We start from the raw sequence: 115,343 nt of genomic DNA on the forward strand, positions 1-115,343 counted from the left end.
CGCCAGCAGCGCCGAGAGCGCGAACGACGGAAGCGTGAGGCTTCTCTCGGGAGCGGCGGCTAAACCGGAAGCGGATGATAGCGGGAGAGCGACCTGCGCCAGAGCCATCGAGAAGATCGGCATGGGCGGGTACTCCTTGCTTGATAACAATTGTCAGCACTTCGCCGTCTGGTGCAAGACCGGCGTGGCGATTTCCGGGCAGACGGTTCTTGTCAATGGAGGTGAATCGGATTCGGCCGTTTATCGCGCCGGCATCGAGGCGCCTGCCTTGACAGGCAGGTTGCCGGCGTTGGACAGGGTGCCAGACCTTATGGGTATGTTTGACATTGAAGTGTCGAGAACCCTGTTTGCATCCAACTACCTGCCCTAGCGAAGAAGGGGTGCCCAGAGGGCGCTGTGGGCCTCTGGCGCGTCCGGGGATTCCTCCGCCGTGTAGAAGTAGGCCGCGACCGTGGCCCGTCCCCGCTCTTCGGGACATGCCAGCGCGGCGGGGTGGCCGTGCCAGTGGGTGTCGCCGTGCGCCATCACGACCAGTCTATCGAGCACCGGCGCGATGCGGGCCTCGCACCGGGTGAGGTCGGCGTTCCACAGCTCCAGGTCGCCGCCCCACGCGGGCTCCCAGCCCGGGTTCAGGTAGTAGAGGACCGTCAGCCGCCGTGAGAGCGCTCGGGTGCGGTCGCGGTTGAAGTCCGCGTGGAGCGCCAGATGACCGCCTCTCAACGTGAGGTGCAGCCCGGCGCCCCGGAAGTGCGGATCCGCGATGAGCCCTTTGATGCCCGTGAGCGTCTCCAGGAAGTCGAGGAACGCCATGCCCGAGAGCTCCGCGAGCAGGTGCCGGAGCGCGCCGTGCACGCCTTCGAAGGCCTTGCGCTGAAGCTGTCCCAGGCGGGCCGCCTGCTCCGGATGATCGCGGCGCATCCAGGGGGCCCCGGTCGCGCCCGGAAAGACGCCGGCCAGCTCCGTCGCCAGCCGCTCCCCCAGCAAGCCGTCGATGACGACGTGCGGATGGGGCCGGGCGGTGCCGTAGGTGTCGCGATGCGCCAACGCGAGCGAGCGGAGCGCCGTCCGGCTGAGGAAGAAGCTCGGGCCCCGCAAAGGACCTTCATCGACTGTCGCGACGCTCACGGGCTCTCTTCCGCTGGGGGGCCGGCCATCGATGATGCCATGCTCGTCGCACCCTCGCTTCCGGACAGACAGGAGCCGCCATGGCGACGAAGACCCGAGCCCCGCTGACGATCGACGCCTATCTGGCGGGCGTGACCGACCCGGCGGCGAAGAAGACCCTGAGCGCCCTGCGCGCGCAGTTGCGGAAGCTGCTCCCCAAGGCCACCGAGACCATCAGCTACCAGATGCCCACCTTCAAGGTGGACGGGGTCGCCGTGGCGGGCTTCGCGTTCTTCAAGCACCACTGCGGCTACTACCCCTTCAGCGGCGGCGTGGTGCCGGCGCTGGCGTTGGAGCTGGACGGGTACACCACGTCGAAGAGCGGCGTCACCTTCCTCCCGGACGAGCCGCTCCCGGCGAAGCTGGTGAAGAGGCTGGTGCAGGCGCGGCTCGCGGAGATCGCCACGCGCGGGAAGAAGCCCGCGCCCGCGAAGAAGAAGCCCGCGCCCGCGAAGAAGAAGCCCAACCCGGCCGCATAGGAGCCCCGGGGGGCCTACCTCCCGGCCAGGGGAGACGCAGGGACGGCCGGAGCCGTTGCCGCCGGGGCCTTCCGGGCGAAGCGCTGGCGGTAGTAGCGCGTCCACAGGTTCAGCCCCACCACGCCCACCACCGTGGGGCCCAGGAAGACGGCGAGCTGGAGGCCCTCGATGCCGAGGTGCCTGGCGTTCACCACCAGCGCGGCGGTGATGGTGCCGATGCCCGAGGCCACCATGGCGCCCATGTGCTGGAACCACCAGTGCATGCGGTCCTGCGGCGGCCGCATCCAGTACCAGAGCCCGGTCGCCCCGGAGAAGATGCCCACCGGCGCGAAGCCCCACAGCAGCGGCACGCCCATCCGCAGCCCGTACGCCTCCGTGAAGAGCCCCAGGCACAGGAGCAGCGTGGACAGGCCCACGTCCAGCGGGTGGGTGCTCGCCCCGGTGCGCGCCTTCGTCCTCATCACCCGCACGCCCATGGACGCGGAGGCCGCGCTCAGCACCGCGATGTAGATGAAGAACAGGTCCATGGCCTGCTCCCCCGGGGCCTGGATGAAGCGCCATCCGGAGATGGCCAGCGCGGAGATGGCGGAGGAGATCATCGCGCCCACGTAGACCTGGCCCACGCGCCGGTGCAGGGTGCCTCCCTTGCGCGCCACCAGGGGCAGCCAGAGCGTGACGAATGCGATGATCCCCGACGCGATGTGGAGCCAGCGGGCGAAGAGATAGAGCGACACGGGTGCCTCCGACGTGCTGCGAGTCCGGGACGCAAGGTACGCGCCGGCGCGGGTGCCTCCATCTGGCGGAAGTCATACGGCCCGCATGTGACTTCCGGCACATGGCCCCCCCGCGCCGGGTGGCCTAGGGTCCTCCGCCATGCCCGCGCGGTCCTTCGTGACGAAGCCCCCCACCACCCATCGCATGCTGCTCGTGGCCGGGATGCTCACCTGGGCCGTGGTCGGCTTCGCGCACGCCGAGGACCTGGCGCGGGAGCCCGCGCGGTGGCTGGCTCCGGACACGCTGGCGTGGGCGCTCGCGCTCCTCACCTTCGGTGGCGCGTTCTGGCTCCAGACGCGGGTGCAGGGCCGGGGAGAGCTGCCGCTGCTCGCCGCGCAGACGCTCGCGGCGCTGGTCTGCCTCGCCACGGGGGAGACCGGGCTGGACGGCGCGCTGCTCGCCATCACCGCCGGTCAGGTGCCGGAGATCCTCCCGCAGCGCCGGGCGCTGGCGTGGGTGGGGGCCCAGGTGCTGGGCATGCTCGTCGTGTTCGCGGTCCAGCGCCCGCCGGTCCAGGCCCTGGTGCAGACGCTCATCTACACCGGCTTCCAGGGCTTCACCTTCGGCACGGCCCTGGTGATGGTCCGGGAGGCCGAGGCCCGCCGCGAGCTGGCCCGCGTCCACGCGGAGCTCCAGGCCACCCAGGTGCTGCTCGCCACGCGTGAGCGCGAGGGCGAGCGGCTGCGCATCGCCCGGGAGCTGCATGACTCCGTGGGGCACCACCTCACCGCGCTCAGCCTCAACCTGGAGGCCGCCGCGTACACCGCGAAGGACACGGCCGCCGCCGAGCACCTGCGCCGCGCCCGCGAGGCGGCCCGCACGCTCCTGTCCGAGGTGCGGCGCACGGTGACCGCGCTGCGCGAGGCGCCCATGCCGCTCCTGCCCTCGCTGCGCGCGCTCGCGGAGGGCGCCCCGGGGCTCGCCGTCCACCTGGAGGTCCCCGAGGCGCTGGCCCTGGAGTCCACCGACGCGGCGCACTCGCTGTTCCGCTGCGTGCAGGAGGTCCTCACCAATACGCTGCGCCACGCCGGGGCCCGCAACCTGTGGGTGGTCATCGCCCCCACGGAGGACGGCGGGGTGCGGGTGCACGCGCGGGACGACGGAAGCGGCGCGGTGCGGGTGACGCCCGGCGCGGGGCTCACCGGCATGCGGGAGCGGTTCACCCGGCTGGGCGGGCGCGTGGAGTGGCGCGCGACGGCGGGGCAGGGACTGGAGCTGGAGGCGTGGCTGCCCGCCGCGCGGGAGCGTGGGGTGGGGACATGAAAACGGTCCGCCTGGTGCTCGCGGATGATCACGCCCTGGTGCGCCAGGGCTTGCGCGGCCTGCTGGACCTCACGCCCGACCTGCGGGTGGTGGGCGAGGCCTCGGACGGCGAGGAGGCGCTGCGCAAGGTGGCGGAGCTGGACCCGGACGTGGTGCTCCTGGACGTGCGCATGCCGCGGATGACGGGGCTGGAGGCGCTCCGCGCGCTGCGGCACACGGACGCGGACCGGCGCGTGGTGCTGCTCACGACCTTCGACGAGGACGCCGTCCTCATCGAGGCCCTGCGGCTGGGCGTGCAGGGCTTCCTCCTCAAGGACGTGTCCCTGGAGGAGCTGGCGGAGGCCATCCGGCGCGTCGCCTCCGGTCAGACGCTGCTGCCGCCAGGGGTCGCGGAGCGCGTGGCGCGCGGCATGGCGGAGCTGCCCCGCGACTTCCCCCACGCGGACCTGCCGGAGGGGCTCACCCGCCGCGAGGTGGAGGTGCTGCGCCTCATCGCGCGGGGGCTGAGCAACCGGGAGATCGCCGACGCGCTGGGGACGGCGGAGGGCACGGTGAAGAACCAGACCTCCAGCATCCTGTCCAAGCTGGGCGTCAGGGACCGCACCCGCGCCGTGCTCCGCGCCATGGAGCTGGGCTGTCTCTAGGGCGTGTCCTGATTTTCGACCATGCCCTGGCGGGCGCGACCGGTGCCGGACACTGCGTCTGTCCAGGCCCGGACCGCGCGCCGTGAGGAGGCAGGCGTCCAGGGCATGCGGGAGTCCGTTCCTGGAAGGGCGGCCGTTCCCTGGGGGGCGTTGGGCGGGTCCGTTCGCGCCCATACCCTTGCGGGCCACATCGACCTGAAGCGAGGACCCCCGATGTCAAAACCCCGCTGCTCGTGCCGCTCTCGTTGGATCCGTCTCCCGGTCTTGATGCTCTCACTGCTGTTCTGCAGTGCATGTGAGCCCATGGGAAGGATCGAGTCCCCCGAAACGCAGGCCCTCCCCATGGAGCCCGCCGCTGCTCCCGAAGCGGAGGCGCTTCCTCCCAATCCCCCCGCGCTGCCTCCGGCTCCCGCGGGGCTTCGTCCCGTCGCGGTCTGGGAGGAGATGTTCCAGCAAAGCGGAGGCCGTGAGCACCTGCAGACCTTCCTGCCCTGGAGCAACTCCCGCGATAGCTGGGACTTCTACAACCTGGCCTACGGCCTGGACGCCAACACGGCCATGTACCGGGCCACCGGGAAGCGGGCGTACCTGGACCGGGCCCTGCTCTACGTCAACAACCTGGTGGCCTCCGCCCGCGTCTCCTCGTCGCTTCCCCGGAGCCAGTTCCGGGACGGGTACCTGGGCTGGAGCTCATCCCTGTCCTCCCCGGCCGGGCAGGAGGTGCCGCTCTATGAGACCTATTGCTGGCGCTACGTGACGCGCATGCTGCGCGTCATCCGCGAGACGCCGGACCTCTACGCCTCCGCCACCTACCGCAAGCAGTACGACCGGCTGCTGGCGTTCACCGAGCGGAACATCTTCGACAAGTGGTTCCAGCGTGGGGCGAATGACTTCGTCTACCGCAACCGCACGCACATGGCCGCGCACTGGGCCTTCATCGCCATGGACCTGTCGCGGATGACCAACGACCCGGCGCGCAAGGCCCGCTACCTGGAGGTCTTCGACAACATCAACCACGGCATGCCGAACTTCCCGTCCTCCCTGCGCGACAAGCTGTCGCCCAACCCCGACCACCCGGCCGCCTGGTTCTGGAACGACAAGTGGGACACCGACGTCCAGCCCGGCCAGGACGTGGCGCACGCGAACAACGTGGTGGCGTTCATCGTCGAGGCCCACGACGCGGGCATGGAGTGGACGGACGCGGACATCCGCCGCTTCGTCGTGACGCTCAACACCGTCATCTGGCCCTCGCCCAGGGTGTACGCGGAATACGTGGACGGCACCGGGCAGGGGGATGGCTGGTTCAACGACGGGCTGATGAAGCTGGGCCGCTACGACGTCAACCTCCAGCGCCGGCTGGAGCAGCATCGCGTGGGCCAGAACAGCCAGTTCTTCGCCAACGCCGCGCTCAACGTGCGGATCCTTTCCGAACAGGCCGTGCAGTAGCGGGGCAGGGGCGCCCCGTCCCCAGTGAGGGGACGGGGCGGGGTGCCGGCGCCGTCAGCGGGCCGCCGGGAGCAGCCGGACGCCCAGGGCCGCCAGCGCGGAGGCCGTCGCCAGCACCGTCACGCCCACCCAGCCCCACCACGCCAGCACCAGGCTGCCTGTCGCCGCGCCAACGGACATGCCGAGGAACACGCCGACGAACAGCACCGCGTTGAGGCGGCTGCGGGCGGCGGGCTCGATGCCGAAGACGAGGGTCTGATGCGCGACGAGCGTCATCTGCGCCCCCAGGTCGAAGCCCACCGCGCTGGCGCCAATCAGCCACAGCCGGTGATGGGGCTCGAGCCACGGCGCCGCGAACATGGTGGCGAAGGAGAGGACGGTCAGCCCCGCGCCCAGGCGGGTGACGCGCTCCGGCCCGTAGCGATCCGCGATGCGGCCCGCCACAGGAGCGCCCAGCGCCCCCGCCGCGCCCGCCAGCCCGAAGGCGCCGGCCGCCGCGCTCCCCAGGTGGAACGGGGCGCCATGCAGCATCACGGCGAGCGTGGACCAGAACGCGCTGAAGCCAATGGAGAGCAGCCCCTGGGCCAGCGCCGCCCGGCGCAGGGCGCCATGCTTGCGCCACAGGCCCGCCAGCGAACCCAGCAGGGCGCCGTAGGAGAGCGTGTTGGTCGGGTGGAAGCGGGGCAGGCCGCGCCAGGCCGCCACGCCGATGAAGGCCACGCTGGCGGCGGCGACCCCGTACATGGCGCGCCAGCCGAAGCGCTCGGCCACCACGCCGCTGATGACGCGGGACAGGAGGATGCCGAGCAGCAGGCCCGTCATCACCGTGCCCACCACCTTGCCGCGCTCGTGCTCGGGGGCCAGGGTCGCGGCGGCCGGGACGATGTCCTGCGCCACCGTCGCCGTCAGGCCCACGGCGAAGCTCACCATCAGCAGCAGTTGGATGTCCGGGGCCAGGCCGCCCAGCAGCAGCGCCCCGCTCAAGAGCGCGGCCTTGATGAGGATGATGCGGCGCCGGTCGAAGCGGTCGCCCAGCGGCGTCAGCAGCAGGATGCCCAGCGCGTAGCCCAACTGCGTGAGCATGGGCACCAGGCCCACCGCGGTGCCGGAGGCGCCCAGGGTGGACCCCATCACCCCCAGCATCGGCTGGCTGTAATAGATGGACGCCACCGACAGGCCCGCGCTCGTGGCCAGCAGCAGGCGCAGTCCCTGCGACAGGGAGGCGCGGGGGGCGGAGACCGCCGGTGAGGGGAGGGCGCCGGCTCCGGCGGTTCCATGTACGACGCGAATGAAGGACATGACGTTCACCTCGGGTGCTGCGCGATGAGGTGACAGTGCGCCAGAGGGGACGGGGACGGTAGACGCGTGCGCCGTACAGCGGTTATACGCGTTGCGTATCACCCCGCCTGGAGCAGGTCCTCATGCCCCACCCCTCGAAGCCGGCCCGGCGGCGCGGAGCCCCGCCGAGGCTTCCCGTGCCCGCCAGCGCCGACCGGCTGGAGCTGATGCAGACGTTCATCCGCATCGTGGACGCGGGGAGCCTGTCCTCCGCCGCCGCGCAACTGGGCACCACGCAGCCGACGGTGAGCCGCCGGCTCCAGGCGCTCGAGCGGTCGCTGGGGCTGCGGCTGCTCCAGCGCTCCACCCACGCGATGAAGCTCACCGAGGACGGCGCGCGCTGCTACGAGCGGGCGAAGGAGCTGCTGGCAAGCTGGGCCCTGTTCGAGTCCGACCTGCGCGGCGCGAGCGACGAGCCGGAGGGCACGTTGCGCGTCGTGGTGCCCCACGCGTTCGGGCAGGAGCTGCTGGTGGCGCCGCTGACGGAGTACCTGGGCCGCCACCCGCGAGTCTCCGTCGAGTGGCTGCTGCATGACCGGCCGGTGGACTTCATCGCGGACGGCATCGACTGCGCCATCCACGTCGGCGAGGTGCAGGACCCCAGCGTGGTGGCGATCCGCGTGGCGGAGGTGCCTCGCATCGTCGTGGCCGCGCCCTCGGTGCTGGCGGGAGGGCCCCTGCCGGCGCACCCCGACGCGCTCGCGAGGCTGCCCTGGCTGTCCCTGCGCACGTTCTACCGCCACGAAATCCCGCTGACCCACGTGGCCACCGGCGAGGTCCAGCCCATCGTCTTCCAGCCGCGCGTGAGCACGGACAGCCTCTATGCCCTGCGCAGCGCCGCGGTGATGGGCCTGGGCGTCTGCGTGGGTTCGTCCTGGGTGCTCCAGGAGGAGCTCCGGCGCGGGCGGCTCCTGCACCTGGTGCCGGAGTGGCGGGCCGCGCCGCTACCCATGTATCTGCTCTATCCCTCCGCGCGCTTCCATCCGGCGAGGCTGCGCCGGTTCGTGGCGTGGATGCGGGAGCGGATTCCCGCGGCCCTGGAGGTGGCCACGCGAACCGCTTCCTGAGGGCGCGCCCTGGCTACCTGGCGGTGGGCACCAGGCCGTAGAGGGTGGTGACCTCGCGGGAGCGCGCGGCGTGCAGGGGGTCCGCCTTGTCCTTCGCCTTGGAGTGCCGCGCCGGGGTGGACCTTCGCCACGCCACCGTCAGGCCGCAGCGCTCGAACTGCTCCTCCAGCCACCCGGGCGGGCGCAGGCCCAGCAGCACCGCCAGGTCCGAGAGGATCAGCAACCCCTCTCCGCCCGGGTTCAGCGCGGCGGGGAGCCCTTCGAGGAAGCGGCGCAGGAACTGGCTGTCCTCGTCGAACACCGCGCGGTCCACCCGGTTCTTCGGCGGCTCGGGGATCCACGGCGGGTTGCAGACGACGAGGTCCGCTCGTCCCTCCGGGAACAGGTCCGCCTCCGCCACCTGGAAGCGCTGGGAGAGGCCCAGCCGCTCCGCGTTCTCCCGTGCGCACGCCACCGCGCGGGAGTCGCAGTCCGTGGCCTGCGCGAACGCCGCGCCGCGCTGCAGGAGGAGGAAGGACAGCACGCCGGTGCCGGTGCCCACGTCGAACACGCGCTTGCCCTTCACGTCCGGCACGGCCGCCAGCAGCTCCACGTAGTCCGTGCGCGTGGGCAGGTAGACGCCGTAGTGCGGGTGGAGCAGCCCCTTCAGCCCCGGGACCTCCAGGCCCTTGCGCCGCCACTCCGCGGCCCCGAGCATGCCGAGCAACTGCTTGAGCGGCACGACGGTGAAGTCCTCCGTGGGCTCGCCCCAGACCTGCCGGCACGCCTCCGCGACGTCCGGCGCGCGCGCCAGCTCCAGGCGGTAGCCGCGGTCCAGCGCGACGACGATGCGCGACAGCGTCGCGTGCTCCTGCTGCCGCGCGCGGCGCTCGGCCCGGAACGCCTCCAGCGGTGAGCGGGCCTGCCAGGGCTGTTCGAGCCGCCGGCCCAGCGCGCCCAGCAGTTGCTTCGCGTTGTGGAAGTCGCCGGTGTAGCGCAGGAACTCGCCCCGGCGGACGCGCTTGAGCGCGGTGTCGGCGCGGAGGGTGTCGTCCACGGGCGACAGGCGCGTGGGCGCGGGCTCGTCACTCTCCGAGTGCCAGGTGAACGCGGCGCCGGGCGGAAGCTCGAAGGGCGAGGCGGTGGGGCGGCGGGGGCGGTCCATGGCGCTGGGCTAGCACGTCCTTGGCGCTCCGTCAGGGCTCACGGCACAGCCGGTCCACCTGCTTGAGCAGCGTCGGCATGCGCGAGGGGCCGTGCATCCGCCGGATGTGCTCCGCGGCGGTCGCGGTCTCCATGCCGATGGCCGTGACGAGCAGGGGACGCAGGCTCTGTCCCCGCACGATGGGCAGGGCCGGGCCGGTGGTGACATAGGGCGTCTTGGCCACGCCGATGACGGGCACCGCGCCGCAGAGCGCCTCGTACAGGTGGGCGCCCAGGCCGGGCACGCCCTGCCCGAGCCACACGTAGCCATCCACGACGATGGCCTCCAGCGGTTCCTTCACGTCCGCGAGCACCCGCAGCAGGTGCGGCAGCTCGCGGCGGTAGAACTGGCCGGGCTCGTAGGGGGCCGCGATGGGGCCCCGGTCCACCAGGTGCCCGGCCTCCCGGGCGTCCGTCCACTGGCGGAAGAGGACGCACGCGGCCACGGTGACGTCAGGGCGGTAGTCCACGTCCACGCAGGCGAGCATCCGGTCCTCCTCGGGGGCCGCCCACGCTACCGCTGATCCACCGGACGCGGAGCCGCACTTCCGCGAACAGCCGCCCACGGCCTGGTTGGCTGTTGTCCCCGGCATATTCCAATTAGTCTGGACATGATTGACTCGCTGGTTTCCGTGCTCGCAATGTCTCTCTGTCGCCCACGCTGGCGACAGGGGGAGCACCACCATGCCGAAGTCGAAGCACCTCGCGTCCTGCCTTGCCCTCGCGCTGGCCACGGTCTCGCCAGTGGCCCTCGCGGATTCGGCCATCTACGGCGGCGGCCCGTTCTATTCGGGCGGCACCGCGGTGATGAACGACCTGCGCGGCTCGGGCTTCACCACCGTCATCCTCTGGAGCTTCCACATCGAGGACAACGGCGACCTCGTCTACAACGACATCCCGGTGGTCAGGAATGGCGCCTACATCGGTGACCCGGCCTGGCCCACGCGGCTGGCCACGCTCAAGACGGCGCCGACCTCGGTCAATCGCATCGAGGTGTCCATTGGCGCCTGGAGCGTCCCCGACTTCGAGCGCATGGCCCGGCTGGTCAACGGCACCGCCGCCGGCTGCGGCAGCACGCTCGTCTGCGGCACCGGGACCAACAGCATCCTGTACCGCAACTTCCAGGCGCTGAAGGCCGCCACCGGCGCGGACGCGGTCAACTTCGACGACGAGAGCGCCTACGACCTCGCTCCGACCACGCAGTTCGGACAGATGCTCATCGGCCAGGGCTTCAAGATCACCTTCGCGCCCTACACCCAGCAGACCTTCTGGCGGAGCCTGAAGGACAACCTCGGCGCCGCGGTCGACACCATCTACCTCCAGGTCTACGACGGCGGCGCCGGCAACAACCCCGCGAGCTGGAACACCGCGATGGGCATGACCGTCGACCCGGGCCTGTGGTCGCGCCACGGCACCAACTGCGCCAGCGGCGACAGCCCTGCTTCCGTGCAGAGCCGCATGAGCACCTGGAAGAGCAGCGCCGGCATCCACGGCGGCTTCATCTGGCTGTACGACGACATCCAGAAGTGCGTGGCGCAGGGCACGAGCGCGCAGTACGCGGCGGCCATCAACACGGCGGTCAGCGGCAACACCCCGCCCGTGGCCAACTTCAGCGTCACCGTGAGCGGGCTCACCGCGACCTTCAGCGACGCCTCCAGCGACAGCGACGGCACCATCGCCTCGCGAAGCTGGAGCTTCGGCGACGGCGGCGGCTCGACCGCGACGAACCCCAGCCGCGTCTATGCCAGCGGCGGCAACTACCCCGTCAGCCTGACCGTGACGGACAACGGCGGCGCCAGCCACACCCGGACGCAGACGGTCTCGGTCGGCGCGGGCTACGCCAACCTGGCCCTCAACAAGCCGGCGACCGGCTCCACCGCCTGCAACAGCAGCGAGACGCCGGCCCGCGCGGTCAACGGGAGCGTCTCCGGCGGCACCACCGACAAGTTCTGCTCGCTGGTGTCCGGCGCCTGGCTGCAGGTGGACCTGGGCTCGGTGCAGACGGTCAGCAGCTTCACCGTCCAGCACGCCGGCGCGGGCGGCGAGGCGAGCACCTGGAACACCCGGGCCTTCACCCTCCAGACCTCCAGCAACGGCACGACCTGGAGCACCCCGGTGACGGTGACCAGCAACACCGCCAACACCTCCACCCACGCCATCAGCCCCACGTCCGCGCGCTACATCAAGCTCAACGTGACCACCCCGTCCCAGAACGGCGACCCGGCGACGCGCATCTACGAGCTGGAGGTTCGCTAACCAGTAAAAACTGATAAAATGGACTTCCAAGTCTTCGCGGGCCCGGAGGTCCATCGATGAAGAACCCCCTGTTGTCTTCCGCCGTCGTCCTCGCCGCGCTCGCGGCGGGGTGTGGTGAGGAGCGCCTCGACGGCGCCCTGATGGACGAGGCTCCCGTGGCCACGTCCAGCGGGGCGCTCGCGTGCTCGACGCGCATCACGTACGGGGACCGGTGGATCCACCCCGGGCACCCGGAGCAGTACGACGTCGCGAGCGGCCTGGTGACCTGGGACGGCAGTTGCGTCAACGAAGGCACCAACTCCTACGCGGTGTTGTCGAACGGCTGGAAGCCGTACTTCACCGGGTCCAACGCCTGTGTGATGGCGCTCGACACGGACTGCTCCGGCGCCACCGCCTGCGCGACGCGCGTCACCTACGCTTCGACGTGGCTGCACCCCTCGGGGCACCCGGCCCAGTACGACGACGTGGGGGGCCGCGTGACGTGGGACCGGGGCTGCATCAACGCCTCGCCCAACTCGTACACGGTGCTGTCGAACGACTGGTCGCCGTACTTCAGCGGCACCAACGCGTGCGGCCTCTCGCTGCGCTACACGGGCTGTGGCGGGCTCTACCAGAACCCCGTGGTGCCCGTGGACTGCGCGGACCCGGGCGTCATCCATGACGGCACGCAGTACGTCGCGGCCTGCACGTCCGGGGGCGCGGCCAATGCGTTCCCGCTGCGCACGTCCAGGGACCTGGTCACCTGGACGGCGGCCGGCAACATCTTCCCCTCCACGCGCCGTCCGACGTGGGCCACGGGGGACTTCTGGGCGCCGGAGATCCACAAGGTGGGCGGCCGGTTCGTCGCGTACTTCACCGCGCGCCACCAGGACGGGAAGCTGTCCATTGGCGCCGCGACGGCCACCAGCGCGCTGGGGCCCTTCACGGACCTGGGCCAGCCGCTGGTGCATGACGTGGGCATGGGGATGATCGACGCCACGTTCTTCCAGGACACCGCGGGCGTGCCCTACCTGGTGTGGAAGGCGGACGGGAACGCGGTGGGGCAGCCCACGCCCATCTACGGGCAGGCGCTGTCGGCGGATGGGCTGTCGCTCACCGGCACGCGCCGCACGCTCATGAGCAACACGCTCTCCTGGGAGGGCGGCGTCGTCGAGGCGCCGTGGGTCGTCGCGCGGGGCGGCTCCTACTACCTCTTCTACAGCGGCAACTCGTACGCCAACAGCACCTACGCCGTGGGCGTGGCCCGGGCCACGAGTCCGCTGGGGCCCTACACGAAGCTGGGCAACCCCATCCTCAAGACGGGCGGCGGCTGGGTGGGGCCCGGCCACAACTCGGTGGTCACCGGCCCCGGCGGGGACACGGTCATGGTCTACCACGCGTGGAACAGCGCCCACACGGCCCGGGTGATGCTCGTGGACGCCATCACCTGGCCCAACGGCTGGCCCGCGGTCCCGGAAGCGCCTTCCTCCGGTTCGCGGCCGATGCCGTAGACGACGCGCGCGGTCACCCGGCGTCGGTGATGCGCGCCAGCAGCTCGCCCAGCAGCGCGCTTTCGCCCGGGGTCAGGACGGTGAGCCGGTCCAGGGAGGCTCGCAGCGTGGTGGCCGCTGCACGGGCCTCCGTGTGCGCCGGCGACGCCGCCTCGGTGGTGATCGCGGCCAGGACCGTCTCTCGCGCGGCGTCGGACAGCTTGAGGTCGCGGTGCCGTTCGGGCTGGCGCAGGAGCGTGAGCACCGCGCCGTTGCACATCGACGACACGAGCCCGAGCGCCCGCTCCTCACTGACCCGCGGCCGGCCCGCGAGCGCGATGTTCCGGATGCGGCGCCGCAGGATGTCGTTGCCGGTGCTGACCCCGGAGGACTCGGGCGCCGGCTCCAGGTCGCTGCACATGAGCGCGAACAGCCCTGGATGGCTGAGCCCGAAGGCGACGTGCATGTCCCAGCCCAGCGGAGGCGGCGGCGGTGGTCCTGACGAACGAGGGGCGGTTCGACGGGCCGACGCCGCCGCTCACGGCGTCGCAGGCGCTCGACTTCGGTGAGCTGTGCGAGGTCGCGTCGGGCATCCTCGGACGCCCCCTCCGCCGGAGCACCGTGTCGGAGGACGCGGCGCGGCGCGGCCGGGTGACGCTCAGGGCGCGGGGATGGACTTCAGCTCTCCGGGCCCGAGCAGCGCCACGCCCGGCGCCTGCTCCACCCGCCAAAGACAGTCAGCGGACGCGGGCGGCGTCATCGAGTTCCCGTTGGGTGGTGGCGACACGCCAATGCCAATGCTCGCGCCTCATGGGTCGTCTCCCGGGAGCAAAGCCATCCTCGGGCACCGCCCGAGGCCTCTTGCGAGGGCCCCGGGCGGCGTGAGGCTCACGTCACTGCATGATGGTGACGATCTGCGCCTGGCAGGTGTTGACGTCGATGAAGGAGTTGATGGTGTCGAGCGCACAGACGGCGCCGCCGTAGGTGCCGTAATAGACCGTCGCGGTGCAGGTCCCGGCGGAGTCCGCGATGTCCACGCGCCAGACGCACGTCTTCACGCCGGCCGGGTTCGCCGGGTCGACCGTCCAGTAGTACTGCTGGGAGAACGACGGGGCCGGCGCGGGGGCGCTGATCTGGAACCCGCCCAGGTTCGCGGTGGGCACGGGATAGGGCGAGAACACGCCGTTGAACGTGCCGTTCACGACCTGGAGGCCCAGGGAGATGGTGGCGCCGCTCTGGTTGGAGACGAAGAAGTTCTCCAGGGCCGCGCCAATGGACGCGCCGCCCTTCACCTGCGGAACTTCGAACGCGCCCTCGCGAACGCTGACGTACTCGCTGCGCTGCGACAGGAAGTCAGGGAACCCGAGGTCGGCCGGGCCGGCGAGGGCAACCGACGGCGCGAGGGACAACAGGGAGGCGGCCAGGAAACGCTTCACGTTCCTCGTCATGGACTACTCCTGAGTTGATTGTGTGGGGTTGGCCGAAGCCGCCGCATTCCTAACACTGGTCTGTATTTAACTGCAAATCAGAACGAGCAAAACGGGTGATTCCCGTGTGTGCGGAGGATTGCGATCTGGCCGTGTTGCACAGCGCGTTGGAGGCGCGGCTAGGGGGTTTCCACGGGTCTGCGCATACACGGCCGTCTGGGGTCGGCGCGCCCCCTCCGGGCGGGTAGGGTGGCGGGGAGTCCAAACACAGACGGGCAATGTGTCTGTTTAAGCTCAGCCCACGACGGCCGTGGCTTCGACCTCGACCAGGACGCCCGGCTCGTAGAGCACCGAGACGCCGATCAGCGAGGCCGGCGCTGGCGTGATCTTCAACTCCCTGGCGACCTGCTCGAGACCGGCGAGGAAGGCCGGCATCGATTCGAGCTTCCAATCGACCACGTAGATGGTCAGCCGGACCACGTCGTCGAACGTCGCCCCGGCGGCGGCGAGGGCGATGGCGACGTTGCGGTAGGCCTGGGCCACCTGTCCGGCCAGGTCGCCGCGAGCCACCAACTGGCCCTCCGCGTCGTACGCCACCTGTCCCGCGATGTGCACCTGCCGGGTTCCGGTGGCGATGGCCACCTGCCGGTACACGTCGGGCTTCATGATTCCTTCGGGGTTGAGCAGGGTCACGGGCATGGATGATCTCCAGAGGGGAGGTGGGTGCCGGACCCGTATACCGGGGCCACTGGGGAACAGCGTTCCCCTCTCCCGCGACCCGGTCGCTACAATCGCGCGCCATCGATGAAGCGCGCCCACCTGGATGAGATCTTCGCCTTCATGTCCATCGTGGACGCGGGCAGCTTCGTGGGGGGCGGAGAGGCCCTCGGACTGACGCGCTCGGCGGCGGGCAAGGCCCTGGCCCGGTTGGAATCCCGCCTGGGGGTGCGCCTGCTCAACCGCACGACACGTCACCTGAGCCTCACCGACGAGGGCCGTGTCTTTCATGAGCACTGCCAGCAGGTCCTCGCGGCGCTGGACGACGCGGAGGCCAGCGTCGGGCAGCGCACGGGGACGCCCCGAGGGGTGCTGCGGCTCACGCTGCCCGCCGCGTTCGGCAGGCTGCATGTCCTTCCCTTGCTGCGGGACTATCTGCGGACCTGGCCCGAGGTGCAGGCGGAGGTGAGCTTCTCCGACCGGGTCTCGGACATTATCGAGGAGGGCTACGACCTGGCGGTGCGCATCAATGCCTCCAGCAACGACACGCGCCTGGTCTCGAGGACCGTGGCCCGTTACCCGGTGTTCGTCTGCGCGGCGCCCGCCTACCTGGAGGCGCGCGGCGAGCCCCGCACGCCGGAGGACCTGGCGGCCCATGAGTGCCTGGTCTTCAGCAGCCGGACGCGACGCCAGCCCTGGCTGCTGCGCCAGAAGGGCGGCTCCCCGGTGAGGGTGGAAGGCCGAGGCCGGCTGCGGCTCGACAGCGGCGAGGCGATCCGCGACGCGGCCGTCGCGGGGCTGGGCATCGCCTATCTTCCCGGCTTCCTGGTCGACGAAGACCTGGCGAGCGGGCGGCTCAAGGCGCTGCTGCCGTCCTGTGAGACGGAGCAGGTCCCGATCCTCGCGCTCTACCCGAGCAAGCGCCACCTGCCGGCGAAGGTGCGGCGCTTCATCGACCTGATGGTCGAGCGGTGGAACACGCCGGCGCGCTGAAGGCCCTCTGGCTATCCCACCTCGTCCCTGATCATCCGCTCCGACGTCCTCTCCACCCTGGGGGGCGTGGGTTGCTCGATGGCGGAGGTGTAGTCGAGCCCGCCCAGGTCCAGGTCCTGGAGGAAGCGGCGGATGAGGTCGGCCATCTCCTCGGGACGTTCCATGAGGACCAGGTGGTCGGCCTCGCGGACCGTGGTGAACAGGGCTCCGGGGATGGTCTCCGCCAGCCGCCGGACGTAGCCCGGCGGCGTGATGGGGTCGTACTCCCCGGTGAACACCAGGGCGGGGCGGTTCATGGGGCTGTGCCGGGGATCCCTCGCCGTCACCAGCAGCCGGTTCTGCACGTGGGTGTAGCGGCGCGCCTCTCGCGGGGTGACCTGGTGGAAGGCCTTCTCGACGAGCTGGCGGGTGGACTCGGCCTCCCGGACGTGGTGCGCCGGATCCTGGGCCATCGTCGCGGCCACCAGCTTCTGGATGAAGGACTCCAACTGGCCTTCGAGGATCACCTCCGCGTTGACGTCGAACCGGGCAATGGAGCCCTCGGGGAGCTCCGCCGAGGTGCCGACGACGACCAGGTGGTCGACGCGCTCCGGGTAGCGGTGCGCGAACTCATACGCGGTCGAGCCTCCATAGGAGATGCCGACGATGTGGAGCCTGGGGACCTCCAGATGTTCGCGCAGGTGTTCGATGCAGTCCGCCAGGAAGTCGAAGCCCCGCTCCGGGGGCAGGTCGTCCGCCACGCCCGAGCCGGGGAGGTCGACCATGATCAACGAGCCCAGGGGGTGCAGCAGCCGTTCGAGCTTGGGCATCGCGTACATGTCCTGGAAGGCGCCGCTGGCGATGACGATGGGCGAGCCCGTCAACGGCCGCTCCGGACCCGCCACGACGCGGTAGGCGAAGCGCAGGCCGTCCTTCGTCAGGAAGCGGGTCTCCTGGGCCACGCCGCCCGCGAGCAGCTCCGCGAGCGCCTTCACGGTGCGGCAGCGCAGCATGTCCGCCCAGCGAACCTCGCGCTGGAAGAGTGCCTCCACGCCGCGATGCAGCCGCGCGAGCTGGATGGAGTTGCCACCGCGCTCGAAGAAGTCGTCCGTGTCTCCAACGTCCGGCTGTCCGAGCACGTCCGCGAACAGCTTGCGCAGCGGTCGCGTCGACACGGTGGTGTCGGAGGCGGGCCGCGCCGCGCTGGTGGCCTCCTCGACGGTGACGGGCACGCCGACACCCGAGGCATCCGTGACGCGGATGGGCGCGACCGCGGCCCGCGCCGCCTCCTTGAGCCGGCCAGGTCCCCGCGCGACCACGGCCCGCAGCGGCTCGGGCGGGCGCTCCACGCGGGAGCGCAGGAGGTGCCCGCCCGGGAGCACCCCCACGAGCCCGGAGGCCCGTGGCGCGGAGAGCGCGAAGGGGAGGGAGTCCAGGGCCTGCGCGGGCTCCATGAGGGCATAGCCGCGCGCCGTGGCCTGGCCTGTCACCTCCAGGTCCCGGGTGCGCTCGCCACGCCAGTAGCTCCAGCCGATGCTCCGGCAGACGGGGGCGCACGGCTCCCCCTGGACCTCCAGGTGGCACTGCTCGGCGAAGGCGTCTAGCACGGCGTTGCTGGCGGCGTAGGCCCCCTGGAACGCGCCCCCCAGGGTCGCGACGGCGGAGGAGAACAGGACGAGCTGCGCGCCCGGCCGCTGTCTCACCACCCGCCAGAGGTTGCACGCCCCCACGAGCTTGGGGCCCAGCGCGGTGGCCAGGGCCTGCGGCGGGGTCTCCAGGAGGGGCCGCTCCTCGTAGTGGCCCGCCAGGTGGAACACCCGGCTCACCGGCTGGGACGCAAGGAACTCCGCCTGCTCGATGGCGGCCAGGACGGCGTCGGCGTCGAGCACGTCGATGGCCTGGTAGTCCACCTTGCCGTGTTCACGCAGCACCGTCAGGACTCCCTGCTGCTCATCGGACAGCGCGGGCTCCTGCGTCCGGCCCAGGATGAGCATGCGGGAGGGCTTCTGGCGGAGGAGCCACTCCGAGACCTGCCGCCCCACGGTGCCCAGCCCTCCCGTGACGACGACGAGGCCTCCCTCCTCGCTCCTGGCGGCGTCGAGGACCGCGCCCTCGGGGAGGCTGGGGACCATTCTCGTGACGAACCGCTGCTCACCCCGCCAGGCCACCTCGGGTTCCACGGTGAGGGCGTCGACCTCCGACAGGATGCGCCGTGCGTTCGCCTCGGGCTGCTCGCGGGGCAGGTCCAGGTGGGTGACGCGCAGCCAGCGCAGCTCCTGGGGCGCACCCGCCAGCAGGCCGCGCGCCGCGGCGTGGGGCAGGTAGACCGGCTCGGCGTCGGTGACGCGCTGGCCCTGGAGGGTGATGACCTTCAGCAGGACCTGCCTGGGCGCGAGCGCGTCGAGCGCACGCAGCATCGGGACGATCCAGCCGCAGGCGCGCAGACAGGCGTCCTGGCGGGCCTTGGGCGTCGCGGGCACGTCGGGCGTGGCGGAGTCGGCCAGGTGGAGGACATGTCTGGGGGTGAAGCCCGCCGTCCTGAGCTCGTGCAGGAGGTCGCGGTGGTGGGCGGGGTTCTCCACGTCCATGCGGTAGCGGTGCGGGCCCTCGCGGGTGACGTCGGGCACCAGGGCCGGGATGACGGTGACGCAGGGCTGCCCACGGCGGGCCAGCTCGCGCCGCAGGGCCTCGGCGAGCCCGCGGCTGTCCGCGACGAGGAGCACGGGCTCGTTCGTGGCGGACGCGGTGGCGTCCAGGGGCGAGGCGCGCCAGACGCGGTGGAAGAACCAGGCGGGCAGGGTGTCGTGCTCGGCCTCCGGCCTCCGGGCCGCGAGCTTCGAGGCGAAGCCGCGCGAGAGCTGGGTCCGCTGGATCTTCCCCAGGTCCGTCTTGGGGATGTCCGCGCGCTCCACGGGGATCAGGTGGTCGGGGTTGACGCCGTGGCCGCGAGCCACGGCGGCGCGGATGCGTTGCAGGGCCTCCTGCTCGTTCGTGCCCGGCAGCAGGTGGAAGAAGAGGGCGAGCTGATCCGTCACCGCGCCCTCCGCGCGAACCGCGCACGCCGCGGTGAAGGAGCGGTCGATGAACGGCAGCGACTCGACGGTGGCCTCGATCTCGTGGCCGAAGTGGTTGGCGCCGTTGATGATGATGGTGTCGCGGGAGCGCCCGGTCAGCGTGAGGCGGCCGCCGAGCAGGAAGCCCTGGTCTCCGGTGCGGAACCACCCGTCGGAGGTGAAGGACTCCCGGTTGGCCGCGTCGTTGTCGACGTAGCCCCGGAGGACGGTGTCCCCCTGGATCTGCAGCGCGCCGATCTCCCCCTCGGACACCAGCGCGTCGCCGTCGTCGACGATGCGCAGCCGCACGCCGGGGATGGGCGGCCCGAGCGAGACGACCTCGTCCTCGTCGGACGTGGTGTCGAGCCGGAAGTCGCGGGCATACGTCACGCCCGAGGAGGTCTCGGACATGCCCCACGCGGGCCAGAGCGCGTCCTGCCGCAGGCCGTGGGGCGCCAGGGCCTGGAGGAACTGGCGGGCGACCCTGGCGGAGATGGCCTCGCCGCCGTTGATCAGGATCCGCACGCGGGAGAGATCCCATCTCCGCTCGCCGGTCAGCCGGGACAGCTCTCCGACGATGAGCCCGTACGCGAAGTGCGGCGCCCAGCTCAGGCTCGCCCGGTAGCGCTCCATCCAGTCCAGCCACCGCAGCGGCTCACCCAGGATGAGCTGCGTGGGCACGTGGACCTCCGCGCAGCGCGAGAGCAGGTTTCGCGTGTGCATCATCGCGATGCTGCCGCCGTGCTCCAGCGCCATCCAACTGAAGGACACGTCGTCAGGTCCCATCCGCTTCACGTGGGCGCTGCCCCGGGTCTCGGTGACGATGGCCCGGTGGGTCAACGGCACCGTCTTCGGCGTCCCCGTGCTGCCCGAGGTGAACAGCAGCAGCGCGACGGAGTCCGGGTCCGCGTCCCGGTAGGGCTCGACCGGGAGCTGGCGCGTGAGCTCCTCGATGGGGGCGGCCTTCAGCGCGTGGCCGGCGGCCCGGGCGAAGGAGCGGAGGGAGTCCAGCCGCGACAACTGGGTGATGACGAGCGGCCGGTGCAGCGCGGTCCAGGCCGCGACGAGCTTGCTGACGCCGGGGATGCCGTCCGCGTATTCCGCGGGGACCGTCAAGGGCGCGGGGATCACACCCGCGAGCAGCGCCCCCCAGAGCGCGGTGATGAAGTCGAACGTCCCCGCGAGCTGGAGCAGCACCGTCTGACCAGGACGCAGCCCCGCGGCGCGCAGGCCGCCCGCGACCCGCTGGGCCCGTTCGAGCAGCTCCCGGTAGGTGTCCGGCATGTCCACGCCGTCACCTTCGACGTGGATCATCCGTTGCCCTGGAGCCTGTTCCACCGCGGAGAGGAGCACGTCCACCAACGTCTTCTCCGGACCTGTCCGCGCGGGCCCTCCGTCGGAGAAGGCCCGCCGGGCGGCGGGGCCGGACTTTCGCGCGGACGTCGCGCGGCCCGAGGCCACTGGCGGAGCCCGTGGGGGACGCCGCAGCCGGAGGACCCCGGGCGGAAATGCCCGGTCCTCGACGGACACCTGCCACGTGTCGGGGCCGAGGAGGCCATCGACGACCTTCTGCCAGGTGTCCACCACCGGCTCATCGAGCACACCCAGCCCGGAGCTCCGCAGGGCGGACTCCTTGTCCAGGGGAGGGATGGCCGGGATGAGGAACACGTGCAGCGGCCCCACCTTGTGGGGGCAATGGGTGCGGATGTGCTGGACGATCATCGGCTCGGTCAGGTGGCCCCGCGTGGCCACGTAGACCTCAAAGGCATCCGTCCCGCGCGCCGCGTCAGCCGGTGCCGGAAGCACGACACAATCCGCGACCCACCACAGTTCCAGGACGGCAGCGCGGATGGCGGCCCGCACGTCGTGAGGCCGCATCGGGGGTGTCGGCATGAAGTCTCCCTGAGAGCAGGGGAGAATGGATAAACGCGGAATGCCAGGACAGCCATTGGACCCGGCGTACAAGACCCCGCGCCGGAGTTTGTGTGCGGATTCGCGCAGTCCTCCGGAGCGTTTTCGCGAAGGGGGGTGAGGGAAATTCCCGCCGGATTTCGTTGATGGGCCATCACCGACACCCCAGACGGGGAGAAGGACGGACCATGAGACTCCGGATGCAGTCACACCCGTGGACGGCCGCGGCGCTCGCGATGCTCCTGCCCGCGGCGGCGCTGGCGAACGAAACCCATGTCTACGGCATCGCCAACTTCGGCGGCGCGGGGCAGTGCGATGCCAAGTCGCACTCCGTCCATACGAAGACGGCGGCGGAGTTCGCCAGCTACTTCAACTCGCTCGTGAGCGCCGGATACTGGTCGGACGTCCGGACGATCAACAACTCGGGGGCACGCGCGGACAGTTGGACCGACGCCTCGAAGGCGCCCGCGGCCGACGCGAAGGACACCCAGGCCAACGTCGGCGTGGACGACGCGGACGTCCTCTTCGTGCACACCCACGGCGGCCACAGCGAGGCGAACCTGCGCAGTTGGCTGGTGATGGGGACCAACGTGGATGCGTGCTCCGCCGTCACGGACACCCACATGAACCTGGGCAACGGCAAGCTGAACATCGCCGTCGTGAAGGCCTGTCAGTCCGGCGACTTCCAGGTCTGGAAGCAGGGCGGGTACCGGCAGCAGTTCACGACGCCCTCCAGCGGCTTCAGCATGTGGAATGCCTTTCACGGTGACTCGTCGTGCGGCAACTTCGTGAAGCGCTACGTGCGGCGCTACGTGGCGAACTCACGGGTCGACGGCGTGGGCGAGAACTGGATCGACGAGGCCTACGACTGGCAGGTCGGCAAGAACAACGACGACTGCCCGGTGTCCATCGTCTTCGGACAGACCCAGGCGCAGCGCGTGGCGATGTTCGAGGCCGGCGGCTGGAACGATCGCAAGAACACCGGCAGCAAGAGCGCCTCCAGCTACTTCTACGTGGGGGGCTGCGACCCCGACAACGGGCAGAAGCTGCCCGAGTGACCGCCGCCGCGATCGACCTCCCACCGAAAGAACGAACCGCCATGAAAAGCCATCTGCTCATCCGATTCCTGACCGTCCTGCCGCTCGCCGCCGCCGCTGGCTGTGACAGCGGTGCCTTCATGGATCCCGCCGCCGTCACCACCCGGTCCGCCCGGGCGACCGTCGGCTTCATCTTCGACTCCACGGAGATCGCCACGCCTCCCACCGGAGGCCTTCCCACGACGCTGCTTCCCAGCACGGCGTTTGGCGACGCCATGTTGCAGCGCGGCCTGGTGGGGACGACGGAGCCCTTCACCCAGACGGACGCGCTGGGCTCCCGCGCGGGCCTGGAGTCCCCGTCCTGGAAGCTGGAGCGTGACCCGTCCGAGGGCCAGGTGCTGGTGCTGAACAAGGTCGCCAGCGGCCCGGAGACGCCGCAGGACCCCGCGCTCCTGCAGCGCAACGCCCTGGCCCGCCTCCAGCGCTGGGGCATCCCCACGGCGGAGCTGGGGCAGGTGCGGCAGGTGAAGTCGTTCACCCAGAGCGAGGACAACGGGGTCCTCGGAGCGCCCGAGCTGCACCGCCACAAGACCTTCGTGATGCGCGCCATCAATGGCATTCGCGTGGAGGGCCACCGCGCGGTGGTCTCCCACGGACCGGATGGCAGCTTCCAGCGCGCGCTCATCAGTTGGCCGGCCCTGGCCCGGTCGGGCCACCTGCTCCGGACGCGCCTGACGACGGCGCAGATCGAGGAGCGGGCGCGCGAGGCGCTCGTGGCCGAGGGTGAGACCGCCGGGCCCGTGCACCTCTCCTGGAAGTACGTGCCCACCCAGCTCAGCACGGGCGAATGGGCGCTGACGCTCCAGGTGTCCGCCGTGATGCCCTCGGTCACCGGCACGACGAGCACCGAGGAGCCTCGCGTCATCGACGTGGACGTGAGCGCCGTTCCCTGACGGCACCCAGGCAAGCGTGCGCATTCGTCTGACAACCGATGGCGCGTGCGCTACCGGGGTGATGTCCAGCGCCGCCTCCCGTTGCCAATACTCCGCGCCATGCCAGTCAGCCATGTGGCTGCAAGGGATTGGCAACCGGGAGGCGGCCTCATGAAGAAAGCATTCACTCCGTTGATGTTCGTGCTCGCAGTGTCGCTGCTGGCGGGCTGCTCGGATTCCTCGAAGGATACGGGCTCGGCCCGGTTCGCTGTCTCCGTCAGCCAGGCTCTCGCCCCCGACGTGGCTCGCGTCCGGGTCACCTCGAGCGCCGCGGACATCCCCGCGGTGACCGTGGAGCTGGCCGCGACCGACGGCGTGTGGGGCGGCAGCATTGGCAACATCCCCGCGGGCTCCGAGCGCTCCTTCCTGGCCCAGGCCTTCGACTCCTCCGGCACCCTGCGCTTCGAAGGGGCCGCCACGGGAGTCACCATCACCGCCAACCAGAGCACCCTGGTCGCCATCACCCTTCAGCAGCTCGACCCTCCGCCTCCCTTCGACAACGAGGCGCCCCTCATCGACTCCCTGGTGGCCTCCTCCACTTCCGTGGCTGCGGGAGGCTCCATCTCCCTGACCGCCACCGCGCATGATCCCAATCCGGGCGATACCGTCTCCTACGCCTGGAGTGCGACCGGGGGCGCCTTCTCCGCTCCCTCGGCTGCCGCGACTTCGTGGACCGCGCCTGGCTCCACGGGCATTCAAACCCTGACCCTGACCGTGACGGACTCGCGCGGACTGGCCTCCAGCGTGGCGCTGGCGGTCAACGTCACCGCCGACGGCGAGGGAGAGGCGAACCTGTCCATCTCCTTCAACCGCTTCCCCGTGGTGGCCACCATTGGCGCCATGCCCACGAACCTGGCCATCGGGCAGACGACCTCTATCTCCGCCTCGGCTTCGGACCCGGACGGTGACAGCCTCTCCTATGCCTGGAGCGCATCCTGTGCCGGGACCTGGGCCCAGGCTTCTTCCCCTTCTGCTCGGTTCACGCCTTCGGCCCTGCCCGCGGGGGCCTGCAACAACTGCCGTTTGACCGTCGCGGTCTCCGATGGGCGCGGCGGACAGAGCACCGGCACCGTCGCGCTGTGCGTCAGCGACACGCCCCCGGCCAACCACTTCGCCCCTGTCATCATCCGCTCCTACCGCTCCTCGGACACCGCCTCGCCGGGCCAGGAGCTCACCTACGAGGTGGTGGCCAGCGACCCGGAAGGCTCCGCGCTCAGCTTCTCCTGGGGGGCCACTGCCGGCTCGCTGGCCCCGCCGGTCAGCGATGCCACCCGCAGCCGCATCACCTGGACGGCCCCCGCTTGTGGCAGCGCGCCTCCGTCCATCACCGTGACCGTCACCAATGCCTTCCACCTGACCACCACCCGCACCTTTACCGTGACGGGGCTGCCGGCCTGTTCGGGAGGGTGGGCCCTGACGGGCTCCTTGGCGGGGGCTCGCTCCGGCCATAAGGCAGCGCTGCTGCCCGACGGCAAGGTGCTCGTCGTGGGAGGGCTTCGCTCGGACATCGACTTCCTCGCGACGGCGGAGCTGTACGACCCGGCCACGGGCACCTGGAGCCCCACCGGCACCATGGCTGAAGGGCGTTGGCAGCACACGGCGACGCTGCTGCCCGATGGCCGGGTGCTCGTCGTGGGGGGACTCAACTCCAGAGACTTCCTCGCGACGGCGGAGCTGTACGACCCGGCCACGGGCACCTGGTGTCCCACCGGCACCATGGCCGAGGCTCGCTCCGGCCACACGGCGACGCTGCTGCCCGATGGCCGGGTGCTCGTCGCGGGGGGCAGCGCCGTCGCCGGCGCGCCTCCGACGGCGGAGCTGTACGACCCGGCCACGGGCACCTGGAGCCGCACCGGCTCCATGGCTGAAAGCCGTTGGGCTCACACGGCGACGCTGCTGTCCGATGGCAAGGTGCTCGTCGCAGGGGGATTCGGATTTCCGCCTCGCGCGACGGCGGAGCTGTACGACCCGGCCACGGGAACGTGGAGCCGTACCGGCTCCATGTCCAGCGCTCGCACCTTCCACACGGCGACGCTGCTGCCCGATGGCCGGGTGCTCGTCACGGGAGGGCAGGACGAACTGAACTCCCCGCTCGCGACGGCGGAGCTGTACGACCCGGCCTCGGGCATCTGGAGCCCCATCGCACCCATGCTCGAAGCCCGCGTCCTCCACACGGCGACGCTGCTGCCCGATGGCCGGGTGCTCGTCGCGTCAAACGAGATGCCGCAATTGTACGACCCGGCCACGAGCACCTGGAGCCCCGCCGGCGCCATGGTTGAACCCCGCTCGGACCACACGGCGACGCTGCTGCCCAACGGGCAGGTCCTCATCGCGGGAGGGTGGGGGGGCATCAGGGGTTACCTGTCAACGGCGGAGCTGTACACGCCCTGAGCGCGGGGAGGCCCGTCACGACGCCACGAAGCCGTGGCCGCGGACCTTGTCCGGCGTGGTGCCCGTCATCCGCCGGAACATCGCGATGAAGGCGGAGGCGCTGCTGTAGCCCAGGTCGAGCGCGATGGCCTCCACCGCGTGTCCCTGCTCCAGCATCGCCAGCGCCTTCACCACGCGCAGCCGCTGGCGCCATTCGCTGAACGACAGGCCCAGGCGCTGCTGGCAGCGCCGCTCCAGCGTGCGCTCGGTGGTGTGCAGCTCCCTGGCCCATTCCGCCAGGGAGCGCTCATCCTCCGGGTGTTGCTCCAGCGCCGTGAGGACCGGCCGCAGGAGCGGATCATCGGACATGGGCAGGTAGCTCCCATGGGAGGGCGCCAGCGCCAACTGGTCGATGAGCACCCGGAACAACCTGCGCTCGGCGCTGGTGCGTGGCTGCGCCAGTTCGTGGGCGCGCAGGTGTTCCATCAGGGACTTCATCAGCGGGCTGACCGCCATGGCGCACGCCGTCCTGGGCAGCCCCCGGCACCACGCGGGGTCCAGGTAGAGCGAGCAGTGGGTCGCCTCGAAGCGGTTCATGCCCCGGTGCTCCAGGTCGGGCGGCAGCCAGATGCCGTACTGCGGGGGCGCGAGGTAGTGGCTGCCCGCCAGCTTGAGCTCCATCACCCCGCTGAAGGCGTAGACGAACTCACCCCAGGGATGGCGGTGACGCGGATAGGCCGCCGCCGCGGGCAGGCTCGCCGAGCGGAAATACACGGGGTGTGGAAGCTTTGAGGTGAAGGGAACTGGCAGTTGCTTCGCCATGGCGGCTTCTCGGGATGGGTTGTCGGAATCTCGCTATATCCATCCGCCCCGTCAGCCGCAGGATGAAGTCATGAGCTCTCACCGGAAACCCGCGGATGGCTTCGCGTTCGCGACCATGGTCGTGCTGTGCGCCATCTGGGGCATGCAGCAGGTGGCCGTGAAGCTGGCCGCTCCCCACGTCCCGAACCTGATGCAGATGGCGCTGCGCTCGGGGGTGGCCGCGCTGCTCGTGAGTCTGTTGTGCTGGCTGCGGGGCGAGCGGGGGCTGCTGCGCCGTGGGCCGTGGCGCCCCGGCCTGCTCGTGGGCGTGCTCTTCTCCCTGGAGTTCCTCTTCGTGGGGGAGGGGCTGCGGCACACGCACGCCTCGCACATGGGCGTCTTCCTCTACACCGCGCCCGTGTTCTCGGCGCTGGGCCTGCACTGGCTCGTGCCCTCCGAGCGGCTGAAGCGGACGCAGTGGCTGGGGATCGCCGTGGCCTTCGCGGGCATCGCGCTGGCCTTTGGGGGCGGCTGGCTGAGAGGCGGCCTCGGCCCGGGCGTGCTCCGGGGGGATGCGATGGGGCTGCTCGCGGGCCTGGCCTGGGGGGCCACCACGGTGGTGATTCGCGTCTCGTCGCTGTCCGACGCTCCGCCCACGCAGACGCTGCTGTATCAACTGGTGGGCGGCGTCGCGCTGCTGCTCCCCGTGGCCCTGCTCACGGGGCAGGCGGGTCCCATCACGATGGCCCCCGTGGCCTGGGCGAGCCTGCTCTTCCAGGGCGTCATCGTCTGCTTCGCCAGCTACCTCGCGTGGTTCTGGCTGCTGCGCCGCTACCTCGCCTCCAACCTGTCGGTGTTCTCGTTCATGACGCCGCTGTTCGGCGTCAGCGCGGGCATCCTCGTGCTGAATGAACACGCGGACCTCTCCTTCGCCGTGGGCGCGGTGCTGGTGCTCACCGGCATCCTCATCGTGAGCGGAGCGGGCCTGCTGCGCGCCGCGTCCGCGCTGAAGCCGGGCGCGACTTAAGGGAGGGCGTGCCAGCCGGTGCACACCGTGCAGCCCGCTGCACACGGCGCCGGCGGGTGCTCGGAGGAGGCGGCCCAGGGCATGCCGGTTGCTAACCCTTCGTGGCATGTCCAGCCGACTCCTGCTCCTGCTCTGTGTCCTGACCGCGCCGTTGGCCCGCGCTGAACTGCCCTCGCTGCCCCGGGACGAAACCTGGCTCATGGTGGGCCCCCTGTTCAGCAGCTCGGCGCGGGGGACGGGGGTGGGCCTGGAGGCGTCCCTCAACATCGCGAACGACATCCATGCCCTGGGGGTGTTTGGCCAGGCGCAGCGGATGGAGGATGCGCACACCCGGCTGAGCGCGGGCATCCAGGGCAACTTCACGCTGCTGGGGCTGGAGCTGGGCCTGATGCACGAAACAGAGACCCGGGCGCACGTGGCCACGACGGGGCTCCATGTCGCGCCCTACTTCTCGTTCATCTACGGCTCGGTGGGCCTGCGTCTGGGCATCCCGCTCTTCGCGACGGAGGACCACCGGCCCCGGTATGGCGTGGAAGGGGCGGTCGTCCTCAGCTTGAAGCTCCCCGTGTTGCTGGGAGGGAGCACCGTCGGTCGGTTCCCCCATCTGTGAGACGGATGAGGCCGGCTCCTCGCGCTACTCCAGCTCCGAGTAGGTCTCTTCCAGGCTCTCCAGGCTCTCTGCCACGTCCTTGGCGGGACATCGGGGGAGGTGGTCCACCAACTTGATGACCAGCTCGTCCACCACCTCGAGGCTCACCTCTCCCAGCTCGGTCTCACCCACTTCAACGAACTCCGCAGGCTCCCAGTCCAGGTAGAGACGAACCCGTTCGCTGCCGACCTTCTCCAGCACGAGCCGCGCGGCATCGTCTGGATGCTCATAGACCCACTTCTTCTCGGAGGACTCGAGCCAGGGAAAGACACTCGACCATGCCAGCGCGAAGTCTACTCCTGGCACGATGAACAAGGCCTTGCTGAAGTCACCCGACTCCGCGGCCTGCACATCCCCAAACGCCTTGGGTTGGGAATCCGTCCCGAAGAAAACGGCCGTGCGGAAGAGATGGTATCCCACCAGCAAGTCATCCGCTTCGGACGAGGTGCTCCGCTTGAGTTCCTCATCAGACAAGACGCACTTCATCCACATGGTGTCCTCACGGAGGAACAGGGAAGGCCGTGATTATAGCGCCGTCATCGTCGATGGCGACCCGAATGGAGTGAACCGGTTGTCCCTTGGGGGTGAATCCCACGGGGTGTGGATACGTCTTCTCCACGCGAAACGAACCATCAAGACGGACTTGCGTGCCCCGTTTGTAGTTGGGGCCAATGGTTCCCGTGCGGGCTGCGTCGGTGATGATTTCAGGGATGTCGACAGATGCGTTGAACTTGCTCTTGCCGGATTGCGGCGATAACGGTCCGTGTCCGCCGCCCGTACTGTCACCGTGGATGATGTGCTTCAGGCGCTTGCTCATGAGCCTCGGGAACTTCCGAAGCCTGCTCACGCGGCGCATGTCGACGGGGTTGGCTTGCGTCAGTTTGGAGATACGCGCTTGCTTGCGCGCCAGATGCTCCTGGGTGCGGGCATGCTTCAGTTGGACACGGGTGTCTTTCAGCTTCTTGCGCAGTAATGCTCGTCGTGTCCTGGCCTGAGCCAGCTTCGCGGGCTGAAGGCGCGACCAGAAGCCTCTCGCTTTTCCCTGGGCCTTCACCGCGGAGCGGACCCCTGACTTCTTTGCCTTCTGGATGGCCTCCTCCAGAGGCTTCGTGAGGCCTTTCGCCTTCTCCGCGACCTTCACGAGCCTGGGGAACTTCGCGAGGAGTTTGCCAAGCTTTCCGGCCTTGCCAGCCCACTTCACGATGGTGGCTCCCCCAGAGGCCACCGCCATCACAATTTCGACGATGACGTACCCGATCAACCAGCCACGGAAGTGCTCGCGGTGAAGGAGATTTGGAGCGTTCCAGCGGCTGGCGAGGGCCTTGATTCCCGCCTCGGTCAGCGTCTTCAGGTCCAGCGAGGCCGCCAGATCCCATAGACCCTTCAAGTCCGATAGGATCTCACCGCTCAGCACGCTGTAGATGAGCTTCCACGCCAACTCGAGCAGGTCAATGAGTCCTGTCAGCAGATCCCAGACGGATTCGAGCGCGCCGTGAATCAGACCCGCGGAGAAGGCCAGATTCCCCAGGTAGGCGTTCCCTACATTCGTGGCAAGCGCCTTTGCTTCCTGCCACAGGTCATAGGTGATGGAGCCTGAGCCCACCTTTCCGCGCAGGGTCTTGGCGAACGCCACGCTCGGAATCCAGATGAGGTAGTCTTCACGCGTCTGGGTTTTGTCCCAGGTTGCGTCCTCGGTCGGCTTGTAGATACCGCGGAGGCCGGAACCCCGGTTCGCCTCGACAAGGACATTGGCGTAATAGCGCTCGTCCTGGCCCCACTTGATGGCGGACCCCTTGTAATGCTGCTTGACGATTGCCAGCGCGCCTTCGTTCTTCTTGATTCTATGAAGAACTGCTCCGGGGTCGGATGGGGTGATGCTGATATATTTCTTGTAGACGAAGCCGGAGTTTCCATCCGTGAGCGTCACGAAATACCAATCACCTGAGAGCTCACGGCTTACGAAGACGTGGGTGTTGAATGGGAGTTTCTTCTTGAACGTGCCGGAAAGGTGAGGCTGCGCTCGTAGATTCACGCCGTCACCGTTGGACACCCGGCCGAAGCTGTAGACTCCTCTCCCCATCTCGAACGGAAAGCCCTTCGGGCTGTTGGCGCCGCCAACCGCCGAGGCAGGAACGGTGCGGCTCTTCAGGGCCGCCCAGGTCGCGGGGCCCACGACTCCGTCCGCGCTCAGCTTCCTGGCGAACTGGAATTGCCTGACGGCGTAGTCTGTGTCTGCCCCAAAGCAGCCGTCGATGGGTCTTCGATAGAGTCCAGCCAGCCGGAGGTGGTTCTGGAGGTCGGCGACCGCAGACCCCGTGGATCCCAATTGCAGCAAATCCTCGGAGGCCCCAAAGCTTCCTGTGGGTTGGCCCATCTCCACCCCCTGACCTGAAGTCGCGGCGTGTGTGAGCTTCAACTTTACGAAGGCGCCTCAATGCGAACGAAGAACCCGGGAGAGCGGTCGAGTCTTGTCGCGCACTGCCCTGGAGCGTTGGGTGAGGCTGGACCGCCGATGGGTCGTTTCAGAGCGCCTTGACGTAACCAGAGACTTTCGGATTGCAGGCGCCCACCTTCTTCAGCGCGGCCTCGGCTGACTTCTTGTCCGCGTGGATGCTCGTCACGATGAAGAGCCCTGGCGTCAGCCGCTTGTGCGGCGTGGTCGGGAGCACCAGGAAGCTGTTCGTGCAGGCTTGATCCAACTGCGCATTGTCGCGGGAGGCGATTGCCTCCTCGACCGTCTTGAAGCTTCCGATGATGGCCGCGTAGCGCTCGGGCCGGCGCTGGAGTTCCTTCACGACTTTGTGTCCGGCGGCATCCCAACGGTAGGCGTCGAGCTTCCACTGGTCGGGCTCCGCGGAAAGAAAGACATACTCCCTGAAGAAGCCCTCGACCGGTGAGCCTGGCGTCAGCGGGTACGGGCCGACGTGGGAACTCTCCGGCCCCGCGAAGTTCTCATCCCCGTTCCAGGCCTCCGCCACCCCGCCGTCCTTGACCGCGTAGAGGCGGTGCCGGCGATGGACATGCTCGAACCCGCCCTCCTGGGTGACGAGGAGCCCCCATTCCCCGGCCGTCAGCCGGACCGGCTGGACGGAGGTCGTGACGTTCTGCTCCTCCTCGCCAGAGGTCCAGCTTGCGGGAGACGCGGCCTTCTGGAGCCCGTGTGCCATTCCTTCGGGCAGCTTCGCCTTTCGTTTCCCGCCTGACCCTTCGCTCAGCTCGATTTCGAGCTGGCAGGTGTCGCCCGCCTTGCGGCAGCCCGTCGCGCGCAGGACATACATCGCCCCGGTCGTCTCGCTTGCCTTGAAGCGCTTGAGCTCGAGGCCCCCCTGCGCCGCGAGCTCGGCGCTGCCCGCCGGGACGCTCGCGCCCAGGAGCACGATGAATGCCGCGCCCAGCGCTGACCGATTTCCAAACCCCATCGCTCCTGCCTCCCACATTCCGACCTCAGCGGCGTTCGGCAGAGGATTTCACGCCGCCGCTCGGGCCTCCAGGGGACTTCAAAGGAGTACAGTGCAGCCCTTTCGCGTAAGGGAGGGGAACGCATGCGCTGCTACGTCTTGGGTCTCCAGGAGATTGACCCGTCGCAGGTCGCGGTCGTTGGCGGCAAGGGCGCGCATCTGGGGGCACTCTCGAAGCTCGACGGCATCCGCGTGCCGGATGGCTTCTGTGTCACGACGGACGCCTTCCAGCGGGTCATGGCGGAAGCGCCGTCGGTCAACGACCAGCTCATCCAGTTATCGCGCCTGAAGCCAGACGACCGGGAGCCGCTCCGCGCGCTCAGCGCGGAGCTCCGCCGGACCCTCGAAGGGACCGCCATCCCTGACGAGCTGGCTTTGGCGATCACCCACGCGCACGCCCGGCTCGGCGAGCATGCCGCCTACGCCGTCCGTTCGAGCGCGACGGCGGAGGACCTGCCCACGGCCTCCTTCGCGGGCCAGCAGGACACGTACCTGAACGTCGTGGGGCCGGCGTCGATCCTCCAGCACGTCCGCCGGTGCTGGGCCTCGCTCTTCACCGAGCGGGCCGTGAGCTACCGCCTGCGCAACGGCTTCGACCACCGCAAGGTCCGCATGGCGGTGGTCGTGCAACAGATGGTCTTCCCGCAGGCGGCCGGCATCCTGTTCACGGCCGACCCCCTCACCTCCAACCGCAAGGTCGCCTCCGTGGAGGCCAGCTTCGGCCTCGGCGAGGCCCTGGTCTCCGGCCTGGTGAACGCGGACTCCTACAAGGTGCGGGACGGCGAGGTCATCGCCCGGACCATCGCCACCAAGCAGCGCGCCATCCACGCCTTGCCGGAAGGCGGCACGCGCGAACAGGCGATCGAGCCAGAGCGGCAGCGGCAGCCCGCGCTGACGGATGCCCAGGTCGTGCGGCTCGAACAACTGGGCCGGAGAATCGAAGCGCACTTCGGAGGTCCCCAGGACATCGAATGGTGCCTCGTCGACGACGCGTTCTTCTTCGTCCAGAGCCGGCCCATCACCACGCTGTTCCCCATCCCCCAGGCCGGCGACCGGGAGCACCACGTCTACGTGTCCGTCGGTCATCAGCAGATGATGACCGACGCCATGAAGCCCCTGGGGCTCTCCCTGTTCCAGCTCACGGCCATGCGGCCGATGTTCGAGGCAGGCGGGAGGCTGTTCATCGACATCAGCCAGGCCCTGGCTTCGCCCGCGGGCCGCACGGCGCTCCTGGAGGGCCTGGGGAAATCCGACCCGCTGATCCGGGACGCGCTTCAGACCCTCATCGGACGCAGCGACGTCACCCGGCCGCTCCCGGACGCGAGCCCTGGCGGGCCTCCCGCTGGCGGCCCACCCGCCCCCATTGAAACCGACCCCGCCATCGTCGACGAGCTGATTGGCCGCACCCAGGCCTCCATCGCCGCCTTGAAGCGCGACATCCAGAAGAAGTCCGGGGCGGCGCTGATCGACTTCATCCTGGCGGACATCCAGGAGCTGAAGCGGCTCATGCTCGAGCCGCGAAGCCATCAGGCGATCATGGCCGGGGTGGAGGCCACCTGGTGGCTCAACGAGCAGCTCCAGACGTGGCTGGGCGAGAAGAACGCCGCCGACACGCTCACGCAGTCCGTCCCCCACAACGTCACGTCGGAGATGGGGCTGGCGCTCCTGGAGGTCGCGGACGTGATCCGCCCGCATCCGGAGGTGGTGGCCTTCCTGCGGCACGTCGAGGACGAGGGCTTCCTGGAGGAAATGGCCACGCTCCCGGGAGGGCGCGAGGCGCGCGACGCCATCCGCGCCTATCTCGACAAGTACGGCATGCGCTGCGCCGGTGAGATCGACATCACGAAGCCGCGTTGGAGCGAGCGGCCCACCACGCTCGTGCCCATCCTCCTCGGCAACATCCAGAACTTCGAGCCGGGCGCCGGAGCGCGGCGCTTCGAGCAGGGGCGTCAGGAGGCCAGGAAGAAGGAGGAGGAGGTGCTGGAGCGCCTGCGGGCCTTGCCGGACGGGGAGGGGAAGGCCGCGGAGACGAAGCGGATGATCGACCGGGTCCGGACCTTCATGGGGTACCGGGAGTTTCCCAAGTACGGCATCGTCAACCGGTACTTCGTCTACAAGCAGGCCCTGCTGGAAGAAGCCGGGCGCCTGGTGAAGGCCCACGTGCTCCGGGAGAAGGAAGACATCTTCTACCTCACGCTCCAGGAGCTCCACGACGTCGTGCGCACGAACCACGCGGATGACCTGCTCATCCGCCAGCGCAAGGAAGCGTTCAGGGCGCATCAAGCGCTCACGCCGCCCCGGGTGATCACGTCGGAGGGAGAGGTCATCAACGGCGCATACCGGCGCGACGATCTGCCGGCCGGCGCGCTGGTCGGCCTGGCGGTCTCCTCGGGGAGCGTCGAGGGGCGGGCCCGCGTCATCCTGGACATGGCGGAGGCCCGGCTCGAACCGGGTGACATCCTGGTCACCCGCTTCACGGATCCGAGCTGGACGCCCTTGTTCGTGTCCCTCAAGGGACTGGTGACGGAGGTCGGAGGCCAGATGACCCACGGCGCGGTGATCGCACGGGAGTATGGCTTGCCGGCGGTCGTGGGCGTGGAGCAGGCCACCCGGCGGATCCGCGACGGGCAGCGGATCCGCGTGCATGGGACGGACGGGTACGTGGAGCTCCTGTCCTAGCCAGAACGGGCGCTCCGGCGGCGGGGGAGGACGTCACCGCCGGAGCGCCAGGGACTACTCGGCGACGTACACGAGCGTGTCCCCCTGGTAGTAGGGGCGGTAGCGGACGCCGCCGCACTGCTGGTAGGCGACGCCGCCCACCGTCGTGGCCGCGCAGCCCGCGGGGAGCGCCGTGACGGTGTGCGCGCCCGTCGGCACCGCCACCACGGTCGTGTTGTTGCCGTAGTAGGCGTCCTGACGTGCGGCCGTGCGCCGCGAGGTGCGCCGCGCCACCCGGCGCGACGTGCCGTAGTACTGGGCCAGGGCCACCTCCGGGAGCATCTCTCCCGCGAAGAAGAGCCCCAGCAGCATCACCGCCGCCCGCTGGCGGGACTTGCGCGAGTGCGTGATCATTTCGAGCCTCCTTGCTGCGCTCCGCCCTGCGAGTCCGGCGCGAGGAACGACACGCGCACGGCATCGCGTGGGGGCGTGAACTGGAACTGGTTCGGGCTGAGCCGGGGCGACAGGTTCCACTCGGACAGGGTCACCGAGTACTGCGGTGCGCCCGGCAGGTCCCGGGAGGTGATGACGTACTTGAGCGGCAGGGGCTGCGGGCCGTCCTCGACCCACAACTCCCAGTCCACGCCGTCCCGGTTGCGGAACGCCAGATGGTGCGCGGGCACGCCGTTCACCATGGAGCGGCCCAGGTACTTCCCGGAGCTCACGTCCTCGGTGAGGGCGGCGTAGGGATTGCTGACGAGCAGGTCCCCGCCGGGCGCATCCAGGCCGAGCCGCTGGGAAGCCATGTCCAACGTGGCATCCAGGGTGGGGGGGGCCGGCGTCGTCGCATAGGCGTTGGCGTTCTCACCATGAACGGTGAGCCGCTGGCCGTCGTAGAAGAGGTGGAGCTTGGCCAGGTCTCCGGCGCGGTCCACGCGGAGCCGGTTGGGCCGCTGAAGGCTCACGTCGCCCGCGCGCTGCAACTGGATCTTCTGCCCCGAGTCGAGCACTTCATCGAGCGTCCCCTCGGTGCGCACGGAGAACTCACGCTGCGCGGCCAGGAAGTCGCTCATCTGGCGCAGGGTGCGTTGGGCCCGCGGGTCGACCTGGGTTTCGGATCCGGCGCGCTCGGCGGGGGCTTGCTGTGCCTGCTGCGCGCCCGCGAGCAGGGGTGTCGCTCCCAGGAGCAGGGCGAGCAGGGGCCCGCACCACCTCTTCCTCAACCTTGCGCTGCCGTCTGTGTCTGTCATGAACCCCTCCTGGGTCGCGTGAAGCGCCCTGGACGCGGGCTTCGCCTCACGTCATCGGACGTTCTCCAGGACGTTGAGGGCACCGCCACCGGGCACCAAGGCTCACCGGTTCGACCGCCGCGCTGGCTGGTGCCCCGCGGAAGGCCGCCGCCGGGAGCGGACCTCAGCCGGGCGTGTCTCCGCCGTCCTGGCGCACCTGGGCCTGGGTGTGCTGGATGGCCACCTTCTCCGTGCTGACGAAGGTGCGGAAGGCCCACCAGCCCAGGCTGAACCACGGAGGGGCGGCCAGCTTGCCCTTCATGGCCACCTCCACCGCGCCCGCCGCCGCGAAGCCCAGCGTCGCGAGCGCGCCCAGGTCCATGTGTCCCCCGGTGGCGCGCAGCACGTCCACGTTGACGCCCTTGAAGAACAGGCTGGCCGCTCGCGCCACGCCGCTGCCCTCCGCGAGGGAGCGCAGCAGGGCCGCCTCCTCGGGCGGGGGCGCCTCTCCGGGGTGCACCACCACGTCCACGCCCGTGCGCCGTCGCACCTCCGCCAGCAGGTGCCCGGTGTCCAGGTCCTGGGGATCGTGGATGCACAGCACGCTGCCGGTGTAGGGCCGCACCTGCACCTCGTGGACGCCCTCCACCCGCAGCAGGTCGTCCGCCAGCGAAGTGGCCTGCTTCGCGTCATGTCGCAGCCACGGCAGCCGCAGGCGCGTGCGCCCGGGAGACGTGTGGATGACGTAGATGATCCGAGGCATGCGCGCTCCCTAGGCCTGGGCCTCGCCCTCCGGCCGCGTCTGTTCGCTTCGCCGGGCCCGCGCCCTCGCCTCCGCCAGCAGGTCCTCGAGGTCCTCCTGCTTCATCGCGGTGCGCGCGGCCACCATGTCGACGAAGCGGTAGCCCGCGGTGGCCACCTCCACGAGCAGCGGCCGCAGGTGCCTGGCGACCAGCACCGTGCTCGCGCCCGCGCCGTAGCCCATGAGGAAGGAGGGGAGGTCGAACTTCATGAGGATGTCTCCAGGGAAGAGGTTGTGTCCGTCACCCGCCGCGTCCTGCGCACCACCTGGCCGCCCCACGCGGGCACCGCGCCCACCAGGGCCGGCAGGGCCAGCCCCGCCGCCAGTCCGCCGAACGTCAGCAGGGTGGGCGCCGGAAGACGCAGCACCCGCCGCAGCGGCGGGAGGGTGAGCGCCGCCGCGTGCATGGCCGCGGCCCCGCCGACGAAGACGGGGAGGCGCCACCCGCCGCCCTTGGAGACATTGCGCCGTGCCTCTCCAGGAGCGCGGCACACGGCCGAATAGCCGAGCTGCGCCGCGGTGAGCGTCCCGAACGCCAGCGGCGGGCCTCCCAGCGCCAGCCCCAGCCCGCCGACGCCCGCCAGCAGCGCCCCGTCGCGAACCACCCGCAGCGCCGCCGGCCGCGTGAGCAGCGGCATCCCGGGGGGCGCCGGGGGCCGGTCGAGGATGGCCGGGTCCCCCGGCTCCAGCGCCAGGGCGATCCCCGGCAGCGTGTCCGTGAGGAGGTTGAGCCACAGCAACTGCAGCGGCGAGAGCGGCTCCGGCAACCCCACCAGGCTCGCGCCTAGCACCAGCGCCATCTCCGAGAGGTTGGTCGCGAAGAGGAAGCGCAGCGCCCGGCGCAGGTTGTCCTGGACGATGCGGCCCTCGCCCACGGCGGACATGATGCTGCGCAGGTCCTCGCTGGCCATCACCACGTCCGCCACCGCGCGCGCCATGTCGCTGGAGCGCACGCCCACCGCCACGCCCACGTCCGCCGCCCGGAGCGCCGGGGCGTCGTTGATGCCGTCCCCCGCCATGGCGACGATGGCCCCCTGCGCGCGCAGGGCCTTCACCAGCTTCCGCTTGTCCTCCGGGGTCACGCGCGCCAGCACCGAGGTGCGGGCGAGCCCGTCCGCGAGCGCCTCGCCTGACAACCCGAGCAGCTCCGCCAGCTCATGCGGGGTGAGGGTGGTTCCCTCCAGGCCCACCTGCCGGGCGACGGCCTCGGCCGTGCGGGGCTGGTCTCCCGTCAACACCACCGTGCGGATGCCCGCGTGCCGCGCCTGCCGCACCGACTCCGCCGCGCCGTCACGGAGCGGGTCCCTCAGCCCCACGAAGCCGAGGAAGGTGTACCCGTCCGTCGGCGCGGGGCCGTCGTCCCGGGCGAGCCGCCGCCAGGCCAGCGCCAGCACGCGCAGCCCGTCCGCCGCCAGCGCGTCGTTGCGCCTCGCCAGCCGCTCCCGCCCCCGCGCGTCCAGCGGCCCGCGCGAGTCCCGCTCGCACATGCCCAGCACCTGCTCCGGCGCTCCCTTGATGAAGGCCACCGCGCCGTCGTCAGGCGCATGGTGGACGCTCAGCACGTAGTGGATGGCCTCGGAGCGCTCGCGAAGGTGGCGGCGGGGAAACGCGCGGCGCAGCGCGGCCCCGTCCAGCCCCACGGCGTGCGCGGCGGTCACCAGCGCCTTCTCCGTGGCGCTGCCGGACACCTCCAGCGTCTTGCCCCGGTGGTGGACGTCCACGTCGCTGTTGAGCAGGCCCAGCGCCAGCGCCAGTGTGGGCGGATCCTCCAGCACGGCCTGGGGCCGCGGGCGCAGCGCGGACAGCTCCAGGGGGCCATCGCCCATGTCCAGCACCTCCAGCCGCATCTCGTTGCGCGTGAGGGTGCCCGTCTTGTCCGCGCAGATGACGGTGACGCCTCCCAGCGCCTCGGCGGCGGACACGCGCCGCACCACCATGCCGCGCGCGTGCAGCCGCTGCATGGCGCGCACGAGCGCCGCGGTCGCCACCAGGGGCATGCCCTCCGGCAGCGCCGCCACGCCCAGCGCCACCGCGCCGCGCAGCACCTGGGGGCCGGAGCGGCCATGGGCCAGCCCCGCCAGGGCGGACAGCGTCGCCGCGCCCACGGAGGCCACCGCCACGCGCCGGTCCAACTGCCCCAGCTTGCGCGTCAGCGGCGTGGACGGCGCGGACTCCTGCGCCACCAGCTCCCGCACGTGCGCCATCTCCGTGTCCGCGCCCGTGGCCACCACCAGGGCGCGCCCATGTCCGGAGGCCACCGTCGTCCCCGCGAACAACAGCGACGCGCGCTCCGCCAGCGGCGCCTCCGCGTCCACCGGCGCGGCCTGCTTGGATTGCGGCTCGCTCTCGCCGGTGAGGAGCGCCTCGTCCGCGGAGAGCCGGTGCGCGTCCAGTACGCGCATGTCCGCGGGCAGCACGTCCCCGGCGCGCAGCAGCACCACGTCCCCGGGCACGAGCTCCGCCACGGGCACCGTGAGGAGGACGCCGCCGCGCAGCACCTGCGCCGAGCCCGCCTCCAGCTTCTGCCACGACGCGAGCAGCTCCTGGTTGCGGCGCTCGATGCGGTAGCCGATGCCCGCGTTGAGCCCCACCACCGTGAGGATGGCGGAGGCCTCCAGCCCGTCGCCCGCCAGCGCCGAGGCCCCCGCCGAGCCCAACAGCAGCACCGTGGGCACGGTGGCCAACTGCGAGCCCAGCATGGCCAGACGCGAGCGCGGCGCCTCCTCCTGCACGACGTTGGGGCCGAAGCGCCTGAGCCGCCGGGCCGCCTCCTCCGGGGAGAGTCCATGGTCCGTGCCGTCCAGCCGGGCCAGCACCGCGTCCACCGTCATCGCGTGCCACGCTGCCCGAGGCCCGCGCCGCGTGCCCTGTGTCGGGCGGGCCTTGCCCGGGGCGGGGGCGTGGGGGCTCGGGGCGTCAGGCTCCTGGCGCAGCCGGGCCAGCAGCGGGGCCTGGGGCGTGTAGCGCACCAGCAGCCGTCCGGTGCGGGGCTGCGCGCTCACCTCCTCGACGCCGGGCCAGGTGGCGAAGGTCCGCTCCAGCCGCTTGCCAAGGAAGGCGTTCCATTGCAGGTCGGGGACCTCCAGGCGCAGCCTGCGCGCCGCGGTCGAGTGGCGCACCACCCTTGCGGGCGCGCAATGCCCGTCCATGAGGAACACCACCATTCGCGACCCCCTGACCGGGCCTGGGAGACGTGGGGATGGGGGGCCGCCGGAACAAGGCGGCCCGGCGGGCCAGCGGAAGCCTCAGGGGTGACACCCGGGGGTGTGTTGTTGCAGCGCTCAACACCACCCCCTCCCTCCAGGGCAGCCCGGGGCCGCGTGGAGGGACCAATCCCAGACGCGTCGAGAGCAAGGCAATGGACGGGGTGCTCTTCATGAAGACACCTGTGTCGTTGTTCGTGAGCGCGGCGTTTGCCCTTGCCCCTGGAGCCGTGCTCGCCCAGGAGCGCGAGACCGAGCTGCTCGGCGGCAGGCCTCCCCCCACGGGCACCGGGATGCTCGTCACCGGCAGCATCTTGACCGGCGTGGGCGCGGTCAACCTGCTCTCGTCGCCTCTCTGCAAGACGAGCCTGGTTCCTCGCGACACGCAGGATGTCTGTCTTGGGTCCTCCCTGGTGATTGGCGGCGTCCTCGCGGCCGTGGGGCTCCCGCTCCTGTTCGTGGGCATCAGCCGCCACAACGACTACGTCGAATGGAAGCGGCGACACCGCGCCCTCTCGCTGCTCACCGACGTGGGCGTCGCGCCGGCTCCAGGGGGCGCCGCGCTCACGTGGAGCGCCTCGTTCTGAAGAGGGGCCCGGGGGCTCGACCGGAGCGGCGGCGCCTGACGGCCTCGGGAGTCCGGGCGAGGTGGAGCATCTGGTAGAGGCTCAGCAGCACCATCGTCACCGCGCGGGACGCGTCCGGGGCAGGGGATGTTTCAGCCTCCGCGTCCCTCGGGACCTGGGGAAGCCAGGACTCTTCCCGGGTGCGGGCATGTTAGCCGTTTGGATTTCCACCGGGCCCCTCCATTCCTGCCGGAGGGGCCCGGTCCTGCTCACATCCCCGGGACGGCCCTTCGGAACTCCCGCAGGGTCATCTCCAGGTCGCCTCGCGCCGCGTCTCCCTTGGGGAGGGCACTCTCGGGCCGGGCCATGAAGGACTCCACGCCCTCCAGGACGGCGCGGCACAGCTCGTCGGACTCGACCTCGCCCAGCGACGCCGTGCCGCACTGGATGGCGATGCGGCCCTTCTTGCCGCGCTTGAAGCGCAGGCTGAACGACGAGTCAGCCCCCACGAAGAGGTGCTCCTTCGCGCCGCCCGCCACCACCGCCTGGAGCCCGTCGAGCAGCCCCACGAACGAGACGGCGAGCATCATGGCCTGGTCCGGGGACCTGCCCTTGGAGGTGCAGGTCCCCGCGTCGCTCGTGAAGGTCATGTGCCCCAGGTCGAAGCCCGAGCGGCCGGGGTCCTGCGCGTCGAGCCATTCACACTCCAGTCGGAACATGTCGGTGCCTCACGGGGTGGCCGGCGGGGTGCCGGCGGGAGTGGGGACATGGTTGGTCGTTCCCCGGACCGGGAACGCCGAGATGACCCGGTTGCCGTCGTCCGAGTCCACGATGACACGGATGAGGTCCTTCTGGCCGTTGACGGTCGTCTTCATCTCGAAGGTCTGCAATTGCGTGCGGGGGTTCGACTTGCGCGTCCCGTACTTGACGACGTCCTCGGCCGCCTTGGAGATCTGCTGACGCGTGGTCCCCGGCGCGAAGAGGTCGCCGTGCCCGGCGGGATGGTTGCCCGTCACGTGGCGCGCGTCGATGTGGATCCACCCCTCCTTCAGGTTGCCATCATCGATGCGCGGCTTGTCCCGGTGGGGTGAGCGCCCGCCGCCGCCTCCTCCGCCGCCTCCTCCGGGCGCGGGGTTGTCGCTTCCGCCGCCCTTCTTCTGGAGCGCCATGAAGCGGGAGGTGGCGTTGGCGATGTGGGCGGTGCCGTTGACGCCCACGACCACCGCGCCCGCCATCATCGCGGAGCCCGCGGCGACCGCTCCCAGGCTGACGCCCGCCGTGGCCGGCGTGCCCACCACACCCGCCACCGCCAGCGCTCCGCCCGCGCCGCCCATCGCGTCGGCGAGGACGAGCTGGGCGATGCCGCCCACCAGCTCACCGGCGATCTGCCCGTACTGGTTCTCGATGGGCAGGTCCACGGGGAGCCGCGGAGCCCCCACCGACTGCGCCAGCCCGGACAGGAAGCCCACGCCGAACTCCCGCGCCTTGGCGGCGAACTCGGCGTCCTTGCCATCCGGGTCCCAGTAGAGGACGGGGTTCTGGCGCACGTACTGGTAGGGATTGAGGTCCCAGGGCGCCAGGAGGAAGTCCTCGTCGGGCGCCTTCACCGGCGGATCCGGCGTCAGCCATTGGGCCATCTCCGGCGCCAGCCAGCGGGCGCCGTGGTCACTCCAGCCGGTGTGCGCGTCCGTCAGCTTGTTGAGGGTGTTGAGCGGCTCCTGCTGGTGGTCCACGTTGCCCACCACGCCGCCGCCGCCCACCAGCTCCCGGTACGCGTCGATGGGCGCGCCGAAGGGCTCGTAGCGCCGCTCCTCGAAGACGCTGCCGTCCGCGCGGGTGATCAGCGCGGGGCCCGCGGACACGCCGGTGTGGAAGTAGAGCGTGCTCGCCACCTCCACCAGCGCCGCGTGCTGGAGCGCCCGCTGGGAGGCCCTCACGCCCGGCTCGCACGCGGCCCCCAGCAGGGCCACCGCCACCAGTCCCGCCACCAGCCGGGGCCCTCGCGTCCGCGTGGACGCGCGCGGCAGGAACACCGACAGCAGCAGGAGCACCAGCGCGCCCGCCACCGTCCCCGTGAGGCCCCGGGCCACCGCGCCGTCGAGCGCCGCGCCCCGGGGGCCGCCGAAGTCCGCCAGCGGGCCGGTCGCGCCCGTCGCGGTCTGCGTGATGCGCGCCAGCGTCCGGTCCCCCAGCTTCACGTAGCGCTCGCGCGTCGTCGGCGTGCGCTGGGTGAGCTGGGGCGAGAACCAGTATTGGGTCTCCCCCGCGGCGCCCTGGGTCAGGGTGCGCTGGCCGTCATAGCCGTAGCCGTGCTGGACCAGGGCCGGCGTGCCGCCCGGGCCGGGCATCGTCACGCCGACCAGTTGATCCAGCCCGTTGTACTCCAGCGTGCGCGCGCCCTGACGCACCACGCGCCCCGCCGCGTCGTAGTCCAGCAGCGTGTCGCCGCCAGGGGACTCCACGCGGGTGAGCTGGCGGGGCCCGAAGCCCCGCTCGCCGTGGTGGTAGGTGCCCGTCAGCAGGCCCAGCGCCCTGGGTCCGGTGGCCTGGCGCTGGAGCAGGTTCTGCAGGCCGTCGTAGGCGTAGTCGAAGCGGAAGGAGTCGGGGCCCTGCTTGAGCATCCCGTTCGGCAGCAGCTCGGCGCCGATGACGGCGTCCGTGAGGCGGGCCGCCGCGTCGTAGTTGAAGATGGCCGAGTGGTTGAGGCCCACCCCGTCCACGTCGCTCACCGTGGCGGGCGCGCCGTAGGCGTTGCGCGTCAGCGTCACGTCATAGAGGGCCGCGCCGGTGCCGCGCAGCGTCTGGACCCGCGAGGCCAGGCCCATGGCGTCGCGCTGGTACGACTGGCGCACGCCGTTGCCGTAGCGCTCCTCCATCACGCGGCCCGCCGCGTCCAGCGTCAGCGCCTCCCAGTAGCTGCCCGCCCGCACGGGCCGGCCCGCGGCGTCGTAGGCGTTGTCCACGCGCACGCCGTCCACCGTGGTGGCCAGCGTCAGCCCGGAGGGGCTGAAGACGGTGGACTCCTCGGAGGACAGGCCGTCGATGATCCGGCGCCGCGCCACCACCCGGCCGGCGGCGTCGTAGGTGAAGTGCACCGAGCCGCGCGGCTCCTCCACCCACGCGAGCCGGCTGGTGGTGCGGCCCGTGGTGCCGCCGTCCTGCGCGACGTCGTAGTGGTAGACGAAGGCGCTGCCGTCCTCGCCCTCGGTGCGCACCAGGCGCCCCGCGTCGTCGTAGATGAACTGGCGCGTCTGGTTCGCGCCGTTCGTGTGGTGCGTCAGCCGGCCGCTGTCGGTGTAGCGCAGGATGCGCTGCCCGATGTCCGGATCATTCGCCGCCACCAGCCGGCCCAGCGTGTCGTAGGTGAAGGCGTGGGTGGCCGCGCCGCCCTGCAGGCTCACGGTGAGCAGCCGGTCGGCGGCGTCGTAGGCGGCGTCCACCGCCTCCAGCACCGTGCCCACCTGCCGCTCCGTGCGCAGGATGCGGCCCAGGCCGTCGCGGCGGGTCGTCACCGGCGCCAGGTCCTGGACGGACTCGGTGGCCTCGAAGGCGCGGTAGGCCATGCTCCGCAGCGCCAGCGTGGGCAGCGTCTGGGTGAGAGGCCGGCCCAGGGCGTCGTGGGTCAGCACCTGGCCCACGGCGCTGGTGGGGCGCGCTGTCGGCAGCGCGCCGTCCGCGTGGAAGCTGTCGGCCGCGTACACCACCAGGCCCCGGGCGTCGCGCTCGCGCCAGCCGGAGACGATCCACCGGTCCGCGCTCAGGCGCGTGGCCGAGTACAGCTCCTCGCCCAGGCCGTTGGTCACGGCCACCGTCTCACGCCAGGGGCCGCCGTCCTGCCACGCCCCCGTCCAACTGCCGGCCAGCGCGTCCTCGGCCCCGTCGAAGGAATAGGTGTACGTCCGGGGCCGCGGCGCGGACCAGTCGTAGACGAAGCGCAGGTGCGGGGGCTGGGTGCCCAGCGCCAGCGTCGAGGGCCGCCCCAGGCTGTCGTAGCTCAGGTGGGTGGTGGCGCCCGTGGGGTCGGTCATCGTCGTGGGGCGCCCCACGACGTCGTCCCACGTCATGCCCCAGGACAGCGTCTGCCCCGCCTGCGGGCTGATGCGCTCCTCGGTGGGGTACAGGTGGTGGCTGTCGTAGCTGAGCTCGCGCCAGCTCCCCAGGGAGTAGGTGCGCACCGGGTTGTCCCAGGCGTCGTACTCCGTGGCGGAGCGCAGCACCCAGCGCGGGTTCGTGGCGTCCGCGAGGAAGCCGTGCGTCTCACGCGCCAGCCGGCCCGCGCGGCAGGCCGCCGGGTCCGTCCAGGTGAACACCTGCGTGGCGTCGCCGTAGAAGTTGCGGGTGTGCGCCACCAGCGTGCCGTCCACCTCGCGCACCTGCTCCTCGCACAGCACGTCCTGCACCCACAGCGTGTCGTCGCTGGCCCAGACGCGCGTCGTGAAGCGCTCGTCGCCTTCCAGGTCCAGCCGCCCGAAGCGCTCCTCCCGGATGGGGCGCACGCGGGCGTCGTAGGCATACGTCGTCTTCGTCACCAGCGGCGAGCTGACGCCTTCATGGTGCAGCGTGCGCTGCTCCAGCAGCGCGGCCCGGCGCAGCAGCGCCGTGTCCGGCAGGCCCTCCACCGGCCGCGCCTCGTACTCGGACGTCTCCACGGTGAAGAGCTGCCCCGTGCCGTCCTGGGTGCGCACCTCCAGGGGCGCGCCGCGCAGCGCGCGGTCCATCCCCAGGCCCGCGTGGTAGCGCGTCTCCTGGTACAGCGTCGTCGCCGGGGTGGCGCCCGGCGTCGTCATGCCGCCCACCAGGAAGCCGCCGAAGCGCCGCTCCTGGCCGTCCCAGAAGCCGTCCCGCACGGTGTACTCCACCGCGCGCACGGGGCCTCCCGCGCCGGGGTCCACCTCCACGCGCACCGGCACCGGCACGGACACCGGCAGCTTGCGCGTCCACGGGTCCGGCGTGGACTCCGCGGCCACGGAGAGCTGCGCGCTGGACGCGTACTGGAGCGTCACCGTCTTGCCCAGGCCGTTGTCCAGCCCCACCAGCATGCCCGCCGTCGTGGGGCCCGCCAGGTCCATGGCCCACATGCCGGTGGGGCCGCTCCACACCACGTCCTCGCTGCCGTTGCCGTTGACGTCCGCCAGCGCCACCACCGTGGACGCGCCGTCCGCGGACGGAGGCACCAGCCGCGTGGCCGTGGCCTCCACGCCGCCGCCCGCCTTGCCCCGGTACCAGTGCACGTAGCCGCCCAGCACGTGCACCAGGTCCATCAGCCCGTCGCGGTCCAGGTCCGCGAGCTTCACGTTGGCCGTGTTGGTGCCGTCCCCCCACGGGTAGGTGAAGCTGCCCGCCGCGGCGAAGGTGCCGTCCCCCCGGCCCAGGTAGACCTTGTAGCTCCCGGTGAGGAGCTGGACGACGTCCGCCAGCCCGTCGCCGTTCACCTCGTGGAAGCGCGCGTTGGGGCCGGGCAGCAGCGCGACCCCGTCCACCGCCGGCCGGCTCACCGCCGCGTTGAGGCAGGGCGTCTGCGTGGCGGGAGCGCCCGGGCAGCTCACCCGGTTCCAGCGCACGGACAGGGACTCGCTGCCCGTGCGCACCACGTCCACGCGGCCGTCGCCGTTGAGGTCCGCGAGGAAGGTGCTGGTGCTGAAGAGGGCCAGCGCGTCCGTGCCGTGCCACTTGGAGGCCGTGCTGCCCAGCGACTCACCCTGGAGGGTGTTCACCTGCCAGGCCTCGGAGAAGCTGCGCACCAGCTCCGGCTTGGAGTCCCCGTCCACGTCCAGGAAGCGCGCGCTGGAGAGCTGCGCGCCGGAGGCCCCCGCGAGCGTGCGCGCCGGCCCGAAGCCCGCGCCCGTGCCCTTGCGCCACTGGTGCCCGGAGGTGCCCAGCCGCACCAGGTCCGCCATGCCGTCGCCGTCGACGTCCAGGAAGCTGGTGCCCGTCGTGCTGAGCAGCCACCCGGAGGCGGGCTCCACCTGCACGGAGGTGGGCTCCTGCGCGGGCGCGTACTGGAACGTCAGCGTGGGCAACTGCCCCACGCTCCCGCGCCCCAGCATCGTCACCCGCTCCAGCCGGCTCAGGGCCCGGGACTGCTCGTAGCCCAGCGAGTACACGCGCAGCACCTCGCCGAAGGCGTGCACGCGCACCTGGGACAGCCGCTGCGCCGTCTGGACCGCGAAGCCCGTGCGGTAGCTCACCGTCACGTCCGGGCGGGGCTCATGGATGAACTCCGCGCGGAACGCCGTGCCGGGGCCCCACTTCACCTCCGACAGGTACTGCTGCCCCTGGTGCTGGGTGTACTGGAACGTCACGACCTGGCCGTTGGGGTGGAGGACCTCCTCCACGAACCACCCCGCCACGCGCGCGCCGTCCGCCTGGCGCCCCGCCGCGGTGATGCCCAACCGGAAGCGCACGCCGCCGCTCTCCGTGACGGCGTAGCCGTCGCCGTCGCGCTCCACCTTGATGCTGTGGCCCTGTCCCTCCACGCGCCACGTGCCGTCCGGCAGCGCCACCAGCCGGCCACCGCCGCCCACGCCCAGCAGCTCCAGCTCGTCCGCCGCGGTGTACGCGGGCACGCCCTGGCGCGTGGCGCGCCGGATGGAGGCCTGGGGCAGCGCCCAGCCGACGCCCAGGGGGCCGTTGCCCAGCTCCCCTGAGTACGCCAGCGACAGCTTCGGCCCGAAGCCGGCGATGCCCTCCGGCAGCTCCAGCGGCACGCGGTAGCCCAACTGCCCGCTGAACACGTTCACGCTGGGGCTGTCCGCGAGCCCCCGCACGCTGCCGGGCCCGTCCGGCAGCTTCACCGTCTGCGCGGTGGCGGCGCCCGGAGCGGGATCTCCCGCCCCCCACGCCGGAACGCCCAGGAGCAGGGCGCCCAGCGCCGTGCTCCATCCTATGAATGACCTGCTGCGCCGCCCGTGCATGGACAGCCCCCTCTTCCTTGCGATGTGTGGGATTCCGACGTGATGGACAAAGACAGACACCCCTCCCGCGCCAGGCGGGCGCGGGAGGGGGTGAGACGGCTTCAGGGATAGACGTGCGTGGTGGCGGCGGAGACCTGCTCGAAGCGCAGGTACACGTCCGTGATGCCATCCAGCGGGAAGTGCGTGTCCACGCCGTCCCGCGTCAGCAGGTTCACCCAGGGGAAGATGACCTCGTATTCCCCATAGAGGCCCCGGCCCTTCCACTCGGTGGAGCCGTCACCCGAGGGGGTCTGCTGGAAGGTCACCACGTTCTGTCCCGTGGCGGCGGCCACGCTGACCGGCGTGAAGGTGGCCTCCTCGCCCGGGCGGGCGGTGCCGGTGTACCCGCCGCTGCGCAGCGACGGGCGCAACGACCGCGTCTGCAGGCCCGGGTGGTCCGGGTCGCACAGGTGGCTGGAGAACGTGTTGCGCTTGCGCAGGATGAGCGGCGCCAGCCCGCGCGTGTTGAGCCACGTCTCCAGCCGGTCATCGCCCACCAGGTGCGCGTGCACCGTCCACACCTTCTCCCCGCAGCGGATGGCGTTGGGGCCCAGGCCGTCGCGCAGCGCGAAGCGCAGGCCCTGGCCCAGGTAGCGGCCGTTGTCGTCGTACACCGCGCTCTCCGGCGACAGCAGCCGGCGGGTGAAGCGCTCCTGCTTCGTCAGGCTGCGGTCCCCGGGCACGGTGGCCACCTGGTCCTCCAGCTTGAGCACCCCCGAGCGCAGCGCCACCACGAAGGACTGCGCCTCCACGTCCCGGCCGTAGACGGTCTTGTCCAGCACCGCGAAGCTGTAGGCGTTGAGCGCGCCCAGCAGTTGCAGCGGGCCTTGCGCCGCCAGGATGGCGCCCAGGGCGGGGGAGCTCTGCTGCTTCTCGTACTCCAGGGCCCGCGCGAAGAGGTACGACAGCCGCTTCGCGGTGGCGAAGGTGTCGCGCGCCGAGGTCAGCTTCTCGTGCAGCCAGAAGTCGTGCGAGAAGAGCGGCACCTGGCGGTCCTGCTCGCGCGCGACGACCTGGTCGCCCTCCATGAGCAACTGGCGCACCCGTCCCTCCAGGCCCTCCAACTGGAGCAGCGCCGCGTCCACGCTCGTCTCCACCTGGTCCACCTGGAGCGCCGCGGTGTGGATGCCCACCGCGTACATGTTGGACTCCGCGTAGCACTGGCGCACGTTCGACTGGAGCTGGAGCGCCTCCATCTGCGCGCGGTGGGTGTTCTCCGCCTGGGAGATGCGCTCGCTGATGCGGATGGCCTCGTCCTTGTACCGGTTCTCCGCGGCTCCCCCCAGGAGCTTGAAGCTGCCCCAGACGGCCCCGAAGAGGCCCCCTTGCGCGAACGCGCCGATGATGCCGTCCGCCTTGCTGTTGAGGTCGCTGAGGTTGTTCACGCGCCGGTCCACGCGCGCCTTCTGGGCGATGAGGTCGTGCATCTGCTGCTCGAAGGCCGCGCTCAGCGCCAGTTGCGTGTTGGTGTCCTCCTGGAGGAGCGCGCAGCGCTGACGCGCGACGCGCAGCCGCTCCTGGGCGTCCGCCCACTGCGACTGGGCCACCTGGACGCTCTGGTTCGCGCCGATGAGGGTGAGCACCGCGGCGCCCATGTCCCCCCGGTAGCAACTGCTCTCCAGCTTGTAGCCCAGGCTGGAGGCGGTGGGCAGTTGGCTGCCCGCCGTGCCCAGCTCCTGGAGGCACGCGGTGTTCGCGGAGGTGAGCGCGTCCGGGGACAGGTCCTTCGTCGGCAGCGGCGGCCCGTACAGCTTCGCCACGGGCAGCGTGACGCCGCTCCAGGACACCACGCCCGAGCCCGCCGCCACGGTGACGTCCGCGTAGTGCTCCACCAGGGTGCGGACCGCCGCGTCGGTGTAGTCGGTGGGGGAGGCCACCAGCTTGCGCCAGGTGCACAGGGTGAAGCGCGCGTGCTCGGTCTTCACGCGGGAGTGCACCACCGCCGCGGGCTGCTGGCACTCGGGCTTCACGAAGCAGGTGGCGGGGCTCAGCGGCTGGGCCGTGCGCGCCGGGTCGAAGCGCTCGAGCACGTTCTCGGAGGCCACGTCCGTCAGCCCGCACATCTGCACGATGGGGGCGCCGTACTGGCGCTGGAGCTCCAGGACGCGCTGGTCCTTCATGCTGCCCTGGAAGGCCTCCTGCACCTCGCCGTTGCGCAGGTTCACCCAGGCCACCTCCGCCTGCACCTTGGCGGCCACCGCCGTCTCCACCGCGCCCTTCGCGTTGGCGTGCAGGTACGTGGAGCTGCCGAAGTAGCGCTCGATGGGGCCCGTGGGCGTGGCGCCGAAGGCGATGGGCGCCTCGTCCAGGGGCATGCCGTAGGGCGTGCAGTCCGTGAGCGCGCGCAGCTTCTCATAGGACTGGCGGCGCACGGCCTCCAGCTCCGCCTGCGCGTCGCGCCAGCGCACCTCCCAGGACAGCTCCCCCAGGCCCATGGCGGGCGTGCACGCGGCGCGCTCCTTCGCGTACGCGGAGCGGGCCATGGCCTCCACCAGCACCTCGTAGCGCAGGGTGCGCCCGAAGCGCGCCAGGGCCAGGTCGCGCGTGGAGCCCGCGGACACCGGGCCGCAGGAGGCCAGCGTGGTGCGCGCGGTGGCGTCCAGGTCCTCGTTGAGCAGGCGCAGGTGCGCCGTCAGCCCCTCCAGCATCAGCGCGGGCAGCCCCGCCGTCGCGTCGTGCTGCGGCTGGGCGCCGGGCAGGGGGGCCAGGTCGCCGGCCGGGAAGTCGTAGCGCGTGCCCTGGGCGATGGCGTCCTGCAACTGCGCGTCGTCCACCAGGAAGTCCCACGCGGCCAGCCGGGTGCCGACCGCGCCGGACACCTTCTGGCGGAACGGGGGGACGAGCGAGAAGTCCTGGAAGCCGATGTCCTCCGTCGCGGGCGCCACGGACGCGCCGCCCGCGTCCAGCCGCCTCCAGTCCGTGCCCCGGTCCACCACCGCGAAGGCCAGGGCGCCGGTGGTGCGCGGCACGCTCCACGTCCAGGTGGCGACGGTGCTGCCCGTCAGCCCCTTCTTGCGCGCGGCCACCGCGGTGAGCTCCCACGCGTCCGTGCGGTCCAGGCACTTCACCTGGAGCGAGCGCGGTGCGCTGGCGACGCCGTCCGCCGCATAGGACGCGAACGCCAGCTCCACGGGCGTGGTGGTGCTGGTGCAGCCGGCCGCGAGCGACGGGGTGTGGAAGAAGAACGTGCTCTTCGCGCGGTTCCAGCGCGCGCCGGGGCCCCGGTCCTGCACGGACACCTGGGAGGCGTTGACCGTCCAGGACGCCACCGGCGGGGGCGGCAGCCGGTAGTCGGGGTTGAGCAGGCTGCATGTGCGGGCCGCGTCATTGCCCGGCACGAGCGACGCGTAGGCGTTGTCCAGCAGCAGGTCCCAGCCCTTCTCGAAGCGCTCCATCAGCGCGGGCACGGAGTCCCAGTCGGACGGCGGCGTCTCGTTGAGGAAGGCGGACAGCTCGCGCTGCTGCACCACCTGCTGGGCCACGTAGCCGTGCGTGGCGATCCACTGCTGGAACAGGCGCCACGCCAGGCGCTGGTCGCGGCTGGTGGACTCCCGGGCGCTCAGGTGGAGCGCGCCGTAGAAGCGCGCCAGGTTGAAGCAGCGCCCCGGGGTGATGCGGCTCGTGGAGGACAGGCTGGAGCGCTGGGTGAGGACCGCGTAGCGGGTGCCGAAGCGGTTGGCGAACCAGGGGCCCGCGGCCAGGCTGGGGCCGGACACCACCGGGCGCTTCAGGTCCGCCATGCACTCGGAGAGCATCTCCATGTCGGTGAGGCGGTCCGGGTTCTTCAGGCCGTTGGTGTCCGGGTAGCGGTCCCAGGTGTTGAGCAGCTCGGCCTGGTAGGGCAGGCCGCCGTTGGCGCAGACGAAGTCGCCGGAGCGCTCGCGCACCAGGCCCTGCGCCGCCGCCACGGTGGCGGCGGCCGGAAAGCCGCTCACGTCCTGGGGGCTGGAGGGGTTGCCCTGGTGGCAGAGGATGCCGCGCGCCAGCCGCGAGGGCGTCAGCGTGGCGTCCAGGGCCAGGTACTCGGTGAGCTTGCTGGAGGCCTCCTGGTCCCAGGCGGCGCGCTCCTCGCTGACGACGGTGTTGGTGGGCGTGGTCGCGCTGACGCCGGACCACGTGCGCACGCCGGGCACGCACACGCCCAGGTCCGGCTCGCACACCTCGCCGGTGGCGCACGCGGAGGCGGGGCACGCGGTGAGGGGCAGGTCGCTCACCCCCGTGGCGGTCTCCACGCGCAGGCGGGACAGTTGGTAGCGCGCGCTCACGCCCCAGGTGCTGCTCACCGGGCGGGGCAGGCGCACGGTGAAGGCGCCGGACAGCCGGGGGCTGGAGGCGCCCGAGCCGTCATACCCGCCCTCCACGTCCACGGTGACGGCGTCCGCCGTGCTGGAGCCGGAGGAGGAGGGCAGCCACTCCTCGCCGTGGCGGTTCGTGCCGGCGCTCAGGCGCAGCTTCCCGGACGGGGACAGGGTGCGCGACGCGTCGTACAGGTACAGGTGGGTGTCGTTGGCGAAGCCGCGCACCGGCAGGACGATGGGGTCCGTGCCCGCGTCCGCGGAGGCGTCCAGCGCCAGCGTCACCGTGCCGTGGAAGGGCCGCACGCCGCCCACGCCCGGCGAGGACTCCAGGAGCTCCGCGTCCACGCGGGTGCGCCGGGGCGTGCCCTGGGCGGCCTCCAGCGTGACGTACCAGCGAGACAGCGTGGTGTCGGAGCGCGGCCGCACGTCCACGTTCACCGTGGCGCGCTTGCCCGTGCCGAAGTCGCTGAACGTCCACGTGCTCACGGTGCACTCGCTGGCGAAGACCGTCGCCGGCGCGTCGCCCGCGTTGCACGCCACCTCCATGCCCGGGCCGCCCACCACGCGCACCGGCTGGTTCGCCGCCTTGGCGGCCTCCGTCGCGTTCAGCGCCGCCACGCCCACCACCAGGCGCTGCGCCGTGAAGGGCGCGCTCGGGGCGGGCGCGGAGAAGGTCAGCGCGCCGGGGGTGACGTCCACGCGCGGCAGCGTCCCGGGCAGCTCCAGCGGCGCCTCGGAGCCCTCTGAAGCGCAGCGGCCCTCGCAATCACAGACCTGGCCCGTGGAGCAGCCGGTGCCCGCCGGGCCTCCCGCCAGGCAACTCCAATCACACTGGCCCGTGCTCTCATTGCAGAAGGACCCCTGCGGGCAGTCCTCGTCATAGGTGCACGCGCGCGCGGTCAGCGGAGACTTGAGCGACTGGAGCAGGGCGTTGTTGCGCTCGTCGCAGGTGGTCTCCAGCGCCTGCCGGGACAGGCGCACGGGGGTGTCTTCGGGGACATCGGGAGGGGCGTCGGGGACGCCGCAGGCCGTGGCCCACAGCAACCCCAGCACGCCCGGGGCGCACCAGCGGAACGAACGCATTTCGGAGGACTCCGGAAGAAGAGGCAATGACTTGCACCCGTCATACGGAGGGTGGCTCCGGCGCTGGTCGTGCCAGGCCCTTCGCGCGAATCCTTGGACCAGGAGCGCCGGGCCCTTGCGTATCAGCGCCAGGAATCCAAGGAGGCGCCTCGCCGCGAGTCCATGCGCGCGCCGCGCCCTCCTTCAAAGGAGCAAGGAATGCAACGCAATGTGAGCGCGGGGCGCGGCCTGGCCCTGGCCGTGTTGATATGTCTGGCGTGGGGATGTGACTCCGCCCCGGCCAGCGCCTCCCGTCCCAGGTTGCCCTCCCACGCGGGCCGCCTGTCGCGCGAGGCGCTCGGCGGGGCAGGGGAGCTCTCGCGAGCGGAGCAACCGCTGGTCTCGGCCCCTCCGTCCACGGCGCACCAGTGGAGCACCACGGCCAGCATGAGCATGGCGCGCACGGGCCTGGCGATGGCGCGGCTGCCGGATGGCAGGGTGCTCGCCAGCGGCGGCTGCGGGGCGACCACGTGCACGGCCTCGGCGGAGCTGTACGACCCGGCCACGGGCACCTGGACGGCCACGGGCGCCATGCTGCGCATGCGCGCGGGGCACAAGCTGGTGGCGCTCCAGGACGGCCGGGTGCTGGCCCTGGGCGGCGTCTGGTGGCCGCTGGGGCACTGGGGAGGCGGTGACACCGACACGGAGCTCTACAACCCGGCCACGGGCACCTGGTCCTTCGCGGGCACCCTGTCGCACGGGCGCGACTCCTTCACCGTCACGCTCCTGGACAACGGCCGTGTGCTGGTGGTGGGCGGGGAGTGGGCCTACTCGCCCGACGAGACGGTGGAGGAGTTCAACCCCACCGCCCCCAGCGACATCGCCTGGACCCAGGTCGCGAGCCTGCCGGGAGGACGCTACGCCCACAGCACCACGAAGCTGCCGGACGGCAGCGTGCTGGTGGTGGGCGGCACGGACGGCGACGGGCTGATCCGCGACGACGCCCAGCGCTACCACCCCTCGACGGGCACCTGGACGGCCGCGCCGGGCCTGCTCCAGGGGCGCTACGGCCACAGCGCCGTGGCGCTGTCCAACGGCCGGGTGATGGTGTTCGGCGGCTGGGTCTGGGGCTGGAACGAGTGGGGGGAGGAGACGCAGATCCCCGCGGACAGCGTGGACGTCTTCGACCCGGCGACGGGGACGTGGCGCTGGGGCAACCCGCTCGCGCTGCGCAGCGAGGGCATCGCCGTGCCGCTGCCGGGCGGCCAGGTGCTGGTGGCGAGCGGCCACCACAACTTCGATTACACGGTGACCGCCCACGCGGAGGCGTGGTCCTGGACGATGGGGCCCAGCGCGGCCGGCACGTCGATGCAGCGCTCGGGAGCGGCGGCGGTCCTCCTGTTGGACGGGCGCGTGCTGGTGGCGGGCGGCTATCGCAACGGCGCGCTCGCGGCGTGCGAGCTGTTCACGCCCGCCAGCAGCTTCGGGCCGGCGGTGCGGGACTGGGTCTACGGCGCGCACCCCCTGCGCCGTTCGCGCGCGCAGGCTTCGGCCGTGGTGCTGCCCTCCGGGAAGGTTCTGGTCGCGGGCGGCCTGTCGAATGAGGATCACCTCGCGTCCGCGGAGCTGTACGACCCGGCCACGGGCACCTGGGAGCTCACGGGCGCCATGGCGACGCGCCGCTCGAAGCCCACGCTGGTGCTCCTGTCCACGGGCAAGGTGCTGGCGGTGGGCGGCGCCAACGAGGAGGCCCTGCACACGGCGGAGCTGTACGACCCCGCCGTGGGGACGTGGACCGCCGTGCCCGACCCGGTCGTGGGGCGCACGGAGGCCACGGTGACGGCGCTGCCGTCCGGCCACCTGCTGGTGACGGGCGGCCAGACGCTGGCGGGCGTCACGGTGAACACCGTGGAGCGGGTGGATCCGCTCACCGGGACGCGCACGGTCCTGGGCGGCCTCCAGAAGGTCCGGCGCGGCCACCAGGCGCTGCTGCTGCCCTCGGGCCGGGTCGCGGTGTGGGGCGGCACCCGGCCGGACAACAACCAGGAGACCCAGGCCGAGCTGTACGACCCTGCCACGGGCACCTCGTCCGCCGCGGGCACCGTCCCCGTCTGGGGCTCGGAGGGCGTGGCGCTGCGCTCGGCCACGGTGCTGCTGACCGGAGGCACCTCGGCCTCCGGAGTGGTGGCGCCGATGCTGTGGAACCCGGTGACGGGCACCCTGAGCCCCGCGGGCACGCTGGCCGAGCCTCGGGTCCAGCACCGCGCGCTGTTGCTCCCCGATGGCCGCGTCCTCGTGGTGGGCGGCTACGCCCCGACCACCTTCGGCGCCGTGCTGGACAGCGCGGAGCTGTACGACCCCGCCACGAACACGTGGAGCGCCGCGGGGAAGCTGGGCACGCGGCGGTCGCTCTTCACCGCGGTGACGCTGGCGAGCGGCCAGCCGCTGATCATCGGCGGAGCGAGCGCCGCGCGCGTCCTGGACTCGGCGGAGCTGCTGCCCCTGGGCGCCTGGCGGACCGTGCAGCCCCTCACCACGGCGCGCTATTCGCACACGGCGACGCGCCTGGGCTCCGGCAAGGTGCTGGTCGCGGGAGGCATCCGTGACTCCTCGAGCGCGCTGGCGACGGCGGAGGAGTACGACCCAACGGCCGACACCTGGAGCCCGACCCCCGCGATGCCGGTGGCCCGCTTCAGCCACACCGCCGTGTCGCTGGACGGCAACCGGGTGATGGTCACCGGCGGCATGGCGTCCACGGACGTGGTGCTGGCCTCCTCGCTCATCTACGACGCCACGGCCAGGACGTGGGCTGGCACGAGCGCCATGTCCGCGCCGCGCCTCCTGCACACCGCGACGCGGTTGCCCGACGGAAAGGTGCTGGTGGTGGGCGGGCACGACGGCATCAATGTCTTCGCCTCCGCGGAGCTGTACGACCCGGCCACGGACCTCTGGACGTCCACGGGGGCGCTCGCGAACGCGCGCTTCGGCCACACGGCCACGCTGCTCGCCAACGGCAAGGTGCTGGTGGTGGGAGGCCAGGACGTGGATCCGGTGCTGGGCTACCCCGTCCCCATGGCCACGGCGGAGCTGTACGACCCGGCGACGAACACCTGGAGCGCCGCGGGAGCCCTGGCGTCCCCGCGCGCCTTCCACGCGGTGGTGTCGCTGCCCACGGGCGCGGTGCTCGTCTCCGGCGGTCACGACGGGGCGGACTACACGGCGACGGCGGAGCGGTACGACCCGGTGACGAACACCTGGAGCGTCACGGGAGCCATGGGCACCCCGCGAGACGGCCACGCGCTGCACCTGCTGTCCTCCGGCAAGGTGCTGGCCCTGGGCGGCTACGACGGCATGGCGCTGACGCGGGTCACGGAGCTGTACGACCCGGCCACCGGCACCTGGACGCCGACGGGCCTGCTGTCCACCCCGCGCTACAACCAGGCGACCACCGCGCTGGCCACGGGAGACATCCTGGTCGCGGGTGGCTACCTCAGCCCCAGCGCGCAGAACGCCACGGTGGAGCTGTACCGCCCGTGACGTGAAACAGGGCTCACCGCCTCCTTCAACGGGGCGGTGAGCCCTTCGGTGCACCGGAGCCCAAGGCCCCGGTGTCTCACTTCTCCAGGTCGCCGACGATCTTCTGGAAGGGCGACGGCTGGCCGGACAGCTTCTGGAAGAAGTTCCGGGCGTCGGTGCCCTGGTCGTAGTTCTGGAAGGCCACGTCGTTGCTGTTCTTCCCGTCGGGCTTCAGGCCCGAGTAGTCCTGGCGGGCGGGCAGGCCGTGCTCGGCGCGGATGGCGTTCTCGGACGGGGCCCAGTTGTTCCGCGTGTGCGGCGTGGGGCGCAGGCCAACGGTCTCGAACTCCTCCGTGAGGCGGAGGCGGTTGTCGACGGTGTCCTTCATGTTGGCCGAGTGCGACGGGTACTGCTTGAAGACGTCCGCGTCGCTGTGCTTGCTGGCGGCCAGGGGGCTCACCTGGAGGCCGTTGGACGCGCGCCAGGCGTGGACCGACTCGTGGCCCAGGCTGTTGAAGCGCGGGCCGGAGGCCGTCTCGTCGTACTTCACGTCGCTGGCCGTGCCGGCGCCGGGCTGGCCGTCGTAGCGGTACGCCGGGCGGGTGGACGACAGGGTGCCGTCATTGCGCGGCACATGCGAGTTGGGCATCGCCGAGTTGCGGCCCGAGTAGATGTCCATCGCCGTCAGCGGCTGGCGCAGCGTGCCCGTGGCGCCGGGGTTCACGGCCTGGGTGCGGCCGTTGATGTCGTTCAGCATCTGGTTGCCCACGGGCTTGCTCGTGAGGCGGTTGGTGGACGTGCGCACGTCCTGCGTGAAGTCCGCGAACTGCGCGCCGGACTGGCCGCTGTCACGCCGGGTCCGGATGCCCTGGAGCTTGGGGTCCACCACGCCGTAGTCGGTGGGCTTGAGGTTGTTCTTGCCCGCCTGCAGCTCCGCGGGCGAGGCGATGGGCTTCGGCTTCGCGGTCTCCGGCTTCGCGGGCAGGCTGTCGCTGCGCGGGCGGGACGTGGGGGCGCTGGAGCCGAACGACGAAGAGGGCTTGGAGAACGAAGAGGAGCGCAGCTTCATGGGAGGGCCTCGGGAGTGGAGTGCGGCGACGGACCACCCCTACTGCACCCCGCGTGCCCACCGTTTCACCGCCCCGGTGGGCACGCGCCCCTCCTGGTTCCAGGGGGTTGCGTCAGGCGAAGGCCGCGGCCCTGGTGACTGGAGTCAGGGGCCTGATGTCTGGAGACATCAGGCGGGGAGCCCGCCTACTGGCACGACGCCGGATACGACGGAGTGATGACCGTCTGCCCCGACTCGTTGACGGTCAGGACGGAGCCCTCCGTGGCGCCGGTCACGGCCTTCGCCGTGGCGGTGAAGCCCGTCGTTCCGTTCAGCGTGACCCTGTAGATGAACCGGCAGCCGCCCACCCAGGACGCATCCGGGACGGCCGCGCGGGTGCCATCCGAGCACCCCTCCGGCACGAAGCCGATCACCGGCAGGTGGGTGGAGTACTGATCCTTCTCCGCGAAGTACGACTGCTCGGACACGTGGATGGCGGTCAGGTTGCGTCGGGCCTCGCGCAGTTGGGCCTCGCAGGTGAAGGACTGCGGCGGCAGGCACTCCGCGGAGTCCACGTAGCGGCGCACCCCCTGTCGCTCCAGCCAGAAGAGGCGGCCGGAGACGGGGTGGGTGCCAATCTGGAGGGTGATGCCCGCGGACGCCGTCCCCGCCACGCCCTGCGCCACCGCGGTGAAGCCCGGAGTGGGATTCGGCGTGATGCCCGTGACCTTGTAGGAGAAGTTGCACCCGGACACCCAGCCCGCGCCCGGCACGGGAGCGCGGCTGCCGTTCGGGCACGCCGCGGGGGCGAAGCCGGCGCTGGCGAGGTTCAGGGTGAAGACATCATTCACTCCGAAGTAATCCGACTCCGCCGCGAAGAGCGAGCGCATCTCGCGGATGGCTTCGCACTCTACCGTGCCGCAGTCCACTGGCGTCCCCACGTCCGCCAGGGCGGTCGCGGAGAAGCCTGACATTCCCACGCACAGGACGGACAGCCACTGCTTCAGGTTCTGCTTCATGCGGTGTGAGCTCCATTTCGGGAAACAGGCGCGCCTTGGACAAGCGTACCCGGTCACCGGTTCCCCGGGAGCGGCTTTAGCCATCCATGACAGGCGCCGCGTCGCGGTCGTGCCAGGCCGGGAGTTCAGGCCATGGCTTGTCATGGTGCCTGGGACTTGGCTAGAAGCCCGCTCCCATGTTCCGAAAGTCTTTGACCCTGGTGCTGCTCCTCGGCGCACCCATCCTCTTCGGCGCGTGCTCCGACGAGCCCGCCCTCATCATCGACCGGAAGTCGTTCGACTTCGGGGACCTGGAGGTGGGGGAGGCCACGGCCGAGCAGCTCTTCACGGTGCGCAACGCTTCGCCTCACGACGTGGCGTCGGTGGGGGTTTCCGTCGAGGGCTCCGACGCCTTCGCCATCACCTCCAACACCTGTGAGAAGTACCTGGCCGCGGGGATGGAGTGTGAGGTTCGCGTGCGGTACGCGCCGCGCCTGGGCGGCACGCACTCCGCCAGCCTCAAGGTCGCGGGGGCGCCCTCGGCGGAGCGGACGGAGCTCCAGGGCACCGCCTTCGCGTGGGTGGACGTGACGTCCCTGCCGCCGGGCACCCGCATCGTGGCGGGGGATGACTCCTTCACGTGTACCCAGCCGTGCAGGCACGCGGTGCGCACGGCGGAGCTGACCCTGTATGTCAATCCAGAAGGGTTCCCGACGTGGAGCGCGGCCTGCGCCAGCGCGCCGCGCAGCGGCTGCCTGCTCCGCATGGATGCGTCGAAGGTCGTCGCCCTGAATGCGTGGTTGCCCCTCTATCAATGGGAGGTGCGGCGCAGCCGTCCCCCCATGGCGATCGCGCCGCTGCCCTACGGCAATATCGTCGTGCTGGACAGCATGGGCGTGACGTCGTTGGACGGCGCCGGGCAGGAGCGCTGGTCATTGACCGTGCCCGGCACGGCAAGGCTGGTCGTCACCAGCGACGGGGCCATCTCGCTGCTGCGCTACGACGGTACGGTGACCCAGTACGACAGCGAGGGGCGGCCGCGGTGGACGTACAGCGCCCAGGGGATCCGGAGCGGTGAGTTCATGACGGCGGACACCCTCGGTAACACCTACGTGCTGCTGACCCAGGGGAACGAGAACACCGCTGTGGTGATGAAGCTCATCGCGCTGTCACGCGAGGGCGTCGAGCTGTGGAGCACCGTCATCAATGAAGGCCCGATCAACTATCCCTCGGGCCTGGGGGTCATGGGTGACGGGAGCCATGTCTATGTGGTGGGCGGCGTTTACAAGCGGGGCGCCACGCCACAGGAACTGGTGTTCGAGAAGAACTTCACCCAGAAGCTCACCCCCGCTGGGGTTGCGCTGTGGACGAAGCCAGCCTCCCCGGGCGGCGTGTCCTTCACCCCCTCGGGTGAGATGCTCTTCGTCTTCAGCAACTACTCGCCCCCTGGAGGCGTCGTGGCCTCGTGGAGTGACTCCGACGGCGACGTGCTGTGGGAGTCACAGACTCGACCCGAGAAGGGGCCGGGCGTGGTCGACACGTACGCTGCTCCTCCCAATTTCAACACCGTCCCCAGGCTGCTCCTTGGCGGGCACGAGCTGCTCCCCGGCACGAACACCTACGGCCGGGGCTGGTTCGCCGATATGGGTGACAGGACGAAGCTGGCTCCCGGGTCCATCACGTACATCGAGTCTCCGTACGGCAATGGGGCCTGGGTCAGCAGCGTCGTCTATTCCTTCCCCGCGCGTCACGTGGTGGTGGGCGGCGGCTTCGGCAGCCACGTGGAACCGGTGGAGGGCTTCATCCGCCTGTACGACCCCCTCACGCTCACGTTGGAGCGCTGACGCGTCCGGTCCGCTACGGAACCCAGGCAGGGCAGGGGCAGGTGCCTGGGAGGGCACAGGCATCCGGCGCTAGGCTGCCCGGCATGGATTCCCCGTCCGAAGCCGGCCTCTCCACCGAAGAACTGTTCGCCCGCACGCTCCAGGGCGGCGAGGAGGACGAGGGCGCGTGGCGGGCCATCTGGCAGCTCCACCACCGGGGTGGGGAAGAGGTCTTCCAGCGCGCCGCAGCCTGGCTCCAGTCCTCGTCCCCGAAGGAGCGGGGACGCGGCGCGAACGTCCTGGCGCAGCTCGACTTCCGGCACCGCTCGCCGGAGCTCGTGGCCCGCTTCACGGACGTGCTCCTGCCGGCGCTCGCGAAGGAGCAGGACGCCGCCGTGCTGGAGGCGATGGCCGCCGCCCTGGGCCACCTGGGTGACCCCCGCTCGGTGCCCGCGCTCCTGCCCTTGAAGGAGCACCCGGATGCCCACGTCCGCTTCGGCGTCGTCATGGGGCTGGCGAGCCACCGGGACGCCCAGGCGCTCCAGGCGTTGATCCACCTCTCCCGCGACGCGGACGAGGTCGTGCGCGAGTGGGCCACGTTCACGCTCGGCTCCCAGGCGAGGGAGGTGGACACGCCGGAGCTGCGCGAGGCGCTGGTGGACCGGCTCTCCGAGACCCACGTCAAGATTCGGGGGGAGGCCCTCCTGGGCCTGGCCCTGCGCAAGGACGCGCGCGTCGTCGAACCGCTGCGGCGCGTGCTGGAGGGGCCCGGGGTCACCACGCTGGACGTGGAGGCGGCCCAGGCGCTGGAGGACGTCTCATTGCTCCCGCTGCTGCAGGGGCACCGCGAGGCCCTCGACGAGGAGGACGCGGACCACGAGTTCCGCGCGGTCCTCTTCGAGGCCATCCACGTCCTGGAGTCCCTCTCCCGGTGACGGCGTCGCCGCGGCGATGACTACGGCACGCCGGGGACGTCGGTGATGCGCAGGTGGCGGGGCTGGGCCCGCACCCGCTCGAACCATTCGCGGATGGCGGGGTAGCGGCCCAGGTCGAACCGGCCCTCCTCCGCCACGTGCGTGTACGCGTACAGCGCGATGTCCGCGAGGCTGTACCGCTCGCCCGCGAAGAAGGGCCGCTTGCGCAGCTCGCCCTCCATGACGTCGAGCGCGGCGTAGCCCTTCTGGATGCGCTCCTCCAGCTCCTTCTCCTTGCCGGAGGGGACGCCGAAGAAGGTGAGCCACGCCCGCGCCACGGCGATGTAGGGCTCGTGACTGTACTGCTCGAAGAACATCCACTGGAGCATCCGCGCCCGCTCCAGCCGGTCGGTGGGGATGAAGGGCGTGCCTTCGCCGAAGTACCAGAGGATGGCGTTGGACTCGGCGAGGAAGACCCCGGGCTCCAGCTCCACGGTGGGGGTCCGGGCGATGGGGTTCATCGCCTTGAACTCCGGCGTGCGCGTCTCTCCCGCGGAGAGGTCCACCTCCCGCGTCTCGAACGGAATCGCGAGCTGATGCAGCAGGAGGCGGACCTTGTAGCAATTCCCGGAGGGGTGGAACTGGTGGAGCTTGATCATGGGCGGTGAGTCTATGCCCCTGCGCGTCCGCGCGCTGGCTGCGTTGAGAGGCCACTCCACACTGCATTGCCCCGCGGAGAAGGCCGACTGTGCGGGCGAGCCGCCGTTCCCTCCTGATGGGCGATGTGGCTCCGCTCGCGCGAGCACGACATTGCCCGCGTTCCGGAATCAGGGGGGGCACCCATGGAAAGACGCAATGCCTTCACGACGCTCCGTGGAGTGCTCTTGTTGGGAGCGGTGCTGACCGCCTGCGGCCCCGTGCCTGAGTCCGGGGCTCCAGTCGAGGACGCCACGGACGAGGACGTGGCAGCGATGTCCAAGGTTCCCGTGCCCTCCGTGGACCCGATGCCCCTGGCGACGTCGGAGCCGGCCGTGGCCTACGGCTGGGGCCGGTTCCTCGTGGTGTGGCAAGACGTGCGGGAGGGCGGCGTCTACGGCACGCTCGTGAGGAAGAATGGCACGCTCGTCACCCCGGCGGGTTTCCGCATCAACATCGGCACCGGACCTGGAGGCACCCCTTCCATCGCCTATGACGGCGAGCAATTCATTGTCGTCTGGAAGACGCAGGATGCCATTGACGGCGTGCGCGTGAGGACGGATGGCACGGTGGTGGGGCCTGTCTTCAACGTCATCACGTCCTATCGGGTCGCTGCTCCCGTTGGCATCGCGTGCTCCTCGAAGCTCTGCCTCGTCACCTTCACGGTGAACAGCGATACGGGCTCGGAGATCAACGCCCGGCGGGTGACGACGGACGGCGTGGTGCTCCCCGAAATCGTCCACGGGATCGCCCCCGGCGCCCGGCTCATGGACGAGTCGACGGTGGCCTGGAATGGGACGGACTTCTTCATCGCCTGGACCGACTCGCGCGGCGGCGAGGAGACGCCCGACATCTACGGTGCCCGGGTGAAGCCGGATGGCACGGTGGTGGATCCCGGCGGCCTGCCCATCGCCGTGGCGCCAGGCGCGCAGCGCTCTCCGGACGTCGTCTGGACGGGGCGGCGCTTCCTCGTCGTCTGGTCCGACGGCCGCGGCGCGGACCGGGACATCTACGGAGCGCGCGTCCGGGCCAACGGGCGCGTGGATGATCCGCGGGGCATCCCCATCGCCACCGGAACAGGGGACCAGCTCTTCCCGGCCGTGGCCCACCACAACTCGAAGTCCCTCGTCGTCTGGCAGAGCGACTTCGACGGCGTGAGCCGCGTCCGGGGAGTGCGCGTCCACGAGGACGGCACCGTGATGGCTCCGGGCGTGTTCGCCATCTCCAGCAGCGACTACGACCGCGAGGCCCTGCCGGACGTGGCCTACGGCGGCGGGCTGTTCCTGACGGCCTACTCGGGCTCGTCGGAGGCGCCCTCGGAGCCCACGTACATTCTCGGCGCGCGGGTGGATCACCAGGCCCGTGTGCTGGACGTGAACACGCTCACCCGCACGCCCACGCCTCCTCCGGAGGCCCCGTGAGCGGCCTGCTCCACTTCAGTCATGGAATGTTTGCTGTTTAACTATTCCTCGTTTTCCAGTGATTGAGGTGGGTTTGACGCATGCGTGGATGGGGACGCGCGGTCGCGCGTTGTCCTTTCCTCGAACAGAGGTCCGCATGCGTAGACTTTCCATGGCGTTGCTGGTCGGTGCCTCCCTCGCCGGTTGCGGAGGCGACCCGGAGGTGGAGAACCAGGAGATCATCTCCAACCTGACCAAGGCCGGCTTTCCGGCCAATGACATCCAGGTCTTCGACGGAGCCGTGTACGTGGGCCGCGACGCTCACGTGACGCTCGAGGCGTCCCGCGAGATGCTCCAGTCCCTGGACGGGAGCGCCGAGCAGTACCGCACGACGAACCAGGTGGGCACGGGCGTGACGAAGATCTGCGTCAACCCCACCGCCGCGTTCAACAGCTATTCCAACCTGAGCCAGGGCCTGGACCTGGCCATCGCCAACTACAACGAGCAGGGGCTGCGGCTCACCTTCGCTCGCGGCCCGACCACCGGCTGTACGGCGAACATCTCCGCGGAGACCACGTCCGGGACCGGCGGACAGGCGGGCTTCCCGTCGAACGGGATGCCTTATGGGGTCTTCTATATCGGCACGGGTCTGGACAGCTACAGCGCGGACGTGAACGAGCACGTCATCACCCACGAGCTGGGCCACGCCATCGGCTTCCGTCACTCGGACTACTACAACCGCAGCATCAGTTGCGGCGCCGGTGGTGACGAGGGCGATGCGGGCGTGGGGGCCATCCACATCCCCGGGACGCCCACCACGGCCACCGTGGGTGGCTCCATCATGAACTCGTGCTTCCGGTCGACCGAGACGGGCGAGTGGACCAGCTCCGACGTCACCGCGCTGGCGGCCCTCTATTCCACGGTCGGCGGGGTCGCGAGCTGCTCGGACTACAACGTCGTCTCCTACCGAGGGCAGAACGGGACGCAGATCCGCTGCGGCTGCGGCGCGGTGGGCGGGGGCTCCGTGTGGGGGACGGACCTCTACACCGACGACTCGAACGTCTGCGTGGCCGCGGTGCATGCCGGCGCCATCTCCACGGCGGGAGGGACGGTGGTGATCACCATCCAGCCGGGGCAGTCCAGCTACGCGGGCACCACGCGCAACGGCGTCACCACGTACTCCTACGGCGCCTGGGGCGGGAGCTTCTCGGTCAGCGGCCTGACGCCCCCGCTGAGCGCCTGCTCCAGCTACAACTTCGTGTCCTACCGCGGCCAGAACGGGACGAGCGTCCGGTGCGGTTGCGGTCCGGTGAGCGGCGGCACGGTGTGGGGGACGGACCTCTACACCGATGACTCGAACGCCTGCGCGGCCGCGGTGCACGCGGGAGTGATTCCGGCGTCGGGTGGGAACGTGTCCGTCACCATCCAGCCGGGGCAGTCCAGCTACACGGGCACCACGCGCAACGGCATCACCACGTACTCCTACGGCGCCTGGGGAGGGAGCTTCTCCCTCAGCCCGTAGTCGTCGCGTTCGCCCCCGGGGCGTTTCCCCGGGGGCTGTTGTGCGCCTCGCACCCCGCGAACTGCGCCTCGAGGGACGTGGCGGCCTCACGGAGCCCTGGAGGATTCTCCCGGGTGAGCGGCGCAAGCCCCTCTGTCAGGCGCGGGGGCCATGAGGCCGCTTCGGGGGCTCCACCGCCTGTGTCTTCGTGGGAAGCACGTCCTCCTGCGGCGGCTCGGTGACGCCTCTGCTTCCGCGCTGGCGCTCCTCGGCGAGCGCCATCTGCATCTGCTGGAGTGCCGTGAGCCGTGGCTTCGGGGTGCTTCGGGCCTCCTCCCGGAGGGCCCGCTCCAGCTCGATGACCATGCCGAGCTGGTCATAGACATCCGTCTGGCTTTGGAGGAACGAGTCCGCTCCAAAGACTCCTTTGAAGCAGGGAATGACGTGCCCCTGCTCTCCGAGCGCCGTTGTCACTTCGCCCAGCAACAGGCGCGCGGCTTCCTCCGTCCGAACGAGGGACTCGGCCTCCGATTCCAGTCCGGCCAGGGTGGTCCCAAGGCGGCTCTTCTTCACGATGTCCTCCACGCCGTGCAGCGCCTGGGTGAAGGCCTCCGCCCCCTTGCTGATCTCCACGAGCAGGAGGCTCATGTAGAGCGCGCCAATCACAGGCGCTCCCTTCCAGACCTGGATGCCGCGTTCCCCGAAGCGGATTTCCCTGCCCGCTCCGTCCTGGTGGAAGACGCCCTTCAGCGGCTCCGCGGCCGAGGAGATGAGCGCTGGAGGCCGGGACGAAAGGTCCCAGGCAAGCCCGACCAGGTAGAGCTCGTCTGATGCCTGCCTCAGCCGCGTGAAGTCGAAGGACGGGGTAATGCTCGCGCGGCGCAGCCGCACCGAGACATCACCGCGAGTCGAGCGAAGCCCCATCCGCACCCCGTCATGCGCCGCCTCCACGCCCAATGGCGTGATACGGAGGGGGACCTCGGCGAGTGGGTCACTCCCGCGAACCACCTGGATGAGCGGCGGCGTCCATTTCGTCCGGCTCCGGCGCACCCTCTGCTTGCCCGGCGTCTCCTCTTCGAAGTCCTCCGGTGCGGCTTCCTCCGGAGGGATGATGGCGGCATCCAGCAGGGCCCAGCAGTCCGTCGCCAGGGGGCGATCCCGGTCGAAGTAGGTCCACGGAAGGAAGCCGTAGCCGCCCATTCCCCACTTGTCTCCCCAACTGTTCTTGAAGAGCAGGTGGGAGTCGCTGTAGCCCACGGCGAGGACGGCGTGTCCTCCCTTTTGGTCCTCCTGGGGTGACGGGTAGGGGATGATCCCGCTCGCATCCACGTCTGGTGTGAACATCGAGCTGAAGCAGGTGAAACCGAAGGCGAACGGCAGCCCGGCATCCAGCGCGCTCTTCAACTGGCCGATCCTCTCCTCCAGCCGGAAGTATTGGATGGCCCGGAAGTTCTGGGCGAAGGCGTACTGGAAGGCCTGGGGCTCGCGGTCGAAGTCGCTCTCGTTGTAGGGCCAGTATTCCTCCGGTGGCACGCCAAAGAGGCGCAGCGCGCGAATCGTGCTGCGGATGAAGGCCCCTGTGTCGCCCCGGCCATCCCACCCCAGGAGCCGCCGGGTCGCCCGGTAGAGGAAGAAGCGCGAAGCCTCCACGTTCTCGCCCGTCATCCGGCGCTGGAAGTACTCATAGAGGCCCACCACCGCGTTCGCCGTGCAGGAGCCAATGTTTCCCTGGTTCTCCACCGCCGAGCACCACGGGCGCAGGTCCACCCGCAACGGGCCCACCGACGGAGCGCCTATCGCCCCCCTCACGGCGCCTCTGGGTGTCAGCCGGGGCATGACCGCGGACAGTGAGCGCCTTACCTCTGGTGCCCGCACAGTCAGGTCGCGAGGATCGAGCGGATCCGGCAGCCAGCCCAATCTTGGAATGTTGTAACTCATGATGTCCCTCCACGGGTTCCAGTTCGAACCTGGGGGGACCGCGCGCCAAGACAAGCTCCGAGTCGTCAAGGCCATGCCTCGCCGGGCATGTGGAGGGCGACGCTGCTTTCATTTCATGTGGGTGCCGCCGTGTCGGCGGCTGGACGCGTGCGCGGCAACATCCGCCGTTCAGATTGGCATGAGCTCCGCAGCCAGGTCCCCGTGCTTGATCTCGGCCTCACGGCGCACGAATCCTGCGCGGGGGTCGAGGCGAAGATAAACGATGTTCACCTCGTGCCCGAAGGACGTGTCCGCCAGCGCCTGGGTCATCTCCACCATGTCTGGAGTGGCCTTATCGGCGTACTCAATAACGATGTCGCCAACCGCAAGTCCCGCTTGGGCAAGTGGCCCGCCCTCCTTGATCGCATGGACGTATACGCCGCCCTTGACGCCCAGGCTCTTCATGGCCACGGTGAATTTTTGAGCGATGTGGGCGTAGTGCTCTGCGCCGGGATCCTGGGCCTTGAACATTTCACCGTAGCGGGCAAACGCGGCCACAGCCTCGCCGATCCGGTCGAACTGACGCAGGGTGATGGCCTTGGCAATCACCATGTTCCATGGATCCCCTGGTTTGATGATCAATTGCTTGTCGATTTCGGCGTAGGCGCCAAGCGCACCCGAGAGGATATCCTTGTCCCGGGCCGTCAGTGCCGCTTTGCGCTCCACGCGAGTCTCCTCCTGCGTCAGCAGTTTGGCGACCGACGCAGCAGCTTCGCTTTGGCTGATGAGGTGGTGCGGCTCCAGCCGTGAGAGCGCGGCCAGATCGGATGCGATTGCGGATGGGTCTTGCTCCAGCGTGTTGAGCGCCATGAGGCCGTAGAGGTAGGCAATGCGGGATTGGTTGTTCAGACCCTGTACCGCCAGGGACAACTGTTCGGCCTGAAGCTCCTTGGTCTTCTGTCGCAGGGCCTCGGAGGACACCGATGGCGTGACAGAGGGGGCGCGCAGGGCGTCGATCACCACCTCCGAGGCGTACCGGACCTGATCGAGTGCATCATTGAATCGCCTCACTGGAGCAGGGTCGGCCTCGGTCTCCTGCATCAGCCGCACCATGGCTTCTCCCTGCTCCGTGCGTAGCGGTTCACTGTTGAATGCCTGTTGGAGGGAGGCGGTCTTCTGCTCGGCGATCAACTTGTCGTAGCCCTCGCTCATGTTGTGTTGCAGTCCAGGCGCGAGCTTGCGCCGGATGTCGTCGAGCTGCGTCCCCACCGTATCGGGCTCCATGATGGAGTCCAGCAAGGTCAGGCGCGCATCCATGTGACGGAGATTGACCAGGATTTCCTCCGCCACGATGCGCCTGGCCTGGGCGCGTTTGCGTGCCTGCTCCGCCGGGCTGTCGCCAGGGCGGATTTCCAGCTTGTCGATGGCTTGGTTGATGTTGACGTCCCCCTTCGCCCCGACCACGACTGGCCCCACATTGTTATTGATGGGGACGATGGGGCTGTCTCTGTCCTCTCCGGTGGGCTTCTTCGGGCCGGTTCTTCCCGTCCAGTAATCCGCGACCCCGAGCATGACGGCGAGCGCCAACAGGCCTGCGCCGATCCGCATCAGGAGATTCGGAGGGATGGCGAACAACCTGACGCCCAGAAAGCCCGCGAGCAATTGAGCGAGCCCGATGAGGAGGGAAAGCGCGGAGAGGATCTTGAGTACGAGGGAGAGGGTTTCCATGGCGCCTTTCAAGGCTCCCGAAGGCATGCGGGTCCTCGTAGATGACCATGCAATCTAGGTAGCCCGCCGCCCCCCATGCAGCAGGCATGCAGGCGCGCCTGAGCGTCACCCCGCTGCGCTTCAGGGGACGTGGATGCCGTGCCGCGAAAGCGGCGCGCGCACCTGCGTCTCCGCCGTCTCCTGGCTCACCGTGACGTAGTCCCGGGACTCCATCCAGCCCAGCTCCGTCACGTGCTCCAGCAGGAAGCCCTCGCTGGTGACGCCGTCCTTCGTGGTGCTGCGAAGCTTCTCCCAGAGCGGGGCCTGCGCATCCAGGGCCTCGCGCGCCACGCGCCCCAGCCGGTCCTTCTCCGCGGCGTCCAGGTCCGGGGCGAGCCAGTCCAGGTACAGGAAGCCCAGCCGTCCGTGCAGGGCCTCCTCCTGGACCAGCGTCGTGAGCACCGCGCGCGTCAGCGGGTGGGACGTCGCGCGGAGGCAGCCGGACAGCAGCGCGAAGGAGAGCGTCTCTCCCACGCAGCACACCCGCACGATGAGCTCGCTGGCGCGCTGGAGGTAGGTGAGCGAAGGGTCGAACGCCACGGCGAACGCCCCGGGGGAATAGGACAGCCGGGTGCCGCCCCCCAGCCGCATCGCCATCCTCGCGCAGAGCTCCACGTGGTGGATCTCCTCCGAGGGGAAGCGCGCCGCCAGGCTCCACAGGTCCAGGGGCACGCGCGCCTCGCCCATCACCTGGACCAGTTGTCCCATCACCGTCGCGCTGCCGAACTCGTTGAGTGCCCGCAGCGTCCACGAGTACCGCGCCCGCTCCAGCAGCGCCGCCGGGTAGCGCGATGGCTCCAGCGCGTCCCACGGATAGCGCTCCGCCACATGGCCCGACGCCCGCTCGTGCAGCGTCAGCGCGGGGCCGTCCGTCAGGTCCAGCTCAAAGAGTGCCTCGGTGGCCATACCGCACGCCTCCTTCAGGGTTCCTGGAGAAGGCCCGCGTCCGTCCCCGCGTCGGCGCCCGCGTCCCGGATGGAATCGTTCGTGCCATTGGACGGGTCGCAGTCATCGTCGGCAAGGCCACCGTCGTAGACGCACGGCGCGGGATTGGTCGTCATGAGCGACCCGCACGCGACCATCGTGAAGGCCGCGCTCGCGGCGGTGGCGGCCAGCAGCACCCGTCCCCGGCGGCGCTGCGGCGGGGCGGACTCCAGCGGCAGGGAAGGGGACGACACCTCGGGCTTCGGGGGGAAATCGCTCATGGCTTCCTCGCGGTTCGCCGGCCCGACAGCTCGCCCTGGCACCCTATCCCAGACGCGCTGGACTGTCATGCCCCCGCGCCCACGGGAGGCGGAGGTCCCATCCATGGCTCGCACACCCGGCGGGCCTCTTCAGTAGAAGAGCAGCTCCGGCTGTGGCGCGATGGTGGTGATGACGTCTCCCGCGGTGCCTGCCTTGGCGGCATCACCGGCCGCCGCCGACTTCGTGCCCTCGCCGCCGTCACCCGCGCAGGCGCCACCGCCTCCTCCGGCCTGCGCCAGCGAGGTCGCCGTGCCCGCCACGATGGAATTGCCCGCGGCGCCGCCACTCACCTGAAGGTTGGCGGGGTTCGCGATGGACGTCGGGTTCGCGGTGAGGAGCTGGATGATGCCGCCACCGCCGCCACCCCCGCCGCCGTACATCTGCCCCGTCGCAGGAGTCGAGCCATTCCACCCCGGGGCCCCGTTGCCTCCGTTGGCCTGGATCTGCCCGTTGCCCTCCAAGGTGATGGTGCCGCGGGAGATGAGGCTGACGACGCCACCACCCCCTCCACCGCCGCCCGCCGCGGGGGTGGGCGAGCCGTTGGGCCGGTTGACGGTGGGGATGCTGTTGTTGATGCCCTGGCGGCCGTTCACGTCGATGGTGCCGCGGATGATGATGTTGCCCTTGGCGGCGAGGATGAGCCGCCCGCCGCCGTCACCGCCGATGACGTCGGAGTTCAACGTGTTGCGGTACCCGCTGCCGCCGCCAATCACGTCGGCGCGGGAGACCAGCGCCGTGCGCCCCAGGTCCAATCCCTTTCCTCCCACGGAGTTGAAGGAGGCGGACATCGCGATGCCCTTCTGCGACGGGTTCAGGGTCTGGATGCTGAAGTCGGGGTTGACGTAGATGAGCGCGCTCGGGTTGATGACGATGTCGCCGCTGGCGCGGAGCATCGTCCCGCTCGAAACGATGAGCGTTCCGTTGATGGTCAGGTTCCGGAACATCATGTTCGCGCCGGCCTGGGGCCAGTTCCCTGCCTGGAAGTAGCGCGGTGGACCGGAGGACTGGACGGTGAAGTCTCCCGCGGAGCCGTCGCCATAGAGCGCGAGCGCCCCCGACTCGCCCTGGGGCCCCTGCGCGCCGGTGTCGCCCTTGGGGCCCTGAGGCCCTTGCGGGCCCACGTCACCCGTGTCGCCCTGGATGCCCTGGGGGCCCGCAGCGCCCACCGCGCCGGTGTCGCCCTGGGGACCCTGCGAACCATTGCAGAGATACTTCGTGGTCTGGCCGTTCACCTCGTCGGCATCCAGCTTGCCGTTGGCGTTCGCGTCGAGGCCCGTCTCCATCCGGACACCGCCGGAGGCGCAGTGGGTGCCCGGCGCCTCCGGCGTGGTGAGCAGCAGGGCCGTCAGCCCCTGGGGACCGGGGGGACCTCCCGCTGGGCCCGCGGGCCCCTGCGGACCTTGAGGCCCCTGCGGGCCCTGGGGACCCGCCGGGCCCTGGAGGCCCTCGGAGCCCGTCGAGCCCTTGCAGGCGGCCACGCCGAGGAGCCCCGCCGAGAGCGTGGCTCGCAGCACCTGTGGACGAAGAATCACCGTGAAAACATGAACGCGCATGACCACCCCCTGAGGACGACGCGTGTGTTCCGGGCGCGGATGAGAACTCCGCGCACCGGAGGAAGACGGTCGCGCATTCTCGCCCCATTCCTCCGCCGCGCGCCAGCGCGCCCGGGGGCATCCCGCGCCCGATACGGCTCCGGTGCTTGCTCAATCAATGACTAGCAGAGGCCCGCCCAGCGGACGTAGCCGTAGCCACCGGCGCAGGTATACGGCGGGGAGCAATAGAGCTGGCCGCGGACCCAGTTCTCGCCGTTCGATGAAAACACCGAGCTGTCGGTGTTGAAATGGTTGCCGTACTTCAGCACGAACACGAGCGAGGAGGACGTGCTGGGCTGGCTAGGGATGACGCCGCGCATCGTTTCCTCCGGCGGGCAGTTGCCAGAAGAGAGCGTGTTGTTTCAACGCGAGCCGCGCGGCGCGGGGCTTATAGCGGAGGCGATCAACCCGCATCAAATGCGGGGCAGGGATGACTCCCTCTGTACACGGGGCGTGCGGGGAGGCCGTCGTCCCCGACCATCCGGCTCCGGTCCGTAGTAGGAACGCTTCCGATGTCCGAACTCGACGACTCCTCGCTCCTGGAACTGCTGGACCTGGCCTTCGACGCGCTCTGTGCGTCCCGCGTCTCGGATTGGGTGGACCCCGACCGGGTGCTCGCGGCGGTCGACCTCGCCCTGACGCCCGAGCGGGTGACGGGCTGGCACGCGCGGCTGGTGGTCCCCGTGCGCACGCGGCTGCTCGCGCGAGCGGCGAAGAGCCGCATCAAGCTGGGCGCGTGGCTCCCCGCCGAGGCCACCGCGTCGCTGACGGAGCTCCTGGGCCAGCCGGTGCGCCTGCCTCGCAAGGCCATCGACGAGCTGGTGGCGTCCGAGCAGGTGCGGGAGACCGTGCGAACCACGCTCCAGGAGACCCTGTCGTCCCTGGTGAGCAAGGTCATCGCGGGGGCTCCGGGGGTGGGCGGCGGCGGGCTGCGGGATGCGCTGAGCTGGGGCGCGCGGGCGGCGGCCTCGGCGGGCAAGGGACTCCTGGGAGGCCTGGGCGGAGGCTTGCAGGACCGCGTGCGCGAGGTCATCGACGGCTCCATGGCCCTGGTGCAGCGGCGGATCGCCGAGCGGCTCGCCAGCGAGGAGACCGCGCGGGCCCTGGGAGCACGGCGCCAGAAGCTCTTTCTGTCCACCCTGGAGAAGACGGAGGCCGAGGCCGCGCAGGCGCTGGGCCGGGTGCCCCACGAGCACCTCGACGGCCTGGTGCCCCAGGTGACCGCGCACAACCTCGCGCGCCCCGAGGTCCGCGAGGGGTTGAAGGCCGAGCTCCACGCCGTCCTGGAGGACCTGTCACGGCACACCGTGGGGGAGCTGCTGGATCAGGCCGGGCTGCGGGACGCGACACGTCAATGGCTGCACGCGCACGGCCTGCCCTTCGCGCGCACGCTGGCGCACTCCGCCGCCTTCAACGCCTGGCGGGCCCGCATGTAGCCCGCGGAGAAAACTACACCCGTGCTGCTTTGAGAGAGATTCAGGCCACGGCGTCGTCATTCCAAGCCAAGACAGAATGTGTTAGGATTTGAGCGTCACCCCGACGGAGGACGCATGCGAGCGAGCATTGTCTGTGGGCTGTTGGCGACGGCGCTGATGGTGGGCTGTGGTGGGGCCGTGGAGCAGGACGAGGAACCCCAGTTGGGCACGCAGAAGTCCCCGATTCCCGACTGCAGCGGTTCACACGACGCGATCAATTACTACAGTGACGCTGCCCACACGACCCTGATTGGGATCCGGGGCTGCTACTGCGGCTCGTGGTCCAGTTGGGGCAAGACGTCCGCCTTCTCCGAACCCAACTGGGACTGCTAGGTCGTCCGTCCAAGGGCATCACGCCGTCGACCCTCGGCCTTCACACCGCCACGCTCGGCGGTCGTGAAGGCCACACCCAAGTAGCGGCAAACTGACCGGGCAAGCTTGATAATCGAGCGTGAACCAAGCGCTCATGTGGTTGGACTTGGGAGGGGCAAATGACTGCGGAACGCGAGTATCCTAGCGGTGGTGAGAAGTTTGAAGTCGACACTGCGCCGAACACGAATCAAGAGCCGATCACCTTCCAGTCAAATGCAAACTGCGGGCGGACCCTGTCCGTCGAAGATCGGGGCAACAGCCAGTATGCTTGGTTCTATCTGGTGAATGGTTCTGATCAAACCGCTACGGTGACGATCCGTCGAAGCTGGGTTTATGAGGGACAGAACCGGAGCGATACGCAGCGGCATGTTCTATATGCTCGCGAGGAGCGCGAAGTCTTCAGCTTTGATCGCAGGCAGCAGCCGCGCCTGACTGTTTTGAGCTGCGCTCTGTCATAAGCACCTGGCGTCTTCGAGACGACCTCCGCGGCACGGGGCTCGAACATTGATGGTCAGGGTGTCGCCCTGACTCCGATGGCGAACTCCTCGCCGCGTTGGACAGGCGAAAGAACCCGTGGGAGGCGGACAGGAGCGTCTGCCCTGCACGCACCTGCCGCGCCCCTCCTGGGAAGGCATCTGGGCTGAGCCTGGCCCAGTTCCGTCGGCCGTCGTGCGGCTGTCTGGGTTCAGGGGGTATAGATCTCTCCCGGTACTTCGAATCTCCCCATGACAAGGACCCTGCCGTCGATCAGCCGTGTCGCCTGGTGCCCGCTGCGAGGTTCGGTCATGGGGCCGGTAGCACTCCAGGTGCCCGAGGTCGGGTCGAAGAGTTCCGCTGACGAGAGAAGGATAAAAGGAGGATCCGGCGGGAAGGGATAGACTTCTCCTCCTGCAACGAGGACCTTGCCATTGAGCAGCAGCGTGGCTGAGTGCCCGGTACGAGGACTCATGCCGCCAGTAACGCTCCAGGTACCCAAGGCCGGATCGTACAACTCCGCAGCCCCCGTGACTTGATCGGATACAAAGTCGTATCCCCCCGCGATGAGGACCTTTCCATTGGCCAGCAGCGTCGAGGTGCTGGTGGCATATCTGGCAATTCCAACGGGGGCGTCGGTCGCTTTCCAGGTATCCGAGGCCGGGTCGTACAGCAACCACGTTGGATTGCTCCGGAAGAGGACCTCTCCGTTGGCCAGCAGTGTCGCGGGCCCGGAGTGGGGTGGGGGTGGGGTGGGGCTCGCGCTCCAGGTATCCAACGCGGGATCGTAGAACCACATCGCCGAGCTTGATTCAGCGAGGACCTGGCCGCTGGGCAGCAGCGCCACCAGGCGCAGGACCTCGGGCGGTGCGTGGGCGGCGCTCCAGGTGCCCGAGGTCGGATCGTACAGCTCCGCTGTCAGGAGGGGAGCGCTAATGGTTCCTCCTCCCCAGACGAGGATCTTGCCATTGAGCAGTGGCGTCGCCGTGTGCCCACCGCGCGCCTCGGCCATCGAGCCGGTCGCGTGCCAGGTGTTCCAGGTCGGGTCGTACACTTCCGCCGTGGCGAGAGGAACTCCACTGGGCGAGACACCTCCCGAGACGAGGACCTGGCCATCGGGCAGCAGGCTCACCGTGTACCCGAGGCGAGGCTCGAGCATGGCGCTGATCGGGCTCCAGGTGCCCGAGGGCGGGCCGAACACCTCCGCCGTCGCGGTGAGGCCCCCCGCGACAAGAACCCGGCCGTCGGGCAGCAGCGTCGCCGTGTGCCCATCGTGCCCTTCGGTCATGGGCTCCGTCAGGCTCCAGGTGCCCGAGGCCGGATCGTACACCTCCGTCACCTCGCGGGAGGCTCCCACGACGAGGACCTGCCCGTTCAGCAGCAGGGTCGCCGTATGTGAGTAGGTAGGCAGGGGCAGGGAGCCCGTTTCACTCCAGGTGTCCGAGCTGGGGTCGTACAGCTCCGCCGTCGTGGGGAGCGAAGCGTTTCCCCCTGCGACAAGAACCCGGCCGTCGGGCAGCAGCGTCGCCGTGTGCTCGTAGCGAGCCGAGAGCATGGAACCCGCGGCGCTCCAGGTGTCCGAGGTCGGGTCGTACCATTCCGCTGTCGCGAGGGCTCCGCTGTCGAAGTCGTATCCCCCGGTCACGAGGACCTTGCCGTTGGGCATCAGCGTCGCTGTGTGACCGTAATAGCGAGGTGAAGTCATGGGACCGGTCGCGGCCCATGTGCCGGAGCTCGGGTCATAGACTTCCGCGAAGGCACCCACGCTGACGGTGTCGGATCGTCCGACGACAAGGACCTTGCCATCGGGCAGCAGCGTCGCCGTGTGCCCCATCCGAGGGGCGGTCATGGAGCCGGTGGCACTCCAGGTGCCCGAGGTCGGATCGTAGAGCTCCGCGGACACGAGGGGGATGCCTTCACCGCCGTCTCCCCCTGCGACGAGGACCTTGCCGTTGGGGAGCAGCGTCGCCGTGTGATTGAAGCGAGGCGCGGCCATGGAGCCGGTGGCACTCCAGGTGCCCGAGGTCGGGTTGAAGATCTCCGCTGTCTCAAGAGGGGCAAGGTTGCGAATGAGCGGAGGAATTTCGACCGCTCCCCCCGCGACGAGGACCCTACCGTTGGGCAGCAGCGTCGCCGTGGCCGCGAGGCGCGGTGAGCTCATGGAGCCCGTCAGGACCCAGCCCCCTGCGGTGGAGCAGTCCGGCAGCCCCGCCACCGGGAAGCTCCGAGTGACCCTCAGGCCGAAGGCATTGGTCACGGTGGCGGTGATGAGGGGAGTGGTGCTGGCCCTGACGCAGAGGGGGGCGGTCCAGGTGACGCGGCTGCGGGAGGCGTCACCGGTGGCTGTGCCCAGCACGCCCGCGGTGGCGGCCCAGGAGAACGACAGGGCGGAGCCCTCGGGATCGCTGGCGACCACCTCGTAGGTGAGCACCTGTCCCGCGGTGGCGGTGTCCGAGGAGCGGTAGGAGCGAACGATGACGGGAGCGAGGTGGGGGACCGGGGGGCGGTGGCCCACGCAGAGGGCGACGGTGCCCGTGTTCTGCCCGCCGCGCCCATCCGAGATCTGGACCGTCAGGCGACAGTTGTTGCAGGAGCCTTCGGGCAGCGCCGTAGGCGTGAACAGGGGGGAACTGGAGTGGGCGTTGATCCAGGAGCCAGCGCACGTCGCGCTCCAGAAGTAGGTGAGCCCGTCTCCATCCGGATCGGACGCGGAGACGGAGAGGGAGGTCTGCTGCCCGACGGCGAGCTGCGTGGGGACGGCGCTGAGCGAGTCGACTCGCGGGGAGCTGTTGAAGGAGATGCTCAGCGCCGCATCCCCCTCTGAGCCGTCCGTGGTCACGTTGACGAGCAGGAGGACGTTCGAGGCCAGTCCGCGTGAGTCCATCACGGTGAGGGAGAGCTGCTGCAAGCCCGGGGAGTAAGGCGCCGTCCAGTACGTCGAGGCCGAGGAGGGCGAGGAGAAGGAGCCTGCGGTGGCGCTCCAGGCGTAGAAGAGCCTGTCACCCGGGTTGGGGTCGTGAGCCCTGGCGCTCAAGCTGATTGAGCGCCCCAAGGGCACGGAGGTGGAAGAGACCACCAGCGAGTCGATGAGAGGCGCCTCGTTGTCGAAGGGAGGCGGAGGGTTGAGCTCCTGGAGGGTGATGAAGACCTGGGTCCAGCCCGGGGAGATGTAGACGCCGGAGGCGGAGCCAGAGAAGAGCAGGGTGCCCGAGGCGTCGAAGGCCTGGGCCAGGAAGGAGCGGTCCGGGCCTTCGGGAATGTTGCCGATGATGCCGCCCCAGACGCCCTCGGTCTGGGCCAGCTCTACGGTCACCGAGGGAATGTCCGGGCCACTCGAGGTGACGGTGACGCGGGAGATTCCAGCAGAGAGCGCCTGGGGCGCGGAGACGACGAACCGCGCCGAGCCGGTGTCAGAGGAAGTGGCGGAGCAGCCCGCCATCAGCGCCAGGCCGAGTGCCAGCACCAGCGAAAATGAAGCTCTGTTCATGAGGCAGCCCCCCGTGTTCCCAGTCCCTCTGGGCAGAGGGCACTCTCAAGGAGCCAAGCAGGCGCTGCCTATTGCCCCAGCAGTCCATGCGCCGTTACGTGCTGGACGCGCCGCGCCCACCTGAGCGGCTGATCCACCTGCTCTGCCGCACATGAAGAAAACGAGGACAGAGAAAAACCCAGCAACCCCTCAAGGCTGCTGGGCTTCTCGGGATGAGGCGACGGCAATCGAACCTGCGGCCTACTCGAACACGCCGATGCCGGGGTCGTTGCCACCGGACTTCGTGGGCTTCGTGGGCCGGGGCGGCGGCGCGGCGCGCAGCGGCTCCAGCCTCACGCTCACGCGCTGCTCCGCCGTATCCGCGAGCCGGCTGTAATCCAGGGTCTTCTCCTGGTCATGATGCCCGGCGAGCTTGAAGCGCAGCTCGGTGACCTTGGAGCGCGGCATGAGCAGCTTGGTGGGCGTGGTGCCGATCTGCGCGTCACCGTCGAAGATGGCCGCGCCGGAAGGCGAGGAGGTGAACTCCACCGTCACGTCCTCCGGCATGGCCGCCGGAGGAGGCGTCGCTGGCGGCTCCTGCACCCGCGTGGGCGGCGCCTCCACGGGCGCCTTCGGAGGCGCCATCGCCACGGGGGGCGACGTCGGGGCCGTCTCGCCACCGCCGCGCGCCATCACCACCGCCACGCCCGCGCCAATCAGCAACAGCGGCACGCCGATGATGGCCGCCTTCACACCCCCGGACATGCCCCTGGGCGGCGGCGGAAGCTCCGGCTCCGGCTCCACGGCGCGAGGGGCAGGGGGACGCGGCCGGCTCGCGGCCACGGGCGCCGGGCTGTTCGCGTTGGACGTCCCACGTGGTGCGGGGGCCTGCGCTCCCGCTGGCGTGGTCCCCCGGGGCGGAGCCAGGCCCACGCGGGACCCCGTCTTGCCCGTGGCCGGTGCACGGCCCGCGCGGCTGCCGGAACCCAGCCGGCTTCCCGAACCCGCGCGGCTCCCAGAGCCCGCACGGCTCCGGCTGCCCGTGCCCCGCTCGGCGCCGGGAGTGCCGCCCGTGGGGTGCGCGTCCAGCTCCTCCGGGGACAGGCCCTCCACCGCGTCCAGCAGCGCGTCGATGAACTCCTGCGCGTTCTGGTACCGGTCCTCCTTCTCCGGCGCGAGCGCCTTGGCGAAGAAGGCGTCCAGCTCCGGCGGCACCGGCGCGCCCTGGCGCTTGCTGTTCACCGGGGGCACGGGCTGCGTCAGCGACGCCGTCAGCGCCTTGCGCACCGTGTTCGCGCCGTACGGCGAGCTGCCCGTGAGGCAGAAGTAGAGCACGCCCGCCATCGAGTAGAGGTCGGAGCGCTGGTCCACGGACTCGCCGCCGGCCTGCTCGGGCGGCATGTACTGCGGGGTGCCCAGCACCTGGCCCGTGGAGGTGAGCTGCTCCTCCTCGTCCTGCTCCAGCGCCTTCACCAGGCCGAAGTCCAGCACCTTGACGAAGTCCTTCCCGTCGAGCGCCTGGACCATGATGTTGTGCGGCTTCAGGTCGCGGTGGACGCAACCCTCCTCGTGCGCGTGCGCCAGCCCCAGCGTGGCCTGCTCCAGCAGGTTCACCGCGCGGCGCAGCGTCATGGGCCCTTCGCGCTTCACCAGCTCCTTGAGGCTCTCTCCCTTGAGGAGCTCCATCACGTAGTAGCAGGTGCCGTCCGCCGCCCGGCCGAAGTCGAAGATGGTGATGACGTTCGGGTGCCTGAGCCGGCTGGCGATCTCCGCCTCTCGGCGGAAGCGCTCGAAGAACTGGGGCGCCGCGGCGAGCGACGGGTTGAGCGTCTTCACGGCCACCGGGCGCTGCACGGACGTCTGCGTGGCCCGGAACACCATGCCCATGCCGCCCTGACCCAGGACGCTTTCAATCTTGTAGCGGCCGTCCAGCACCTGGCCCAGGAGCTGGAGGCTCTGCGCCGCGCACAGGTGATCTTGACCTTCGGTACTTCCGCAGTGGGGGCAGGGGGCGGCCATGGGTGCCGGGAGTATAGGCAAGCCCTGCCTTCCGCCCAACCGGGGAGATGTGCCCCCTGGGCAGTCAAGCAGGCATCAGAACCGTTCCCGTAGGGCTTGCCGGCTGTTATCTCCCCCCTCCGCCATGAGCCTCGTCATCGCCCAGGACATCAGCCTCGCCTACGGAAAGAAGGTCCTCTTCGACGAGGACAATTTCACCCTCGGTCCCAGGGACCGGGTGGGCCTGGTGGGGGCCAACGGGACGGGCAAGTCGTCCCTCATGAAGATCATCGCCGGGGCGAGCCAGCCGGACGGGGGCACCGTCCAGTACAGCCGCCGGGCCCGGGCGGGCTACCTGCCCCAGGAGATCGCGGGCCTGCCGGAGGGCACGGTCGTGGAGGCGGTCATGAGCACCGTCCCCGGCCGGGACTCGCTGGAGTCGCGCCTGAAGGACACGGAAGCGGCGCTCGCGGCCAGCTCGGACGAGGAGGAGCAGTTGGAGCTGGCGCAGACGCTGGCGGACCTCCACGCGGAGCTGGACGACTTCGAGAACCGCTACGGCCGCCACCACGCCGAGCGCATCCTCAAGGGCCTGGGCTTCAAGGACGCGGACCTGTCCAAGCCCACCCAGGCGCTCTCCGGCGGCTGGCGCATGCGCGCGGCACTCGCGGGCCTGCTGCTCCAGGATCCGGACCTGCTCCTGTTGGACGAGCCCACGAACCACCTGGACGTGCCCACGCTCGCGTGGTTCGACGGGTTCCTGCGCCGCTCCAACAAGGCGATGGTGCTCATCTCCCACGACCGCGACTTCCTCAACCGGCAGATCAACCGGGTGGTGTCGCTGGAGATGGAGGGCGTGCGCGAGTACGCCGGCAACTACGAGGACTACAAGCGCCAGCGCGCCGAGGAGATGGTGCTCCTGCAGGCGCGGGCGGAGAAGGTGGAGCAGCGCCGCGCGGAACTCCAGTCCTTCATCGACCGGTTCGGCGCGAAGGCCACCAAGGCGAAGCAGGCGCAGAGCCGCGCGAAGATGCTGGCCAAGCTGGAGAAGGTCCAGGTCCTGGAGGAGCGCCAGACGATGAAGTTCCGGTTCCCGGAGGTGGAGCGCTCGGGCCGGGACGTGGTGTTGATGGAGGGCATCACCAAGCGCTACGGCGCGCTCACTGTCTACGACGGGCTGAACGCGCGGCTGGAGCGGGGCCAGCGCATCGCCGTGGTGGGCGCGAACGGCGCGGGCAAGACGACGCTGCTCAAGATGGTGGCGGGGGAGCTGGCGCCGGACAGCGGCAAGGTGACGCTGGGGCACAACGTGGTGGTGGGCTACTACGCGCAGCACCACGCGGACAAGCTGGACCGCCGCAACACCATCATCGAAGAGGTGCGCCCCCTGGCCGCGGACAAGCCGGAGAGCTACGTGCGCGGCGTGCTGGGCGCGTTCCTCTTCAGCGGCGACGACGTGGACAAGCCCATCGGCGTGCTGAGCGGCGGCGAGCGCGCCCGCGTGGCGCTGGCGAAGCTGCTCCTGGTGCCGTCCAACTTCCTCCTGATGGACGAGCCGACGAACCACCTGGACCTGGACTCGTCGGAGATGCTGATTGAAGCGCTGAAGCTGTACGGCGGCACGCTCCTGTTCGTGAGCCACAACCGCAGCTTCATCAACAACCTGTGCACGCACGTCTGGGAGGTGGCGGACGGCAAGCTCACGTCCCACCCGGGCAACCTGGACGAGTACCTCTACCACCAGGAGCAACTGCGCCTGGCGGCGGAGGGCGCGGACACGGGCGCGTCGAACGGGAAGGGCGCGGCGTCCACGGGGCCCGTGTCGGAGAAGGAGCGCAAGCGCCTGGAGGCGGAGGCCCGCCAGCGGCGCTCGGTGGTGGAGGGCCCCATCAAGAAGGAGATCGCGAAGCTGGAGGAGCGCATCGCGAAGGTGGAGGCCGAGCAGAAGGAGCGTGAGGGGCAGCTCGCGGACCCGGTGCTCTACAACGACTTCGCCCGGGCGAAGCCGCTGATGGACGCGCACCGCACGGGCAAGGAGGAGCTGGAGGACCTCTATGCCCGCTGGGAGGCCGCGCAGGAGAAGCTGGCGGCGGCGCAGGCCTGACGGGGGCTACTGGACGTCAAAGGTCTTCCGGACCGGGGCGCCGCCGCGTTCAATCTGCAGCTCGATGCGCCGGGCGTCCCGCAGCTTCGTGAAGGCCTCCAGCGCCTTGTCGGGGCTGTCCAGGTCCAGGCCGTTGATGCGCTGGAGCACGTCTCCGTTGCGCAGCCCCAGTCGTGAGTAGAAGGAGTCCTCCCGGAGGGAGAACAGCTTGAAGCCCACGGGGCGGCCGTCCTTGAAGGCCGGGACCACCCGGGCCTGCATGGACAGCTCGTTCAGATGCGTGAGCGCTTCGGTGACGTCCTCGCGCGGCACGGCGTAGGTCTCGGGCCCGGTCTCCCGGATGCCGCGACCCAGGCCCGGTTGGGCGGCCCCCGGATGGACGTTCACCGCGACAGGCGCCGCGCTCCCGAACCCGTCGACGTACTCGAGCCGCCCGTCCACCAGCAGCAGGATGCGCTCCCGCTCGATGGCGAAGACCCGCGCGCCCTGGATGGTGTCGCTGACCATCAGGCTGCGCGCACTCCCAGCCGGGAGCTCATGGATGGAGGCCATGGACCAATGGGGATCCTGCGCCACCAGGGTGCCCAGCAGGCGGATTCCCAGCGTGCTCCGGCGCAGGTCCCGCGGTGGCTCTGGAGGCACCTCCACGCCGGTATCGGCGGAGAGCCCCGTCAGTCGTGCCAGGCGCGCTCCATCCAGCGCCGGCAGGGGAGGGGCGTCCGGTGGCGCCGGAGCCTCGGCCCAGGGGGCCCGGATGCCGGGCATCACGAAGGCGCTGCTCACCTGGTTCACGATCAGCGCGGCCGTCAGGGCACACGCAAAGACAAGCAAGACGAACAGGCCCTGGACGGGCCGCTGCATTCCACGGTTCACGAAAAAGGCCTCCCTGTTTGGAACAGGGAGGCCTTGAGCAAGCCGGGGGCCAGCGGCTGCCCCAGAGTGAGCGCGGCGGGCGCTCACCCCCGGTCAGGGACCTCGTGTCAGGGCACGCGGTGCCGGCAATGACAACCCGTCATGACACGCTGTCACGTCCCGCCCTCAGTGGCCGTAATAGAAGGACGAGCCCCAGATGGAGGCGGGCCGGCTGGCGGGAGCCGTGCCCACCAGGCAGTGCGCGCCGTCATACCCCCCGATGGGGCAGTTGGGCGGCGGCGTGATGTAGAGGTTGTTCGACCACTTGAAGGGCGTCGAACCCCACGGCAGCGGCATGACGTAGCAGTTGGCCCCGTCGAACGACGAAGGCGCGGGGCACGCGTTGCCGGGGCCGGGCGTCAGGTAGAGGTTGCCGGACCAGACGAAGTAGCTGGTGCTCCAGGACGGGTAGGGGAGGATGTAGCAGTTCGCGGTGTCCCAACTGGACGGCGCCGGACACGCCGTGCCGGGCAGCGCGTTGACGTAGTAGGCGTTGTTGTGGACGAACGCCGTCAGCCCGGCGGGCACGTTCATCACGTGGCAGTTCGCCCCGTCCCAGGTCGCGGTGATGGGTGCGCCCGTGTGGGACGTGACGGTCGGCGCGCAGGGGTTGTAGGGGCTGTACGGCGTGGCCTCGGCGAAGTACTCGTGGGAGTCCGCGTTCTTGATGGCCTTGTGCGGCTTCGACGTGGCCAGGCTCTGCGCCGCGCTGTGGCCGTACTCGATGTCGCGGGTGCTGGCGACCGACCAGAAGTGGCTGATCTCGTGGATCAGCGTCCCCGCCTTGGAGTCGTTTCCGGTCATCGGCGCGGGCCAGAAGGCCTTGCACAGGTGGATCTTGAAGTTCTCCCAGGGAATCACATAGGCATACGCGCTCTTGTTGCAGTTGCAGTAGAACTTGATGTCTTCGTTATCGACGGCGTTGCGGATCTTCCGGAAGTTCTCGCGGACGGTGCTGTAGCGCGAGCTGTCATGGGCGCCGAACCACGTGGTGTAGCGGGAGGTGACGCTCCCCGCCACCAGGTAGTCATAGGAGTCGTCCGCGTAGTTCAGGGCGTGCTCCCGGGCCGCGATGATGGCGCTCTTCTCCGAGTCGCTGCAGCCCTTGAACTTCTCGTTGTCGCCATTGACAATCTTGGTCGTGTCCTCGGCGTCGTCCGGGTTGGGGCGCGGCTCCCGGCCCTCGATCTCCAGGGTGATGACATTGGAGACGGCGAGCGCCTTGTCGGACTGGGGGCTGAAGACCTCCGTGTTGTACTGGATGGAATAGGTGCCGGAGACGGCCAGGTCGTAGTTGTCCCAGAGCGACGCGATGCCGGTGACGCTCTCACCCGGCTTCAGCGTCAGGTAGTCGCGGTCCGTGGGCGCCGCGCGCTTGTAGAGCCGGCCGATGTACTCGACGGGCTTCTCCTCCCGCGACACGCTGAGGATGTCCGCCTCGATGCCCTCGATGACCGGCGTGTGGTAGCCGAGGATGCGGACCGGTTCGCCGGACACGTTCGTGAACGTGACCACGAGGTCCACGGGCGCGTCCGCGGGGAACTTCGTCGCCTTGGACGCGAGCTTGATTTCGAGGACTTCCCTGGCGCTGGCGTGCAACGGAATGGAGACGAGCGCGGCCACGATGAGACACGTCAATTTCATCCAGCTTCCCCCTGTGTGGGTGTGATGCCCGGGCAGGGTGCAACAGTCTGGATGGATTTATCAATGTGACAAATGCGTCGTGAGAGGCGCTGGTTTGTAACCAGAATTGCTACAGCGGCTATTTGAAGATCTTCGACAGGAGCCACACGACGGCGGATTCGGCGGCGCTGTTGTTCAGGTGCCGGGCGCGGCGGCCGTAGGTCTCGCTGGGCTGGGCCTTGGTTAGCTCGTCCGTGTACGGCGCGGAGCCCTCCGGCGCGCAGCTCCCGCAGTACAGCCGCTCCTCCCAGACGAACCCGTAGCGCACGTCCATCCGCCGGCCACACGTCACGCAGGCCGGCTCGTCGCCGACGCGCACCTTGGGCAACAGGCTCAGGCTCCGCCGGTCGTCGTACTCGTGCTCGAAGTCGGCGGCGATGGGCGGCGGCTCGGGGCGGGCCTCCGGCTCCGCGGCCTTCTGGAGCCGGGCCAGCTCCTCCCCGTCCAGCGCCACGCCCCGGCACTTCGTGCAGACGTCCACCGTCACGTCCCGCAGGTCCACGACGGGCAGCGGCGCGCCGCCGCACGTGGGGCAGGTGGGCGCCTGACGCCCGCAGGACGGACAGCCCGGGACGTACTGGAGCGAGGCCTCACAGCCCTTGCACCGCCCGGGCTTGCCCTTCGCCTGCTCGAAGACGGCCGCCAGCGTGGGCCCGCCGACGACGCGCGCCAGCATCTCCTCCTCGAACCAGGCGGCCCCGCAGGCGCCGCACTCGTCGCGCACCAGCCCCCGGGCGTAGGTGCTGCGCATCGTCGTCTGGCAGTAGGGGCACGCCTGCATGGCACCCGCAGCCTACCGGGTCTTTCCCGGAAACGGGATGCCGCGCGGCTCACCCCGCGCGGCGGCGCTTCTCCTTCTTCGGCTTGGGCTCGGGCGTCTTCGGGGGCGGCGCGGGGTCGCGCAGCTCCTCCGGGACGGGGAGGGCGGGCTGGGAGGGGCGCGTGGGCGGCGCGGGCGTGCCGTCCGGCAGCGCGCCTTCCACGGGCTCGGACGGGAGCGCCGGCAGGCGGATGATGAACGCGGTGCCTTCACCCACCTTGCTCTGCACGCTGATGCTGCCGCCGTGGTTCTTCACGATGCGCTGGCAGATGGCGAGCCCCAGGCCCGTGCCCTTCTGCTTCGTCGTGAAGAAGGGGACGAAGATGTGCGGCTGCTGGTCCGCCGGGATGCCCGGGCCCGTGTCGGAGACGCGCACCTCCACGAACTCCGCCCCCGCGCTGCGGATGTCTCCGAAGCGCTCCGGCTTCTCCGTGCGCACCGTGATGCGGCCCGGCTGCGGCCCCAGCGCCTGCACCGCGTTCTGCACCAGGTTGATCAGCACCTGCTTGAGCTGCTCCGCGTCCCCTTCCGCGCGCGGCAGGCGCAGGTCCAGCTCCACCGCCAGCTCCGCCGTGGGCGGCATGTCGTTCTGGATGAGCCGCATCGTGCGCGTCACCACCTCGTTGAGGTCGGTGGGCCCGAAGTTCTGTTTCAGCGGACGCGAGTAGTCCAGGAACGCCGTCACCACGCCGTTGAGCCGGTTGACCTCCTCCACGATGACGTCCAGGAACTCGCCGTCCTCGCCCGGCAGCTTCTTCGGGTCCAGGCACTGCGCCGCGCCCTTGATGGCGCCCAGCGGGTTGCGGATCTCATGCGCCAGGCCCGCCGCCATCTCACCCAGCGCCGCCAGGCGGTCGCGCTCGCGGATCTTCTCGTACAGCTTGGAGTTCTCCAGCACCGTCGCCATCCGCTCGGAGACCTCCAGGATGAGCGCGATCTCATCCGACGCGTACGCCTCCGGCACCCGCTCGTCCCACAGGTTCAGGAAGCCGATGACGCGGTCGTTGCCCATCAGCGGCACGCTGATGCCGGCCTTCATCTGGAGCAGCGCCGCGCGCGTGTCGTTGAGCCGCTTCAGCTCGTCGCGGAAGCGCTTGCCCTCCACCGCCTGCACCCGCATCACGGAGATGCGCCGCTCGATGTTCTCCAGCAGCACCGCCTTCTGCCCGCTGGCCACCGCGAAGAGCACGCCGCGCGCCGCCGCCGTGTCCAGGAGCGCCACCGGCAGGGGCCCGCGCGAATCCAAAAGCCGGTAGCCCGGCCGGTCCTCCGCCATCAGGTACACCGACGCGTGCGTCACGCGCCCCGTCTCGTGCAGCGCGTCCAGCACCACGCGCGCCAGCTCTGAAATCTCGATGACGGACGCCATGCGCACGCGCAGGGCGCCCAGCGTGCCCAGCAGCGCGAAGCGCTCGCGGAAGAAGATGCGCACCACCATCTCCTCCACCTTGGTGCGCAGCGGATCCAACAGGATGAGGATGACGAACGCGGCCACCACCGTGTTGAAGACGAACAGCGACGTGTTCTCGTCCACCCACGCCGTCAGCACCGTGAACACCGACGCCAGGATGATGGCCAGCACCGTCTGCGAGGCGATCTTCCCCAGCAGCTCGTGCAGGTCCATCAGCCGCAGCCGCAACAGCGTCTGCGCGAGGAAGAACAGGTAGAGCGTCGCGAAGACGGGGCCCAGCGTGGGGAACGGGATGTCGTTGCGCGACAGGAAGTCCAACCCGTTGAACAGCACCGCCGCGCCCGCGCCAATGGCCAGGTACGCCAGCCGGAACTGCTCGATGCGCGACTCCGTCGTGCGCACCCGGTGCACCAGCAAGGACACGGAAGTGAACAGCGTGCCCAGCACCCAGGCGCCCAGCGCCAGCCGGGCCCATGGTTTGTCCGCCAACGGTGTCACCGCGACGGTCAGACCCAGCACGCCGGACAGGAGGGCGAGCCGCCGGCCGGCCTGGTGCGCTCCCTTGCCGACCCCCAGGAACTCGAGGAAGAAGGCGACCGCCGCCCCGGGCACCAGGGAGACGACGGCCACCGTCGCCCCGAGGGCGATGCGGGACACCCAGGGGTAGTCCTGAGGGGGGAAGATGCTGTGGAAGAAGAGGCTGAGGTAGTACCCGGCGACCGTCAGGGTGAAGACGGAGTAGAGCGTGAGGACCCGGGGCCGTCCGGGGCGCAACAACATGGACACGCCCAGCGCCAGACCGATGATGGAAGCGAGCAGTGCGCTCTGGGTGCGGATATCCATGTGCAGGCGGACAGTCTAACCTCTGTCAGGGGCTGGAAATTTTCCAACCATCCCCAGTTGTCCTCGGGCGTGCCCGAGCGCATCTCCCAGGGTCCCCGAGGCCCCCGCGAATGAAAGTGTCCCTCCAGCATCTCGCCCTCCTCGCCTCCGCGGCGCTGCTGTCCGCGCAGGCTCCCGCCCCAACGGCTCCGGCCACCCCGGCCCCGGCCGCCACGGCTCCGGCTCCCGCTTCCAGCGACGACACGGATCAGGCCCCCACGACGCGCACGGACAGCGCGCCGTCGGAGGCGCAGTTGACGCCGCCGCCAGACGCGGACAAGGCGCCGCTGCCGGTGGGCTACGTGCAGGTGTTCAACCCGGCCTTCCCGGGGCTCGCGCCGCCCACGCCGGTGGTGCACCGCGGGCGCCGCTACGGGCTGGAGGACCTGACGCCGTACTTCGCGGACGGCAAGAAGAAGGACGCGAAGGACGCGTTCGACAAGGGCCAGTACACCAAGGCGCGCGCGCTGCTGGAGGGCGAAGGGGACAGCCCGCCGGTGCGCTACCTGCGCGCGCTGTCCGCGGTGCGGGCCGGGGATGACAAGGCGGCGGCGACGGAGATGGCGGCGCTCGCCAACGACTACCCGGCGCTGAAGGACCGCTGCCTCACGCACGCGGGCGTGGCGCTGGAGTCCCAGGGCCGGCTGGACGACGCGGCGGCGAGCTTCAAGCAGGTGCCGGAGGGCTCGCGCCTGTACGTGGACGCGCGCCTGGGCCTGGCGCGCGTGCTGCGCAAGAAGAAGGACTACGACGGCGCCATGGAGGCGCTGACGCCGCTCACCCAGCGCATGATGACGGGCTGGGGCCGCAACGTGGGCGCGGAGGCGCTCATCGCCACGGCGGACCTCGCGGTGGAGAAGAAGGACAAGGCGGCGGAGAAGGCCGCGCTGTGGAAGCTGTGGGCGGCCCAGCCGCTGTCGCCCATCGTCAAGCAGGTGGAGAAGCGCCTCAAGGGGCAGACGCCGCCCGTGGAGGCCAGGGTGGGCCGCGCGGAGGCGCTGATTGAGGCGCACCGCAACAAGCAGGGCATGGCCATCCTGGAGCCGATGCTCAAGACGCTGAAGCTGCCGGACGCGCTCGCGTGCCGCGCGCACTTCGCGTTCGGCAAGGGGCAGCGCAAGGAGCGCCAGCACACCGCGGCCATCCAGGTGCTCACGCCGGTGGTGGAGCAGTGCAAGGACCGCGACCTGCTGGCCCGCGCGCTGTACGTGCTGGGCTCGTCGCGCTCCATCGTGGATCAGCAGCGCGGCACGGACACCTACGAGCGGCTGGCGAAGGAGTTCCCGGACCACTCGTTCGCGGACGACGCGCTCTTCTACGCGGCCGACCTGTACGTGAAGACCCACCGCCCCAAGGAGGCCATGGCGCGGCTGGACGAGGTCGCGCGGCTGTACCCCAAGGGCGACTTCCTGGGCGAGGCGCTCTTCAAGGCCTTCTGGGTGGCGCGCACGTCGAAGGTGGAGGACGGGGGCTTCTCCTTCCTGGACCGCATCGAGGCGCAGTTCGCCAACGCGGACGAGTCCTACGACGTGGAGCGCGCGCGCTACTGGCGGGCGCGCACGCTGGAGGAGCGCGGCAACATCCAGGGCGCCGCGGAGCTGATGGAGAAGCTCGCGGTGGAGCACCCGGCCACGTACTACGGCCTGATGGCGCGCGAGAAGCTGGGCGAGCTGGACCCCAAGCGGCTGGAGGCCGTGTCGGCGTCCATCTTCGAAGTGCCGGAGGCGGCCAGCCCCTGGCCGATGTTCGCGGGCCCCATGGGGGACGACCCGCACTTCCGCGCGGGCGTGGAGTTGCTCAGGCTGGGCTTCGCGGACTCCGTGTCGTCGGAGCTGATGCTGGTGAACCGCGCCGGCCAGCCCCCGGAGTCCATGCGGCTCCTGGTGATGGTGCTGTCGCAGTCCGGCGACGCGCGCTCGGCGCACGCCATCGCGCGGCTCGCGCTGCGCAAGGACCTGAGCGGGCGCATCACCGCGCAGACGCGGCCCGTGTGGGAGGTGGCCTATCCCAACGCGTTCCGCGACCTGATCGAGAAGCACACCGCGCCCGCGGGCGTGGAGCCGGACCTGCTCCAGGCGCTGATGCGCGAGGAGAGCGCGTTGGACCCCAAGGCCCTGTCCTGGGCCGGCGCGCTGGGCCTCACGCAGTTGATGCCCTCCACGGCGAAGGGCGTGGCGCGCGAGCTCAAGGTGAAGCACTTCTCCGTGGACTCGCTGCTCCAGCCGGAGCTGAACATCCGCTTCGGCGCGCACTACCTGGGCGGCCTCATCAAGAAGTTCAAGGGCCACACGCCCTACGCGGTGGGCAGCTACAACGCGGGCTCCGGCGCGGTGAACCGCTGGCGCGCGGCCAACCCGGACCTGGCGCTGGATGCGTGGGTGGAGGAGATCCCCATCGCGGAGACGCGCGGCTACATCAAGCGCGTGCTGCGCTCCTACAACACCTATCAACTGCTCTACGGCCGCGCCCCGAAGGTGCCAGTGATGCCCAGTGCATCGCGTTAGCGTGTAATCCTGGCTGAAGCCTGAATTCGCGCTTTCTTTGTGGAGGGGGAGGGGCGGGCCGTGATTTCGTCGGCCGCCATGCTCCCCCTCCGAACGAGAGTCGCTCCCCTCGCCGTGGCGGTGTTCACCCTGGTGGGCCTGTGTCTGCCGGCTGAAGCCGGGGCGCAGGCCTGGTCGCTGACGAACGCGCAGCGGCAGGCGTTCCTGCGCTACTACGCGCCGGTCATCTTCAAGCGCGCGAACGCGAACGACAACAAGCACGGCTACGACTGGTTGACGAACTTCGACTTCGACCAGGACGGGGACTTCTCCAACAACAAGCTGCACTGGAAGCAGATCAACCAGTACGTGGACGCGTCGCGCGTGGGCCCCAGCGCGTTCGACAGGTGGCGCATCCGGCCGACGCTGTACACGTCATTGATTGAGTACATGGACGGAGGGAAGAACCTCACGCTCGTGTATCACCTGTATCACGCGCTGGATAAGAACGCGGCGGGCGACTGGCAGTTGCACGACTGGGAGCGCGTGGAGCTCCAGGTGAAGAACGTGGTGGGCGACCCGGGCAGCGGCGAGTCCGTGGCGTACGCGGTGGTGACGCAGCACAAGCGCAACGTGGTGCGCCGGGCGGGCAGCGGCGACCTCCAGTTCATGCAGACGGGCACGGGCAGCCACCTGCTCGTCTGGCAGGCGGAGTGGTCCGACAAGCTGCTGGCGCCGCACGGGCAGGAGCTGCGCTTCGTGACGGATCCGTACTCGTTCTTCGCGGGCCGGATGGCGTCCGGCGGGAAGGCGGAGGCGGACGTGAACAACGACGACGGGCGCAAGAAGCTGCACTTCGTCTTCGTGCCGGAGGACGACGGGGCGGCGGTGGCGGCGTTCAACGCGCAGCCGCTGCGCTACGCGACGGCGGACGCGCTGGCCAGCCGCTATGACAACGGGTCCTCGGCCCATTGGCCCGCGGTGAAGCGCGTCACGTACGAGCTGCAGGACCTGGCGGACATCCTCCCCACGCACTGGGAGCACGGGGGCTATGCGACGCACTGGCTGCCGGACGAGCCCCAGTTCTTCCTCCTGGAGAGCCCGGTGGTGAACGAGGCGGGGCAGGCGGAGGTGGGCGTGGGGATGCAGCGCTTCTTCTCCAGGACGCGCGACGTGGAGGGTCAGGACGACCGCGAGGGCTACCCGTCGAAGAAGTGGTTCTTCGGCACCTTCGAGCTGAACGACAAGGCGTCGGACACGGGGGGCGGCGGGTCCAGCGAGTTTCACGACAGGTCCTGGGCGGGCACGGTGGTGGACTCGCGGGGGCAGACGCGCATGAGCGCCAGCGGATACCCGGCGTCCGTGAACTCATACTGGTGGCAACACGACTACTTCGTGCACTCGGGCGTGACGGACGACACGGACGGGCGGGAGCAGGGCTTCTGGCTGCAGGGTGGGTGGTATCTGCCTCAGAGCGGCGGGTTTGACGGACGCTGGGTGCAACTCTTTGCCGACCGGCCGGGTAGGGAGTCGGGCGAGGACTGAATTGGTCCTGATTGCCGCGGGGGAGCAGCGCGAGAAGCGGCGCTCATGCCCTGCTGCTGAAATGCTGAAGAAGGGGACCCGGTGTGGCGGTGGGCTGGTAGGGTTGCGCCGCAGTTCCCCCCCTCGTTTGCGTGAAGGAAACACGCCATGAGCCAGCCCAGCTCCCCCAGCCCCCAACAGCTAGACCTCAACCGCACCGCCGTGGAGATCGCCCCCGAGACCTTCTGGGTCGGGAAGCGCGAGCCCGGCGGCATCTTCTTCGCGAACCCGTTCCTGCGCCGCTTTCGGGGCACGGACCCACGGACGGCGAAACCCGCCGAGTTCAACCTCCTCATCGACCCCGGCTCGAGCAGCGACTTCTCCACCATCCACACGAAGGTGGTGTCGCTGATTGGGGGCATGGACCGGCTGTCCGCGCTCTTCATCAACCACCAGGATCCGGACGTGGGTTCGTCCGCGAACATCATCTCGGCGCGCTACTCGCCGCGCGCGAGCATCCTGTGCTCCGAGGACACCTGGCGGCTCATCGTCCACTTCAACCTGCCGCGCAACCGCTTCATCCCGACGGAGAAGTTCACGGGCGGGTTGAGCGTGCCCACGGGGCACAAGCTGCTGCCGGTGCCGTCGCCGTTCTGCCACTTCCGGGGCGCGGTGATGCTCTACGACCCGCAGACGCGGGTGCTCTTCACGGGGGACCTCTTCGGCGGTCTCACGGACAGCAAGGCGCAGGGGCTGTGGGCGGAGGAGTCCGACTGGACGGGCATCCGGGCGTTCCATCAAATCTACATGCCGGTGAACTCGGCGCTGGTGCGCGCGGTGGCGGCCATCCGGAAGCTCACGCCCGCGGTGGAGATGATCGCCCCGCAGCACGGCCGCATCATCCGGGGCAAGCTGGTGCAGCAGTTCCTGGAGCGCATGGAGCGGCTGCAGGTGGGCCTGGACATCATCGACGAGGCGCAGGACCGCTCGCACCTGCAGGCCTGGAACGCGGTGCTTGACCGGGTGCTGACCCTGGCGCGCGGCTACCTGGGCGACTCGGTGGAGGCGAAGCTCACGGCGAGCGAGCAGTTGTCGGACACGGCGAAGTTCAACGGCCAGCGGCTGGAGGTGAGCCGCATGGGCAAGTGGACGCTGGAGCACGTGGTGGGGGTGCTCTGCCAGGGCGAGCCCTCGGAGATTTCAGGCCCCATCATGGTGGAGGCGACCATCGCCGCCGCTGAGTACAACCTGCCCACCCCCCACCTGGACATCGAAGGCGCAGGCGCGCCCGCGCCCGTCTCGCTGCTGGAGCCGTGAGAGGGGAGGGAGGGGTGCATTCCAAGGACCGAGACAGCGGAGGTTTGACCTATCTGGGCCCGGAGGCGCTGAACGCGCGGCCGGGCAACGCCGTGGCCGAGGACGGGTCCGAGCCGACGCTGCCGCGGGTGCAGACGCCCGTGTCTCCGGGCGGGACGTTGCTCCAGGGCGCGGTGACGCCCCGGCCTCCCGCGCCCCTGCACCAGGGGCTCGTCCCCGGGCAGGTGGTGGCGGGGCGCTACCGGGTGGAGAAGTGGCTGGGCGTGGGCGGCACGTCGGCGGTGTACCAGTCGCTGGATGTGAAGAAGCAGCAGCGCGTGGCGCTCAAGGTGCTGGCGGTGCCGTACGCCGACGAGGCGATGGTGACGCGCTTCCGCCAGGAGGTGGAGCACGCCCGGGCACTGGAGCACGTGAACATCCTGCAAGTGTTCGACGCGGGCTCGGATGGGGAGCGGCATTACCTGACGGTGGAGCTGCTGGAGGGCAAGGACCTGCGGCAGGTGATGCAGGAGGGGCGCCCCACGCTGGCCAATGCCTTGCGGTGGCTGACGCACGCGACGGTGGCGCTGGAGCACGCGCATGCGCGCGGGGTGCTGCACCGGGACGTGAAGCCGGGGAACCTGTTCATCACGCGCACGGGCGTGCTGAAGCTGATGGATTTCGGGCTCGCCAAGAGCGAGCACGTGATGGGGAACACGGCGCAGGGAGCGACGCTCGGGACGCCGGAGTACATGGCGCCGGAGCAGGTGAAGGGCATGGAGGTGTCGCCAGCCACGGACCTGTATGCGCTGGGGGTGGTGGCGTATGAGCTGCTCACCGGGCAACTGCCGTTCCGTCATGCCCAGCCCGTTCCGCTGATGCTGATGCATGTGCAGGAGACGCCCATGCCTCCGAGGAAGCGGCGTCCAGAGCTGCCGGAAGCCTTCGAGCAGGTCGTCCTCAAGCTGATGCGGAAGCAGCCCGAGGAGCGTTACGCGAGCGCCACGGTGCTGCGCGCTGAACTGGCGAAGCTGTGGCCGCTGGCACTCCGGCAGGGGCGCGCGTTATAGGAGGCGCTTTCCCCGGGGGGGCCTCCATGTCTGTCAGATTCAACCACACCATCGTCCACGCGAAGGATCAGGTCGCGTCCGCGCGATTCCTGGCGGAGCTGCTGGGATTGCCCGAGCCCACGCGCTTCGGGCCTTTCACCGTGGTGAAGCTGTCGGATGGGGCGTCGCTCGACTACAGGACCACGCAGGACGCCATCTCCGGTCAACATTACGCGTTCCTGGTGTCGGAAGAGGTCTTCGATTCGCTGATTTCGAAGATCCGCGACCGGAAGATCCAGCACTGGGCCGACCCGTTCGGCCGGCAGGAAAACCAGATCAACACCCATGACGGAGGCCGCGGGGTCTACTTCCAGGACCCCAGCGGCCACTACATGGAAGCCATTACAGTGCCGTACGGCGGTTGGTGAAATCGAGCGAAGCAAGAAGGACTGGGGTAGCTAGCCTATTGGAAAATCGGCCGATTCAGTGTCAATTGTCGCAGGATGAATTCACCTGTAACAAAATCACAGGGCGACCATGGCACCTGTCGTGAAGGTCAGTAGTGTAGGCTATTTGTCTTCGTAGCCACCAAGTGCGTTCGCAGTAGCCGTAGGTCTATTGTTCTTTTCAGCCTTAAAGGGTTCTACAGGGATGTAGAACGATACTGCGGCTGATTTTAGGAATTTGAAGTATGGGTCCTTGACGATGTGCGCTTTCCAGCCCTTTAAAAACTTATGTATGCCTGCTTCGTAAGAAAGCAGCCAGTGGCTTCCGCATAGTGACTCTGGCGTCGCGAGGCTGTCCCACCATGCGCCGGACGCAGGTGACTCTAGTTTGCCTCGGCTAATTAGATCCAAGGCGAGAATTCCGACAAGCGAGTCCTGGATTTTCAAGACGGATAGAGCAGCTTGTTTTCCTAGGCCTACATTGAAGCGAAGTGCACCCCAGAGGCTCCATAAAACTTCACTGCCATGCCCCTGTGGGGCGTGTCTAATGATTTGATCGGAAAGAAGCTTCGATAGGCCGTTCTTGTCGATAGAGCATCCCTCTCGTGCGTATTTTTCGATGATTTCCAATGCATGACGAAGTGTTCCTGGCTCCGCGTTTACGGATTGAAATAAGAGGGATTCAAGTAGATCCCAGGTATCCTTGAGTGCGGATTGTCTAAGGATTCTTCCGGTCGCGTACTTTATAACGGATTCGTCCGGATGTGTGGCGGCCAAGCGAAACGCGAGATCGAAATACTGAATAATGCTTTTCCTTGAGCCTTTGCCTTTTTGCTCTATTCTGAACTGACTGATTTCGGTTGCCCAAGAGGCTCCTAATCCAAGTGGAAGTTCGAGTATTTTTGTTTTCTTGGGATTTAGTGTGAGTTCCCAGTCGCTGAGGGATTGCTGGAGTTGTGAGAGGCCTTTTTCTGCTCGCTGGAGATTGGTGAATGACATTTCCCAGTCATCAACAAATCTGTATGCGCCAGCGTAGTAGATGTCTTTTTCGACCTGGGAGTCGATGGAGGACATGAGTAATTCAGCCAAGACTAGCGAAGAGTCTGGGCCAATTGGGATCCCGATGCTCTGCTTGTCCTGGCCACTGCGCACCAGTTCATCAAGGATGTTTCCAGTGAGTTGGTAGTTCTTTTGTGCCTTCTTTGCTACTGCTTTGCCGTGGAGCGCCCAGGGGATGGAATGGGTGTAAATGCTGTGGTAGAATTGCGATATGTCTGCCTGTAGTATGTATCGCCCCCTGCGGCGGTAGTGTGTTCGGTGTTCTGAGAGTTGATTGAGGCCGGTCTCTGTTTCTAGGGCGCGCGTTTTTCCTGGAATGGGCTTGCTCTTGGATATGGGGGACTGGTTGATTTGTGTGGATAGTTCTTTCCAGGATTTGTCAATTGCTGATGAAAGGGCGAAGTGTGCCACTGGGTGTGGAATTGATAGTCTGCGCCTTAGCGTGCCCGCTCGTGCCAAGTCGTGGTGCATGAGTTGTAGGGTTGGAGGTTTGGTTTGGGCTTGAGTCCATATTGTGGGGAGGTTGCTCGGTTGGTTGAGCAGTGCGCTCGCGAGTAGCTCCGTTGTGAAGCATGCTGGCACTTCCTGCGGAAAATATCCTTTGGCAAGAAGGTGGTGGAGTAGTGGGGAGGCTTTTAGGGGGTGGGATTTGTTTGGGGAGGCAGCCTTGGGAGTTGGCATGGATTTGATCGTTTTTGGGCTAGGTGGGCGACTCGGGTTTCTTGGCAGCGGGCAGAAGTGGCGCTCCAAGGTCACCTGTTTGAAGCCTGAACGTCAATTGTGAGAATAGGCTCAAGGTCATGAGCTTTGCTTCGTTCGGACCTATAGGGAAGAACGCGCTGCTGCGTGGGCTTCCCTCCATCGAACAACTCCTGCGGCGGCCGTCGCTGGAGTCCCGGCTCGCGAACCTTCCCCATGCCCGGGCGGTCGCGGCGTTGCGGCTCGCTGTCGAACGCGTGCGCTCCCGGCTCCTTTCCGGTGACCTGCGTCCCTTCGAGGACGCGGACGTGGAGGCGGCGCTCGCGTCCCTGGCCACTCCGAACCTGCGGCGGGTGATCAACGCCACCGGCGTCGTGCTCCACACGAACCTGGGCCGCGCACCGCTCGCGCCCGAAGCCGTGGAGCGCGTCGTCGCCGTGGCCCGGGGCTACTCCAACCTCGAATACGACCTGGACGAAGGTGAGCGCGGCAGCCGTTACGCGCCGCTCATCGGCCTCTTGCGCACGCTCACCGGCGCGGAGGACGCCATCGTCGTCAACAACTGCGCGGGCGCCGTGCTGCTCATCCTCGCCGCGCTCGCCTCCGGCCGTGAGTGCGTCGTGTCGCGCGGCGAGCTCGTGGAGATCGGCGGCGGCTTCCGCATCCCGGACGTCATGCGCCAGTCCGGCGCGAAGCTCGTCGAAGTGGGCACCACCAACCGCACCCGGCGCGCGGACTACGCCAACGCCCTGAGCCCGGACACCGGCCTCATCGTGAAGGTCCACCGCTCCAACTTCGCGCTCGTCGGCTTCACGGAAGAGGCGTCCCTCGCGGAGTTGACCGAACTGGGACGCTCCCGTGACGTGCCCGTGTTCCAGGACCTGGGCTCCGGCGCGCTGGTGCCGCTGTCCGGCCCGGGCCTCACCCCGGAGCCCACCGTGGGACAGGCCATCCGGGATGGCGCGGACGTCGTCGCGTTCTCCGGCGACAAGCTCCTCGGCGGACCCCAGGCAGGCGTCATCGTCGGCCGGGCGGACCTGCTCCAGCGCATCAAATCCCACCCGCTCACACGTGCGCTGCGTGTCGACAAGATGACGGTCGCGGCCCTGGAGGCGACGCTGGAGCTGTACCGGGATGGCCGCCCGGACGCGGTCCCCACCCAAAGCCTGCTCACCCAGCAACCGGCTTTGTTGCAAGCCCGTGCCGAACGCCTGGCGGCCCTGCTCGCGGCGAGCGGCGTGGAGGGCCGTGTCGTGTCCGTGGATGGACAGGTGGGTGGAGGTGCCATGCCTCTGTCCCGGTTGCCTTCCTTCGCTTGCAGCCTCACCGTAGAAGCGCCGAAAGTATTCCTGGAACGTCTGCGCGTAGCCGAGGTGCCCGTTATTGGCAGGATTGCGGATGACGAGGTCGTTCTCGACGTCCGGTGTCTCTCAGAGGAGGACCTGGGGCAGGTCGCGCAGGCTGTGGCGGCCGCCCGTTCGGGAAGCCAGCCATGATCAACAGCTCCGTGCTCGTTTTAAACCGGTACTACCAACCGGTTCACGTGACGTCGGTCAAACGGGCTTTTTCCCTGCTGTATCAGGGCGTCGCCAAAGCCATCGACGAGCAGTACCGCCTGTATGAGTTCGAGGACTGGGCCGCCCTCAGCGCCACCCAGGACAGCATCACCACCATCGACCGGACCATCCGCGTTCCGCGCGTCCTCGTGCTCGGCGCGTATGACCACCTGCCGCGCGCCAAGGTGCGCTTCTCGCGCCTCAACATCTACGCGCGCGACAACGACACCTGCCAGTACTGCGCGAAGCAGCTCCCTCGCAGCGAGCTCAACCTGGACCACGTCAGCCCGCGCACCCAGGGCGGCAAGACGACGTGGGAGAACGTGGTGTGCTCCTGCGTGCCCTGCAACCTGAAGAAGGGCGGACGCACGCCGGAACAGGCCGGGATGCGGCTGCTCAAGAAGCCCGTGCGACCGCGCTGGACTCCGCTGTTCCGAGGCGCCATCCGCAAGATCACCTACCGCGAGTGGCTGCCGTTCCTGCACCTCGCGGACGTGTCCTACTGGAACGTCGAGCTGCTCGACGAGTGACAGCGAACGGCTCCCCGGCCGCCTGCTCCCCGAGCCTCCTGGCGCCGGGGCGCGGGCTCCGGGCGCTCCCGGGCTGGCCGTGAAATGGCGGGGTGTCGACTCGGGCGGTAGGACGGGCTTTGATGCGAGCCTTCGTGAAGCCCGCCCCCCTGCCTCCATCCGCTCCCGCCTCGCTGGCTGGCACCTCGCCGCGTGCGGGCAATGACGTGTCGTCCTCGGGACCCGAGGGCCTCGCCCGGCGCTCCCGCGCGCGGCGGATCATCGCGGTGGGCGGCGGCAAGGGCGGCATCGGCAAGTCGATGGTGTCCGCCAACCTGGGCGTCGCGCTCGCGCAGGCAGGCCAGAAGGTGCTGCTGGTGGACGCGGACCTGGGAGGCGCCAACCTGCACACCTGCCTGGGCGTGGGGCCTCCGGAGGCCACGCTGTCGGACTTCCTGCGGCGTGGGAAGGCCCACCTCGAAGAGGTGATGGTCGCCACCGGCGTGCCCGGGCTGTCGCTGATCGCCGGCGCGCAGGACTCGCTGGACGCGGCGAACCTCAAGTACGCGCAGAAGCAGAAGCTCCTGCGCACGCTGCTGTCGCAGACGACGGCGGACTACCTCATCCTGGACCTGGGCGCGGGCACCAGCTTCAACACGCTCGACTTCTTCCTCATCGCGGACCACGGCCTGCTCGTCGTGCTGCCGGAGCCCACGTCCGTGGAGAACGCGTACCGCTTCGTCAAGGCGGCCTTCTTCCGCAAGCTCCAGCAGACGGAGGCGCGCTACGGCATCCAGGACATGGTCGAGGGCGCGCTGTCCACCCGCGAGGGCGGCCTGCGGACGCTGCACGACATCGTCGCGCAGGTGCGGCGCAAGGCCCCTTCGGACGCGGAGCGGCTGGAGCGCGAGCTGGCGGCGTTCCACGTGCGGCTCGTCGTGAACCAGGCGCGCACGGACGCGGACGAGAAGGTCGGCGCCGCGATGGTGTCCGCGTGGAAGAAGTTCTTCGGCATCGACATGGATGACCTGGGCGCCCTGCGCCACGACGATGAGGCGTGGCGCGCGGTGCGCAAGCGCAAGCCGGTGCTCCTCGAGCGGCCTGACTCGCCCGTGTCCCAGGGGCTCCAGCGCATCGCCGCCCGCATCCTGACGCTCGACGGCCTTTCCCCCGAGTCCGCCATCCCATGAAGCCCTTCGCGCAGCAGACCTACTACGAGCTCCTCGAGGTGCCGCCCACGGCGACCGACGCGGAGATCCGCGCGGCCCACCAGCGCCTGATGGAGCTGTATTCGCCGGATTCCATCGCGGTGTACGCGCTGGGGGATCCGGATCAGGTGGCGGCGCTGCGTGAACGGATGAACGAAGCGATGGAGATGCTCACCGACGCGGACCTGCGCGTCGAGTATGACCGCTCCATCGGACTGTCCACGGAGCGGCTCGCGAAGGCGGCCGCGACGGCGGAGGTGGTGGAGGCCGCGGACAAGGTGGACTCGGCCGCGCGCGTCGCGGAGGCCCTGGCCACCGCCGCGGCGGCGCTGGCGAAGGCCGCGGGTGCGGTGGATGCCGAAAGGCTGGAGGCGGAGTCGCGACTGAAGGCCGCGGCGTCCGTGAACGACAATGAAGGGGAGGCGCCTCGCGCGAGCGGGCCGCCTGGAAAGAGCGAGGAGCGGATGCGGGGTGAGGAGTCGAAGCGGCAGGAGTCCTCGGGGAAGGACGCGCCAGGCGTGCCCTCCGAGCCGGTGACGGTGGGAGGCGTGGCGGTGGTGGAGGCCTTCCGTGCCTCGTTCACCCGGAGCCTGTCGTTCGTCTACGTGCCCGCGAACCCGCTGCGCGGCCAGGGCAGGGGCGCCGCCGAAGCGCCGGCCCCCGCCATGGACGCGAAGTCCTCCGGCGCCGTGGAGGCGGAGGCGTCCATCCCTCCCGCTGCCGGGTCCCCGGCCTCGCCAGACCGCGTGGAGGACCTCAAGGCTCCTGTTGCCTCCGCGGCAACAGAGGCCCCGGCTCCCCAGCCCGCGACGGACACCCGTACCGTGGCCACGACGCCCGTGCCCGAAGTAGGGGCCATGCCTGCCGCGCCGGCAGCCGCGACGCCTGCACCGGAAGCCAGCGCCACGCCGGTGGCCGCGACGCACGCGCCTGACACCAGCGCCACCTCCGCCGCGCCGGAGGCCGCGACGCCCGTGCCTGAAGCGGGCGCCGTGACGCAGGCTCCGGAAGCCAGCGCCGCGCCCCAGGCCGCCGAGGCCGGAGCCGTGGCCCCCAGCCCTGAGCCCGCCTCGGAGCCGGCGGCCGTGACAACCGCCCAGGGCGAGTCGGAGCCGAACCCCGCCCCGGGCGCCCAGGCCCTGGACTCCAGCACCACCGCGCTGGCCCGGACCCCGGCCACCGGGGCCTCCCGCGCCGCCGTCCGGCCCCTGACGTCGCGCCCCATCGACTCGCGTCCGCCGCAGAACGGCCCCACGGGGCCGGGCACCGTGAAGGGCCCCACGGTCCGCAAGCTCGGGGACGCCCAGGTCCTGGCGCAGGACTCCGCCATCGCGACCGCCGAGTCCGCGCTGGCCCAGGTGGCCGCCAAGGTCCGCGAGGCCCGCCCCCGGGGCGTGGACATCCCCGCGGACGCCGAGTTCAACGGCGAGCTGCTGCGCCGCGTCCGGGAGGCCCGCGGCCTCACCATCCAGCAGCTCGCCGACCGCACCCGCATCTCCGTGCGTCACCTGGAGAACGTGGAGGCGGACCGCTACACCGCCCTCCCCACCACCGTGTACCTGCGCGGCATCCTCATGAACCTCGCCCGGGAGCTGGGCCTGGACCCCCTGCGCGTGTCCAAGAGCTACCTGGCGCTGTTCTCCGAGAAACCCGCCAGGTCCGGCCGTTGACCGGCAGTCGGCCAGGCCCCCTCCCATGCGACGGGAAAAGTTGACTCGCACGGGGTGGGTGCCTAAGTAGTGGCACGATGACGGAAGAGGAAAAGGTCAAGGCGATGCGACTCGCCCGCGCGATCGCCTCCGATATTTCGCTCTACAACGAGCAGAAGATCATCAAGGGCATCGAGCAGGACAACCTTTTCGAGGTCCTCAAGGAGGAACTGGAAGAGGGGCGCGCGCTCTACAAGAGCCGCGTGAGCGCGGAGATCAGCACCCAGGCGAACTTCTTCGAGCGCGCCATCAACGACATCGTGCTGCGCTCCAAGGCGCACGTGAAGTCGAAGATCTGGTAGCGCCCCCCGCCGTGACTTCACCCGACACGCGCGAGCACCGCGCCCTCCCCGAAGCCCGGGGAGAGCGGCTGGATGCGTACCTGGCCCGCGCGTTCCCGGACCTCACCCGCTCCCGCCTCCAGGGCCTCATCGCGGACGGCCACGTGCTGTCGGACGGCAAGCCCGCCAAGGCCGCGCAGCGCCTGCGCGGGGGCGAGGTGCTGCACCTCCACGTCCCCGCGCCCGTCGCCGCCATCCCCCAGGCGGAAGCCCTGCCCGTGTCCGTGCTGCACGAGGACCGGGACCTCGTCGTCGTGGACAAGGCCGCCGGCATGGTGGTGCACCCGGGCGCGGGCCACGCGTCCGGCACGCTCGTCAACGCGCTCCTGCACCGCGTGAAGGACCTGGCCGGCGTGGGCGGCGAGCTGCGCCCCGGCATCGTCCACCGGCTGGACAAGGACACCACCGGCTGCCTCGTCGTGGCCAAGCACGAGCAGGCCCTGGTGGCGCTCCAGAAGGCCTTCAAGACGCGCGAGGTCCAGAAGACGTACCTGGCCCTGGTGCACGGCGTGCCGCCCGCGGAGGGCCGCATCGAGACGCTCTACGGCCGCCACCCCATCCACCGCCAGAAGTTCACCGGCAAGGTGAAGGAGGGCAAGCCCGCCATCACCCTGTTCCGCGTGCGCGAGGCCTTCGACGGCGCCGCGCTGGTGGAGGTGGACCTGCTCACCGGCCGCACGCACCAGATCCGCGTCCACCTGGCGGAGGCCGGACACCCGCTCCTGTGCGACGCGCTCTACGGCGCCGGCCGCAAGGCGAAGGGCGCGGTGGCCGAAGCGCAGGAGGCGCTGGGCCGCCAGGCGCTGCACGCATGGCGCCTGGCCTTCCAGCATCCGCGCACCCACAAGGCGCTGGACCTGGAGGCCCCCCTGCCGGAGGACTTCCAGACGGCGCTCACCGTGCTGCGCGAGGCGAGCGTCCCCGCCGGGCCTCCCACGAAGGCGAAGCCGGCGGCGAAGGCTACAGGCCGGAGACGCTGAGCTGCTGCTGGCGGCGGGAGAGGACCTTGATGGGCTGGATGGCCATCACCCGCATGAAGACGGCCAGGAGCTCCGGGTCGAACTTCTGGCGCATCTCCGTCCACATCAGCATCAGCGCCACCTCCGGGCCGTACGCGTCCCGGTAGGGCCTGCGGGAGGTGAGCGCGTCGTACGCGTCGCAGATGGCGATGATCTTCGCGTACACCCCCAGGTTCGTCTTGGGGATGATCATCTGGATGTTGCCGCGCGCGTCCCGCACCGCGGTGCCGTAGTCCGTCTTGTGCTCGAACGTCGTCACCACGCGCAGCAGCGTGGAGCGGCTGAAGCCCTTCTCCATCAGGATGTTGCGCACGCTGATGAGCGGCGCGCGCGCCACCGTCGTCTTCTCGTCCGCGGTGAGGGCGCCGCGCTTGGTGGCCAGCTCCTCCGGCAGCGTCGTCATGCCCGCGTCGTGGAAGAGCGCGATGTAGCCCAGGTCGCGCAACTGCGGCTTGGTGAGCCCCAGCTCCGCGCCGAAGACAATGCACATCAGCGCCACGTTCACCTGGTGGTAGACGAGGTAGTCCTCCTCGCGCTTCTGCGTCGTCATGCCCAGGAAGTGGGTGCGCTGATCGAAGGAGATGTCCACGAAGTCCTGCACCAGGCGCAGCGCCCGTGAGGAGCCGATGGGCTTCCCCGCGCGCACGGACTCCAGGTACTTCTGCAGGAAGAACACCGCGCGGGCGTACACGGTCATCGCGTACTTCTTGCGGTCGACCTTCTGGTCGCCCGGCGTGTCCATGTCCTTGTTCAGCTTCTCCTTCAGCTTGGAGAACTTCGCCACGCGCATGTTGAGGAGCTTGCGCCCCTGCAGGCCGTCCTCCTCCGCGGTGGTGGTCTGCTCCTTGCTGAAGATCCAGACGAAGTTCTTCAGCTCCTGCGTGGTGACGGGCTTGGTCAGCGTGATGCCGCCCACGTCCTTGGCGCGCAGCTCCGACAGCAGGTAGCGCTGGTTCTCGATGGAGTTCAGGTCCACCTTCACCAGCATGCCGTTCAGGTAGAACGAGTCCTTGACGCCCGTCAGCTCCAGCCGGCCTTCCTTGCCGATGATCTGGTTGATGATGTCCTGGAGCTGGTGGAGCGGCTTCTCGAAGACGGCGTTCTCCGGGTCATACATCTTCACCGAGCGCACGAGCATGTAGAGACCCGCGAGCATGGAGCGCGACAGGTTCTGGAGCTTCTCGTTGTGCTCTCGACCGTACTCCCCCAGGTTCTCGTCCTGGGTCTGATTGATCTTCAGGTTGTCGGCCATGGTGTCAGCTCGCTTCTTCCGGGAGCGCCGAGTCCCCGAACAGGGCCTTGCGCGTCTGGTACATCGCCTTGCGGGCCGCGGTGAGGACCTCCAGGGGCTGCGCCTTGTCCTCCACCACGGCCTGCAACATCTTGTAGGACTGGATGGAGCCCGCGCCGCCCAGGCCGGTGATGGCCAGCAGCTTGTCCTCCATCACGCGCCGCTTGTTGAGCAGCGACGGCTTCACCGCCAGCAGTTGCTGCATCATGGACAGCGCGGCGGGCAGGTTGGTGGCCCCGATGGCCGCGTAGAAGGCGGCCTTCTCGTCGGACGTCTTCTTGTCCCAGCCCGGCTCGCGCACCTGCCGCACCAGGTCCGTGAAGGCTTTCTCGCGGTCGAACTCCGGCAACAGCTTCGCGGCCAGCATGCGCACCTGGGAGACGCTGTCGGTGAGCGCCTCCTGGATGATGCGCCGGGCCTCCGCCGTGCGGCCCCGCCCGATGATCTGCATGACCTCCAGCTTCACCACCAGGTTGGGGCTCTTCATCACCTGGCCGAACATCTTCACCCGCTCCGGGTGGTTGCTCTTCTCCAGGATGTAGACCATGTCGCGCACCGTCTGCGGCCGGTCCGACAGGAGGCGCGCGACGAAGGGCTCCGGCAGGTCGCGCGCGAACGTGGCCAGCACGTCGCCCAGGAGCACGCGGTTCTCCGGCAGCTCGATGGTCTCCAGCACGCTGAGCAGCGGCAGCACCGAGTCCACGCCCAGCGCCTGCAGGTAGCGCGTCACGTCCTGCGGCTGCCGCGTGCGCGTCGTCTTCAGCGACTCGCCCATCCGCGTGAGGCGCTGCTCCTCGCCCATCTTGTGCAGGAAGTTGTTGAGCAGCCGCCCCAGGTCCTCGCCACCCTCGCGCTGGGAGAGCGCGCGCAGCTTGAGGACGATTTGATTCACCGTGGCGAAGTCGTCCTGGAGCAGCAGCATGTCCAACAACTGCAGGAAGATCTCCTCCAGCAGCGCCGCGTCATCCACGCCGCCTTCCACCACCTGGAACACCGCGCCCACCAGCTTGGGGAAGAGGCGCGCGTTCTCTTCTTCGGTGATTTCGCGCTGGATGCGGGCCTTCAGGTCGTCCGTGGCGTGCCGGCCGCCCACGACGAGGCCGCGGATCTGCTCCACGCCGTCCAGCTTCGCGTCCAGGTCCTCCGCGGACACGCGCGCGAAGCGCAGGAAGTCATCCGAGTTCGTCTGGAGGCGGGAGTAGAGGTAGCCCACCACCTTGTCCACCTCCACCTGGACCTCGTCCTCGTTGGCTCCCTCCATGGAGAAGCCTTCCACCACCACGTACTCCACCTGCTGCATGCCCGCGCGCCACAACTGCGCGAGCACGTCGTCCGCGCCGCGCTCCGGCTCCGACAGCGCGATGAGCGTGAGGGTGACCAGCTCCTCCAGCGGCAGCCCCGGGCGGAAGATGAGCTGGCGGATGCCGTCGCGGAAGAACTTGTAGGGCAGCGGCGACTCCTCGGAGAAGAGCGCCTCGCCGTGCAGCGTGAAGTTCTGCTGCTCCACCTTCAGCGAGAGCGGCCCGAACTTCTCCGTGTACGCGGAGATGGCCTCCAGCGCCTTGGAGAGGAACTCCGGGAAGCGCGCCTCGTTGTGGCGGTACATGCCAATCTGCTTGATGCCCTTGAGCAGGTGGAACGCGAACGTCTTCGCCAGTTCCACCTTCTCGCGGACCTCCGGTGACTGCTCCGGCTCCGCGGTCGCGTCCGTGACTTTCTGGGGCTGTGCCATGAAACCTGAAGAATCCGGAGGGGGCGGAAGGCCCCAGTGGGGGGGACCCGAGTGTACTCCCGTCCAGGTTCGGGACCCAATTCAGGAAGCGCCCAGAATCCAGGGGGTTGGCGTGACACCTGGGTAACAGGGGCGGACTGGCGGTGAAGCCCCGGTGTGTTACGCAAGGGGCCCCTTCGCTGTCCGGAGTCCCGTCCATGAAGCGACTGGCCGCGTCCGCCCTGGTCCTGGCGTCCCTCACGGGGTGCTTCCGCATGAGCGTGCGCAGCCCGGCGCCTCGCGACGGCGCGCCGGAGTCCCAGATGGGCGTGAGCCTGGTGGAGGGGCTGACGACGTCCAACGTGGCCGCGGCGGAGTGTCGGCATGGCCTGTCCCGGGTGGACGTGTACTGGCCGTGGTGGAGCCCGTTCGTCTACGCCTTCACCTTCGGCATCGTGACGCCGCTGCGCGCGGAGTACGTCTGCGCGAAGGGAGGCGCGGACTCCGCCGGCGGCGACACGGAGGTGCCGCCGTCGGTGCCCGGGCTGTAGCCGGTCCTCCCCGCCCGGGACTCCAAGCGGGGAGGGGACTTCACGCCGTCAGGGCGACGGCGGCGGGGCTTCCGCGCCGCTCTTGCCCTTGAGGGCCGAGCGGAACAGCACCGCGGTGAGGACGGCGAAGAAGGCCAGGCCCCAGACGTTGGACCACGTCGGGTGCGCCAGCTCGCTCTCGCCCACGGCGTTGAGGAAGGAGCCCACCGCGCCCTCATGCCCGAAGAGGGCGGGCAGGTTGATGGCGCGCGTCCAGGCCCCGTCGCTGGCGATCTCCAGGAAGGCGATGAGCACGCCCGCGATGGAGCCGCCCGCGATGTAGCCGGAGGACATCAGCGTGCCGGGGGAGAACTCGGACTCCGCCGCGGTGCCGCCGCGCAGCTTGTCCACGAAGTGGCGCACCATGCCGCCCACGAAGATGGGGGCCGTGCTGCTGATGGGCAGGTACACGCCCACCGCGAAGGGCAGGGCGGACACGCCGCACAGCTCCAGCATCAGCGCGATGAAGACGCCCAGCAGCACCAGGTCCCACGGCAGCCGCTGCGTGAGGATGCCGTCGATGATGAGCGCGAACAACTGCGCCTTGGGCGCGGAGTAGCGGGTGAGCGTCTGGCCCTCGTACTCGCTGATGCGGCCGCCGATGCCCGGGTCCACCACGTACTGGATGGTGCCCTGGTCATCCACCAGGTAGCGGCCGGCGGGCACGGGCGTGTCCGCGCCGCGCACGAAGCCTTCCTTGTAGACGCGGTCCGGACCGGCGGTGATGGCGCCCGCGTCCGACAGCTTCAGCGACGGGCCGTTGGCGGGGGACAGCGTGAGGCCGGACACCTGCTCGGCCGGCACCGGGCGCCAGCTTCGCAGCTCCAGCGCGCCGTCCACCTGCGCCACGTCCATGCGCTCCGCCCACAGCGAGCGCTTGAGCTTCTCGGGCGTCATGCCGCGCTGGGTGAGCGCGTCCTGGGACACCGCCCAGCGGTACGTGTGCTGGGTGCGCGTCTCCTGCGTCAGCTCCGTCACCTGCACGTTCGGGTGCGCCTCCGGGATGACCGCGGTGGCGCCCTGGTTGAGCAGCACCAGCACCAGGCCGATGAACATCGCGCTGGTGAGCACGCCGACGAAGAGGGCGATCTGCTGCTTCTTGGGCGTGCCGCCCACGAGGAACGCCGTCTTCAGGTCCTGCGCGGTGGTGCCGCCGTTGGACGCGGCGATGCCCACGATGGCCGCCGTGGTGAGCGCCATGAAGCGGTCCGGCGACGACGTCCAGCCGAACAGCAGGTACACGAGGCAGGTGACGAGCAGCGTGGCCACCACCATGCCGGAGATGGGGTTGGACGAGGAGCCGATCTCCCCCGTGATGCGCGCGCTCACCGTCACGAAGAAGAAGCCGAAGATGACGATGAGGATGGCGGAGATGAAGTTCACGTGCAGCGGCGGCGCCAGCCAGATGGCCAGGATGAGCAGCGCGCTGCCCACCAGCACCACGGTGATCGGCAGGTCCTGATCCGTGCGCAGCACCGTGGGCAGGGCGCCCTGCGTGCGCGACTGGCGCAGCGTCTCCACGCTGCGCTTGAAGGCGCCCACGATGGTGGGCATGGAGCGGATGAGGCTGATGAGGCCGCCCGTCGCCACCGCGCCCGCGCCGATGTAGAGCACGTACGCGTTGCGGATCTGATCCGGCGACATGTCCTTGATGAGCATCCCGTTGTGCACCAGCAGCGGCGTCTCCATGCCGCCGCCGAAGAAGGAGATCATCGGGATGAGGATGAGGTAGCTGAGCACGCCGCCCGCGAAGGTGATGCCCGCCACGCGAGGCCCGATGATGTAGCCCACGCCGAGCAGCTCCGGGGACACCTCCGTGGAGAACACCGCCGCCTTGAGCCCCTTGATGGGCGCGCTGATGGCCTCCTTGAAGAGCTTCATCCCGGAGTAGGCGAACTTGTAGACGCCGCCGATGATGAACCCCAGGATGACCGTGCGCGCGTTGGTGCCGCCCTGCTCGCCGACGATCAGCACGTCCGCGCTGGCGGTGCCCTCCGGGTAGGTGAGCTTGCCGTGCTCCTGGACGATGAGGCCCTGGCGCAGGGGGATCATCATCAGCACGCCCAGCACGCCGCCCAGCGCGGCGGTGAGGAACGCGTGCGTGAGGCTGATGTCGTAGCCCAGGATCAGCAGCGCGGGCAGCGCGGCCGCCACGCCGAACGCGAGCGACTCACCCGCGGAGCCCGTCGTCTGGACGATGGTGTTCTCCAGGATGCTGGAGCGCCCCAGGGCCCGGAAGATGGCGATGGAGAGCACCGCCACCGGGATGGACGCGGACACCGTGAGGCCGACCTTGATGGCCAGGTACACGGACGACGCCGCGAACACGATGCCCAGCACCGACCCGAGCACCAGGCCGCGGAGGGTCAGCTCCGCGGGCGACTGCTCGGGGGGCACATAGGGTTTGTGCGGGGCGGCGCCATGCGCCTCCGCGAGGGGGACGCGATCATCGACGACCGGCGGGGAACCGTGGGACAAGCAGGCACTCCTGACAGGAAATCAGGGGGCCCGTTGTAGCAGGGTCTCCGCCGGGGTGCGAAAACTGCCCCTCAGCCCTGGGCGGAGAGCGTCTCCGGATCCACCTCCGCCATCAGGGCGGCCAGCTCCGACTTGAGCTTGTCCTTGGCGCGGATCTCCAACTGGCGCGCGCGCTCGCGGGAGAAGCCGAAGTGCTCGCCCAGCTCCTTGAGCGTCATGGGGCGCTCGTTCATCACGCGCTGCTCGATGATGAAGCGCTCGCGCGGGTCCAGGCGCATGAGGGCGGTGCGGACGCGGTTGTTGATGAGGCCCGCCTCCTCCTTGTCCGCGAACTCGTCGTCCTGGGGCGCCGCCGCGCTCACCACGAAGTCCACGTGGCTGTTGCCGCCGTCCTCGCCCATGGGCGCGTCCAGGGACAAGTCCCGGCCGCCCATGCGCTGCTCCATCTCACGCACCTCGCCGGGCTTCACGTGGAGCTTCCTGGCAATCTCATCCACGTTCACCACGGCCTCGCCGCTGCCCAGCTTCTCCAGCTCCCGGCGCGTGCGGGCCAGACTGAAGAACAGCTTGCGCTGCGCCTGCGTGGTCCCAAGCTTCACCAGCGACCAGCTCTTCAGGATGTAGTTCTGGATGTACGCGCGGATCCACCACACCGCGTACGAGATGAGGCGGATGCCCTTGTCCGGGTCGAACTTCTGCACCGCCTTCATCAGGCCGATATTCCCCTCCTGGATGAGGTCCGACATCTTGATGCCGTAGGAGCGGTACTCGTAGGAGACCTTCACCACGAAGCGCAGGTTGCTCGTCACCAGGCGGTGGCCCGCGGCCAGGTCCCCCTTGATGAACCGGCGCGCCAGCTCCTGTTCCTCCTCCACCTTCAGGAGCGAGTACTGGTTGATCTCCGAGAGATACATCGCGAGGGAGCCAGAATTGGACGACTGCTCGGTCGATGCCTGCATGGATGGATTCTCCAAATCGGGCCTCCTGCCGCGGCGGAGGCGCTTGAAAGGTGCCCTGGGTTCAAGTCCGACAACTTGACGTGTCTGCCCTGAGCAACCGGGATGCCAACCAGGGTTGGATGTATTCGCGTGTGTCTCCGAGGGGTTGCAGGACGCAGGTGGGCGTCTGCTGGCAACGGTCTGTAACCGTTACCCGTGGCCGGTAGGAAATCCGCGGGTCTGCGAGGGGAGAAAATGCACGGCGCACGGCCCTCGAGCGCACGTCGCCATGACGTTCGCGAATGGGGTTTCGCTGAAACGCTTAATGGCGTGGGGTGGCGTGGGTGGAGACATTTCTCCACCTCGGCCGCGCGTCCCTGGGGAGGGCGGGCGACCGGCGACGGAAGCCCGCTTCCGTCCGGAGGGCACTTCTCTTCCGCTCAGGATGCGCGGGCGGTAGGGCCCGCCTGTCCGTCCGGTTTCACGGCGCGGCGGGCGGCCTCCGCGTCCAGCGCGCGGCGCAGGGTGGCGAGCAGGTGCTCGGCCTCTCCCTCGCGCAGGGCACGGCCGCCGAAGCGGGCCTCCAGGTAGCGGCGGGTGAGGGGCGTCAGCGCCAGCGCCAGCGGGTGGCCGTCGCGCGCCAGGCGCGTGGTCAGGTCCTCCAGCGACTCGTGTTCGAGGCGCGGCACCCGGGCCTTCTGGAGCGCCGCGTCCACCCGGTCGAGGAAGCGCGTGGCCTCCAGCACCGGGGCGCGGCCCGTCCAGCGGGAGACGAAGCGGCCCGCGCGCCAGACGGCGAAGGCCACGACGGCGGCGGTCACCCACGCGCGCGGCGGGGGCAGGCGGCTGGGGGCGTTGTTCGCGGGGGCGCCGGGCGCGCGGCGCGGCGGGCGGACCAGGGCCCGGGCCAGCTCGAACTGGTCGCGGAAGGAGTAGTCCACGACGGAGTTTCGCCAGCGCGCCTCCACCGCTTCATAGAAGGCGAGCAGGTTCTCCAGCAGCGCGGAGCCCTGGCTCGGGCGGTTCGACGGCGGCGTCGCGTCCACGGTGATGAAGCCGCGCCCCGGGACGAGCACGTGCGTCCAGGCGTGCGCGTCGCCCGCGCGCACCAGGTAGCCGCCGTCCATGCGCGTGCCGCCATAGAAGCCCGTGGCGAGCCGCGCCCCGATGCCCTGCGTGCGCAGCATCAGCGTGAGCGCGGTGGCGAAGTGCTCGCAGTGGCCCGCCTTGCGCACGAAGAGGAACTCCGCCAGCGGATCCTCCGGCGTGCCCGCCTGCTCCAGCGTGTACCCGTAGTCCCGCTGCAGGAAGGCGGCGAGCTTGCGCGCTGCGGCCAGCGGCTCCTTCTCTCCCTGGAGCACCTGCGCGGCGAGCTGGGCGACGCGCGGGTCCAGGTGCTCCGGCAGCGCCAGGAGCTGGTCGCGCTCCGCCTGGACCAGGCCCGGGGACAGGCCCGCCTTCGCGTCCGGCGGCAGGCTGTAGGCCTCATAGGTGTACGAGGGCGCGCTCACGGTGAAGCGCACCTCGCCCCCGCCCTGGAGCTGCACGGGGCTGCTCCGGGTGCCGGTGGGCGTGTGGGCCATGGCGTTGCCCAGCCGCGAGGGCATCTCCAGGGCAATCAGCGTGCGGGCGCCGTAGGCGGGCAGAAGCTCGATGCGCTGGTGGAGCAGCGTGTCGCTGGCGGGGCGCAGGGTGATCTGCCGCTCCGTCTGCTGCGCGCCGACGACGTTGGTCCACTCCATGCCGTCGAAGGTGTCGTAGGTGCGGCCCACCCAGTAGGCGTCCAGCGCTTCGCGGCCCGGGTCCGGCGTGAGCGTGGCGCGCAGCACGACGCGCGGGTTGCCCTTGATGGTGCCCGCGCCGCCCAGCCGCACGGTGTTGGAGTAGCCCGCGCTGCTCACCGCGCCCAGGCCCGGCGCCGAGCGCGGACCCACCATGGCCCAGTTGAGCCGGGGGAAGAGGACGAAGAAGGCCACCGCGCCGGCCACCGCGAACATCAGGCCCGTGGACAGCGGCCGCAGCACCGCGCGCACCGGCACGGGCTCGCCGTCCGGCACCGCCGCCTCCACCACGCCCAGCGCCAGCGACAGGCTGGCCAGCACCCCGAAGGCGATGAGGCACAGCGCGTACGTCATGTCGCCGGACAGCGCCGCGCCACCGGCCACCATCAGGAGGCCCGTCAGGTGCGTCTGGCCCTCCGCCGCGGCGTTCGGCGTGGACAGCATCCGCTGCGCGGCGATGAGGCTCGCGAAGGAGCACGCCGCCACCACCGCGTTCATCGCGCCGGACGTCAACTGGAGGCCCAGGAGCACCGCCACGACCAGCAGCCCCAGCGCGGACAGGCGGTGGAAGCGCGCGACGAGCCGCACGTCGAACAGCGCCAGCACCAGCGCCCCCAGGAAGAGGACCAGCACCCAGACGGGGAGCTGGCCGGACATGGCCATCGCGCCAAAGGCGAAGCCCGCCGCCAGGTCGCGCAGGGCGAGCCGCAGCCTCAAGGGGCGCTTCACGCCGCCTCCCGCGAGTCCGTCCCGGTGTCCGCGCCCTCGAAGCCCACCCACGCGAGCGCCTGGAGGATGCGCCGCTCCTGCGAGGCCCCCGCCGCGGGCCGCAGCGCGTGCTCCGGCAACTGGAGGCCCACCTCGTGTCCCGCGTCCAGGAGCTGGTGCGCCTGGGCGGCGACCTCTTCACAGCGGCGCTCCAGCGCGTCGCCCGTGAGGCCCGGTTCCAGCGCGAGCTTCCAGACGCGGCGCTCCTCGCGCTCGCGCTCCACCTTCAGCAGGCGCCCCACGGCGGCGCTCTTCAGCCAGTGGACGCGGCGCGCGTCCTCGTTCGCGCCCAGCTCGCGCAGGCCCGCCACGTCGCCGGTGCCGTCCAGGTGGCGCGGGCTGCCCGCCTCGCCCCGGGGGCCCTTCTGCGCGGGCCCCGGCTCCTTGCAGGCGTAGCCGCGGCGCGGATAGACGAGCAGCGTCCCCTCCAGGGAGAACACGCGCGTCTTGGCGAACAGGCCCAGGGGCCACGTGGTGGTGACGCGCACGCCGGACAGGCGCACCGGGCCCCGGCGCGGCGCGGCCAGGTCCGCCCGGACGATGTGCTCCTGGCCCGCGGGCAGGTACCCCAGCTTCCCGGTGCCGGTGAGCGGGGAGAGGTCCTCGGAGAACGTCAGCGCGAAGCCGTGCCCCTTCTTGCGCGACACCGCCCAGCGGTAGGCGAAGGGCTCGCGCGCGAACGCCGCGTCCGCGCCCACCCGGCGCACCGTCAGGTCGCGCAGGCAGCGCTCCGACAGCACGCCGGACACCACCACCATGCTCAGCAGCAGGCCCAGCAGCAGGTAGAGCAGGTTGTTGCCCGTGTTGAGCGCGCCCAGCCCCACGCCGAACGTCACCACCAGGTACGTGCGGCCCACCTTCGTCACCGACAGCGTGCGCGGCGGACGGAGGAGGGCGCGCAGCCGCGCCTTGAGGGGAGGGCGGGCGGGGGCCTTCACCGGGGCGCCGCCACCTTGCGGGCGATCTCCTCCACCAGGTGCGCCGCCTCGTCCCGCGCGGACACGCCCTGCACGGCGCTCCTCAGGAGCACGCGGTGCGCCCAGCAGGGCACCAGCATGGCGCGCACGTCGCCGGGGGTGACGAAGTCGCGCCCCTCCCACAGGGCCTGGGCCCGGGCCGCGGACCCCAGCGCCAGCACCGCGCGGGTGGACGCGCCGCGCTCCAGGTCGCCGTGCTCGCGCGTGGCCCGCGCCAGCCGCACCACGTAGTCCGCCACCGCCGCGTCCAGCCTCACGTCCTGGACGAAGTCACGCAGCGACGCGAGCTCCTCCGGCCCCGTCACCGCCTCCACCGACGGCAGCGGGGACGCCGCGCCGCGCGTGGTGAGCAGGCGCGCCTCCACGTCCGGCGCCGGGTGGCCCAGCGACAGGCGCACGAGGAAGCGGTCCAACTGCGAGTCCGGCAGCGGGTAGGTGCCGGAGAAGTCCACCGGGTTCTGGGTGGCCACCACGGTGAAGGGGGAGGGCAGCGCGTGGGTCTGCCCGTCCAGCGACACCTGGCCCTGGGCCATGCCCTCCAGGAGCGCGGACTGGGTGCGCGGGGGCGCGCGGTTGAGCTCGTCCGCCAGCACCAGTTGCCGGAACAGCGGCCCGGGCCGGAAGGAGAACGTGGCCGTCTGCGCGTGGAACACCTGCGCGCCCAGGATGTCCGCCGGCAGCAGGTCCGCGGTGAACTGGATGCGGGAGAAGGACAGGGCGCACGCGCGGGCCAGCGCCTCCGCCAGCGTCGTCTTGCCCACGCCGGGCATGTCCTCCAGCAGCAGGTGCCCGCCGGCCACCACGCACGTGACGACGCGCCGCACTTCTTCCGGCTTGCCCTGCACGGCGCGGCCAAGCTGGGCGGCGAGCCGCTCCATCACCGCGCGCGCGGAAGCAGGGGTTTGAACTGGACCGAGGACGCGAGCGGGCTGGGTCATCTGGGCGCGGACTCTAGCCCAGGCGAACGCCCGCCGGCACCCCTCCAGGCCGCCCGTGTTCCGCGCCGGATGCCCGCCTGCCGTGGAGGCGCGGGCGCTTGCCGGGGATGCACGTGGCCCGGAGGGCCCATCACCCTCAGACGGAGAGGATGTCCTCGGGCGTGTAGTAGGCCCGGTGCGTCGCCGGCGAGGACAGCACGCCGAAGTAGCGGAACATCCGCTCCTGGTGCGTGGCCAGCCCGCGCAGCTCCACGGCGCCGTCCTTCAGCCCGTGCGTCAGGATGCCCACCGCGCTGTCCTTGAACTCACGCAGGTGCGCGAAGTCCAGCACGACCTCGCTCTGGCCCAGCGCCTGGAGCGAGTTGCGCAGCTCCTGTGCCGTCTGGCCGTCCAGCGTTCCCTCCAGGCGCAGGGTGACCCGACCCGCCGCCTCCTCCCGATGAATCCGAAGCCCCGTCATGATCCGCGCTCCCGCTGAGGTGTGCACGTGTGTGCAGCTCGCGATGTTGATGGCGGCTGACGCACGTTTCCGGACCACAGGGGTGATCCAGGTTTCCACCGGGGGGTGGGGTGCACAGCCGGAGCCGGACAGTGCACCTTCACCGGCGATCAGGTTAGTGGCGGGCATGCAACTTCCGCCGGAGTGTTGGCGAGCAAGCGGATGACGTGTCGCGCAGCGGTCAACCCTTGCGGTCGGTTGTCGTCTGCTCGGCACGCAGGCTGATGGCGCGCTCCTGCTGGGCCTTCAGCTTGCGGAACTCCTTCACGACCTTGGCGGGGTAGCCGGCCATGAACTTCACCCGGTTCTCCTTCTTGGCCAGGATGCGCTTGGCCAGCCCGGGACCCGCGTTGTAGGCGACGAGCGCGCCCTCCACGGAGCCGAAGCGGTTGATGAGGTCCGCCAGGTACGCGGTGCCCAGGTTCACGTTCGTCTCGAAGTCGAAGAGGTTGGTGTGGCGGCCCAGCCGCCAGCCGGACTTCTCCGCCAGGTACTTGCCCGTGTCCGGCATCACCTGCATGAGGCCCATGGCGCCCACGCCGGACACCGCGTAGTTGTTGAAGGAGGACTCGCAGCGGATCAGCGCCACCACCAGCAGGGGATCCAGGTTGTTGCGCTCCGCCTCGCGCACGATGGCCACCGCCAGCCGGCGCTGCTGCCGCTCCGGGAGCCCGGAGGCGCGCACGGCCTCGGCCACGCCCATCTGCTCGGCGCGGAGGTAGTCCGCCTCGTCCTCGTACTGCTGCAGCCGGGCCAGGGCGGCCTTGAGCTGCGCGTCCTTCTCCGCCAGTTGCGCCCTCAGGGCCGCGACGTCCGGCGCTTCACCCTGGGCACCCACCGGCACCTGCACCGGGAAAGCCACCGCGTCCGCCCCCACCAGCATCGCCGCCGCCACCATCGCCACCGTCCAACCCCGCATCTCGCCCTCCCCTGGCGCCCCAACCGCCCGCGCCCGCTGACTCGCCCACACCCAGCGGCTAAGCAGGCAACGTGCCAGCGTACGTGGCGTGCGCTGGCGGCCTTACGGATCCTTAAGAGAGGGGCTGAAACGGGGCGGGCGCTGCCCACGGCAGCCGGAAAAAATGCCCGGGCTGGGAAGTTTGTTTCCCAACCTGACCCTGCAGAAAGCTCCACCTGTTGCCGCGCCGCCTCCGCGTCCCTAGCTTGCGCCCGGTCTGACTTTCGGGGCCCTGCGTGGCGGGAGGCGTGGCGTGTACTGGACCATGGGCATCATCTTGATGGTGTTGTGGGTGATGGGGCTGATCACCGGTTCGACGGAGGGGCAGTGGGTGCACCTCCTCCTGGTGTTCTCGCTCATCGCGTTCGTGCTGGCCGTCGCGTCGCTGGGCCGCCGGCGGGGGCTGGCGTGAACCTGCCGGAGCTGGACATGGCGTGGCTGGAGCTGCCGCGGGACAAGGCGGGCTTCGTGCGGCGCGAATGTCCCCGGTGCCAGCGCTCCTTCAAGACGCGGCCCAGCCGCCACGACGCGGGGATGCTCCAGCGGCTGCTCGCGGGCTACTTCCCCTTCGAGAACCTCCACGAGGCGTACACGGCGGAGGAGCTGCCCGCGTGGCACTGCCTGTACTGCGGCCACCGCGCGCTGCCGGACGCGTGGCTCACGCCGGAGCAGTCCGCGCACGTGGAGCAGATGGCGCGCGCGTGGGCGAACCACGTGCGCTACGAGCAGTTGGCGTACGTGCAGCGCACGCTGTCCCAGAACCCGCGGCCCACCTTCGTCTCCGTGGCGCCGGAGCCGCTGCCCCGGCCGCTGCCTCCGGACGAGGAGATGCTGCGCCCGCTCCCCATGGTCTGCTGCGGCGAAGAGGTGCAGGCCCAGTGGGAGTGGGATCAGCCGCTGGTCTGTCCGCGCTGCGGCGCGCACCACGGCGGGCTCTCCGGCCGCCAGCAGGTGCACCTGGAGTTCGTGCGCGAGTAGTGGACGGGCAGGGCGCGCGGAGGGCAGGCTCCTCCGCGCGATGAAGCCGTTCCCCCCGGTCCGGGTGCTGTGGCTGGCCCTGCTCCTGCTGGGGCCGGCCGCCGTCCACGCCCATGAGGTGGAGGTCGCGCCCGGTGCGGTGGAAGGGTTCGCCGGCTGGGTGGGCGAGGGCATCCGCCACATCCTGGCCGGGGCGGATCATCTCCTGTTCCTCTTCGCCGTCCTGCTGGTGGGCGGCTCGCTCCGGCGGATCCTCC

87 protein-coding genes (1 of these 87 running past the window's edge) are annotated in these 115,343 nt (G+C 70.1%); 40 read left to right on the forward strand and 47 right to left on the reverse strand.

Annotated elements, in window-relative coordinates:
• A partial coding sequence (locus K8612_RS21140; protein WP_223763611.1) for a lecithin retinol acyltransferase family protein occupies positions 1-370 on the forward strand: 370 nt, incomplete at its 5' end.
• Here the strand turns inward: K8612_RS21140 and K8612_RS21145 are convergent.
• Positions 367-1,125, reverse strand: coding sequence for a 2OG-Fe(II) oxygenase (locus tag K8612_RS21145; RefSeq protein ID WP_223763612.1), 759 nt, complete (start codon positions 1,123-1,125; stop codon positions 367-369). The genes K8612_RS21140 and K8612_RS21145 overlap by 4 nt on opposite strands.
• Positions 1,126-1,205: 80 nt before the next feature.
• Here K8612_RS21145 and K8612_RS21150 point away from each other — a divergent pair, with 80 nt between their 5' ends.
• Positions 1,206-1,643, forward strand: a complete 438-nt coding sequence (locus tag K8612_RS21150) for an iron chaperone (protein ID WP_223743503.1) — start codon at positions 1,206-1,208, stop codon at positions 1,641-1,643.
• Positions 1,644-1,657: 14 nt separating this feature from the next.
• On the opposite strand, the gene K8612_RS21155 is transcribed toward K8612_RS21150, so the two are convergent.
• A complete protein-coding gene (locus K8612_RS21155; protein ID WP_223743504.1) occupies positions 1,658-2,377 on the reverse strand; it encodes a DUF2306 domain-containing protein in 720 nt (239 codons plus the stop codon).
• 139 nt (positions 2,378-2,516) lie between these two features.
• On the opposite strand from K8612_RS21155, the gene K8612_RS21160 reads away from it, so the two are divergent.
• From K8612_RS21160 to K8612_RS21170, 3 genes are all read left to right on the forward strand, one after another.
• The gene (locus K8612_RS21160; RefSeq protein ID WP_223763613.1) at positions 2,517-3,680 is read left to right on the forward strand and encodes a sensor histidine kinase; all 1,164 of its coding nucleotides are present in this window, start codon (positions 2,517-2,519) and stop codon (positions 3,678-3,680) included.
• Positions 3,677-4,324, forward strand: a complete 648-nt coding sequence (locus tag K8612_RS21165) for a response regulator transcription factor (protein ID WP_223763614.1) — start codon at positions 3,677-3,679, stop codon at positions 4,322-4,324. Before K8612_RS21160 ends, K8612_RS21165 begins: the two co-directional genes overlap by 4 nt.
• 303 nt (positions 4,325-4,627) lie before the next feature.
• Positions 4,628-5,770: a hypothetical protein gene (locus tag K8612_RS21170; RefSeq protein WP_223743507.1), complete on the forward strand. Its 1,143-nt coding sequence runs from the start codon at positions 4,628-4,630 to the stop codon at positions 5,768-5,770.
• Positions 5,771-5,824: 54 nt separating this feature from the next.
• Here the strand turns inward: K8612_RS21170 and K8612_RS21175 are convergent, their stop codons facing one another.
• The gene (locus tag K8612_RS21175; RefSeq protein WP_223763615.1) at positions 5,825-7,069 is read right to left on the reverse strand and encodes an MFS transporter; all 1,245 of its coding nucleotides are present in this window, start codon (positions 7,067-7,069) and stop codon (positions 5,825-5,827) included.
• Positions 7,070-7,191: 122 nt separating this feature from the next.
• Between K8612_RS21175 and K8612_RS21180 the strand changes: the two genes are divergently transcribed.
• On the forward strand, positions 7,192-8,175 hold the full coding sequence (locus tag K8612_RS21180; RefSeq protein WP_223763616.1) for a LysR family transcriptional regulator: 984 nt from the start codon (positions 7,192-7,194) through the stop codon (positions 8,173-8,175).
• A 13-nt stretch (positions 8,176-8,188) separates the two neighbouring features.
• Here the strand turns inward: K8612_RS21180 and K8612_RS21185 are convergent, their stop codons facing one another.
• Both K8612_RS21185 and K8612_RS21190 read right to left on the reverse strand, forming a co-directional pair.
• Positions 8,189-9,319: a class I SAM-dependent methyltransferase gene (locus tag K8612_RS21185; protein ID WP_223743510.1), complete on the reverse strand. Its 1,131-nt coding sequence runs from the start codon at positions 9,317-9,319 to the stop codon at positions 8,189-8,191.
• A gap of 31 nt (positions 9,320-9,350) precedes the next feature.
• Positions 9,351-9,845 (reverse strand): endonuclease V, encoded by a 495-nt coding sequence (locus K8612_RS21190; protein WP_255652485.1) that lies wholly within the window; start codon positions 9,843-9,845, stop codon positions 9,351-9,353.
• Between the two features lie 196 nt (positions 9,846-10,041).
• Here K8612_RS21190 and K8612_RS21195 point away from each other — a divergent pair, with 196 nt between their 5' ends.
• Both K8612_RS21195 and K8612_RS21200 read left to right on the forward strand, forming a co-directional pair.
• A complete protein-coding gene (locus tag K8612_RS21195; RefSeq protein WP_223763617.1) occupies positions 10,042-11,613 on the forward strand; it encodes a discoidin domain-containing protein in 1,572 nt (523 codons plus the stop codon).
• Positions 11,614-11,669: 56 nt separating this feature from the next.
• Entirely contained in the window at positions 11,670-13,103 is a 1,434-nt protein-coding gene (locus tag K8612_RS21200; RefSeq protein WP_223763618.1) for a glycoside hydrolase family 43 protein, read from the forward strand.
• A 13-nt stretch (positions 13,104-13,116) separates the two neighbouring features.
• On the opposite strand, the gene K8612_RS21205 is transcribed toward K8612_RS21200, so the two are convergent.
• From K8612_RS21205 to K8612_RS21215, 4 genes are all read right to left on the reverse strand, one after another.
• A complete protein-coding gene (locus K8612_RS21205; RefSeq protein WP_223763619.1) occupies positions 13,117-13,548 on the reverse strand; it encodes a hypothetical protein in 432 nt (143 codons plus the stop codon).
• 192 nt (positions 13,549-13,740) lie between these two features.
• Positions 13,741-13,869 carry a hypothetical protein gene (locus K8612_RS38980; protein WP_255671960.1) on the reverse strand — a complete coding sequence of 43 codons (129 nt, stop codon included), beginning with the start codon at positions 13,867-13,869 and terminating at the stop codon, positions 13,741-13,743.
• 106 nt (positions 13,870-13,975) lie between these two features.
• Entirely contained in the window at positions 13,976-14,530 is a 555-nt protein-coding gene (locus tag K8612_RS21210) for a hypothetical protein (protein ID WP_223743518.1), read from the reverse strand.
• Positions 14,531-14,803: 273 nt separating this feature from the next.
• Positions 14,804-15,208 carry a RidA family protein gene (locus tag K8612_RS21215; protein ID WP_223763620.1) on the reverse strand — a complete coding sequence of 135 codons (405 nt, stop codon included), beginning with the start codon at positions 15,206-15,208 and terminating at the stop codon, positions 14,804-14,806.
• Positions 15,209-15,313: 105 nt separating this feature from the next.
• On the opposite strand from K8612_RS21215, the gene K8612_RS21220 reads away from it, so the two are divergent.
• Positions 15,314-16,219, forward strand: coding sequence for a LysR family transcriptional regulator (locus tag K8612_RS21220; RefSeq protein WP_223763621.1), 906 nt, complete (start codon positions 15,314-15,316; stop codon positions 16,217-16,219).
• Between the two features lie 11 nt (positions 16,220-16,230).
• Here K8612_RS21220 and K8612_RS21225 read toward each other — a convergent pair whose 3' ends face one another.
• Positions 16,231-21,057 carry an alpha/beta fold hydrolase gene (locus K8612_RS21225; RefSeq protein ID WP_223763622.1) on the reverse strand — a complete coding sequence of 1,609 codons (4,827 nt, stop codon included), beginning with the start codon at positions 21,055-21,057 and terminating at the stop codon, positions 16,231-16,233.
• A 293-nt stretch (positions 21,058-21,350) separates the two neighbouring features.
• Between K8612_RS21225 and K8612_RS21230 the strand changes: the two genes are divergently transcribed.
• The 3 genes from K8612_RS21230 to K8612_RS21240 all read left to right on the forward strand — a co-directional run bounded on the left by K8612_RS21230 (position 21,351) and on the right by K8612_RS21240 (position 25,582).
• Complete coding sequence (locus K8612_RS21230) at positions 21,351-22,220, forward strand: hypothetical protein (protein ID WP_223763623.1); 870 nt, start codon at positions 21,351-21,353, stop codon at positions 22,218-22,220.
• Positions 22,221-22,261: 41 nt separating this feature from the next.
• Positions 22,262-23,152 carry a hypothetical protein gene (locus K8612_RS21235; RefSeq protein ID WP_223763624.1) on the forward strand — a complete coding sequence of 297 codons (891 nt, stop codon included), beginning with the start codon at positions 22,262-22,264 and terminating at the stop codon, positions 23,150-23,152.
• 150 nt (positions 23,153-23,302) lie between these two features.
• Entirely contained in the window at positions 23,303-25,582 is a 2,280-nt protein-coding gene (locus tag K8612_RS21240) for a kelch repeat-containing protein (RefSeq protein WP_223763625.1), read from the forward strand.
• A gap of 15 nt (positions 25,583-25,597) precedes the next feature.
• Here K8612_RS21240 and K8612_RS21245 read toward each other — a convergent pair whose 3' ends face one another.
• On the reverse strand, positions 25,598-26,335 hold the full coding sequence (locus K8612_RS21245) for a helix-turn-helix domain-containing protein (protein WP_223743524.1): 738 nt from the start codon (positions 26,333-26,335) through the stop codon (positions 25,598-25,600).
• Positions 26,336-26,453: 118 nt separating this feature from the next.
• Here K8612_RS21245 and K8612_RS21250 point away from each other — a divergent pair, with 118 nt between their 5' ends.
• Both K8612_RS21250 and K8612_RS21255 read left to right on the forward strand, forming a co-directional pair.
• Positions 26,454-27,389 carry a DMT family transporter gene (locus tag K8612_RS21250; protein ID WP_223763626.1) on the forward strand — a complete coding sequence of 312 codons (936 nt, stop codon included), beginning with the start codon at positions 26,454-26,456 and terminating at the stop codon, positions 27,387-27,389.
• 106 nt (positions 27,390-27,495) lie between these two features.
• The gene (locus K8612_RS21255; protein ID WP_223743526.1) at positions 27,496-27,999 is read left to right on the forward strand and encodes a hypothetical protein; all 504 of its coding nucleotides are present in this window, start codon (positions 27,496-27,498) and stop codon (positions 27,997-27,999) included.
• 24 nt (positions 28,000-28,023) lie between these two features.
• Here the strand turns inward: K8612_RS21255 and K8612_RS21260 are convergent, their stop codons facing one another.
• The 3 genes from K8612_RS21260 to K8612_RS21270 form a co-directional block, all read right to left on the reverse strand.
• Positions 28,024-28,524: a hypothetical protein gene (locus tag K8612_RS21260; protein ID WP_223763627.1), complete on the reverse strand. Its 501-nt coding sequence runs from the start codon at positions 28,522-28,524 to the stop codon at positions 28,024-28,026.
• 13 nt (positions 28,525-28,537) lie between these two features.
• Positions 28,538-30,412, reverse strand: a complete 1,875-nt coding sequence (locus K8612_RS21265; protein WP_223763721.1) for a peptidoglycan-binding protein — start codon at positions 30,410-30,412, stop codon at positions 28,538-28,540.
• 148 nt (positions 30,413-30,560) lie between these two features.
• Positions 30,561-31,457 carry a hypothetical protein gene (locus K8612_RS21270; protein WP_223763628.1) on the reverse strand — a complete coding sequence of 299 codons (897 nt, stop codon included), beginning with the start codon at positions 31,455-31,457 and terminating at the stop codon, positions 30,561-30,563.
• A 123-nt stretch (positions 31,458-31,580) separates the two neighbouring features.
• Between K8612_RS21270 and rph the strand changes: the two genes are divergently transcribed.
• Positions 31,581-34,175 (forward strand): rifamycin-inactivating phosphotransferase, encoded by a 2,595-nt coding sequence (rph, locus tag K8612_RS21275; RefSeq protein WP_223763629.1) that lies wholly within the window; start codon positions 31,581-31,583, stop codon positions 34,173-34,175.
• 54 nt (positions 34,176-34,229) lie between these two features.
• Here rph and K8612_RS21280 read toward each other — a convergent pair whose 3' ends face one another.
• The 5 genes from K8612_RS21280 to K8612_RS21300 all read right to left on the reverse strand — a co-directional run bounded on the left by K8612_RS21280 (position 34,230) and on the right by K8612_RS21300 (position 39,349).
• Complete coding sequence (locus K8612_RS21280; RefSeq protein ID WP_223763630.1) at positions 34,230-34,568, reverse strand: hypothetical protein; 339 nt, start codon at positions 34,566-34,568, stop codon at positions 34,230-34,232.
• On the reverse strand, positions 34,565-35,404 hold the full coding sequence (locus K8612_RS21285; protein ID WP_223763631.1) for a DUF2092 domain-containing protein: 840 nt from the start codon (positions 35,402-35,404) through the stop codon (positions 34,565-34,567). Before K8612_RS21285 ends, K8612_RS21280 begins: the two co-directional genes overlap by 4 nt.
• Positions 35,405-35,567: 163 nt before the next feature.
• Positions 35,568-36,146, reverse strand: a complete 579-nt coding sequence (locus K8612_RS21290; protein WP_223763632.1) for an HMA2 domain-containing protein — start codon at positions 36,144-36,146, stop codon at positions 35,568-35,570.
• 9 nt (positions 36,147-36,155) lie between these two features.
• Positions 36,156-36,395: a hypothetical protein gene (locus tag K8612_RS21295; protein WP_223763633.1), complete on the reverse strand. Its 240-nt coding sequence runs from the start codon at positions 36,393-36,395 to the stop codon at positions 36,156-36,158.
• On the reverse strand, positions 36,392-39,349 hold the full coding sequence (locus tag K8612_RS21300) for a cation-transporting P-type ATPase (protein WP_223763634.1): 2,958 nt from the start codon (positions 39,347-39,349) through the stop codon (positions 36,392-36,394). Before K8612_RS21300 ends, K8612_RS21295 begins: the two co-directional genes overlap by 4 nt.
• A gap of 212 nt (positions 39,350-39,561) precedes the next feature.
• On the opposite strand from K8612_RS21300, the gene K8612_RS21305 reads away from it, so the two are divergent.
• Positions 39,562-39,975: a hypothetical protein gene (locus K8612_RS21305; protein WP_223763635.1), complete on the forward strand. Its 414-nt coding sequence runs from the start codon at positions 39,562-39,564 to the stop codon at positions 39,973-39,975.
• A gap of 248 nt (positions 39,976-40,223) precedes the next feature.
• Here the strand turns inward: K8612_RS21305 and K8612_RS21310 are convergent, their stop codons facing one another.
• The 3 genes from K8612_RS21310 to K8612_RS21320 all read right to left on the reverse strand — a co-directional run bounded on the left by K8612_RS21310 (position 40,224) and on the right by K8612_RS21320 (position 52,288).
• Complete coding sequence (locus tag K8612_RS21310; protein WP_223763636.1) at positions 40,224-40,673, reverse strand: hypothetical protein; 450 nt, start codon at positions 40,671-40,673, stop codon at positions 40,224-40,226.
• A 9-nt stretch (positions 40,674-40,682) separates the two neighbouring features.
• On the reverse strand, positions 40,683-46,868 hold the full coding sequence (locus K8612_RS21315; RefSeq protein ID WP_223763637.1) for an FG-GAP-like repeat-containing protein: 6,186 nt from the start codon (positions 46,866-46,868) through the stop codon (positions 40,683-40,685).
• 101 nt (positions 46,869-46,969) lie between these two features.
• A complete protein-coding gene (locus K8612_RS21320) occupies positions 46,970-52,288 on the reverse strand; it encodes a hypothetical protein (RefSeq protein ID WP_223763638.1) in 5,319 nt (1,772 codons plus the stop codon).
• Positions 52,289-52,714: 426 nt separating this feature from the next.
• Here K8612_RS21320 and K8612_RS21325 point away from each other — a divergent pair, with 426 nt between their 5' ends.
• Positions 52,715-55,804 (forward strand): kelch repeat-containing protein, encoded by a 3,090-nt coding sequence (locus K8612_RS21325; protein ID WP_223763639.1) that lies wholly within the window; start codon positions 52,715-52,717, stop codon positions 55,802-55,804.
• Between the two features lie 76 nt (positions 55,805-55,880).
• Here K8612_RS21325 and K8612_RS21330 read toward each other — a convergent pair whose 3' ends face one another.
• Positions 55,881-56,852: a M91 family zinc metallopeptidase gene (locus K8612_RS21330; protein WP_223743540.1), complete on the reverse strand. Its 972-nt coding sequence runs from the start codon at positions 56,850-56,852 to the stop codon at positions 55,881-55,883.
• A 185-nt stretch (positions 56,853-57,037) separates the two neighbouring features.
• The gene (locus K8612_RS21335) at positions 57,038-57,850 is read right to left on the reverse strand and encodes a hypothetical protein (protein WP_223763640.1); all 813 of its coding nucleotides are present in this window, start codon (positions 57,848-57,850) and stop codon (positions 57,038-57,040) included.
• A gap of 176 nt (positions 57,851-58,026) precedes the next feature.
• On the opposite strand from K8612_RS21335, the gene K8612_RS21340 reads away from it, so the two are divergent.
• The gene (locus K8612_RS21340) at positions 58,027-59,673 is read left to right on the forward strand and encodes a choice-of-anchor D domain-containing protein (protein WP_223763641.1); all 1,647 of its coding nucleotides are present in this window, start codon (positions 58,027-58,029) and stop codon (positions 59,671-59,673) included.
• Positions 59,674-59,756: 83 nt separating this feature from the next.
• On the forward strand, positions 59,757-60,587 hold the full coding sequence (locus K8612_RS21345) for a HEAT repeat domain-containing protein (RefSeq protein WP_223763642.1): 831 nt from the start codon (positions 59,757-59,759) through the stop codon (positions 60,585-60,587).
• A 20-nt stretch (positions 60,588-60,607) separates the two neighbouring features.
• Here K8612_RS21345 and K8612_RS21350 read toward each other — a convergent pair whose 3' ends face one another.
• Entirely contained in the window at positions 60,608-61,225 is a 618-nt protein-coding gene (locus K8612_RS21350) for a glutathione S-transferase family protein (RefSeq protein ID WP_223763643.1), read from the reverse strand.
• Positions 61,226-61,408: 183 nt separating this feature from the next.
• Here K8612_RS21350 and K8612_RS21355 point away from each other — a divergent pair, with 183 nt between their 5' ends.
• Together K8612_RS21355 and K8612_RS39315 are read left to right on the forward strand one after the other, a co-directional pair.
• The gene (locus tag K8612_RS21355) at positions 61,409-62,683 is read left to right on the forward strand and encodes a hypothetical protein (RefSeq protein WP_223763644.1); all 1,275 of its coding nucleotides are present in this window, start codon (positions 61,409-61,411) and stop codon (positions 62,681-62,683) included.
• A gap of 136 nt (positions 62,684-62,819) precedes the next feature.
• Complete coding sequence (locus K8612_RS39315; RefSeq protein WP_306799696.1) at positions 62,820-64,184, forward strand: M57 family metalloprotease; 1,365 nt, start codon at positions 62,820-62,822, stop codon at positions 64,182-64,184.
• A gap of 135 nt (positions 64,185-64,319) precedes the next feature.
• Here the strand turns inward: K8612_RS39315 and K8612_RS21370 are convergent, their stop codons facing one another.
• The 6 genes from K8612_RS21370 to K8612_RS21395 form a co-directional block, all read right to left on the reverse strand.
• A complete protein-coding gene (locus K8612_RS21370) occupies positions 64,320-65,945 on the reverse strand; it encodes a C1 family peptidase (RefSeq protein ID WP_223763645.1) in 1,626 nt (541 codons plus the stop codon).
• 324 nt (positions 65,946-66,269) lie between these two features.
• Positions 66,270-67,808, reverse strand: coding sequence for a PDZ domain-containing protein (locus K8612_RS21375; protein ID WP_223763646.1), 1,539 nt, complete (start codon positions 67,806-67,808; stop codon positions 66,270-66,272).
• 120 nt (positions 67,809-67,928) lie between these two features.
• Positions 67,929-68,753, reverse strand: a complete 825-nt coding sequence (locus K8612_RS21380) for a diiron oxygenase (RefSeq protein WP_223743546.1) — start codon at positions 68,751-68,753, stop codon at positions 67,929-67,931.
• Between the two features lie 14 nt (positions 68,754-68,767).
• On the reverse strand, positions 68,768-69,052 hold the full coding sequence (locus K8612_RS21385; protein WP_223763647.1) for a hypothetical protein: 285 nt from the start codon (positions 69,050-69,052) through the stop codon (positions 68,768-68,770).
• Between the two features lie 129 nt (positions 69,053-69,181).
• Positions 69,182-70,645 (reverse strand): collagen-like protein, encoded by a 1,464-nt coding sequence (locus K8612_RS21390; protein WP_223763648.1) that lies wholly within the window; start codon positions 70,643-70,645, stop codon positions 69,182-69,184.
• 161 nt (positions 70,646-70,806) lie between these two features.
• Positions 70,807-71,004 carry a hypothetical protein gene (locus tag K8612_RS21395; protein WP_223743549.1) on the reverse strand — a complete coding sequence of 66 codons (198 nt, stop codon included), beginning with the start codon at positions 71,002-71,004 and terminating at the stop codon, positions 70,807-70,809.
• A gap of 192 nt (positions 71,005-71,196) precedes the next feature.
• Between K8612_RS21395 and K8612_RS21400 the strand changes: the two genes are divergently transcribed.
• The 3 genes from K8612_RS21400 to K8612_RS21410 all read left to right on the forward strand — a co-directional run bounded on the left by K8612_RS21400 (position 71,197) and on the right by K8612_RS21410 (position 72,989).
• On the forward strand, positions 71,197-72,120 hold the full coding sequence (locus tag K8612_RS21400; protein WP_223763649.1) for a hypothetical protein: 924 nt from the start codon (positions 71,197-71,199) through the stop codon (positions 72,118-72,120).
• A 114-nt stretch (positions 72,121-72,234) separates the two neighbouring features.
• The gene (locus tag K8612_RS21405; RefSeq protein ID WP_223743551.1) at positions 72,235-72,492 is read left to right on the forward strand and encodes a hypothetical protein; all 258 of its coding nucleotides are present in this window, start codon (positions 72,235-72,237) and stop codon (positions 72,490-72,492) included.
• 158 nt (positions 72,493-72,650) lie between these two features.
• Complete coding sequence (locus K8612_RS21410) at positions 72,651-72,989, forward strand: hypothetical protein (RefSeq protein ID WP_223763650.1); 339 nt, start codon at positions 72,651-72,653, stop codon at positions 72,987-72,989.
• A 227-nt stretch (positions 72,990-73,216) separates the two neighbouring features.
• Here K8612_RS21410 and K8612_RS21420 read toward each other — a convergent pair whose 3' ends face one another.
• Both K8612_RS21420 and K8612_RS21425 read right to left on the reverse strand, forming a co-directional pair.
• Entirely contained in the window at positions 73,217-76,492 is a 3,276-nt protein-coding gene (locus K8612_RS21420) for a kelch repeat-containing protein (RefSeq protein WP_306799697.1), read from the reverse strand.
• A gap of 240 nt (positions 76,493-76,732) precedes the next feature.
• Positions 76,733-78,490 carry a serine/threonine-protein kinase gene (locus K8612_RS21425; protein ID WP_223763651.1) on the reverse strand — a complete coding sequence of 586 codons (1,758 nt, stop codon included), beginning with the start codon at positions 78,488-78,490 and terminating at the stop codon, positions 76,733-76,735.
• A gap of 124 nt (positions 78,491-78,614) precedes the next feature.
• On the opposite strand from K8612_RS21425, the gene K8612_RS21430 reads away from it, so the two are divergent.
• Positions 78,615-80,573 carry an ABC-F family ATP-binding cassette domain-containing protein gene (locus tag K8612_RS21430; protein ID WP_223763652.1) on the forward strand — a complete coding sequence of 653 codons (1,959 nt, stop codon included), beginning with the start codon at positions 78,615-78,617 and terminating at the stop codon, positions 80,571-80,573.
• A gap of 6 nt (positions 80,574-80,579) precedes the next feature.
• Here K8612_RS21430 and gspC read toward each other — a convergent pair whose 3' ends face one another.
• The 4 genes from gspC to K8612_RS21450 form a co-directional block, all read right to left on the reverse strand.
• Complete coding sequence (gene gspC, locus K8612_RS21435; protein ID WP_223763653.1) at positions 80,580-81,446, reverse strand: type II secretion system protein GspC; 867 nt, start codon at positions 81,444-81,446, stop codon at positions 80,580-80,582.
• A 165-nt stretch (positions 81,447-81,611) separates the two neighbouring features.
• Positions 81,612-83,129: a M35 family metallo-endopeptidase gene (locus K8612_RS21440; RefSeq protein ID WP_223763654.1), complete on the reverse strand. Its 1,518-nt coding sequence runs from the start codon at positions 83,127-83,129 to the stop codon at positions 81,612-81,614.
• A gap of 118 nt (positions 83,130-83,247) precedes the next feature.
• A complete protein-coding gene (locus tag K8612_RS21445) occupies positions 83,248-83,949 on the reverse strand; it encodes a zf-TFIIB domain-containing protein (RefSeq protein WP_223763655.1) in 702 nt (233 codons plus the stop codon).
• A 49-nt stretch (positions 83,950-83,998) separates the two neighbouring features.
• The gene (locus K8612_RS21450; protein WP_223763656.1) at positions 83,999-86,242 is read right to left on the reverse strand and encodes an ATP-binding protein; all 2,244 of its coding nucleotides are present in this window, start codon (positions 86,240-86,242) and stop codon (positions 83,999-84,001) included.
• Positions 86,243-86,352: 110 nt separating this feature from the next.
• Here K8612_RS21450 and K8612_RS21455 point away from each other — a divergent pair, with 110 nt between their 5' ends.
• The 5 genes from K8612_RS21455 (at position 86,353) to K8612_RS21475 (ending at position 93,061) form a co-directional block, all read left to right on the forward strand.
• Positions 86,353-88,785 (forward strand): transglycosylase SLT domain-containing protein, encoded by a 2,433-nt coding sequence (locus K8612_RS21455; protein ID WP_223763657.1) that lies wholly within the window; start codon positions 86,353-86,355, stop codon positions 88,783-88,785.
• Between the two features lie 114 nt (positions 88,786-88,899).
• Positions 88,900-90,309, forward strand: coding sequence for a hypothetical protein (locus K8612_RS21460; RefSeq protein ID WP_223763658.1), 1,410 nt, complete (start codon positions 88,900-88,902; stop codon positions 90,307-90,309).
• Positions 90,310-90,456: 147 nt separating this feature from the next.
• A complete protein-coding gene (locus K8612_RS21465) occupies positions 90,457-91,605 on the forward strand; it encodes a hypothetical protein (protein WP_223763659.1) in 1,149 nt (382 codons plus the stop codon).
• 14 nt (positions 91,606-91,619) lie between these two features.
• Complete coding sequence (locus tag K8612_RS21470; RefSeq protein WP_223763660.1) at positions 91,620-92,654, forward strand: serine/threonine-protein kinase; 1,035 nt, start codon at positions 91,620-91,622, stop codon at positions 92,652-92,654.
• A 26-nt stretch (positions 92,655-92,680) separates the two neighbouring features.
• Positions 92,681-93,061 (forward strand): VOC family protein, encoded by a 381-nt coding sequence (locus K8612_RS21475; protein ID WP_223763661.1) that lies wholly within the window; start codon positions 92,681-92,683, stop codon positions 93,059-93,061.
• Positions 93,062-93,202: 141 nt separating this feature from the next.
• On the opposite strand, the gene K8612_RS21480 is transcribed toward K8612_RS21475, so the two are convergent.
• The gene (locus K8612_RS21480; protein WP_223763662.1) at positions 93,203-94,819 is read right to left on the reverse strand and encodes an RNA-directed DNA polymerase; all 1,617 of its coding nucleotides are present in this window, start codon (positions 94,817-94,819) and stop codon (positions 93,203-93,205) included.
• A 119-nt stretch (positions 94,820-94,938) separates the two neighbouring features.
• Between K8612_RS21480 and selA the strand changes: the two genes are divergently transcribed.
• The 6 genes from selA to K8612_RS21510 all read left to right on the forward strand — a co-directional run bounded on the left by selA (position 94,939) and on the right by K8612_RS21510 (position 101,140).
• The gene (gene selA, locus K8612_RS21485; RefSeq protein WP_223763663.1) at positions 94,939-96,333 is read left to right on the forward strand and encodes an L-seryl-tRNA(Sec) selenium transferase; all 1,395 of its coding nucleotides are present in this window, start codon (positions 94,939-94,941) and stop codon (positions 96,331-96,333) included.
• Complete coding sequence (locus K8612_RS21490; RefSeq protein WP_223763664.1) at positions 96,330-96,923, forward strand: HNH endonuclease; 594 nt, start codon at positions 96,330-96,332, stop codon at positions 96,921-96,923. Before selA ends, K8612_RS21490 begins: the two co-directional genes overlap by 4 nt.
• A 122-nt stretch (positions 96,924-97,045) precedes the next feature.
• Positions 97,046-98,092, forward strand: coding sequence for a P-loop NTPase (locus K8612_RS21495; RefSeq protein WP_223743203.1), 1,047 nt, complete (start codon positions 97,046-97,048; stop codon positions 98,090-98,092).
• The gene (locus K8612_RS21500) at positions 98,089-99,780 is read left to right on the forward strand and encodes a helix-turn-helix domain-containing protein (RefSeq protein ID WP_223763665.1); all 1,692 of its coding nucleotides are present in this window, start codon (positions 98,089-98,091) and stop codon (positions 99,778-99,780) included. The genes K8612_RS21495 and K8612_RS21500 overlap by 4 nt, the downstream gene beginning before the upstream one ends.
• Before the next feature lie 77 nt (positions 99,781-99,857).
• Positions 99,858-100,121 carry a hypothetical protein gene (locus K8612_RS21505; RefSeq protein ID WP_120526362.1) on the forward strand — a complete coding sequence of 88 codons (264 nt, stop codon included), beginning with the start codon at positions 99,858-99,860 and terminating at the stop codon, positions 100,119-100,121.
• An 11-nt stretch (positions 100,122-100,132) separates the two neighbouring features.
• Positions 100,133-101,140 carry an RluA family pseudouridine synthase gene (locus tag K8612_RS21510; protein WP_223763666.1) on the forward strand — a complete coding sequence of 336 codons (1,008 nt, stop codon included), beginning with the start codon at positions 100,133-100,135 and terminating at the stop codon, positions 101,138-101,140.
• Here K8612_RS21510 and K8612_RS21515 read toward each other — a convergent pair.
• A complete protein-coding gene (locus K8612_RS21515; protein WP_223743200.1) occupies positions 101,121-102,431 on the reverse strand; it encodes an HD-GYP domain-containing protein in 1,311 nt (436 codons plus the stop codon). The genes K8612_RS21510 and K8612_RS21515 overlap by 20 nt on opposite strands.
• 4 nt (positions 102,432-102,435) lie before the next feature.
• Positions 102,436-104,202 (reverse strand): HEAT repeat domain-containing protein, encoded by a 1,767-nt coding sequence (locus tag K8612_RS21520; RefSeq protein WP_223763667.1) that lies wholly within the window; start codon positions 104,200-104,202, stop codon positions 102,436-102,438.
• Between the two features lie 197 nt (positions 104,203-104,399).
• On the opposite strand from K8612_RS21520, the gene K8612_RS21525 reads away from it, so the two are divergent.
• The gene (locus tag K8612_RS21525; RefSeq protein WP_223763668.1) at positions 104,400-104,732 is read left to right on the forward strand and encodes a hypothetical protein; all 333 of its coding nucleotides are present in this window, start codon (positions 104,400-104,402) and stop codon (positions 104,730-104,732) included.
• A gap of 48 nt (positions 104,733-104,780) precedes the next feature.
• Here K8612_RS21525 and K8612_RS21530 read toward each other — a convergent pair whose 3' ends face one another.
• The 7 genes from K8612_RS21530 to K8612_RS21560 form a co-directional block, all read right to left on the reverse strand.
• Positions 104,781-107,249 (reverse strand): OPT family oligopeptide transporter, encoded by a 2,469-nt coding sequence (locus K8612_RS21530; RefSeq protein ID WP_223763669.1) that lies wholly within the window; start codon positions 107,247-107,249, stop codon positions 104,781-104,783.
• A 71-nt stretch (positions 107,250-107,320) separates the two neighbouring features.
• Positions 107,321-108,208: an RNA polymerase factor sigma-32 gene (locus K8612_RS21535; protein WP_223743196.1), complete on the reverse strand. Its 888-nt coding sequence runs from the start codon at positions 108,206-108,208 to the stop codon at positions 107,321-107,323.
• A gap of 419 nt (positions 108,209-108,627) precedes the next feature.
• Positions 108,628-110,697 (reverse strand): DUF3488 and transglutaminase-like domain-containing protein, encoded by a 2,070-nt coding sequence (locus tag K8612_RS21540; protein ID WP_223763670.1) that lies wholly within the window; start codon positions 110,695-110,697, stop codon positions 108,628-108,630.
• The gene (locus K8612_RS21545) at positions 110,694-111,674 is read right to left on the reverse strand and encodes a DUF58 domain-containing protein (RefSeq protein WP_223763671.1); all 981 of its coding nucleotides are present in this window, start codon (positions 111,672-111,674) and stop codon (positions 110,694-110,696) included. The genes K8612_RS21540 and K8612_RS21545 overlap by 4 nt, the downstream gene beginning before the upstream one ends.
• Positions 111,671-112,651, reverse strand: a complete 981-nt coding sequence (locus K8612_RS21550) for a MoxR family ATPase (protein ID WP_223763672.1) — start codon at positions 112,649-112,651, stop codon at positions 111,671-111,673. The genes K8612_RS21545 and K8612_RS21550 overlap by 4 nt, the downstream gene beginning before the upstream one ends.
• Positions 112,652-112,787: 136 nt before the next feature.
• Complete coding sequence (locus K8612_RS21555) at positions 112,788-113,111, reverse strand: STAS domain-containing protein (RefSeq protein WP_223743192.1); 324 nt, start codon at positions 113,109-113,111, stop codon at positions 112,788-112,790.
• 220 nt (positions 113,112-113,331) lie between these two features.
• Positions 113,332-114,069, reverse strand: a complete 738-nt coding sequence (locus K8612_RS21560; RefSeq protein ID WP_223763673.1) for a lytic transglycosylase domain-containing protein — start codon at positions 114,067-114,069, stop codon at positions 113,332-113,334.
• Between the two features lie 304 nt (positions 114,070-114,373).
• On the opposite strand from K8612_RS21560, the gene K8612_RS21565 reads away from it, so the two are divergent.
• The 3 genes in view from K8612_RS21565 to K8612_RS21575 are tightly spaced (at most 40 nt apart) and all read left to right on the forward strand, a layout consistent with a single transcriptional unit that may run on beyond the window.
• The gene (locus K8612_RS21565; RefSeq protein ID WP_014396045.1) at positions 114,374-114,520 is read left to right on the forward strand and encodes a lmo0937 family membrane protein; all 147 of its coding nucleotides are present in this window, start codon (positions 114,374-114,376) and stop codon (positions 114,518-114,520) included.
• A complete protein-coding gene (locus tag K8612_RS21570) occupies positions 114,517-115,086 on the forward strand; it encodes a hypothetical protein (protein ID WP_223763674.1) in 570 nt (189 codons plus the stop codon). Before K8612_RS21565 ends, K8612_RS21570 begins: the two co-directional genes overlap by 4 nt.
• Positions 115,087-115,126: 40 nt before the next feature.
• Positions 115,127-115,343: the beginning of a HupE/UreJ family protein gene (locus K8612_RS21575; RefSeq protein WP_223763675.1), read on the forward strand. Its footprint extends 437 nt past the window's final position; 217 of the gene's 654 nt are visible here — the first part of the coding sequence; its start codon is at positions 115,127-115,129; its stop codon lies beyond the right edge, outside the window.

The organism is Corallococcus sp. AS-1-6 (assembly GCF_020037015.1).
Classification (GTDB): Bacteria; Myxococcota; Myxococcia; order Myxococcales; family Myxococcaceae; genus Corallococcus.

Coding starts and splice junctions, on each gene's coding strand:
- K8612_RS21150 (WP_223743503.1), top strand. CDS start 1,206: ATGGCGACGAAGACCCGAGCCCCGCTGACGATCGACGCCTATCTGGCG.
- K8612_RS21160 (WP_223763613.1), top strand. CDS start 2,517: ATGCCCGCGCGGTCCTTCGTGACGAAGCCCCCCACCACCCATCGCATG.
- K8612_RS21165 (WP_223763614.1), top strand. CDS start 3,677: ATGAAAACGGTCCGCCTGGTGCTCGCGGATGATCACGCCCTGGTGCGC.
- K8612_RS21170 (WP_223743507.1), top strand. CDS start 4,628: ATGGGAAGGATCGAGTCCCCCGAAACGCAGGCCCTCCCCATGGAGCCC.
- K8612_RS21175 (WP_223763615.1), bottom strand. CDS start 7,069: ATGTCCTTCATTCGCGTCGTACATGGAACCGCCGGAGCCGGCGCCCTC.
- K8612_RS21180 (WP_223763616.1), top strand. CDS start 7,192: ATGCCCCACCCCTCGAAGCCGGCCCGGCGGCGCGGAGCCCCGCCGAGG.
- K8612_RS21185 (WP_223743510.1), bottom strand. CDS start 9,319: ATGGACCGCCCCCGCCGCCCCACCGCCTCGCCCTTCGAGCTTCCGCCC.
- K8612_RS21190 (WP_255652485.1), bottom strand. CDS start 9,845: ATGCTCGCCTGCGTGGACGTGGACTACCGCCCTGACGTCACCGTGGCC.
- K8612_RS21195 (WP_223763617.1), top strand. CDS start 10,042: ATGCCGAAGTCGAAGCACCTCGCGTCCTGCCTTGCCCTCGCGCTGGCC.
- K8612_RS21200 (WP_223763618.1), top strand. CDS start 11,670: ATGAAGAACCCCCTGTTGTCTTCCGCCGTCGTCCTCGCCGCGCTCGCG.
- K8612_RS21205 (WP_223763619.1), bottom strand. CDS start 13,548: ATGCACGTCGCCTTCGGGCTCAGCCATCCAGGGCTGTTCGCGCTCATG.
- K8612_RS21210 (WP_223743518.1), bottom strand. CDS start 14,530: ATGACGAGGAACGTGAAGCGTTTCCTGGCCGCCTCCCTGTTGTCCCTC.
- K8612_RS21215 (WP_223763620.1), bottom strand. CDS start 15,208: ATGCCCGTGACCCTGCTCAACCCCGAAGGAATCATGAAGCCCGACGTG.
- K8612_RS21220 (WP_223763621.1), top strand. CDS start 15,314: ATGAAGCGCGCCCACCTGGATGAGATCTTCGCCTTCATGTCCATCGTG.
- K8612_RS21230 (WP_223763623.1), top strand. CDS start 21,351: ATGAGACTCCGGATGCAGTCACACCCGTGGACGGCCGCGGCGCTCGCG.
- K8612_RS21235 (WP_223763624.1), top strand. CDS start 22,262: ATGAAAAGCCATCTGCTCATCCGATTCCTGACCGTCCTGCCGCTCGCC.
- K8612_RS21240 (WP_223763625.1), top strand. CDS start 23,303: ATGAAGAAAGCATTCACTCCGTTGATGTTCGTGCTCGCAGTGTCGCTG.
- K8612_RS21250 (WP_223763626.1), top strand. CDS start 26,454: ATGAGCTCTCACCGGAAACCCGCGGATGGCTTCGCGTTCGCGACCATG.
- K8612_RS21255 (WP_223743526.1), top strand. CDS start 27,496: ATGTCCAGCCGACTCCTGCTCCTGCTCTGTGTCCTGACCGCGCCGTTG.
- K8612_RS21260 (WP_223763627.1), bottom strand. CDS start 28,524: ATGAAGTGCGTCTTGTCTGATGAGGAACTCAAGCGGAGCACCTCGTCC.
- K8612_RS21265 (WP_223763721.1), bottom strand. CDS start 30,412: ATGGGCCAACCCACAGGAAGCTTTGGGGCCTCCGAGGATTTGCTGCAA.
- K8612_RS21270 (WP_223763628.1), bottom strand. CDS start 31,457: ATGGGGTTTGGAAATCGGTCAGCGCTGGGCGCGGCATTCATCGTGCTC.
- rph (WP_223763629.1), top strand. CDS start 31,581: ATGCGCTGCTACGTCTTGGGTCTCCAGGAGATTGACCCGTCGCAGGTC.
- K8612_RS21280 (WP_223763630.1), bottom strand. CDS start 34,568: ATGATCACGCACTCGCGCAAGTCCCGCCAGCGGGCGGCGGTGATGCTG.
- K8612_RS21285 (WP_223763631.1), bottom strand. CDS start 35,404: ATGACAGACACAGACGGCAGCGCAAGGTTGAGGAAGAGGTGGTGCGGG.
- K8612_RS21290 (WP_223763632.1), bottom strand. CDS start 36,146: ATGCCTCGGATCATCTACGTCATCCACACGTCTCCCGGGCGCACGCGC.
- K8612_RS21295 (WP_223763633.1), bottom strand. CDS start 36,395: ATGAAGTTCGACCTCCCCTCCTTCCTCATGGGCTACGGCGCGGGCGCG.
- K8612_RS21300 (WP_223763634.1), bottom strand. CDS start 39,349: ATGGTGGTGTTCCTCATGGACGGGCATTGCGCGCCCGCAAGGGTGGTG.
- K8612_RS21305 (WP_223763635.1), top strand. CDS start 39,562: ATGAAGACACCTGTGTCGTTGTTCGTGAGCGCGGCGTTTGCCCTTGCC.
- K8612_RS21310 (WP_223763636.1), bottom strand. CDS start 40,673: ATGTTCCGACTGGAGTGTGAATGGCTCGACGCGCAGGACCCCGGCCGC.
- K8612_RS21315 (WP_223763637.1), bottom strand. CDS start 46,868: ATGCACGGGCGGCGCAGCAGGTCATTCATAGGATGGAGCACGGCGCTG.
- K8612_RS21320 (WP_223763638.1), bottom strand. CDS start 52,288: ATGCGTTCGTTCCGCTGGTGCGCCCCGGGCGTGCTGGGGTTGCTGTGG.
- K8612_RS21325 (WP_223763639.1), top strand. CDS start 52,715: ATGAGCATGGCGCGCACGGGCCTGGCGATGGCGCGGCTGCCGGATGGC.
- K8612_RS21330 (WP_223743540.1), bottom strand. CDS start 56,852: ATGAAGCTGCGCTCCTCTTCGTTCTCCAAGCCCTCTTCGTCGTTCGGC.
- K8612_RS21335 (WP_223763640.1), bottom strand. CDS start 57,850: ATGAAGCAGAACCTGAAGCAGTGGCTGTCCGTCCTGTGCGTGGGAATG.
- K8612_RS21340 (WP_223763641.1), top strand. CDS start 58,027: ATGTTCCGAAAGTCTTTGACCCTGGTGCTGCTCCTCGGCGCACCCATC.
- K8612_RS21345 (WP_223763642.1), top strand. CDS start 59,757: ATGGATTCCCCGTCCGAAGCCGGCCTCTCCACCGAAGAACTGTTCGCC.
- K8612_RS21350 (WP_223763643.1), bottom strand. CDS start 61,225: ATGATCAAGCTCCACCAGTTCCACCCCTCCGGGAATTGCTACAAGGTC.
- K8612_RS21355 (WP_223763644.1), top strand. CDS start 61,409: ATGGAAAGACGCAATGCCTTCACGACGCTCCGTGGAGTGCTCTTGTTG.
- K8612_RS39315 (WP_306799696.1), top strand. CDS start 62,820: ATGCGTAGACTTTCCATGGCGTTGCTGGTCGGTGCCTCCCTCGCCGGT.
- K8612_RS21375 (WP_223763646.1), bottom strand. CDS start 67,808: ATGGAAACCCTCTCCCTCGTACTCAAGATCCTCTCCGCGCTTTCCCTC.
- K8612_RS21380 (WP_223743546.1), bottom strand. CDS start 68,753: ATGGCCACCGAGGCACTCTTTGAGCTGGACCTGACGGACGGCCCCGCG.
- K8612_RS21385 (WP_223763647.1), bottom strand. CDS start 69,052: ATGAGCGATTTCCCCCCGAAGCCCGAGGTGTCGTCCCCTTCCCTGCCG.
- K8612_RS21390 (WP_223763648.1), bottom strand. CDS start 70,645: ATGCGCGTTCATGTTTTCACGGTGATTCTTCGTCCACAGGTGCTGCGA.
- K8612_RS21395 (WP_223743549.1), bottom strand. CDS start 71,004: ATGCGCGGCGTCATCCCTAGCCAGCCCAGCACGTCCTCCTCGCTCGTG.
- K8612_RS21400 (WP_223763649.1), top strand. CDS start 71,197: ATGTCCGAACTCGACGACTCCTCGCTCCTGGAACTGCTGGACCTGGCC.
- K8612_RS21405 (WP_223743551.1), top strand. CDS start 72,235: ATGCGAGCGAGCATTGTCTGTGGGCTGTTGGCGACGGCGCTGATGGTG.
- K8612_RS21410 (WP_223763650.1), top strand. CDS start 72,651: ATGACTGCGGAACGCGAGTATCCTAGCGGTGGTGAGAAGTTTGAAGTC.
- K8612_RS21420 (WP_306799697.1), bottom strand. CDS start 76,492: ATGAACAGAGCTTCATTTTCGCTGGTGCTGGCACTCGGCCTGGCGCTG.
- K8612_RS21425 (WP_223763651.1), bottom strand. CDS start 78,490: ATGGCCGCCCCCTGCCCCCACTGCGGAAGTACCGAAGGTCAAGATCAC.
- K8612_RS21430 (WP_223763652.1), top strand. CDS start 78,615: ATGAGCCTCGTCATCGCCCAGGACATCAGCCTCGCCTACGGAAAGAAG.
- K8612_RS21440 (WP_223763654.1), bottom strand. CDS start 83,129: ATGAAATTGACGTGTCTCATCGTGGCCGCGCTCGTCTCCATTCCGTTG.
- K8612_RS21445 (WP_223763655.1), bottom strand. CDS start 83,949: ATGCAGGCGTGCCCCTACTGCCAGACGACGATGCGCAGCACCTACGCC.
- K8612_RS21450 (WP_223763656.1), bottom strand. CDS start 86,242: ATGGATATCCGCACCCAGAGCGCACTGCTCGCTTCCATCATCGGTCTG.
- K8612_RS21455 (WP_223763657.1), top strand. CDS start 86,353: ATGAAAGTGTCCCTCCAGCATCTCGCCCTCCTCGCCTCCGCGGCGCTG.
- K8612_RS21465 (WP_223763659.1), top strand. CDS start 90,457: ATGAGCCAGCCCAGCTCCCCCAGCCCCCAACAGCTAGACCTCAACCGC.
- K8612_RS21475 (WP_223763661.1), top strand. CDS start 92,681: ATGTCTGTCAGATTCAACCACACCATCGTCCACGCGAAGGATCAGGTC.
- K8612_RS21480 (WP_223763662.1), bottom strand. CDS start 94,819: ATGCCAACTCCCAAGGCTGCCTCCCCAAACAAATCCCACCCCCTAAAA.
- selA (WP_223763663.1), top strand. CDS start 94,939: ATGAGCTTTGCTTCGTTCGGACCTATAGGGAAGAACGCGCTGCTGCGT.
- K8612_RS21490 (WP_223763664.1), top strand. CDS start 96,330: ATGATCAACAGCTCCGTGCTCGTTTTAAACCGGTACTACCAACCGGTT.
- K8612_RS21495 (WP_223743203.1), top strand. CDS start 97,046: ATGCGAGCCTTCGTGAAGCCCGCCCCCCTGCCTCCATCCGCTCCCGCC.
- K8612_RS21500 (WP_223763665.1), top strand. CDS start 98,089: ATGAAGCCCTTCGCGCAGCAGACCTACTACGAGCTCCTCGAGGTGCCG.
- K8612_RS21505 (WP_120526362.1), top strand. CDS start 99,858: ATGACGGAAGAGGAAAAGGTCAAGGCGATGCGACTCGCCCGCGCGATC.
- K8612_RS21515 (WP_223743200.1), bottom strand. CDS start 102,431: ATGGCCGACAACCTGAAGATCAATCAGACCCAGGACGAGAACCTGGGG.
- K8612_RS21520 (WP_223763667.1), bottom strand. CDS start 104,202: ATGGCACAGCCCCAGAAAGTCACGGACGCGACCGCGGAGCCGGAGCAG.
- K8612_RS21525 (WP_223763668.1), top strand. CDS start 104,400: ATGAAGCGACTGGCCGCGTCCGCCCTGGTCCTGGCGTCCCTCACGGGG.
- K8612_RS21535 (WP_223743196.1), bottom strand. CDS start 108,208: ATGCAGGCATCGACCGAGCAGTCGTCCAATTCTGGCTCCCTCGCGATG.
- K8612_RS21550 (WP_223763672.1), bottom strand. CDS start 112,651: ATGACCCAGCCCGCTCGCGTCCTCGGTCCAGTTCAAACCCCTGCTTCC.
- K8612_RS21555 (WP_223743192.1), bottom strand. CDS start 113,111: ATGACGGGGCTTCGGATTCATCGGGAGGAGGCGGCGGGTCGGGTCACC.
- K8612_RS21560 (WP_223763673.1), bottom strand. CDS start 114,069: ATGCGGGGTTGGACGGTGGCGATGGTGGCGGCGGCGATGCTGGTGGGG.
- K8612_RS21565 (WP_014396045.1), top strand. CDS start 114,374: ATGGGCATCATCTTGATGGTGTTGTGGGTGATGGGGCTGATCACCGGT.